The sequence below is a fragment of the Streptomyces sp. 7-21 genome, from assembly GCF_016741785.1.
Taxonomy (GTDB): domain Bacteria; phylum Actinomycetota; class Actinomycetes; order Streptomycetales; family Streptomycetaceae; genus Streptomyces.
The window spans coordinates 1-113648 of record NZ_JAERRL010000014.1 but is presented as its reverse complement, the minus strand read 5'-3'; the positions used below and the strand labels follow the sequence as shown (position 1 = coordinate 113648).

Sequence of the window (113648 nt, the reverse complement as noted above, 5' to 3'; positions counted from 1 at the left end):
GGCGACGAAGTGGTACGCGGACTTCGCCAAGCTGGTCAAGCGCCTCGAGCGCGGTGAGGCGGCCGTGCCCAGCCGCCAGCAGCCCGAGACCGGTGACTACGACGTGGACGAGAAGAAGCGCACGGTCGCCATCCACGACTCCGGCGTCACCAAGGTCGAGGACTGGCTGGGCATCGACAATCTCTACGAGGCGGTCAACACGCCGCTCGTCGGCTACCTGAACAACGCCATCAAGGCCAAGGAGCTGTACAAGAAGGACAAGGACTACGTCGTCATCGACGGCGAGGTCATGATCGTCGACGAGCACACCGGCCGCATCCTCGCCGGGCGCCGCTACAACGAGGGCATGCACCAGGCGATCGAGGCGAAGGAAGGGGTGGAGATCAAGAACGAGAACCAGACGCTCGCCAAGATCACCCTTCAGAACTTCTTCCGCCTCTACGACAAGCTGGCGGGCATGACCGGTACGGCCATGACCGAGGCCGCCGAGTTCCACCAGATCTACAAGCTCGGCGTGGTGCCCATCCCGACCAACCGGCCGATGGCGCGCAAGGACCAGCCGGACCTCATCTACCGCACCGAAGAGGCGAAGTTCGCCGCCGTCGTGGACGACATCGTCGAGCGGCACCGCAAGGGGCAGCCGGTGCTGGTGGGCACCACCTCGGTGGAGAAGTCCGAGTACCTCTCGCGGCAGCTCAACAAGCGCGGCGTGCGGCACGAGGTGCTGAACGCGAAGAACCACGCGCGGGAGGCCGCCATCGTCGCCGAGGCGGGCCGCAAGGGCGCCGTGACGGTGGCGACCAACATGGCCGGCCGCGGCACCGACATCAAGCTGGGCGGCGACCCGGAGGACATCGCCGAGAAGGAGCTGCGCGCCCAGGGTCTTGACCGCGACGAACACCGCGAGCAGTGGGATGCCGCCTGGCCGGACGCGCTGGCCCGCGCGGAGAAGGCCGTGGCCGAGGAGTTCGAGGAGGTCGCAAAGCTCGGCGGGCTGTACGTGCTGGGCACCGAGCGGCACGAGTCCCGCCGCATCGACAACCAGCTCCGCGGCCGCTCCGGGCGCCAGGGCGACCCGGGCGAGTCCCGCTTCTACCTCTCGCTGGGCGACGACCTGATGCGGCTGTTCAAGGCGCAGATGGTGGAGCGCGTGATGACGATGGCCAACGTCCCGGACGACGTGCCCATCGAGAACAAGATGGTGACGCGCGCCATCGCCTCCGCGCAGGCGCAGGTCGAGCAGCAGAACTTCGAGATCCGCAAGAACATCCTGAAGTATGACGAGGTCCTCAACCGGCAGCGTGAGGTCATCTACGCCGAGCGCCGCCGCGTGCTGGAGGGCGAGGACCTGCACGAGCAGATCCGGTACTTCATGGACGACACCATCGAGGCGTACGTGCACGCCGAGACGGTGGAGGGCTTCTCCGACGAGTGGGACCTGGACCGGCTGTGGGGCGCCTTCAAGCAGCTGTACCCGGTCCAGGTGACGGTGGAGCAGCTCGAGGAGGAGGCCGGCGGCCGCGACGGGCTCACGCCGGAGTTCATCGCCGAGAGCATCAAGGAGGACATCCACCGGCAGTACGACAAGCGCGAGCAGGAGCTGGGCTCCGAGGTGATGCGGGAGCTGGAGCGGCGCGTGGTGCTGTCGGTCCTCGACCGGAAGTGGCGTGAGCACCTCTACGAGATGGACTACCTCCAGGAGGGCATCGGGCTGCGGGCCATGGCGCAGCGCGACCCGGCGGTCGAGTTCCAGCGCGAGGGCTTCGACATGTTCACCGCCATGATGGACGGCATCAAGGAGGAGTCCGTCGGCTACCTGTTCAACCTCGAGGTGCAGGTGGAGCGCCAGGTCGAGCAGGTTCCCGTGCAGGGCGGCCAGCAGGAGTCCGCGGCGCAGGAGCCCGTGCCCGCGGGGGCCGCGAGCGGGGCGCAGGCGGCGCCGACGATCCGCGCCAAGGGCCTGGAGGCGCCCAAGCGGGCCGACCGGCTGCACTTCACGGCCCCGACGGTGGACGGTGCGGGCGGCGTCGTCGAGGGCGACTTCACCGCGGACGGCACCCCGGCGGGCACGCGGACCGCGTCCGGCAGCGCGTCGTCGGGCGACGGCATGAGCCGGGCCGAGCGGCGCAAGGCGCAGAAGGGCCGCCGCCGCAAGAAGTAGCGGGAGGCACCGCAGCGGCGAGGGCGGGCCGTGCCCCGGGCGGGGCGCGGCCCGCCCCTGCCGTCTCAGGAGACGGTGTCCACGTCGACCTCGATGGCGCAGCACTTCCAGCGCCCGCTCCCGGCGCGCTCCAGGCGGAAGGCGAGCGCCCGGGTCCTGCCGCCGGCGTCGATGCGGGCGAAGGCCTCGATGACGTCGGTGTCGGGGCGGCAGGCGCCGACGCCGCGCAGCACCGGCGCCCAGCGCTCGCCGGGCGGCGGGCGCAGGGGCGTGCGCGGTGCGAGCCGGGCGAGCGCGTCGTACGCCTCGGGCCCGGCGTGGCCCAGGAGGGCGTGGACCGGGCGCTGCCCGCTGAGCACGAGCAGCAGCTGCCGTGCGAACCACTCGTGCGGTCTGGCCTGCCCGGTGCGGGGCCGGGGGCGGCCGGGGCGCCGCGCGTCCGCGCGGCCGGGCGGACCGGCCGGCCGCGGAACGCGGTTGCTCGTTCTCATGTGACCACCCCCGTCGAAGCTACCAATCAGTAACGGGGTGGAGTGTAATCAGGCGGTCACGCAGAGGCAAGAGAGGTGGGAGTGACGGAAGAAAGCCGTATCCTTGGCCCCCGCAGTGGCGTCTCACGGAAAGCGGCACGATGCGCGTCTACGTTCCTTACACGCTGCCTCGGCTCGCTGAGCTGCACCGCGCCGGGCAGGCGGGCCCGGCGCCGCTGACCGCCTATGCCGTGACGCCCGCGCTGCGCGAGTGGTACGTCTCCGGCAGCATCGAGGAGCTGGAGTACGCCGCGCTCAGCCGGGCGGCACAGGCCAGTCTCAGGCTGCTGGCGGCCGATCCGCGTGCCGAGCGGCGGCGGGTGGTCCTGGCCGCCGACGTCCCCGACCGCCAGGCACGCGTCGATCCCGGCCAGGCCCTGCGGGCCGAGGCGCTGGGCGAGGTCACGCTGTCCGCCGTCATCCCGCTGACCGACCTGGCCTCGGTCCACGTCGACGGGCCGGAGGCGGAAGCGGACGTGAAGGCCGCCGCGGCGGCGGTCACAGCCGCCGACCAGGGCGACACGGACGCGCAGTTCACGGTCGACGGGGCCCTGGACCACGAGCTGCTGTGGTACGGCGTGCAGGAGATCAGCGACCTGCTGTGAACCCCGGCCGCCCCGGCGCGCTCTACGCGGCTGTCAGTGGCACCGCGTACCGTCGGAAGCATGGCGTCTCCCCGGCGGTCTCCGCAGCGTTCTCCTCAGTCTCCTCAGCGGTCTTCTCAGCGAGCTCTCCACCCCTCCAGCCAGCGGACCACCCAGCGCACCACAGGGCGGTCGCCCGGCCCGGCGCACCTCGTCTGGGACTGGAACGGCACGCTGCTCCATGACATCGACGTGGTGATCGAGGCGACCAACGCCGCGTTCGCGGAGCTGGGGATACCGCCTATCACCCTGGAGCGGTACCGCGAGCTGTACTGCGTGCCGGTGCCCCGGTTCTACGCGCGGCTGATCGGCAGGCCGCCCACGGAACAGGAGTGGGAGGTCATGGACAGCACCTTCCACCGGCACTACTTCGCCCGGGCCGATGCGGCCGGGCTGGCCGACGGAGCCGAGCGGCTGCTGCGCGCCTGGGGCGCGACGGGCCAGACGCAGTCGGTGTGTTCGCTGGCGCCGCACGACCGGCTGCGGCCGTGGGTCAGCAGGCTGGGCATCGACGGCCACTTCGTGCGGATCGACGGCGCGGGCGCCGGCGGCCCGGTGCTGGGCAAGGCCGAGCAGATGGCGCGTCACCTCGCGGCTCTGGGCGGCATACCCGCCGACCGCGTCGTCGTCATCGGGGACGCGGCGGACGACGCCAGGGCGGCGGCGCACGCGGGGGCGCGCGCCGTGCTGCACACCGGCGGCTCGCAGAGCCGCCGCAGCCTGGCCGCGACGGGCGCGCCCGTCGTCGACAGCCTCGCCGAGGCCGTTGCCCTCGCGGCGGAACTCGTGGGTGCCCAGGGTTACACCGGCGGACCCTCGACGGACGACGGCCAGGGCGTAGCCTTTTCTCTGTGATCAGTCCGATAGCGGCCGGGGACCCGGCCGGAGGTGGCGCTGCCGCAGCGCCCGGCTGGTCCCTGACCCGCCCCGGGGACTGGACGGGGCGTTCACCACGGGGCCGCTGCCCGGCCCCGGTTACCCGACGCCGCGCAAGGGCGCGCGGCACCAGGAGCCAAAGGAAATGCATACCAAGCAGCTGGACGAAACGAAGGCCACACTCCTGGCAGAGGCAGGCAAAGTAGCGGAGCATGCGCCCGACGGCGGCACGCCCGCGCACGGAATGGACGCCGCCTCGCTGACCGCCTACCTCCAGCGCTACTACCGGTACGTTGCCCCCGAGGACCTCGTGGACCGCCAGGCCGAGGACGTGGCGGGCGCGGCTATCGCCCACCTCTCCCTCGCGGCCAAACGCCCCCAGGGCACGGCCGCGGTCCGCGCCTACACGCCCACGGTCGAGGAGATGGGCTGGACGTGCAGCCACACCGTGGTCGAGGTCGTCACCGATGACATGCCCTTCCTCGTGGACTCGGTGACCAACGAACTCTCCCGGCTCGGGCGCGGCATCCACCTCGTCATCCACCCGCAGGTCGTCGTCCGGCGGGACGTGACGGGACGGCTCCTTGAGGTGCTCGACGCCGGTCGCGACCCCGACGGCGCGGCCGCCCCCGACGACCTGCCGTCCGACGCCGTCATCGAGAGCTGGATCCACGTCGAGACCGACCGCGAGACCGACCACGAGGCCCTGGCCGCCATCGAGACCGGCCTGCGCCGCGTGCTCAGCGATGTCCGCGAGGCGGTCGAGGACTTGCAGAAGATGCGCGGCGCCGCCCTGCGCCTGGCCGACAGCCTCCCCGGCGAGCCGCTGCCCGCCGAGGTGACGCCGCAGGAGACCGAGGAAGCCACCGAGCTGCTCCGCTGGCTCGCCAACGACCACTTCACGTTCCTCGGTTACCGCGAGTACGAGCTGCTCCGGGAGGACGACGGCGGCGCGGGCGACGCGCTGCGGGCCATCCCCGGCACCGGCCTGGGCATCCTGCGCTCCGACCCCAGCCACGGGAAGAACACCGGACACCCCTCGGCCTCCGAGGCGTTCAGCCGGCTGCCCGCCTCCGCGCGCGCCAAGGCCCGCGAGCCGCGGCTGCTGGTGCTGACCAAGGCGAACAGCCGGGCCACCGTGCACCGGCCGTCCTACCTGGACTACATCGGCGTCAAGAAGTTCGACGCCGAGGGCAGGGTCATCGGCGAGCGGCGGTTCCTCGGCCTGTTCTCGGCCACCGCCTACACCGAGTCGGTGCGCCGCGTACCCGTCATCCGCCGCAAGGTCGCCGAGGTGCTCAGCGCGGCCGGGTTCCCGCCCGACAGCCACAGCGGGCGCGACCTGCTGCAGATCCTGGAGACCTACCCGCGCGACGAGCTGTTCCAGACTCCGACGGACACGCTGGGCAGCATCGCCACCGCTGTCCTCCAGCTCCAGGAGCGGCGCAGGCTGCGGCTGTTCCTGCGGCGGGACGAGTACGGACGGTACTACTCCGCGCTGGTGTACCTGCCGCGCGACCGGTACACCACCTCCGTGCGGCTGCGGCTGACCGAAATCCTCACCGAGGAACTGTCCGGCAGCTCGGTCGACTTCACGGCGTGGAACACCGAATCGGTGCTCTCCCGGCTGCACTTCGTCATCCGCGTCGAGCCGGGCACCGAGCTGCCCGAGCTGACCGACGCCGACGCGGAGCGGATCGAGGCGCGTCTCGCCGAAGCATCACGCTCCTGGAGCGACGGCTTCGCCGAGGCCCTGGCCGCCGAGTACGGCGAGGAGCGCGCCGCCGAGCTCAGCCGCCGTTTCTCCGGGGCCTTCCCCGAGGGGTACAAGGCTGACTTCTCGCCGCGCACCGCCGTCGCCGACCTGCGGTTCGTCACCGGGCTCACCCAGGGCGGGGGACCGGAGGGCGAGGGCCGCGACTTCGCGCTGTGCCTGTACGAGCCGGTCGGCGCCAGGCCAGGGGAGCGGCGGTTCAAGATCTACCGCACCGGCGAGCCGGTCTCACTGAGCGCGGTGCTGCCCGTGCTGCACTGCCTGGGCGTCGAGGTCGTGGACGAGCGGCCCTACCTGCTGCGCGCCAGCGACGGCACCACCGCCTGGATCTACGACTTCGGCCTGCGGATCCCCGAGCCGCTGTCGCACAACCTCGGCGGCGACGCCCGCGAGCGGTTCCAGGAAGCCTTCGCCGCCGCCTGGACCGGCGAGGCGGAGAACGACGGCTTCAACGCGCTGGTGCTGTCCGCCGGGCTGACCTGGCGCCAGGCCATGGTGCTGCGTGCCTACGCCCGGTACCTGTGGCAGGCGGGCGCCCGGTTCACGCGCGAGAGCATGGAGGCCACCCTCCGCCGCAACCACCACACCACCCGGCTGCTGGTCAGCCTCTTCGAGGCGCGGCTGTCGCCGCAGCGGCAGGCCGCGGGCCGGGAGCTGACCGATGCGCTGCTCGCCGAGCTCGACGGCGCGCTCGAGGAGGTGGCCAACCTCGACGAGGACCGCATCCTGCGGGCGTTCCTGACGGTCATCAAGGCCACCCTGCGGTGCAACTACTTCCAGACCGACAGCCAGGGCCGGCCCCACTCCTACCTGTCGATCAAGCTAGACCCGCAGGCCATCCCCGACCTTCCCGAGCCGCGTCCGGCGTACGAGATCTGGGTGTACTCGCCGCGCGTGGAGGGCGTGCACCTGCGGTTCGGCAAAGTGGCGCGCGGCGGCCTGCGCTGGTCGGACCGGCGGGAGGACTTCCGCACCGAGATCCTGGGCCTGGTGAAGGCCCAGGAGGTGAAGAACACGGTGATCGTGCCGGTCGGGGCCAAGGGCGGCTTCGTCGGCAAGCGGCTGCCCGACCCGGCCACCGACCGCGACGCGTGGCTGCGCGAGGGCATCGCCTGCTACCGGACGTTCATCTCCGGTCTGCTCGACATCACGGACAACCTGGTCAACGGCGAGGTGGTGCCGCCCGAGGACGTCGTGCGGCACGACGGGGACGACACCTACCTGGTGGTGGCCGCCGACAAGGGCACCGCCACGTTCTCCGACATCGCCAACGAGGTCGCTGCCTCCTACGGCTTCTGGCTGGGCGATGCCTTCGCCTCCGGCGGCTCCGCCGGATACGACCACAAGGGGATGGGCATCACCGCCCGCGGCGCGTGGGAGTCCGTCAAGCGGCACTTCCGGGAGCTCGGGCACGACACCCAGACCCAGGACTTCACGGTCGTCGGCATCGGCGACATGTCCGGTGACGTCTTCGGCAACGGCATGCTGCTGTCGGAGCACATCCGGCTGGTCGCCGCCTTCGACCACCGGCACATCTTCCTGGACCCCGACCCCGACGCGGCGGTCTCCTACGCCGAGCGGCGCCGGCTCTTCGAGCTGCCCCGCTCCTCGTGGGCCGACTACGACCCCAGCCTGATCTCCAAGGGCGGCGGCGTCTACCCGCGCACGGCGAAGTCCATCAGCCTCAGCCCGCAGGTGAAGCAGGCGCTCGGCATCGACCCCGGCGTGACGGTGATGACCCCCGCCGAGCTGATGCGGGCCATCCTCAAGGCCCCCGTCGACCTGCTGTGGAACGGCGGCATCGGCACCTACGTGAAGTCCTCGGCGGAGACCCACGCCGACGTCGGGGACAAGGCCAACGACGCCATCCGCGTCAACGGCCGCGACCTGCGCGCCCGCGTCGTCGGTGAGGGCGGCAACCTGGGGTTCACCCAGCGCGGCCGCATCGAGTACGCCCAGGCCGGCGGCCGGTGCAACACCGACGCCATCGACAACAGCGCCGGCGTCGACACCTCGGACCACGAGGTGAACATCAAGATCCTGCTCAACTCACTGGTCAGCGCGGGTGATCTCACCCTCAAGCAGCGCAACGCGCTGCTGGCCGAGATGACGGACGAGGTCGCCGCCCTCGTCCTGCGGAACAACTACGCCCAGAACACCGCGCTCGCCAACGGGCAGGCCACCGCGCCGGGGCTGATCCTGGCGCACCAGCGCCTGATCCGGCGCCTCACCGAAGAGGGCAGGCTCGACCGGGAGCTGGAGTTCCTCCCCAGCGACGACGAGATCCGCGAGCGGCGCGCCGCCGGCAAGGGGCTGACCCAGCCCGAGCTGTCGGTGCTGCTGGCCTACGTCAAGCTGTCCGTCACCGCGGAGCTGCTGGACACCTCCCTGCCGGACGACCCGTACACCGGGCGGCTGCTGCACGCCTACTTCCCGACCGCGCTGCGGGAGCGCTTCGCCGACCACATCGAGCGGCACGCCCTGCGCCGCGAGATCATCACCACGCTGCTCGTCAACGACACGGTGAACACCGGCGGCTGCTCCTTCCTGCACCGCATGCAGGAGGAGACCGGCGCCTCCACGGAGGAGATCGTCCGCGCGCACACCGCCTCGCGGGAGATCTTCGGGCTCGCCGGCATCTGGGACCGGGCCGAGGGCCTGGACAACAAGGTCGACGCCGCCGTCGTCACCCGGATCAGGCTGCACGCCCGGCGCCTGGTCGAGCGCGGCGCCCGCTGGCTGCTGAACAACCGGCCGCAGCCGCTGGCGCTCGCCGGGACCATCGACCTGTTCGCCGAGCGCGTCGGCCAGGTCTGGCGGGAGCTGCCGAAGCTGCTGCGCGGCAAGGACCTCGAGTGGCACGAGAAGCTGCACGCCGAGCTGGCTGGCAGCGGCGTGCCCGCCGACTTCGCCCTGCGGGTGGCGGGCTTCTCCGCCATCTTCCCCGGCCTGGACATCGTCGCCGTCGCCGACCGCACCGGCCGCGACCTGATGGACGTGGCCGAGGTGTACTACCACCTCAGCGACCAGCTCGGCATCGCGCAGCTCCAGGACCACATCAGCGAGCTGCCGCGGCTGGACCGGTGGCAGTCGATGGCCCGCACGGCGATCCGCGAGGACCTGTACGCGGCGCACCAGCTGCTGACGGCCGACGTGCTGGCGGCGGGCGGGCAGGACACTCCGCCCGAGGAGTGCTTCGCCACGTGGGCCGACCAGCACGCGGCGGTGCTCGGCCGGGCCCGTGCCACGCTCCGGGAGATCCAGTCGTCGGAGTCGTTCGACCTCGCCAACCTCTCGGTGGCCATGCGCACGATGCGCACCCTGCTGCGCAGCAACCGCTGACGGCCGCCACACGCCACGGGGCCGGGGATCCGCGCGGATCCCCGGCCCCTCGCGCTGTCTGGTGCAGGCGCCGTCAGCTCATGCGGCGGCCTGCGCGCGGCTCACTTGACGGCCCCGGACATCACGCCCGCCACGAACTGCCGCTGGAAGGCGAAGAAGATGGCCAGCGGGACCAGCATCGACAGGAACGCGCCCGGACCCAGCACCTCGATGTTGCTGCCGAACTGCCGCATCTGCTGCTGGAGCGCGACCGTCATGGGCGGCGAACTGGCGTCGGCGAAGATCAGGCCGACCAGCATGTCGTTCCACACCCACATGAACTGGAAGATGCCCAGGGCGGCGATCGCGGGCCCGCCCAGCGGCAGCACCACCCGGAAGAACAGCCGGATCTCGCCGGCGCCGTCCAGCCGCGCCGCCTCCAGCAGTTCGCGGGGGATCTCGGCGAAGAAGTTCCGCAGCAGGAAGATGCCGAACGGCAGGCCGAACGCCGTGTGGAACAGCACGACGCCCAGCGTCGTGCCGAAGATCCCCAGCGTCTCGTACAGCCGCGCCACCGGGATCAGCGCCACCTGCACCGGCACCACCAGCAGGCCGACCACCACCACGAACCACCAGTCGCGGCCGGGGAACTCCAGCCAGGCGAAGGCGTACGCGGCGAGTGCGCCGAGCCCGACGACCAGCAGCGTCGCCGGCACCGTGATGGCGACCGTGGACCAGATCGACTCGCGGAAGTCCTCGTTCTGCAGCAGCGCGTCGTAGTTGGCCGTCGTCCACTGACTGGGGTCGGTCAGCGCCTCCCACCAGCCGCTGGACGCGATGTCGCGCGGGTCGCGGAAGGACGACGCCAGCAGCCCGGCCGTGGGCAGCAGCCAGAGCACGCCGACAACGACGAGGAACACCCGCACCAGCCCGCCGGTCGCGATCGAGACGATCCGGGAGGCGAGAGAGGTGCGCGGCGGCGTGCTCGTCGGCGCGGCACCGGACTTGGCCGGCTCCGGCGCCTGGGCGGTCATCGTGGGAGTGGTCACCGCTTGTTCTCCCGTCGCAGCCGTCGGATATTGAGGATCATCACCGGCACCACGAGCAGCAGCAGGAGCACCGCGATCGCGCTGCCCAGGCCCTGGCTGCCGCCGGGCGTGAAGGACTCGACGTACAGCTCGACCGCCAGGACGTTGGCGTCGGCCTGACTGGAGGGCGGTGGAATCACCCACACCAGGTCGAAGATCTTCATCACGTTGATCATCAGCGTCACCAGGACGACGCCCAGCACGGGTGCCAGCAGCGGCACGGTGATGCGGCGGAAGACCTGCCACTCGTTCGCGCCGTCCACGCGGGCCGCCTCCAGCGTCTCCCGCGGCACGCCCGCCAGCCCCGCCGCGATCAGGACCATCGCGAAGCCGGTCCAGATCCACACGTAGGAGCCGATGACCGCAGGGGTGACGAGCGTCGGGCCCAGCCACTCCGCGCCGTTGTACGGGGCCGTGAAGCTGTCGGCCGCCAGCCGCAGCTGCGCCCCGTCGGCCTCCCCGGGAAGCGAGAAGGTGCCGTCCGAGGCCGTGGTGGCGCTCGCCACCACCTCGCCGTCGCGCACCGCCTCCACGGTGATGCCTTCGAGCGCCAGCTCACCGTCGTCCACGGTGTTCTCGGTGCCTTCGCCCCCGGGCAGGAAGTCCCGCCACACCGTGCCCGTCACCTCGCCCGGCTCGGCCGCGGCGGCGCGCGCCGGCTCGGCGTCCTCCAGCTCGGGCTGCGGCACGGCGACCAGCGGCAGCATCACCGGCTCGCCCGCGGTGACCGTCCCGTCCAGCAGGTAGGAGCCGTCCTCCTGCGGGGTGAGCGGCCCGCCGGGGCGGGGCTGCGCGTCCGGCCACGTCGACGAGGGCGAGAAGGTGTCGTGCACGGTGGTCAGCACGGCGTTCGCCAGGCCGCGGTCCGGGTCGTGCTCGTACACGAGGCGGAAGATGATGCCCGCCGCGAGCATCGAGATGGCCATCGGCATGAACACCAGCAGCTTGAACGCGGTCGCCCAGCGTATGCGCTCGGTCAGCACCGCAAATATCAGGCCGAGGCCGGTCGCCACCGCGGGGGCGACGACGATCCATATCAGGGTGTTCCGCAGCGCCGTCCGCGTGTCGTCGAGCCGGAAGATGTCGGCGTAGTTGCCCAGGCCGACGAAGTCACCGCCGTCGGCGCCGAAGAAGCTGCGCCATGCCGTGTAGGCGATCGGGTAGACGACCAGCGCGCCGAGCAGCAGCAGCGCGGGCAGCAGGAAGCACGCGGCCACCCAGGGGCGGGTCCTGATCACCGCCTTGCCGGATGCCATGGGAATTCAGTCTCCGTCCGTCCGTGAAGCGTTACTCGCCGTAGGCCCTGGCCGCCTGGGCCTCCAGGTACCGCTGCGCTCCCTCGACGTCGTCCGGGTTGCGCAGGAAGTTCTGGAGTCCTTGCCACATGCCCTGCCCGGTCGTACCCCCGAAGGCGGCCGGGGTCTGGTCGGACATGTCGAACCGGAAGTCGTTGCCAGCTTCGATCAGCGCGCGGGCGATCTCGCGCTGCACGTCGTTGGGGTAGGCGTCGAACTCCAGGGAGCGGTTCGGGGAGATGTAGCCGCCCGGCTCGGCCCAGATCCGCGCGGCGTCCGGCGTGGCCAGGAAGGCGAGCAGCGCGTTCTGGGCCTCGCTGGCCTCGCCGTTGGGCGCCACGGCCACCGCGGCGTCGCCCGCCGTCACCACCGGGGGCACGTCGCCCACCGACGGGAACGGGAAGACCAGGGCGTCCTCGCCGACCACCGCGTCGGTGGAGCTGGCGATCTCGGCGCCGACGAAGTCGGCCTCGAACACCATCCCCGCCAGCGGGGTTTCCAGGTCGCTGAACGTCTGCGAGACGGAGGTCGGGAAGTCGGTCTGGAGCGCGCCGCCCCGGCCGCCGGCCACCAGCTGCTCCTCGCCGAACAGCTCGCCCAGCGTCCGCAGCGCCTCGGCCACGCTCTCGTGCGTCCACGGGATCTCGTGCGCCGCCAGCCGGTCGTACATCTCGGGGCCGGCCTGGGAAAGGTAGATGTTCTCGAACCAGTCGGTCAGCGGCCAGCCGTCGGCGCCGGCCACGGACACCGGGTCGGTGCCGGACTCCCAGACGGTCCACGCGGTCTGGAGGAAGTCCTCCCAGGTCTCCGGCGCCTCGACCCCCGCGTACTCGAAGGCCGTGACGTTGTACCAGACCAGGGACTTGTTGGCGGCCTTGACGTAGACCCCGTACTGCTCGCCCTCGTAGGAGCCGAGCTCGCGCCAGCCCTCGGCGTAGTTGGCCTCGAGCTGCTCGATCACGATGTCCCCGACGGGGGCGATCCAGCCCTGCTCGGCGAAGTCCCGGACCACGCCCGGCTGGGGCACCATCACGATGTCCGGCGCCGCGCCGCCCTCGATGCGGCTGCCGACGAAGCTGGAGACGTTGTCGCCGGTGGGAACGAAGCTGACCGAGGCGCCTGTCTCCTCCTCGAACGCCTCCATGACGCGCATGAAGTTCTCCTGCTCGGTGCCCGTCCACACGGCGGCCACCTCCAGGCTCTGGCCGCTGAGATCGGGCAGCTCGATGGAGATGTCCCAGTCGGTCTCCTCGCCGCCGCCGTCACCGGAGCACGCCGTCAGCAGCAGCGCGCAGGCGACCCCCGCTATCCCCGCCGCGCGGGCGGCTCGCCGGGATCGCCGGACAGTACCGCGCATGTGCACCCCTCGCCTTAAGGGCCTGTGAACGCGTGGCAGACCCCGCGCGCAGGGCTGCCACGCCGCATGTCCTGAGCTGAACTCCACTGTTCCTATGCCGGCCCCGCCAGGCAGGCAAGGCCGGTTGTCATGTCAACTTCCTTTTGTGATGTTCCTGTTACCCTCGGCGCATAAAGGGGAAATGGTGCGCTCCGACGCGCTTACACCAGACCTTCACATCCGGCGTTCACGCCGGGCGTGCGGGCTCATACCAGGGACGCGGCAGTGGTCCGCCCGGTCTGCGCGGCCCGGCTGGCCGCGCTCGCCAGCAACGCGATGTCCGTCGGCCCGTTCCCCAGCTCGCGCACCGGGCGCCGCGCGGGCGGGTCACCGGCCCGCGCCCAGTCGAGCGGCACCACGGTCGGCCGCAGCGTGGCAGTCCGGGGGATCCGGCCGGTCACCCGGGCCGACTGGAACGGGGTGAGCCTGCCGCCGGCGCGGACGAGCCCGGCCCGCCCCACGGGATCTCCGGCCATGGCGACACGTATGCCCGGACCCTCCAGCGCGCCGCCCGCGGCGATCACGCGGACGCCCAGGCGGTGGCCGTCGCCCGCCGCCGCGTGCAGCGCGCGCACCACGGAGCCCGCGGCCTGCCGCCCCGGGGCTCCCAGCGGCGGCGCCAGCAGGGCGTCGAGGTCGTCGACGAGCACCACGAGCCACGGCAGCGGGCCGCTGCCGGGCGCCAGCACCTCGGGCAGGTCGTCGTCCGGCTGCCGGGGCGCGGCGACCCGCCCCAGGGGCCGGCGCCGCGCGGAGGCGAAGGAGTCCTCACCTATCAGTGCCGCCCGGCGCTTGAGCTCGCCCCGCAGCGCCTGCGCGACAGCGCGCATCCGCACCGGGTCCGTCGCTGGCAGGTGCGTCGCCACGTGCGGCAGTTCCGCGCAGGGCAGCAGCCCGTCGCCTTCCCCCTCTATCAGGAGCACCGACAGGTCCCGCGGACCGCGCGCCGCGGCCAGCGAGGCGGCGAGCGAGCGCAGCAGCTCAGTCCGCCCGGAGGACGGCCCGCCTTCGATCACCACCGGGCCGGGGGCCTGGGCCAGGTCGGCCCCGACCGGGCCCTGCGCCCCGGCGCCGAAGACGACGGGCAGCCCGGTGCCCGCGTTCCAGCGGTCGCGCAGCGTTCCCGGCGTGACGCGCGGCAGCTCCAGCACGTCAAGCAGCCGGCAGCTGGCCGGCAGCGGCCCCGCGCCCGGCGACGCCTGCGCGCCTTCGGTCCCGGCGGCGGGCTCGCGCTGCTCCCTGAGCGGGGCCAGGGCACGCGCCAGCCGCTCCGCCCAGGCGGCGGAGACGGCGTCCACGGTGGCGAGCGGGCCGACGCCGGCGGGACCGGTCAGCCGGACGGCGCTCGCCACGGCGCCGCTGAGCAGGGCCGCCGTGCCGCAGGCGGCGAAGGCGGGAAACGACCGCCGGGCCCGCTCGAGGGTCTCGGCCAGCGGCGAGGCGGGCGTCGCCGGGGGAGTGTCGGCCAGGCACAGCAGGTGGATGCCGTGGGCCGGGCCCTCAGCCGCCAGCCGGGCCAGCGAGTGCCGTGACTCCAGGGCGACCGCGTCGCCGTCGACCAGCACCACCGTGCGCCGCCCGGCAGCCGGGCGCGGCGCGCCGGGCGTGAGCCGTTCGGTCAGCTCCGCGAGGCGGGCGGTGGCCTGGGCGGCGTCGAAGCCGGTCAGCAGGCGGCAGTCCTGCCCGCGGGTCGGCCGCAGGTGCGGCAGCCAGCCGGCCCAGGCCCAGTCCGCGGCCTTGCCGGGGGCGAGCAGCACGAGTTCGAGCGCGCTGGGCGCGTGCAGCGCGGCGAGCTGGGCGAGCGCGCAGCGGGCGAGGCCGAGCAGCTGGCGCCGGGGCCCGGCCAGGCCGAGGGAGCCGGTGTCGGCCAGGCTCACCGTCACCGGGGCGAGCCGCCCGTCAGGCCGGTGCACCGTGCCCAGGCGGAGCGGCAGCGCCTGCGGGCCCGAGGCGCGGCGGGACCACAGACCCGGCGCGCCCTCGGGAGCCGCCGCCGCGTCCAGGGCGGTCAGCAGCAGCGTGGCCGGATCCGGCCAGCGGCCGTCGTCCTCGGCCGTCGGCCGCGAGGGCGCGGGCGGCGCCGCCGGCACGGCCTCGCGGCCGACGGCGGCGCTGAGGAACCCGCCCGTGTGCGTGGTCTCGGCGGCGCGCCGCCTCGCCCAGCCGACCAGGCCCCTGACCGGCCGCTTCGTGCCGTCCGGCCGCGACTCCCCGGGCGGCGGCGCGGTCGCGGCGGGCCCGGGCGGCTCCGGGGCGCTGGTGCTGCCGGTGCGCTCGGGGGTGGTGGTCAGCACCCGCAGCGCCGACTCGCCCACGCGCAGCACCGCGCCTGGCGGGACCGGCACGGGGCCGCCCTGGACCGGAAGCCCGTCCACCAGCGTGCCGTTGGTCGAGCCGAGGTCGGTGACGGTGACGGAGCCGTCGGCGGCCAGCGACAGGGCGCAGTGGACCCGGGAGACGTCCGGGTCGTCGAGCGGCACGTCGGCGTCGGCGGACCGGCCGATCCGTACCTCGGTGCCCCCGCCGCGCAGCAGGTGCACCCCGCCGGCGTCGGGCCCCGCGACCACCAGCAGCGTGCCGCCGACGGGGTCGGGGGCGGGCGCGGCGGCCGGGCGGCTGAAGGCCAGCACCGCGCCGTCCACCAGGGGGGCGTGGCCCAGCCGGGCCCGGCGCGGGTCGAGCCGCTGCTGTTCGCAGTACACCGGGCCGGCCCCGCCGGAGGTGAAGGCCGCGGCGTTCGCCAGCGGCCGGAGGACATCGGCGAGCGGCGTGTCCGGGGGCGCGGTGATCAGCACGTCCGTGCCGCCGCCCGCCGCGCGGCCGGGAGGCGGCGCGAGAACGGTCACCCTGATCTGGATCGGCATCGGCCCTCCCGGTCACCTCTCCCCAGCCCAGGTGCGCGGCCCCGCCCACCGCGGGTCGCGGTGAACGCCCCACGTGACTGGCGCTGTCGCTGTCGCATCGGATGGTGATGCTGAAAGCATCCTCGCACCCGCCACTGACACTCCGCCGCGTGAGTGACGGGCAATGATCTTGATTGGCCACATCTGACCGGAACTGATCGCTCCGGCTGAGGGCGCACGCCTCACGGTGTCCTCACGGCACCCTCACCGCGGCCGCACACGGCCGCACCCGGTCCCCGCCCTGCGGAGTGCACGGGAACCGGCAGGCTCGGTGCCGCCGCGGGCGTCGCCCTATGCTCTCCACGGCGCTCACCGTAGCCCGGTCGGGCGCCATTACAGTAAGGGATTCGGGGCTGGGTCACGGTGCGCGGCGTACCGCGGAAGGCTCCGGGGAACACCGTCGAACCAGGGAGCACACGTGCGGCCGGTAGGCAGCAAGTACCTGCTTGAAGAGCCGCTCGGGCGCGGCGCCACCGGCACGGTCTGGCGCGGGCGCCAGCGGGAGACCGCCGGGGAGGAAGCGGCGGTTCCGGGCGAGCCGGGCGAACTCGTCGCCATCAAGGTCCTCAAGGAAGAGCTGGCGCACGACCCCGATGTCGTCATGCGCTTCCTGCGGGAGCGGTCGGTGCTGCTGCGCCTGACCGCCGACAGCCCCTCCAACATCGTCCGCACCCGCGACCTGGTGGTCGAGGGCGACCTGATCGCCCTGGTCATGGACCTGATCGACGGCCCCGACCTCCACCGCTACCTGCGCGACAACGGCCCGCTCACGCCCGTCGGAGCCGCCCTGATGACCGCGCAGATCGCCGACGCGCTGGCCACCGCCCACGCCAAGGGCATCGTCCACCGCGATCTCAAGCCCGCCAACGTCCTGGTCGCGGGCGGCTCCGACCCGGCCGGCGCGGCCCAGCTCCGCCCCATGCTGACCGACTTCGGCATCGCGCGGCTGGCCGACAGCCCCGGCGTCACCCGCGCCCACGAGTTCGTGGGCACGCCCTCGTACGTTGCGCCCGAGTCCGCCGAGGGCCGCGAGCAGACCTCGGCCGTCGACATCTACGGCGCCGGCATCCTGCTGTACGAACTGCTCACCGGCCACCCGCCCTTCAGCGGCGCGAGCACGATGGAGATCCTGCGCCGGCACATGACGGAGCAGCCGCCGCGCCCGCCGGGCATCGCCGAGCCGCTGTGGACCGTCATCGACGCCTGTCTGCGCAAGAATCCGGGCGACCGGCCCAGCGCCGCCAGCCTGGCGCGCGCCCTGCGCGCGGTGGCCGCCGGCCTCGGCCCCGACGCCACCAGCGAGCAGCGGCTCGCCGCCGCCGACGTCGGTTCCCTGCTCACCCCCGACACCAATCCCGTGATGGTGGCGGGCGGGTCGATGAGCCCGCCCGGCGCCGCCGAGCCCACCCAGGCCCTGCCGGGCGGCTCCGCGCCGGCCGGCGCCGACCCGGCGGCCCCCACCGCGGTCATGCCCAGCTCCGGCGCGCCCGGGCCCGGCGGCCCTGGCCAGCCGGGACGGTCCGATGGCCTCGACGCCACGCGCGCCATGCCGCCGCAGGCACCGGCGCCCGACGAGCCGCACCCGTGGGAGGAGCAGCTCCGCGCCGCCCGTGACCGGAATGAGCCGACCCAGGTCCAGCCCGTCGACCCGGCGCAGGACCCGCTCTACCGGCAGCCGCAGCGCACGCCCCGGCGCCCTCCGCAGCGCAGGCCGCAGCGGCAGGCGCCCCCGCCGCCGCAGCAGCCGGGGCCCGCCGGCTACCCCTACCCCCCGCCGCAGCAGCAGTACCCGCAGCCGCAGCCGTACCAGGCTCCCCAGCCGTATCAGGCTCCCCAGCCGTATCAGGCTCCCCAGCCGCCCCAGGTGCCCCAGCCTCCGCAGGGGTCCCGCCGGCAGCGGGAGCCGCGCGAGCCGCGCCGCCGCTCGTCGAGCCCCATGCGCATTCCGGGCCTCGGCTGCCTCAAGGGCTGCCTGGTGGTGATCCTGCTGCTGGTCCTGATCGTCGTGCTGATCTGGAATTTCACGCCGGTCCCGGAGTGGGTCGCCAATGGCCGGGATTTCTGGGAAACCATGAGCGACTGGTTCGACAACGTCCGCGAGTGGCTCGGCCTCATCGAGGAGGCGCAGCAGACCGGCGAGGAGATCCAGGAGAACATTCCCGGCGGCGAATCCGGCGGCTAATGACGCCGGTTACCTCGGGGATTTATCGACTTCTGCGAAAGGTTTTCCGGCTCAGGACCGCAGCAAACCGGGGCACAGCGGGCGCAGCCCTCCGGCGGCGCCCGCTGCGCCGTCGTAGCCTCACGCCATGGCACGCAACATCGGCAGCCGCTATACCGCACACCGGGTCCTCGGGCGTGGCAGCGCCGGGACGGTGTGGCTGGGCGAGGGCCCCGAGGGGCACGTCGCCATCAAGGTGCTCCGCGAGGACCTCGCCAGCGACCGCGACCTCGCCGAGCGGTTCGCGCACGAGCGCCACGCCCTCCTCGGCCTGGAGCATCCGAACATCGTCGGCGTCCGTGACCTGGTCATCGGCGGCCCCGACGGCCAGGACATCGCCCTGGTGATGGACCTCGTGCGCGGCCCTGACCTGCGCACGCACCTGCGGACCGAGCGCCGGCTGGCCCCCCGCGAGGCGGTCGCGATCACCGCGGGCATCGCCAGCGGCCTGGCCGTGGCGCACGCCGCCGGGATCGTGCACCGGGACGTCAAGCCCGAGAACATCCTGCTCGACACCTCCGGCGAGACCACGGTCCCGCTGCTGACCGACTTCGGCGTCGCCAAGCTCATCGACGAGCCCCGCCACGGTTCCACCGGCGGCATCGTCGGCACCCCCGACTACATGGCGCCGGAGATCGTCGAGGGCCTGCCGCCGCGGGCCGCCGTCGACATCTACGCCCTGGTCACGGTCCTGTACGAACTGCTCGCCGGCTTCACGCCGTTCGGCGGCGGCCACCCCGGCGCCGTGCTGCGCCGCCAGGTCACCGAGACGGCGGCGGAGCTGCCGGGCATCCCCCGCGAGCTGTCCGAGCTGATCCAGCAGTGCCTGGCCAAGGCGCCCGCCTCCCGGCTGCGCGCCGCCGAGCTCGCCTCCCGGCTCCGCGAGCTGCTGCCCGCCCTGGAAGGGCTGCCGCCCCTCGACATCGGCGATCCCGAGCCCGCCGAGGCAGCCGAGCCCGTGGCCGAGCCGGCCCTGGCGGCGCACGTCGCCGAGCCGGGCGCCGCGGACCGTGCCGCCGTGCCCCTCGTGCCCGGTGCCGCACCGGACTCCGAGCGCTCCACCCACACCCGGATGCGGGTCCCGGACGCCGATGAGCTGGCGGGCGGCGCCCACGGCACCGCACGGGCCCCCCGCGCCGCCGGCGTCCCGCGGGCCGGGTCCGCGCGCCACGGCGCCCTCGCGCGCCGCCGCCGGCGCCTGGCCGTGACGGTGGCCGGGATCGTGGGAGCCGGGGCGATCGGCGGCTGGCTCCTCTTCGGCGGCGGCGACGACGGGGACGGTGGCGGCGGCACGACGACCGGTGTCTCGGAGGGCGCCCAGGAGTGACCGGCGGGGACGGACGGGCGAGGGGCACACACGGGACCTCGCCCGCCGTCCCAGCGGTTAGGCTGGAGACGTGGCAGTGGTCGATGTATCCGAAGCTCTGAAGTCCCTCACCTCCACCATGGAGTCGGTCGAGGCCGTCCTCGACATGGAGAAGCTGCGGGGCGAGATCGCCGCGCTCGAGGAGCAGGCGGCGGCTCCGACGCTGTGGGACGACCCGGAGCGGGCACAGCAGGTCACCAGCCGCCTGTCGCTGCTCCAGGGGCAGGCGCGCAAGGTCGAGGAGCTGCACGGCCGCATCGACGACCTCGAGGTGCTGTTCGAGCTCGCCGAGGCGGAGAACGACGCGGACGCGCGCGCCGAGGCCGAGGCGGAGCTGGCGGCGGTCCGCAAAGCCGTCTCCGAGCTCGAGGTGCGGACTCTGCTGTCGGGCGAGTACGACCACCGCGATGCCATGATCAGCATCCGCGCGGAGGCCGGCGGAGTGGACGCGGCGGACTTCGCCGAGCAGCTCCAGCGGATGTACCTGCGCTGGGCCGAGCGCAAGGGCTACCAGACCGAGGTGCTCGACACCTCCTACGCCGAGGAAGCCGGCATCAAGTCGACGACGTTCACGGTCAAGGCGCCCTACGCCTACGGCACTCTCTCCGTCGAGCAGGGCACGCACCGGATGGTGCGGATCTCCCCGTACGACAACCAGGGCCGCCGCCAGACGTCGTTCGCGGGCGTGGAGGTGCTGCCGGTCGTCGAGCAGACGGACCACATCGAGATCCCGGAGAACGAGATCCGCGTCGACGTCTTCCGTTCGTCCGGGCCCGGCGGCCAGTCCGTGAACACCACGGACTCCGCCGTGCGGATCACGCACCTGCCGACCGGCATCGTCGTCTCCTGCCAGAACGAGAAGTCCCAGATCCAGAACCGCGCCGCCGCGATGCGCGTGCTCCAGGCCCGCCTGCTGGCCCGTCAGAAGGAGGAGGAGCAGGCCAAGATGGACGCCCTGAAGGGCGATGGCGGCAACTCCTGGGGCAACCAGATGCGCAGTTACGTGCTCCAGCCGTACCAGATGGTCAAGGACCTCCGCACCGAGCACGAGGTGGGCAACCCGCAGGCCGTACTCGACGGTGAGATCGACGACTTCCTTGAGGCGGGTATCCGCTGGCGCAAACAGCAGGAGAGTAAGCGGGACGCGTAACCGTCCAGCAACTATCGCGACGTCCCTGTTACTTAACGGACATCCTGCTTGACGATGGTGCGGTTAAAAGGGAAAGCTGTTCGTCCGGCATGCCTAAGTTGCGAGGCGCGTGTTGCGCAAGGGGCGACTGAGAGGCAGTAAGAAGCCCCAACATCACCGCGGCCCTTGCGCCAGGCTGACCCGGAACAGGACATTGTCGCGAACAAAGACTGCTACAGGGGGTAGTGGATACATGGCCAGTCCCAAGACACGGGCCAACGTGGCGCGCGTCGCGGCCGCCGCGGTTTTCGCGGCCGGCGCGTCGCTCGCCGTCGTGGGCACCGCGTCCGCCAGCGGCCCGAGCGAGAAGGCCGAAAAGGAGGAGGCCCAGACCCAGAGCGGCTCCATCGCGGGGCTCGTCGGGGGGCAGGACGGCGGTGCCATCCTCGGCCTCGTCGAGGGTGCCTCCGGCGGCGACTCCGACGGTGACGACGGCGGCGACGACGGCGGTGACGACGGCGGCGACGACGGCGGTGACGACGGTGACGCCGAGGGCGGTGACGTCGAAGGCGGCGCCGGCGGTGACGACGGCGGCGACGACGGCGACGCCGGTGGTGACGACGGCGGTGACGACGGTGACGCCGGTGGTGACGACGGTGACGCTGGCGGCGACGACGGCGGTGACGACGGCGACGAGGGCACCTCGAACGGCGGGGGCAGCCCGGAAGGCGTGAGCGAGGGCACCACCGGCAACGCTCCGGACCCTGACAACCAGGGCGGCAGCGGCGTCATCGAGCAGGACGACCCGGACGAGGACCTCACCGACGTGCCCGCGCCGGAGACCTCGCCCAACGGTGACCAGGGCGAGCTGGCCGAGACCGGTTCCTCCATGAACGAGACGCTGCTGATCGTCGGTGCGGCCACCATGATCGCCGGTGGTGTGGCGTTCCGCTACCTGCCGCGTCTCATCACCAAGGGCGGTGCCGCCGCCTAACGGGCCACGGCCTTACCCGTGATGCCATGCGGCACACGACGGGCCCGGAGCAGTCCGCTGCTCCGGGCCCTTTCCCGTCACGCTCTCATGCGGGCCTGGCCACCACCAGGGCGACGGCGGCGAGCGCCAGCACCAGCGCCACCAGCGCCGCCGGGCTGCCCAGAACGGCCCACGGGCCGCGCTCCTCCCGCAGCCGGGCCAGCTCGGCCCGGCAGACGGCGCAGCGCCCCTCGCTTACCCGCCCCGCACAGTTCGCGCATACCAGCCAGTCGGCGGTCATGCGTTGTCTCCTCTCCTCGCCCCCCTGTCTTCTACTGTGCCAGGCCCTGGCGTGCACCGCAGAACACGGCCGCCGGCACCCCGCCGACAGGCCGGACAAACAGGGACGGCCCGGGACGCTGCCTGCGCACCAGGCGCCGCTTCGCGTATGGTCTGCCCCAGCGAGGGGCAGCTCTCGCACCTACCCAGCAGCGACGTGGTGTAACCGTGATCCGATTCGACAGCGTCACCAAGACCTATCCCCGGCAGAGTGCGCCGGCTCTCAGCGACGTCTCGCTGGAGATCGAGCGCGGTGAGTTCGTCTTCCTGGTGGGATCCTCGGGATCGGGCAAGTCGACGTTCCTGCGGCTGATCCTGCGCGAGGAGCGCGCCACGCACGGCACGGTCCACGTGCTGGGCAAAGACCTCGGTCGCCTGTCCAACTGGAAGGTGCCGCAGGTGCGCCGCCAGCTCGGCACCGTCTTCCAGGACTTCCGGCTCCTGCCCAACAAGACGGTGGGTGAGAACGTCGCCTTCGCCCTGGAGGTGATCGGCAAGTCCCGCGGCCAGATCCGGAAGACGGTCCCTGAGGTGCTCGACCTTGTCGGCCTCGGCGGCAAGGAAGACCGCATGCCCGGCGAACTCTCCGGCGGTGAACAGCAACGCGTCGCCATCGCGCGGGCGTTCGTCAACCGGCCGATGCTGCTGATCGCCGACGAGCCGACGGGCAACCTCGACCCGCAGACGTCCGTCGGCATCATGAAGCTGCTCGACCGGATCAACCGCACCGGCACCACGGTGGTGATGGCGACCCACGACGCCCAGATCGTGGACCAGATGCGCAAGCGCGTCATCGAACTGGAGAAGGGCCGGCTCGTCCGCGACCAGCACCGCGGCGTCTACGGCTACCAGAACTGATCCGCGCCGTCCCTCACGCTCACCCGGAGCCAGAACGGAAAGGCCGCCATGCGCGCCCACTTCGTCCTGTCGGAGATCGGCATCGGTCTCCGCCGCAACCTCACCATGACCTTCGCGGTGATCGTTTCGGTCGCCCTGTCGCTCGCCCTGCTCGGCGGGTCGCTGCTCGCCCGCGAGCAGGTCAACAGCATGAAGGACTACTGGTACGACCGGGTCGAGGTGTCGATATTCCTCTGCAACGAGAACGACGCCCAGACGGAGCCCACGTGCTCCGGCGGCGCCGTGACCGAGGAGCAGAAGGAGCAGATCGAGGCCGAGCTGCGTGAGTTCGACGTCGTCGACGAGGTGTACTACGAGTCGGCGGAGGAGGCCTGGGAGCACTATCAGGAGCAGCAGGAGGACAACCCGATCGCGGCGGTCGTCACGCCGGACCAGATGCAGGAGTCATTCCGCGTCAAGCTGCACGATCCGACCAGGTACGAGGTGGTGTCCTCGGCCTTCATGGGGCGGCCGGGCGTGCAGGACGTGGTGGACCAGAGCGATCTGCTGGAGAACCTCTTCAACCTGCTGAACGGTGTGAACTACGCGGCGCTGGGCCTGTTCGCGCTGATGCTCATCGTCGCGCTGCTGCTGATCGTCAACACGGTGCGGGTCTCGGCGTTCAGCAGGCGCCGGGAGACCGGGATCATGCGGCTGGTGGGCGCCTCCGGCTTCTACATCCAGCTGCCGTTCATCCTGGAGGCCGCGATCGCCGGTCTCATGGGTGCGGTGCTGGCGTGCGGACTGCTCGTCGGCGTCAAGTACTTCATGATCAACAACTTCCTGGCGCAGGAGATCCCGCTCATCCAGTTCATCGGCTGGGGCGAGGTGCTCCAGGTACTGCCGTTCATCCTGGCGGTCGGCGCGCTGATGCCCGCGCTTGCAGCTTTCTTCGCTCTGCGCAAGTACCTGAAGGTGTAATTCCGGTGTGACATAGTCGCCGAATTTCCCGCTCGTTGAGTGACGTTCCTCTCGCGTGCAGGGCGTTCATCTGTCCTACACTCCGCAGCATGCCGAGTCCGTCTCGCACCAGCCCGGCCGGCCAGGTCCGGCGAAGCGCGGTGCTGGCGTTCGTCTTCGCGGGCGTGGTCGCGGCCGGAGCGGCCACCGGCTCCTGGCCCCAGGCCGCCGATGGCACCGAACTGTCCGCGCGGGGCGGCGCACCGCCGTGGGATGACGACCCGTCAGCGGCCGACGCCGAGCGCGTCGTCGCTCGCCAGGGCGACGAGTGGTCGGCCGCCTACTCCGAGGAGGAATACGAGCGGCTGCGCCAGGGCCTCGCGGGGGAGTACGTCGGCACCGGCATAGCGGTGACCCGCACCCCCGAAGGCGCGATCGAGGTCAGCGAGGTCCACGAGGGCAGCCCGGCCGCGCGCGCGGGGATCAGGCCCGGTGACCTGATCCTCACCATCGACGGTGACCGGCTCACCGGCGCGCCGGTCACCGACGCCGTGAGCCGCCTGCGCGGCAGCGACGACCCGGGCGACGCCGGGCCCGGCAGCACGGTCGTGCTGGGGCTGGAGCGCGACGGCCACCGCTGGGAGGAGGTTGTCGCGCGCGAACGGCTGGCCATCGAGACCGTCAGCGTCAGCCGCGCCGCGCCCGGGGTGACGAGGATCGAGGTGACGTCGTTCACCCAGGGCGCGGCAGACCAGCTGCGCGCGGCGGTCGAGAGCGTCCCCGAGGGCGACGGCATCGTGCTCGACCTGCGGGGCAACGCGGGCGGCCTGCTGGCCGAGGCCGCCGAGGCCGCCTCCGTCTTCCTCGACGGCGGCGTGGTCGCCACCTACGACGTCTACGGCGAGGAGCGGGTGCTCACCGCCGACCGCGGCGGTGACACCGGCACGCCGCTGGTGGTGCTGGTCGACGGCGGCACGATGAGCTCGGCCGAGATGCTCACCGGCGCACTGCAGGACCGCAACCGCGCGGTGATCGTGGGGTCGCGCACGTTCGGCAAGGGCACCGTGCAGATGCCCAGCGAGCAGCCGGACGGCTCGGTCGCCGAGCTCACGGTCGGGCACTACGAGACGCCCTCGGGCCGCACCATCGACGAGAACGGCATCGTGCCGGACCTGGTCGTGGCGCCGGGTGAGGACGCCGAGGAGAAGGCGGCCAGCGTCGTCGGCGGCGTCGCCTGACGCCCCGGGGCCGGGGAAACCCCGCGCCGGTGGCCCGGCGGGTCCGTAGAATGGCCGGGTCATGGCTAAGCAGACCGGTCGCAAGCTCATCGCGCAGAACAAGCGGGCGCGGCACGACTATCACATTCTGGACACGTACGAGTGCGGTCTGGTACTGACCGGCACGGAGGTGAAGTCGCTGCGCCAGGGCCGCGCGTCGCTCGCGGACGGTTTCGCCCAGGTCGACAACGGTGAGGTGTGGCTGCACAACGTCCACATCCCCGAGTACGCGCAGGGGACGTGGACCAACCACAGCGCGCGGCGGAAGCGGAAGCTGCTGCTGCACCGTTCCGAGATCAACAAGCTGATCGGCAAGACGCAGGAGACGGGCGTCACGCTCGTCCCGCTCCAGCTGTACTTCTCCGACGGCGGCCGGGCCAAGGTCGAGGTCGCGCTGGCGCGAGGCAAGCGCGAGTACGACAAGCGCCAGGCGCTGCGCGAGAAGCAGGACCGCAGGGAGGCGGAGCGTGCCATGGCGGCCGTCCGCCGCCGGCAACGCGCCTGACGGCCGCGGGACCGGTCGCTATACTGGATCACGCGTCCGCCGGGGGCGGGAATGCCCGGGGCGGGGCGCTTGTTAACTGGACATGGGGATGATCGGTTTCGACAGCGGATGTTGAAGTAGGGGAAGCGAGCCGAGGACTGCGGCAATGATCTCGTTAACCATGTGCCGCGAAAAAATAATCGCCAACAACAAGCGCGATTCCTTCGCCCTCGCTGCCTGAGCAGCGACCTGCGAAGTGTCAGCCCGGGAGCGTTCCCGGCCCGGTGACTGGCATCAGCTAGGGAACTGACCGGCCGCTCCGGTCACGGGAGCTGGTCGGGACACCACACAGTGACTGGGCCCGTCGGAGACTTGTCCGCGTGATCTCCGGGGCCGAGAAAAACAGCAGCGGACTGCGCTCGGAGAAGCCCTCCTTCTGCTCCGTTGGACGCGGGTTCGATTCCCGCCATCTCCACGCCACAGGCGGTGTGCCTTCGCGGCACACCGCCTTTTTGCTGTGCCTGCCCCGCGGGCAGGGGCGTCGTCGCTCGTGGCCTGTGCCCGTGGCCTGCCGTGTGGGCTACCGCTTGGTAGTGGGCTGCGGCTGCTGCCCCTGCTGCTGCGGCATCACCGCCGTGGCCGCGACCTGGCGGCCCCTGAGCAGCCAGGCCGCGAGCAGGGCGCCCAGCAACGAAACCCCGGCGGCCGTCAGCAGGGCCAGTTCGTGGCCGTTCATGAACGCGTCCCGCGCCGCCTCGATCAGCCGCGCCGCCTGCTCGCCGCCGAGCTGGCTGGCCACACCGTACGCCCCGCCGATCGAGTCCTCCACGGCCGCGGCGGCGCTCGCCGGCAGGTCGCCGGTGACGTCATCGATCTTCGCGCCGTACCCGGCGGAGAGCACGCTGCCGAGCACGGCCACACCAAGGGCGCCGCCGAGCTGGAGCGCGGTCTCGGCCGCCGCCGACCCCACGCCGCCCTTGCCCTCGGGCACCGTGGCGAGGATGGCTACGGCGCACGGCGCCATGATCAGACCCATCCCCATGCCCAGGATCACCAGGGAGAACACACCGAGCGCCTCGGTGGAGGTGTCGGCGAGGGCACCCGTCGCCAGCCCGGCGGCGACGATCAGCATGCCCGCCGTCACCGGCCAGCGCGGTCCGATGCGCTGGTCGAGCAGGGCGCCCAGCGGCGCGCTGAGGGCGATGGTCGCGATGCCCAGCAGCCGCACGCCCGCCGGCAGCGGCTCGTAGCCCATGGCGAACTGGAAGTACTGGGTGAGGACGAAGACCGCTCCGAAGAGGCCGAAGGCGAAGATCGTCACCATGATGAACGGCGCCGAGAACGCGCGCGTCCGTGCCAGGTCCGGCGGCAGCAGCGGTTCGGCCGCCCGCTTTTCGGCCTGCCAGAACGCGGCCATCAGCACCAGGGACAGCACGAACGCGGTGACCACTGCCGTGTCGGTGTAGCCGCGCTCCGGCGCCTCGATGATCGCCCAGACCAGGGCGACCAGCGCGCCTACCGACAGCGCCAGCCCGGCCGGGTCCAGGCGCGGGGCGGTAACGGCGCGTCCTTCGGGCACCAGCACCCAGCAGCCGATCAGCGCCAGGGCGACGATCGGGACGTTGACCAGGAAGATCGAGCCCCAGTCGTAGTGCTCCAGCAGCACCCCGCCGACCACCGGGCCCAGCGGGATGCCCAGCGCCGCCATGGCCGCCCAGATGCCAATGGCCTGCGGGCGCTCCCGCTCGTCGAAGACGTCACGGATCAGGGCGAGGGTCGCCGGCATGATCAGCGTGCCGCCGGCGCCCATGACGGCCCGGTAGGCGATCAGCTCGGCCGGGCTGTCCGACAGGGAGGCTCCGACCGAGGCCAGGACGAAGATCAGGTAGCCGGCCATCAGTGCCCTGCGGTGGCCGAAGCGGTCGACCAGGCCGCCGGAGAGCCCGAGCAGCCCGGCGAGCGTGAGGATGTAGGCGTTCACGATCCACTGCAGGTCGGTCGCCGAGGCGCCGAGCTCGCTCTGGATCGTGGGGAGGGCCACCTGGACGATCAGGTTGTCGATGCCGAGCACCAGCAGGCTCAGGCATAGCACCGCGAGGATCGCCCAGCGGCGGGGGTGGGGTTGGGTGACCGACGGGTCATCGGACGTCTGCTGAGTCACGGCGCTCCGGCCTCCAGCTCTGTCAAACGCTGTTTGAAACGTGGTTTTAGACGGTAGCATCATGCGGTCATGACGCGCACCACCACTACACGAGAACGGCTACTCTCCGCTGCCGAGCGACTCTTTCTCGAGCGCGGATTCCACGCGACGTCGACGCGGGACATCACTGAGGCGGCAGGAGCCAACCTCGCGGCCGTGAATTACCACTTCCGTTCGAAGCGTGAATTGATGGACGCCGTCGCCGAGCGTGTCATCCGTCCGGCTCTCCTGGGGCAGGCCGAGGAGCTGGACCGGCTGCGGGCGCGGCCGGGTGCGCCGACGGTCCTGGAGATAGCGCGGGCCTACGTCGGCCCGTTCGTCCGGCTGACCGAGGGCGAGCGCGGGGACCAGATCGCCCGCTTCGTCAGCCGCGTGATGTCCGAGGGCACCGAGCCGGTGCGGCGGGCCACCGGTCCGGTGGAGGATCGTTTCCGCGCGGAGCTGGCCCGCGCCCTGCCCGGCCTGTCCGCCGAGGAGCGGGAGCTGCGGTTCCGCGCCATGGTCGGGGTGCTGCTGATGTACGGGCTCGGCCTGCTCACCCAGCACGCGCCGGGCACGTCACCGGAACAGCTCACGGAACAGATCGCCGCGTTCTGCGCCGGAGGACTCGCGTCGCCGCCCGCCTGACCGGCGGCCGCGCTCAGGCCAGCCAGCCGAGGTGCGCGGCCTTGGCCCCCGCCTGGAAGCGGTTGGACGCCCCGAGCCGGTCCATCAGGCGCCCCACGAGGCGGCTGACGGAGCGGCGCGAGACGCCCAGCTGTTCGGCGATGGCCTCGTTCGTCTTGCCCGCCGCCAGCAGCAGCAGGACGTCCCGCTCCATGCCGCGCGGCGGCGCGCCCGGCTCCGGCCGCTCCGCGAACAGGAAGTCCTCCGCCGTGTCCCAGTAGTGCGAGAACAGCAGGCACAGAAAGCCGAGCACGGACGGGTCCCGGACCAGAGCGGCGCCCTTGCTGGCGTCGCCAGGATCCAGCGGCAGCAGCGCGCAGCTCTCGTCGTAGATGAGCATCCGGGAGGCGAGCGCGCTGGCGCACCTGACCTGCGCGCCCTTGGCGACGATGCGCTCGACGTGCTGCACGACGAAACGGTGCCCGCGCGCGCTGTACTGGTACACCATCCGCAGCCGCACGCCGCGCGCCAGCACCTCCATGTCCAGCGGGGCGGCGGCCCGCACCCCCTCCTCGGTGGGCCTGCCGGGGGCGAGCACGTCCACGCTGGTCGTGCAGGTGCGCGCCAGGTCGTCGATGACGGCCCGGATGTTGCCCAGGTCCTCGATGATCTCGATGCTCGTCCGTGCCGACCGCAGGCTGCGCGCCTCCAGGTAGTCCCCGGACAGGGCGTGCAGGCGCTCCCGGGTGGCGGCCATGGCGATGCGGCGCTGGAGGATCTCCTGCTCCAGCGGCGCGAGCAGCGACTCCGCCGCGGCCTCCGGGCTGACCGCGACCCAGCCGCCGCCGGGGGAGGGCTGGAGCAGGCCCAGCCCGGACAGCCGCTTCTCCGCGTGCGAGACCTCTTCCGGGCTCAGCCCGGCACGGGCGGCGAGCTGGCTGACCAGGTCGGTGGGATGGGCGACGCGTAACTGGTAGACGCGGACCGCGACGGCGTCGAGCTCGTCGATGGCGGTTTCGCCGATGTCCCGCACTGAGAGGCCTCCACCAACCTTGTCACGCCAGCGGGCAGTTGGACGATGAGCTGAAGATTACCGAGATCCGGGGCATCCCGTACCCTCCGTACCGTGCCCTCAGATGTCGGAGAGCCACCCGTTCATGGCGGCCCGCGCCCCCGCCTGGAAGCGGCTGGCCGCGTCCAGCCGCTCCATCAGGCGGGCCACGATCCGGCTGACCGAGCGGGGCGACATGCCCAGCTGGTGGGCGATGGCCTCGTCCTTCTTGCCCGCCGCCATCAGCAGCAGCACGTCGTGCTCGATCTCCGTCGGCCCGGGGGCGGACCGCGGCTCCTCGTCGGTGAAGTCCACCGCCCGGTCCCAGTAGTGCTCGAACAGCCGCTGCAGGAAGCTCAGCACCGTGGGATCGCGGATGATCGCCGCGCCCGCGCCCGTGCTGCGGCTGGGGTCCAGCGGCAGCACGGCGCAGCTGCGGTCGTAGATCTGCATGCGTGAGGGCAGCACGGTCGTGGAGCGCACCTGGGCGCCCGCCGCCGTCAGCACACCGACGTGCCGCACCTGGAGGCGGTTCTTCCGCGCCGTGTGCTGGAACAGGCTGCGCATCTTCACGCCCCGCTCCAGCATCTCCAGGTCGTTGGAGGTCGCCGCCTTCACCGCCGACTCGCTCAGCCCGCGTCCCGGCACCAGTGCGTCCAGGGACTCCACGCAGGTGCGGACGAGGTCATCGATGACCGCACGGGTGTTGTCCGTGCCCTCCACCACCTCGATGCTGGTCTTGGCCGAGCGCATGCTGCGCGCCTCGAGGTAGTCACCGGAGAGAGCGTGCAGCCGCGCCCGGGTTGCGGCCATGCTGATCCGGCGTTCGAGGATCTCCTGCTCCAGCGGGGCGAGCAGGGTGTCGGCGGCCGTCTCGGGGCTGACGGCGACCTGGCCGCCGGAGGGCGAGGGACGCAGCAGGCCGAGCGCGGACAGCTGCGACTCCGCATCGGCCGCCTCTTCCGGGGTAAGACCGGCACGGGCGGCGATCTGCTCGACGGAGTCGGTGGGGTGGATGACACGGAGTCGGTAGACGTGTGCGGCTCTCGCGTCTATTTCGCCGAATTCCTGCACGTCCTACTTCCTTGAACGACGTCAGCCAGCCCCTGGCGTCAACCTGACAGGCGAGATGATGCCACAGGTACGCTCTCGACTTGGCCTGCCATGCTTGTGAGCATCAACTGCACCAGCATGTCACTGTTGTTCGGCTGAGTGGACACGGAAGTAGGAAACCCGTGAAGAAGATTGTTCTGAGCGTGGTCTCAGCGGTGCTTGTGGTAGCCGCGGCGGCCGGCGTCGCGTCGGCAGCCCAGCCGGGGAGCAGTTCCGCCTCCGAGGCAGCGGTACAGCCCCTCACGAGCGGCTGGGACTAAAGCTCGCAACCGCACCCCTCACGGCGGTCGGCTTACGCGGAGAAAGGGCACGGAGATGGAGGAGGCGGCAGGGTGAACGCCCCGAAGCCCCTGGCAGTCCTGCTCAGCCCCCGGCTGCCGGTCGTCGAGGCCGCGCGTGCCCTCGGGGCACGCGCGCTGGTCCTGGCGCCTGACCTGTCGGATCCGGGCATCCGGCGGGCCGCCAGGGCCGCCGATGAGGCCGTCGCGGTCGACTGGACGGATCATCCCCGGCTGCTGAGGACGCTCAGCGACCTCGGCGCCCCGCAGGCACGCGCGTCCGTCTTCGGCTTCGCCGAGGCCAGCGCGCTCGCCGCGGCCCGCGCCAACGAGGCGCTGCGTCTCCCCGGCAACCCCCATGCGGCCGTCGCGTACCTCACGGACAAGGCGGCCCTGCGCGGCAAGGTCAACCAGCTCACCCGTTCCCCCGTGCGGTACGAGCACTGCGACCACGCCGCGCATCTGGTGGCCATCGCCGAGCGCGTCGGCTACCCGTGCGTGGCCAAGCCACGCACCGGCTCCGGTGGCCAGGACGTGCACGTCCTGCACAGTGCTGCGGACGCGGCGGTCCTGGCCGCCGGGCTGCCGTCGGAGCCGGCGCTGATCGTCGAGGAGTTCTTCGCCGGACCCGAGTACAGCGTGGAGGCCCACTCGCGGGACGGTGAGCACACCGTCCTGGCCATCACCCGGAAGTACACGGCCGGGCCGCCGACGTACGCGGAGACCGGGTACGACCTGCCGGCGGATCTCGACGAGGAGTCCGCCGCGGCCATCCGGGAGCTGGCGGCCGTCACGCTGACGGCGGCCGGGCACCGCTGGGGCCCCTCGCAGACCGAAGTGATCCTCACCGAGGACGGGCCGCGGCTCATCGAGTCGCACGCCCACCCCGGCGCGGACGACATCAGTGACGTGTTGCTCGCCGCCACCGGGACCGACCTCGCCGCCCTCACCATCGGCACGGTCCTCGGCCTGCCGGTGCCGCGGCCCGCGCCGGGCACGGCGCGGTACGCGGGGGTGCGGTACCCGGTCCTTCCTCCCGGCCGTCTGCTGGCCGTCGAGGGAGTGGACGAGGCGCGGGCGCTGGACGGTGTGACGCGCGTGGAGATCACCGTTCCCGAAGGCGGCCATGTTCCGGAGACCACCAGCCGGGTCGCCGGGCATGGCGCCGTATGCGGCGTCGCCGACACTCCCGCGGAGCTGGACGCCCTGCTGAGCAAGGCGCTGGGCCTGCTGCGGCCGGTGGTGGTGCCGCTCGCCCCCTCCGGCCTGGGACGCACGGACGGGTCCGCCTCCCCGGAAGCGCCCCGGCGGGCCGCCCCGGAGGCCGCCGCGGACACCGCACCGGACGCCTCCTCAAAGGAGGAGCAAACTGCCGCCTGAGCTGTTCCCCGGCATGGTCCCGCCCGGGACCCCGGCCCCACGGACAGATCTGCTTCTCCCCCTGAAGAGTTCCTGGGCGCACGCGCCGGGACAGCCCCGCTACTACGTACTGGAACGCCGCGATCCCCGCGGGGACGTGGCGCAGCGCGGCATGCTCGGAGCGCTGAGCCTGCGCGGGCCGGACACCGGGCACGTGCTGCGCCACCAGCAGGTCGGCGAGGTGGGCGTGCGCACGCAGACCCGGCTGCTGGAGGAACGCGACGGCACACCGCCGCTGCTGCTGGCCGCCCCGGACCTGGGCGCGTTCCAGGAGTGCCTGGAGCGCACCATCAGCCGGCCGCCCGACACCGAGGAGCGCACCCCTGAGGGCGGGGTGCAGCGGCTGTGGGTGTGCGATCCGGCGTGGTCGGAGCACCCGCCGGCGCTGCCGCCCGTGCTGCTCGCCGACGGCCACCACCGGCTGGAGGCGGCGCGCCGGCGGTACCGGGCGCACCCGGGTGCCGCGGCCGACCGGCTGCCGGCGCTCGTCGTGGACCACCGCCACTTCCCGCTGCGCCTGGCCGCCACCCACCGGATCGTGCCGGGGCTCGACATCGGCCGGGCAGTGCGCGCGGCCTCGCGCATCGCCCGCGTCACGCCCCACCCGCCGCACCTGCGGCCGCGCCCGGCGCAGGGCTCGTTCCTGCTGTCCGGCGGCGGCAAGTGCTGGGACATCACGGAGATCTCGCCGGCCGCCATGGCCGGGCGGCTGCGCTTCATGCCGCCCGAATGGGCCGAGCTGCCCGCGGCGATCAGCGACCACGTGCTGATCCCCGTGCTCTGCGAGGACCAGGGGCTCAAGCCCGAGCCGCGCTACTCCAGCCGGCCGCCGGGGCCGGCCGAGGCGGGGCTGGTGCTGCCGCCGCCGACGTGGGAGCAGATCTGGTCGGGCGCTGCGAGCGGCACCGGCATGCCCGCCAAGAGCACGAGCTTCTCGCCGCTGCCGGCCGTCGCCGTGCCCGGCTGGGCGCACCGCTGACGCTCACCCGCGCCCGGCGTGCCGGGTGAGCGCAAGGTTTCGCCCGTGTCACTTCATGCCACAGCCATGAAACGCGGCCTTCCTAGCGTCGGGGCAACGCAGGCTTCGCGCGCGCCGCCGGGGCGCGGAGCCCCCGACCACCGTGGAGGCCCCCCATGCCAGCCCTCCAGACCACAGCCCGCCGCCGGCGCGGCCGCTGGATCGAGGAGTGGGACCCGGAGGACGAGCGCTTCTGGGCCGAGCGGGGCGAGCGGATCGCCCACCGCAACCTGTGGTTCTCGATCCTGGCCGAACACATCGGCTTCTCGGTGTGGACGCTCTGGTCGGTGCTCGTGCTCTTCATGGGCGAGGAGTACGGCGTCGACCCGGCCGGGATGTTCTTCCTCGTCTCGGTAGCCACGCTCGTCGGCGCGGTCGTCCGCGTGCCGTACACGTTCGCCGTCGCCCGCTTCGGCGGGCGGAACTGGACGGTGATCTCGGCGTCGCTGCTGCTGCTGCCGACCGCCGCTGCCTGGCTGGTGATGGAGCCGGGCACCTCGTACACGACGTTCCTGCTGGTGGCGATGCTCACCGGCGTCGGCGGCGGGAACTTCGCCTCGTCGATGACCAACATCAACTCCTTCTTCCCGATGCGGCGCAAGGGCTGGGCGCTGGGGCTCAACGCCGGCGGCGGCAACGTCGGGGTGCCGGTGATCCAGCTCGTCGCCCTGCTGGTGATCGCCGTGGCGGGGGAGGGCCGTCCCCGCGTGCTGCTGGCCGTCTACGCGCCGCTGATCGTCGTGGCCGCCGCCTGCGCCTGGCGGTACATGGACAATCTCGCGCCGGTCACCAACGACACCGGCGCCGCCCGCGAGTCCGTCGCCGACGGCCACACCTGGATCATGTCGTTCCTGTACATCGGCACGTTCGGCTCGTTCATCGGCTACAGCTTCGCCTTCGGCCTGGTGCTCCAGAACCAGTTCGACCGCACGCCGCTCCAGGCGGCGTCGGTGACGTTCCTCGGGCCGCTGCTCGGCTCGCTGATCCGGCCGGTCGGCGGGGCGCTGGCCGACCGCTGGGGCGGCGCCAGGATCACGCTGGCGACGTTCGCGGGCATGGCCGCCGCGGCGGGCATCGTGGTGCTGGCCTCGGTCCGCGAGTCCCTGCCGGTCTTTCTCGTCGGCTTCATCGCGCTGTTCGTGCTCAGCGGGCTCGGCAACGGCTCCACCTACAAGATGATCCCCGGCATCTACGCCGCGAAGGCCGCGGCCAAGGGGCTGGCCGGCGAGGAGGCCGCCGCCTACGCACGACGGCTGTCCGGCGCGGGGGTGGGGCTGATCGGCGCGGTGGGCGCGCTCGGGGGCCTCGGCATCAACCTGGCGTTCCGCCAGTCCTTCGAGTCCGCCGGCACCGGCACCGGCGCCTTCGTGTCCTTCCTGGGCTTCTATGCGGTGTGCTCCCTGGTGACCTGGGCCGTATACCTCCGCGGTGGCCGGCGGCCGGCCCCGCCGGCCCGCCAGCCGCGCGACGGCGGCCGCCAGCCCGCCTACGCGGGGGTGTGACCGCCGGTGGCAGGCTTGAGAAGACCGGCCCCGGCGGGCGGGCGTAACGCCGGGGAAACCCCGCAGAACCGGAGCTGTCACTGACGGTTGACACGCTTGGCCCGGTGGCCCCGCGCCATCAGGGACGAGTCTGGGCGGAGAGCGAACACCACATGCGGCATGACACGCGCACCCCACCCGGCGGCCGGCCGGAGATCCGGCCCCTGGACGGCTTCACCGTCGGCGTCACCGCCGCCCGGCGGGCCGACGAGCTGTCCGCCCTGCTGCGGCGCAGAGGGGCCGAGGTGCACCACGCGCCGACCCTCCGCATCGTGCCGCTCTCCGACGACGACCAGCTGCTGAAGGCCACCCAGGGACTCCTCGCGCACGCCCCCGACCTGGTGGTGGCGACCACCGCCATCGGCTTCCGCGGCTGGGTCTCCGCCGCCGACGGCTGGGGGCTTGGCGAGGAGCTGCTGCGCACGCTGGGCAAGGCCGAGGTGCTCGCCCGCGGCCCGAAGGTGCGCGGCGCCATCCGCGCCGCCGGGCTGACCGAGGAGTGGTCGCCCGCCTCGGAGTCGATGGCCGAGGTGCTCCAGCGCCTCCTCGATGAGGGCGTGGCCGGGCGCCGCGTCGCCCTCCAGCTGCACGGCGAGCCGCTGCCCGGCTTCATTGAGGCGCTCACCGCGGCCGGGGCCGAGGTGGTGGAGGTCCCGGTCTACCGGTGGATGCCGCCCGAGGACCTCGCGCCGGTGGACCGGCTGCTGGACGCGCTGCTGGGCCACGGCCTGGACGCGATCACGTTCACCAGCGCCCCCGCCGCCGCCTCGCTGCTGCGGCGCGCCGAGGAACGCGGGCAGCTCGGCGACGTGGTCGCCGCGCTCCGCGGCCACGTGATGCCCGCCTGCGTCGGCCCGGTCACCGCCCTTCCGCTCCAGGCGCACGACGTGCCCACCCGGCAGCCCGAGCGGTTCCGGCTCGGTCCGCTGGTGCAGCTGCTGTGCCGCGAGCTGCCCGCCCGGTCCCGGCCGCTGCCGGTCGCCGGCCGCCAGCTCCAGATCCGGGGGCACGCGGTCGTCGTGGACGGCGAGCTGCGGCCCGTGCCGCCCGCCGGCATGGCGCTGCTGCGGCTGCTGGCCCGCCGGCCCGGCTGGGTCGTGCCGCGGGCAGAGCTGCTGCGCGCGCTGCCGGGCGCCGGGCGCGACGAGCACGCGGTGGAGACGGCGATGGCGCGGCTGCGCTCCGCGCTCGGCGCGTCCGGGCTGATCCAGACGGTGGTCAAGCGCGGGTACCGGCTGGCCCTCGACCCCTCGCTCCAGGCCCCCAAGTACGGCGACTGACAGCCGCGGTGCTCCGCAAACGGCGCGTCGTCGCGTACGGTGGACGGCTTCCAGCGACAGCCGAACACCAAGGGGGCCGGGACCGTGGAAGGGCACGACGTCCGGGAGCGTGAGATCGACCGCGAACAGCGGCATCTCGACGCCGTGTACCACCGCCTCACCGAGAAGATCCGTGAGGCCGAGTACCTCGTCGCCGACGCGGCCCGGCGCGTCCAGGTCGGCACCCCGGGCGCGCTGGCCGAGCGGGACGCCCAGGTCCACCAGGCGGGCGCCCACCTCAGCCGCCTCAACAGCGAGTTCGAGGATTTCCTGTTCGGCCGCATCGACCTGCTGCGCGGCAAGACCGGCGAGCGGGGCCCGGACGGCGCCCAGACCTCGGTGGAGCCCGCTGACGACGCGGTGCGTGAGGAGGACGGCACCCCCGTCGCCGACATCGACGAGACGCTCCACATCGGCCGCATCGGCGTGCTGGATGCGGACTACGTGCCGCTCGTCATCGACTGGCGGGCTCCCGCCGCCGCGCCGTTCTACCGCGCCACGCCCGTCGCGCCCGGCCGGGTGGTGCGGCGCCGGGTGATCCGCAGCCGGGGGCGGCGCGTGCTGAGCGTGGAGGACGACCTGCTGCGCCCTGGCGTGCGCGCCCTGCTGGACGGCGATGAGCTGCCCGTCGTCGGCGACGGGGCGCTGATGGCCGCGCTCGGCCGCGAGCGGGGGCCGCGGATGCGGGACATCGTGGCCTCCATCCAGGCCGAGCAGGACGAGGTCATCCGGGCGCCCGCGGTGTCCGTCACCGAGGTCGCCGGCGGCCCGGGCACGGGCAAGACGGCCGTGGCGCTGCACCGCGCCGCCTACCTGCTGTACCAGGACCGGCGGCGGTACGCCGGCGGCATCCTCGTCGTCAGCCCGACGCCGCTGCTGGTGTCGTACACCGAGGGCGTGCTGCCGTCGCTCGGTGAGGAGGGGCAGGTCGTCATCCGCGCGCTCGGCTCGCTCGTCGAGGGCGTGACCGCCGACTCCTACGACGACGCGGAGACGGCGCGCGTCAAGGGCGCCGCCGCCATGGCGCGCGTGGTGCACCGGGCGGCGCGCGGCGCGGTGGACACGCCCCAGGCGCCCACGCGGCTGCGGGTGGTGGCCTTCGGTGCCCGGGTCGAACTCGGCGAGGACGAGCTGCGCGGCATCCGCCGCCAGGTGCTCGCCGGCACCGCCCCCGTCAACCTGCTGCGCCCGCGCGCCCGCCGCCTGCTGCTGACCGCGCTGTGGGAGAAGTCGGGCGGGCCGCGCCGCTACCCGGACCCGCGGCTGGCCGAGGAGGCGCGGGAGGCGTTCTTCGAGGACACCGCCGCCGAGGACGCCTTCCAGGAGTTCCTGGCCGCCTGGTGGCCCGAGATCTCGCCGCTCCAGGTGCTGCGCGCCATGGCCGACGAGCGCCGCCTGGGCCGCTGGGCCCGCCGCACCCTGCGGCCGCCGCAGATCCGGCTGCTGGCGCGGTCGCTGCGCCGCGTCACGCCCGAGGGGACCGGCCTGTCGGCGCACGACGTGGCGCTCCTGGACGAGCTGCGCGCCGTCCTGGGCACGCCTCCGCGCCCCGCCCGGCCCCGCGAGATCGACCCGCTGGAGCAGCTCACCGGGCTCGAGGAGGTGACCACGTACGCGGAGCGGGCCGCCGCCCGGGCCGAACGCGATGGGCGCGGCGACGGGGGCGCGGAGCCCGGGGAGCACCGCGACTACGCGCACGTGATCGTGGACGAGGCGCAGGACCTCACGCCCATGCAGTGGCGGATGGTCGGCCGCCGCGGCCGGCGCGCGACCTGGACGGTCGTCGGCGATCCGGCGCAGAGCTCGTGGCCCGACCCGCAGGAGGCGGCGGCGGAACGGGACGCGGCGCTCGGCAGACGCCCCAGACGCCGGTTCGAGCTCACCGTCAACTACCGCAACCCCGCGGAACTCGCCCGTGTCGCCGACGGCGTGCTGGCGCACGCCCTGCCCGGCGCGGTGCCGCCGCGCGCGGTCCGCTCCACCGGCGTCGCGCCCCGCTTCCGGGTGGCCGCCGCGGACGCAGACGCCCTGGCCGCGGCCGTGCGCGAGGAGGCACGGCGGCTGCTCGCGGACGTCCCCGGCACCGTGGGCGTCGTCGTCGCCATGGCGCGCCGCGAGGAGGCCGGCGGGTGGCTGGCGGGCCTGGACGACCGGCTGGCCGTCCTCGGCAGCCTGGAGGCCAAGGGACTGGAGTACGACGGCACGCTCGTCGTCGCGCCCGCCGAGATCGCGGGGGAGTCTCCGGCCGGGACGAGGGTGCTCTACGTAGCGCTCTCCCGCTCCACGCAGCGCCTCACCGTGCTGTCCGTCCCGGAGGACGATCCCGACGAACGGGGCGTTCCCGCGCTGCTGCGGGACTGAGCGGCGCGCCGCGGCCGTCGGTTGACCCGCGTAACCCGTGAGGTAGCCTGGAAAACGGCGCCGGCCCGTTCCATGCCCCCGGGCCCAACCATTGTCGCTTCGAGCGACCACTTGCCGCGAGGCGAGCTGGCGGGTCGGTGCCCTTGACCACAAGCACATATGCGCGATCAGCCCTTCCGCCTGCCCGCGGAAGGGCTGTTTCCGTGCCGGTTCTCCGTGCCGGTTCGTGTCAGCTGCGTCGCAAGCTCCGGCCCTGGCTGGCCGCGCCGCCCCCCGTGGTGCGACGATGCACCTCACGCGGCGCCCCGCATCCGCGCGGGCATCCGCTCATTCGTGCAACGCGACACTCCCGGTGTGCCGGGAGGTCCTGAAGAAAATCACCCTCACGAAGCACCCTGAAGGAAGTCGGCATGGCAACGGCGCCCAGCGTCTCCTACTCGATGACCGTCCGGCTGGAGGTCCCCGCCAGTGGTACGGCGGTCAGCCAGCTCACCACGGTCGTGGAATCCTCCGGCGGCTCGGTCACGGGCCTGGACGTCACGGCGTCCGGCCACGAGAAGCTGCGCATCGACGTCACCATCGCCGCGAGCTCCACCGCGCACGCCGACGAGATCGTGCAGAAGCTGCGCGGTATCGAGGGCGTCACGCTCGGCAAGGTCTCCGACCGGACCTTCCTGATGCATCTCGGCGGCAAGATCGAGATGAACTCCAAGCACCCGATTCGCAATCGTGACGAGCTCTCGATGATCTACACGCCCGGCGTCGCCCGGGTGTGCACGCAGATCGCGGCCCACCCCGAGGACGCCAGGCGGCTGACCGTCAAACGCAACAGCGTCGCGGTCGTCACCGACGGTTCCGCGGTGCTGGGCCTGGGCAACATCGGCCCGCACGCCGCCCTGCCCGTCATGGAGGGCAAAGCGGCACTGTTCAAGCGCTTCGCGGGCATCGACGCCTGGCCGCTGTGCCTGGACACCCAGGACACCGACGCCATCGTCGAGATCGTCAAGGCCATCGCCCCGGGCTTCGCCGGCATCAACCTGGAGGACATCTCCGCCCCCCGGTGCTTCGAGATCGAGGCGCGGCTGCGCGAGGCCCTGGACATCCCCGTCTTCCACGACGACCAGCACGGCACCGCCATCGTCGTCCTGGCCGCCCTCCACAACGCGCTCCGCGTCGTCGGCAAGGACCTCGGCAGCGTGCGCGTGGTGATGTCGGGCGCGGGCGCGGCCGGGACCGCCATCCTCAAGCTGCTGACCGCCGCGGGCGTGCGCCACGCCGTCGTCGCGGACATTCACGGCGTCATCCACGCCGGCCGCCAGGACGTGGCCGGCGCCAGCGCCGGCTCCTCGCTGCGGTGGATCGCCGACAACACCAACCCGGAGGGCCTCACCGGCACGCTCAAGGACGCCGTCGCCGGCGCGGACGTGTTCATCGGCGTCTCCGCTCCCGACGTGCTGACCGCCCAGGACGTGGCGTCGATGGCCGATGACGCCATCATCTTCGCGCTGGCGAACCCGGACCCGGAGATCGACCCGGCCGTGGCCCGCCAGACCGCCGCCGTCGTCGCCACAGGCCGGTCGGATTTCCCGAACCAGATCAACAACGTGCTGGTCTTCCCCGGGGTCTTCCGCGGCCTGCTCGATGCGCAGTCGCACACGGTCACGGAGAGCATGATGCTGGCGGCGGCCCGGGCGCTCGCCGACGTCGTCAGCGAGGAGGAGCTGAACGCCAACTACATCGTGCCCAGCGTGTTCAACGAGCGGGTGCCCGGCGCGGTCGCGGGCGCCGTCAGCAAGGCCGCGCGCGGCGACTGACCTGGCCCGCGCGCCGCCCCGGCACCGCAGGTCGGGCGGCGAGTCGGATTGGCCTTCCCGCCGTGGGTGGGGGCAGGATGCGTACCCGGGCGCGAGGGGCGCGGTTGCACGGCCCCAGTCCGGGGACTGTCAGTGGGCCCTGGCAGCATCGGCTTCGATCTCACGCCTCATTGGCAAGATGAACACGGGAGTACGAAATATGAACCGCAGTGAGCTGGTGGCCGCTCTGTCCGAGCGCGCCGAGGTGACCCGGAAGGACGCCGACGCGGTGCTGACGGCCCTGGCCGAGACCGTCGGGGAGGTCGTTGCCAAGGGGGACGAGAAGGTCACCATTCCGGGCTTCCTCACCTTCGAGCGCACCCACCGCGCCGCCCGCACCGCCCGCAACCCGCAGACCGGTGAGCCCATCCAGATCCCGGCCGGGTACAGCGTGAAGGTGTCGGCCGGCTCCAAGCTGAAGGACGCCGCCAAAGGCAAGTGAACGCCCGGCGCGCCACCGCGCGCGCCGGCCGTCGCCGGGTGGCCCTCTCGCCCAGGAGGGCCACCCTTTCGTGTGGGAACGTTTGTGTGGGAACGTTCGTGTGGGAGCGTTCGTGTGGGAGCGTTCGGGCGGGACGGCCGGCGGCGGCCGGGTGCTGTGTTTCGGCCACCCGGTTCTTGCCGATGTGTTTCCCCGTGCTGACAGACCCCGGGACGCACCTCCCCAGCGGGCGGGCGGATGCGGAATCATGGCCCCATGACCGAGGCGTCCTCGCTCACCGGGCGGCTGCTGGTGGCCACGCCCGCCCTGTCCGATCCGAACTTTGACCGCTCCGTGGTGCTGCTCCTCGACCACGACCGGGAGGGCGCGCTGGGCGTGGTGCTCAACCGGCCCACACCGGTCGGCGTCTCCGAGGTCCTGGAGCCCTGGGCGGCCCTCGCGGGTGAGCCGGGCGTCGTCTTCCAGGGCGGCCCCGTCGCGCTCGACGCGGCCCTGGCGCTCGCCGTCGTGCCCCGTGGCGGGCCGCTCGGCTGGCGCCGGGTGCACGGCTCGATCGGGCTGGTGGACCTGGAGGCACCACCGGAGGTCCTCGCCGCCGAGGTCGGCTCGCTGCGGATCTTCGCCGGGTACGCCGGATGGGGGCCCAAACAGCTCGAACGGGAGCTTGACGAGGGAGCCTGGTACGTCGTGGAGTCCGAGCCGGGTGACGTCTCCGCGCCCCAGCCGGAGCGGCTGTGGCGCTCGGTGCTGCGGCGCCAGCGGGGCACCCTCGCCCTCCTCGCCACGTATCCGGACGACCCGTCGCTCAATTAGGCTTGGTGCTCATGAGTACTCCAGAGCCTGAGCGCGGAACGGGCACCGGCACGCTGGTCGAGCCCGCGCCGCAGACCACGCACGGCGACGGCGACCACGAGCGCTTCGCCCACTATGTCCAGAAGGACAAGATCATGGCGAGCGCGCTCGACGGCACGCCCGTCGTCGCGCTCTGCGGAAAGGTCTGGGTGCCCGGAAGGGACCCGAAGAAGTACCCCGTCTGCCCCACCTGCAAGGAGATCTACGAGTCGATGGGCTCCTTCGGCGGCGGCAAGGACGGCGGCAAGAAGTAGCGTGCCCATGGCCGCGGTGCGCGACCGCGGGCACGCCCCGCCCCGGCGGAACGGGTACCGTACGCCTGGGCAGCCGGGTCGACCGGAAAGGGGCAGGGATTGAGCACGCACGCACCGCAGGCCGCGCCGCCCAACGGGCGGCTGGTCGCACTCCCGGCCACTCTCGACGATGCCGTGGCGGCCCTGGCAGCGGTGCCGGCGGCCGTGCCCGTCGCCGGGGGGACCGACCTGATGGCCGCGGTCAACGCGGGGCTGCTGCGCCCCGCCGCCCTCGTGGGCCTCGGCCGCCTGGCCGAGCTGCGCGGCTGGTCCTACCAGGACGGCCACGCGCTGCTCGGCGCGTGCCTGACACACGCGCGCATGAGCCGCCCCGACTTCGCGGCCCTCATCCCGGCACTTGCCGCGGCCTCCCGCTCCGCGGGCCCGCCGCAGGTCCGCAACGCCGGGACGCTCGGCGGCAACATCATCACCGCCGCCCCCTGGGGAGACACACTCCCCGTGCTGGCCGCGCTGGAGGCCGTGCTGCTGGTGGCCAGCCCTGGCGGCAAGGGCAGGCAGATCCCCATCAGCCACCTGCTCACCGGCCGTGACCGGCTGAAGCCGGGCGAGCTGCTCGCCCACGTCCGGGTGCCGCTGCTCCACGCACCCCAGACGTTCCTGAAGACCACCTCCCGCACCGGCCCGGGCCGGGCACAGGCGTCCGTGGCCGTCGTCCTGGACCCGGTGCGCCGCGAGGTCCGCTGCGCCGTCGGCGGCGTGGCCCCCATGCCGCTGCGGCCGCTGGAGGCCGAGCGCTGGGCCGCCTCGCTCGTCGACTGGGACGGCGAGCGGGGCCTGCCGCCGGAGGCGCTGGCCGCGTTCGGGGAGTACGTCGGCATGGCGTGCATCCCCGATCCCACCCCCCCGGCCGGCGGCGGCGAACCAGCTTCGCTCGCCCCGGCCGTTCTGCACCTGAGGCGCACCGTGGCGGTACTCGCCCGCCGCGGACTGGGAAGGGCACTCGGATGAGCGACGATCGGCAGCCGCAGGACCCGGCCGCACCGGCCCCGACGCGCGGCTGGGGCGGGGAGAACGAGTCGGAGGCGACGGCCTACCTAGAGCTGCCGCAGGGCTCGGGCGCCGTGCCGGGCGCCGCCGGCGACGAGAACGATCCGCTGGCCGCGCCGGGCTCGGGCTACCAGCCGCCTGCCCTGGGAGAGGGGCCCCCTCTCACGGCTGCTTCCGGGACAGCCTCCGGGACGCCCCCGGTGACCGCCCCGGCCACCACGGACCCCGGCGCCACCGGCCAGTGGACGATGCCCTTCGCCCACGGCGGCGCCGCCTCCCAGAGCGCGGACTCCCAGGCCGCCGCCTCCCAGACCGCCGGAGGGGCCGCCGCCATGGGCCAGGCCGCGGCGGCGCTCGCCCGCGGCGGCCAGGACCACCCCGCCCCCTGGCCGGCCCCGCCACCGGAACCGGAGGCACCGGCCGGGGAGCACGAGGACGGCCAGCAGGGCGAGCCGCTCGGCGAGCCCGAGCCGACCGCGGCCAGCAGCAGCGACCACCCCGAGCTGTCATACGTGCTGCGCGTCAACGGCACCGACCGCCCCGTCTCGGGCGCCTGGATCGGCGAGTCACTGCTGTACGTGCTGCGGGAGCGGCTGGGCCTGGCCGGCGCCAAGGACGGCTGTTCCCAGGGCGAGTGCGGCACCTGCTCGGTCCAGGTCGACGGCCGCCTCGTCGCCGCCTGCCTGGTGCCCGCGGCGACGGCGGCGGGCAGCGAGATCCGGACGGTGGAAGGGCTCACCCAGGAGGACGGCACGCTCTCCGACGTCCAGCGCGCGCTGGCCGGCATCCCCGTGCAGTGCGGCTTCTGCCTGCCCGGCATGGCCATGACCGTCCACGATCTGCTGGAAGGCAACCACTCGCCGACCGAACTGGAGATGCGGCAGGCACTCAGCGGCAACCTGTGCCGTTGCTCTGGTTACCAGGGAGTGCTCCAGGCGGTGCGCGCCGTGGTCGAGGAGCGGGCGAAGGCGGCGCGCGCCGCCGAGGAGGCAGCGGCCGGCGACCAGGCGGCAGCAAGCGGCGAGCCCGGCACCGGGCCCGCGCCGGGTGGTGACACCGCCGGCCGCATCCCGCACCAGGCAGGACCGCCCGCAGGAGGCATGTCATGACCGGCCAGGCCGGAACCGGGACCCCGAAGGGCCCAGGCGCCGCCGTCTCCGTCACCCCCGTCGGCGCGAACGGGGCGTTCACCGCACCGGACGGCCGCCCGCCGCGGCACGGCCTCGGCGCCCCCGAGCTGCCGGCCGACGCCGAGGCCAAGGTGCGCGGCACCTATCCGTACACGGCGGACCTGTGGGCCGAGGGCCTGCTGTGGGCCGCCGTGCTCCGCTCACCGCACCCGCACGCACGGATCAAGGGCATTGACACCACCGCCGCCACGGCCATGCCCGGCGTGCGCGCCGTCGTCACGCACGAGGACGTGGCGGGCGAGGCCGGGCTCGGGCGCGGCGTGGCCGACCGGCCCCCGCTCGCCGCTGGCGTGGTCCGCTACCACGGCGAGCCGGTCGCCGCCGTCGCCGCCGACCACCCGGAGACCGCACGCCTGGCCGCCGCCGCGATCGCCGTCGAGTACGAGGTGCTCGAGCCGGTCAGCGACCCGGAGAAGTCGTTCGAGGCCGAGCCGCTGCACCCCGACGGCAACCTCATCCGGCACATCCCGCTGCGCCACGGTGACCCCACCGCCACCGGCGAGGTCATCGTCGAGGGCCTGTACCGCATCGGCCGCCAGGACCCGGCGCCGGTGGGCGCCGAAGCCGGGCTGGCCGTGCCGCGGCCCGACGGCGGCGTCGAGCTGTACACCTCCACAACGGACCCGCACACCGACCGCGACCGCATCGCGGCCGCCCTGGGCCTGACGCCCGAACAGGTCAAGATCTACGTCACGGGCGTGCCCGGGGCGCTCGGCGACCGCGAGGACCTCGGCTTCCAGCTCGCCCTGTCGCTGCTGGCCATCCGCACCGCCAGCCCGGTCAAGCTGACCGCCTCCCGCGAGGAGTCGTTCCTCGGGCACGCGCACCGTCACCCGACGCTGCTGCGCTACTGGCACCACGCCAACCGGGACGGCACGCTCGTCAAGGTCGAGGCGCAGCTGCTGATGGACGCGGGGGCCTACGCCGACGACTCGGCCGACGCCCTGGCCGCCGCCGTCGCGTTCGCCGCCGGCCCCTATGTGGTGCCGAACGCCGTGGTCGACGGCTGGGTGGTGCGCACCAACAACCCGCCCTCCGGCTACCTGCGCGGCGAGGGCGCGATGCAGGTGTGCGCGGCCTACGAGGGACAGATGGACAAGCTCGCCGCCGAACTCGGCATGGACCCCGTGGAGCTGCGCGCCAGGAACGTCATGGCGACGGGCGACCCGCTGCCCACCGGCCAGGCCGTGACCTGTCCCGCACCCGTCAAGGAGCTGCTTGAGGCGGTGCGGGACGCGCCGCTGCCGCCGCTGCCGAAGGACAGCCCGGTCGAGGAGTGGCTGCTGCCGGGCGGCCAGAACGGCGCCGCCGACCCGCGCGCGGTGCGCCGCGGCGTGGGCTACGCCCTGGGCATGGTCCACATGCTCGGCGCCGAGGGCGCGGACGAGGTCTCGACGGCGACGGTCAAGGTGGAGGGCACGGTCGCGACCGTGCTGTGCGCCGCCGTCGACACCGGCCAGGGCTTCGCCACGCTCGCCCGGCAGATCGTGCAGGACGTCCTGGGCGTGGAAGAGGTCCACGTCGCGCCCGTGGACACCGACCAGCCGCCCGCCGGTCCCGGCTGCCGCGGCCGCCACACCTGGGTGTCCGGCGGTGCCGTGGAGCGGGCCGCGAAAATGGTCCGCACGCAGCTGCTCCAGCCGCTGGCCAGTAAGTTCGGGATGTCGCCCGAGCTGCTGACGATCGCCGACGGGAAGATCACCTCCTACGACGGGGTGCTCAGCACCACCGTCGCGGAGGCGCTGGAGGGCAAGGAGCTGTGGGCGACGGCACAGTGCCGCCCGCACCCGACCGAGCGGCTGAACGAGGCGGGCCAGGGCGACGCGTTCGTCGGCCTCGCCTTCGGCGCGGTACGGGCCGTCGTCGACGTGGACGTCGAACTCGGCTCCATCCGCGTCGTCGAGGTCGCGGTCGCCCAGGACGTCGGCCGCGTGCTCAACCCCCGGCAGCTGCGGGCCCAGATCGAAGCCGGCGTCACCCAGGGCGTCGGCGCCGCGCTGACCGAGCACCTGCGGGTGACACGCGGCGTGGTGCGGCGCCCCGACCTGACCGACTACGCGCTGCCGACGGCTCTGGACGCGCCCGAGGTGCGGGTCGTGTCACTGCTGGAGGAGCGGGACGTGGTCGCGCCGTTCGGCGCCAAGTCGGGCGTGAGCGCGGTGCCGGTGGTCGTCACCCCGGCCGCGGTGGCCGCGGCTGTGCGCGCCGCCACCGGCCGCGAGGTCAACCGGCTGCCGGTGCGGCCGCAGCTCGCGGTCAGCACGAGCTGACCGGCTGCGGGCCGGCCCGGGCCGGAAGGCCTCGGTCGCGGGGAGGAGGCCCGGCCGGTCTTCCGCGGGTAGGCACGCCGCGGCCCGGTGCTTACCGTTGCCTCCATGACCGATACCAGCGCCGACGCACCAGCCTGGCAGAACGCCCCCGGCCAGCCCGGAAGCCCGCGCGAGGACGGCGGCGGCGTGCTGTCCCGCCCCTACCGGGCGCTCACCCTCGGCTGCGTCAGCACGGTGCTGCTGATCGCGTTCGAGGCCATGGCTGTCGGCACGGCCATGCCCGCGGCCGCCGAGGCGCTGGACGGGGTGTCGCTGTACGCCTTCGCGTTCTCGGCGTTCTTCACCACCAGCCTGCTGGGCATGGCGGTGTCGGGGCAGTGGTGCGACCGGACCGGCCCGACCGGGCCGGTGGTGACCGGCGTCATCGCGTTCTCCGGCGGGCTGCTGCTGTCCGGGACCGCCCAGTCGATGTGGGTGTTCGTCGCGGGGCGGGCGGTCCAGGGCGCCGCCGGCGGACTGGTCATCGTCGCCCTGTACGTGACGGTGCGCCACGCCTACCCGGAGCGGCTGCGTCCGGCCGCGCTCGCGGCGTTCTCCGCGGCCTGGGTGGTGCCCTCGATGACCGGGCCCGTCATCTCCGGGACCGTGACCGAGCATCTCAGCTGGCGCTACGTGTTCCTCGGCATCACCGTCCTCGTCGTGCTGCCGCTGCTGGTGATGCTGCCCGCGCTGCGCCGCGCCGTGCCCTCGCGCGGGCCGGACGCGGACGGTGAGCCGTTCGACTGGCGGCGGCTGCGGCTGGCCGCCGCCGTGGCGCTGGGCGCCGGTCTGCTCCAGTACGGCGGCCAGGACCTGCGGTGGCTGTCGCTGCTGCCCGCTGCGGCGGGGCTGGTCCTGCTGGTGCCCGCCGCGCTGCGGCTGCTGCCCGCCGGGACGTTCCGGGCGGCGCGCGGCATGCCGTCGGCGATCGCGCTGCGCGGGCTGGTCTCCGCCGGGTACATGGTCAGCCAGACGTTCCTGCCGCTGCTGCTCGTCACCCGGCGGGGCCTGACGCCGACGGAGGCGGGGCTCGCACTCGTCGTCAGCGGCGCCACCTGGGCGCTCGGGTCGCAGCTCCAGTCCCGGCCGCGCTTCGAGGCGCGGCGGCTCGCGCTCGTGCGCCTCGGCACGGTCCTCATCGCCCTGGCCGTGGCGCTGGTGCCCGCGGTGCTGGCCGAGTCGGTGCCGGTGTGGACGCCCGCGCTGGTGATGTCGGTGGGGGCGCTCGGCATGGGGCTGGTCATCTCCTCCTGTGCCGTGCTGGTGCTGCGCCTGTCGCCGCCGACGGAGGCCGGCGAGAACGTCGCCTCGCTCCAGGTCTGTGACAGCCTGGCGAACGTGGTGATGCTCACGGCCGTCGGCACCGCCTTCGCCGCGCTGGGCGGCGACCCGCAGGCGGCGGCCGCCGAGCCGGGCGCCGCCGGGTCCGGTGCCACGGTGGGGGCCGAGGCGTTCGCCGTGGTCTATGCGGCGGCCGCGGCCGTGACCGTGCTGGCCGTCGTCGTGGCCGGACGCCTGCGGACGGCGCGGGCGGCCGAGCCGGTACGCTGACCGGGTCCGAACGCCGCCGAGACCAACGTGCCCACAAGGACAGTGACCTCCACCAGTTCGTCCGCCACGCCCTCCGCCTCCCACCTGTCCCCGGCCTTCCCCGGCCGGGCGCCCTGGGGCACCGCGAGCAAGCTGCGCGCCTGGCAGCAGGCCGCGATGGACGCCTACCTGGAGCGCCACCCGCGTGACTTCCTGGCGGTTGCCACCCCAGGCGCGGGCAAGACGACCTTCGCCCTCACCCTCGCGTCGTGGCTGCTGCACCACCACGTCGTGCAGCAGGTCACGGTCGTCGCGCCCACCGAGCACCTCAAGCACCAGTGGGCCGAGGCGGGCGCGCGGATAGGCATCCGGCTCGACCCCGATTACAGCTCCGGCCCGCTCGGCCGGCAGTACCACGGCGTGGCCGTGACGTACGCGGGCGTGGGCATGCGCCCGATGCTGCACCGCAACCGCTGCGAGCAGCGCAAGACCCTTGTCATCCTCGACGAGATCCACCACGCCGGCGACACCCGCTCCTGGGGCGAGGCCTGCCTGGAGGCGTTCGAGCCGGCCACGCGGCGGCTCGCGCTGACGGGCACGCCGTTCCGCTCGGACACCAACCCCATCCCGTTCGTCACCTACGCCGAGGGCCCCGACGGCGTGCGCCGCTCCGTGGCCGACTACACCTACGGCTACGGCAACGCACTCGCCGACGGCGTCGTGCGCCCCGTCATCTTCCTGTCCTACAGCGGCAACATGCGCTGGCGCACCCGCAGCGGCGACGAGATGGCCGCGCGGCTCGGCGAGCCGATGACGAAGGACGCCATCTCCCAGGCCTGGCGCACCGCGCTCGATCCCCGGGGGGAGTGGATCCCGGCCGTGCTGCGCGCCGCCGACCGGCGGCTGACCGAGGTGCGGCGCGGCATCCCGGACGCGGGAGGGCTGGTCATCGCCAGCGACCAGGACTCCGCGCGCGCCTACGCCCGGCTCATCCGGGAGATCACCGGCGAGCCGGCCACCGTCGTCCTCTCCGACGACGCGGGCGCCTCCCAGCGCATCGAGGACTTCCGGCAGTCCCGCGACCGGTGGCTGGTCGCCGTGCGGATGGTGTCCGAGGGCGTCGACGTGCCGCGCCTGGCCGTGGGCGTGTACGCCACGACGATCTCCACGCCGCTGTTCTTCGCGCAGGCCGTGGGCCGGTTCGTGCGCTCGCGGCGGCGCGGCGAGACGGCGTCGGTGTTCCTGCCGACGATCCCCGCCCTGCTGGGCTTCGCCCACGAGCTGGAGCTGGAGCGCGACCACGTCCTCGACAAGCCGGGGCGCGGCAAGGAAGAGGACCCGTACGGCGAGGAAGCGGACCTGCTGAAGGAAGCCGAGCGGGAGAAGAACGAGCCGGACGGCGAGCAGGACCAGCTCCCGTTCGAGGCGCTGGAGTCGGATGCCGTCTTCGACCGGGTGATGTACGACGGCGCCGAGTTCGGCATGCAGGCCCACCCGGGGAGCCAGGAGGAGCAGGACTACCTCGGCATTCCGGGGCTGCTGGAGCCCGACCAGGTGGCGCTGCTGCTGCGCAAGCGGCAGGCCCGGCAGCTGGCGCACAGCCGCGCCAAGCCGGACCAGGAGGCCGACCTGCCGGAGATCCCGGCGGAGCGGCGCCCCGTGGTCACACACAAGGAGCTGATGGAGCTGCGGCGTGAGCTGCACACTCTGGTCGGCGCCTACGCGCACCAGTCGGGCAAGCCGCACGGCGTCATCCACACCGAGCTGCGCCGCGTGTGCGGCGGCCCGGCGACCGCGCAGGCCACGGCGGGGCAGCTGCGGCAGCGGGTGGCGAAGATCCGCGAGTGGGCGACCCGGATGAAGTGACCGGGCCGTGCCCCGGTGCCGTGCCCTGGTGCCGTGCCCGTCCGCCCGTGCCCCTCGGCGAGGTTCACCCCTTTTCATAACGGATCGAATACCAACGCCCGTAGACCGCCCGGATTCTGGACGAGCTCTTCCGGTGAGCGGAGCGCGCTGGTTAGTTTTCGCTCACGCGTGCCCGTTCGGGCATGCCTGCGGGACACATCAGGAGGTGCCCGTGACCGCGGAAACCTCTCAGACACTCGACCGGGGACTGCGCGTCCTGAAGCTGCTGGCGGGAACCGACCGCGGTCTGACGGTGACCGAGCTGTCCCGCCGGCTCGGCGTCAACCGCACCGTCGTCTACCGGCTCCTCGCCACGCTGGAGCAGCACGCACTGGTGCGCCGGGACGCGGGCGGCCGGGCCCGCGTCGGCGTCGGGGTCCTCGGCCTCGGGCGCCAGGTCCACCCGCTGGTGCGCGAGGCCGCGCTGCCCGCGCTGCGGGAGCTGGCCGACGACGTCGGGGCGACGGCCCACCTGACGGTGGCGGACGGGAACGAGGCCATGGCGATCGCCGTGGCCGAGCCGAGCTGGACGGACTATCACGTCGCCTACCGGCCGGGCATCCGGCACCCGCTGGAGCACGGCGCCGCGGGACAGGCGATACTCGCCGCGCGCTGCCCGGACATGGAACGTGAGGGCGGCTTCGTCGTCGGCGACGGTGAGATAGGGGCGGGCGTCACCGGGACCGCCGCCGCGCTGCCGCCGGACTGCGGTATCGAGGGCAGCGTCGGTGTGGTGATGTTCAACGGCGCGGCGCCCAGCCGCGTCGGGCCGCGCGTCGTGCGGGCGGCCGAGGAGGTCGCCGCGCTGCTGCGCTGAGATACGGGTGCGCGCCCCGCCCGGCTCCCGCGCTGGCGGGAACGCGGCCGGGGCGCGCGGCGCGGGTCAGGCGCCGTGCGGCGCGAGGTGGACGGCCTCGCCGTAGGCGGGAAGCGTCACGGCCTGGTGCTCGACGGCCCGCCGCCCGTCCTGGCAGGCGCCGGCCCTGCCCTGGCGCTCCAGGTAGCGGAAGCCGCCGTGGTTGGCGTGGCCGTGGCCGATGATGCGCGACTCGCCGTGTCTGCTGGCCTCCCGGTCCGGCAGGCGGTGCCGGTCGGCGGACGCGGAGCAGCCGCTGTCGTGGGCGGCGGCCTGGGCGGACGGGACGGCCGTGAGGGCGAGGCCCGCCGCGCAGGCGGCGGCGAGGACGGCACGCGTCAGCACGCGCATGGGGGTGTCCTTTCGTTCGAGGGTTCGCTGGGGCGCGTCCGGTGCGGCGCGCTCTCCACCAGCAGCTTGGACCGGCGGGTGCCCGGCCCCGGGGAACCGGCGCCACAATCACCCGAAGGCGTGGAGCAGGCGGGGCAGCAGGCCCTCGGGGCCGCCAGCGGGCCGCTGTGCGGCGTGCGTTAGATTCGCTGCCATGTCCGACGACCAGCCCAGCCTGATGCGCGGTCGCCGCCGCCGGCTTCTGCTCGCCGTCTGCGCCGCCCTGGTCGCCGCCCTGCTGGCCGTCGCCGCACTGGCGCCGCTGCCGTTCTCCGTCACGTACCCCGGCTCGACCGCTGACGTGCTGGGGGAGAGCGACGGCGAGCCGGTCATCGAGATCTCGGGCGCGCCGGTGCGCGAACCGGACCCCTCCGGTGCGCTGCTGCTGACGACGATCACCGCCACCTCGCCGGACGCCACCGTGCGGCTGTCCGACGTCGTCAGCGGCTACCTCTCCCCGGACCGCGCCGTGATGCCGCGCGACTCGGTCTACCCGGTGGGGGACTCCACCGAGGAGATCCGGGAGCACAACACGGCGCAGATGCTCCAGTCCCAGGAAACCGCCGTGACTGCGGCGCTGGACTACCTCGGCATGACGGCGGAGGAGGTCTCCGTCGAACTGAATCTCGAGGGCGTCGGCGGCCCCAGCGCGGGACTGCTGTTCTCCCTCGGCATCGTGAACCTCCTTCAGGGCGACGGTGAGGGCGGCGATCTCACCGGCGGCCGCGTCATCGCCGGCACGGGCACCATCGCCCCCGACGGCACGGTCGGCTCCGTCGGCGGGGTGCCGCTGAAGGTCCAGGCGGCCCGGCGCGACGGCGCCACGGTCTTCCTGGTGCCCCGCGACGAGTGCGCGGACGCGCAGGCCAACCTGCCCGAGGGGCTGCGGCTCATACCGGTGACCACGCTGGACGGCGCCGTGGACGCGCTGCGTGCCCTGGCCTCGGGCGGCGACGTCCCCTCCTGCTGACGGCGGTACGGCGGTATTCCGGCGTCGTGCCGGCGGCGTTCCGCTGCCCCGCCTGGTCCGGCCGGCGCCGGGAACGGCCACCGCCCCCGCGAGTGCAGGTCGCGGGGGCGGCTCGTGGGGGGTGGTGTTCTAAAGATGCCCCGCCTGAGCCGGTTCACGCTCCCGCCCGGCCGGCAACGGCGTGACGGTGTCTTCGCCGTCCTCACTCACTTCTCCGCGGGGGTGATGCCGTCATGGCGTCCGCGCGGATGACCCGTGCAGGTGATGAAGATCCCTCCGGGCCGCCTCAGCGTCCCCACTCGCCGCGCAGCAGCGCCCCCAGATCCTCCTCGACGTCGAGCTGTTCGGCCTCGAAGCCGGGCGGCACCAGCCGCAGCGTGCGCTCCAGCCACGCCGCCACCGCCGTGGCGGGCGCGCGCAGCAGGGCCTGGCCGTCCGGCGAGCGCAGCGCCAGGCACACCACGTGCCGGCCGTCCGCCTTCCCCGGCCACACCCGCACGTCGCCCTCCCCGGTCGGGCGGAACACACCGTCAACCAGCAGGTCCCGCGCGAACGTCCAGTGGACGGGCGAGCTGGAGCCGACATGGAAGACGACATGCACGGCGAACGGGTCGTCCGCGCGGTAGACAAGCCGCGCCGGTACCGGGATGCTGCGCTCGGGGGACAGGACCAGCTGGAGTTCGAGCTCCCGCTCGATGATGGTGTGCATGGATGTCGCGCCCTCTCCTGTGTCTTCGCCTGCCGGATGCGTGGCCGCACCAGGAGAGAGGGAGAAGAGGACGCTGTCTTACGCGACTTCCGCGTACTTTCCCAAGCCAGCGTCAGCGCCGCCGCACGGCGTTCGTTAAGGTCCTCTTCAGCCCGGGGCGAGGACGCGCCGGCCGCTCGCCGACGTACCATGCTTACCCCGGCGAGACCCCAGGAACGGACGAGGAGATTCGGACTGCCCATGAGCTCCCCACCCGCAGGAAACGGCAGCGGCGTCCCGGGGCCCGACTGGTATCCGGACCCGTCCATCCCTGGGTACATCCGGTACTGGGACGGCGCCGCGTGGGTGCCGGGCAGCAGCCGCCCCGAACCCCGCGACGGCGAGCCGAAGCCTGCGCCGCCTCCCGGCGTGACCCCGCAGGCGCCCGCCTCCGCGGCCCCGGCGCTGCCCTCGCCGCGGCAGGAGGCGGCACCCTCGTCGGAGGGCACCGCCGAGAGCTCCGGCGACAGCACCGACGGCAGCGGCACCGCGGCGCCGGAGGCCGGGGACGCCGCGCGCACGGACACCACTGAGAGCGCCGCGACGTCCCAGGACGCCGAGGACACCCGTGACGCGGGAAACCAGACGGGAAACGACACGGGGAACGACGCGGGAAACCACGCGGAGAACGACGCCGCCGACGGCGGCCCCACGGTGCCGGCGCTGCGCCAGCGCGGCGACGTCACGCCCGCCCGCGGCGAGCCTGCCGGGCCGGCCTGGCCCGCCGGCGCGCGGGGCACCGGGCACTCCGGCCGGGACAAGCGCGTGACCTGGGGCTCGGACGAGGACGTCAGCACCTCGCCCGTGGCGGCGGCGGGGCGGGTGGACCCCAGGGGACAGTTCCGCCGTCCGCCCACCGAGAGCTCCGCGCCGCCCGCCAGGCCCGCGCCGAAGCCGGAGCCGGCCCCGGCCGCACCGCCGGCCGAACCGGAGAGCCCGGCGCCGGACACACGCGACCAGACCGTCGGGCTGCGCCGCGCCGACATCCCGGCGGCGCCGCCGTCGTGGACCCAGCAGGTCCGCGAGCTGGCCCAGCAGCAGCCGGGAGCCCCGGAGCGCGAGGCCGCGCCGCCCGCGGCACCGGCGTCTCCCGCCCTGCCGCCCGCCCAGCCTGCTCAGCCCGCCCAGTCGGCCCAGCCGGTGGTGCCGCCGCAGGCCCCGGCGCCGCAGCCGGTGCCGCCGCAGGTGCAGCAGCAGCCCGCTGCGCTGCCGCCGAGCAGCCCGGCCCAGGGCGCCCCCGTCCAGCCCGCCCCCGCGCCGCAGGGCGGCTACGGCTACCCCGCGCCGCTGCACCAGCGGCCGACCGCGCCTGTGCCGGAGCCCGCGCCCACGCCGGCCGTCGCGCAGCCGGCCCCCGCCGACTCGCCGTTCGTCCAGCCGGACATGCTGACGGCGCAGATCGCGCCGCGCCGGCCGTTCTCCGAGATCGAGCGGCAGGCCTACCCGGCCGGGCTGGGCCGCCGGCTGGTCGCCCGGCTGCTGGACTCGCTGCTGCCGGTCGGCGGCGCCGTGGCCGTGGCGGTGCCGCTGGTGAGCAAGGCCCGCGACCACATCCAGGAACAGATCGACGCGGCCGAGATCGCGGGCGTGACCCGTGACGTGTGGCTGATCGACGGCACCACCGGCGGCTACCTCGCCATGGTCCTCGGCGTCTTCTTCGGCGCCGGGCTGCTGCTGGAGGCGCTGCCCACCGCGATCTGGGGGCGGAGCCTGGGCAAGGCGGTGTGCGGGCTGCGGGTGCTGCACGTCGAGCGGCAGGACAAGCCGGGCTTCGGCGCCGCTCTCGTCCGCTGGCTGCTGTACAGCGTGCTGGCGGTGCTGGTGGTCGGCGTCGTGAACGTGCTGTGGTGCCTGCGCGACCGCCCCTGGCGGCAGTGCTGGCATGACAAGGCCGTGAACACCTTCGTCGCCAAGCGGCGGTAGCCCGCGCGGCGCAGCGGCGTCCTCCGAACGCCCCGCGCCGGATGCGGACTGCCCGGGGCCGGGGTGGACTGCCCGCATGAGCGATGAGCAGCCGCAGTCAGGACCCGAGCGGGAGTGGGGACCCCGCCCCGGCGCCTCCGACGCCCCGGGCGAGGGTTCCGGGCTTCCCAGCGCGCCGCCGCCGGACGACCACCCGTACGGCTCCAACCCGTACGGCGGCTCCCAGGGGGCGGTCGACCCGCTCGCGGGCATGCCGCCGCTGGCCGACCTGTGGCGGCGGCTGCTGGCCCGGATCATCGACCTGCTGATCGTCGGGATCCCCGTGTCGGTGCTGCTGTGGCTCGCGGCCGGGGACTACGACGTGAACGGCATGGGCAACGCCGGCTCCGGCGACGGCGGCTCGTACCTCCGGCAGGCCGTGCTGCTGCTGGTGTACTTCGTCTACGAGGGCGCGATGCTGAGCGCGCGCGGCCAGACGGTCGGCAAGATGCTGATGCGGATCAGGGTCGCCATGCTCGACAACGGAGCGGTGCCCGCCGGGTCTCCCGCGTGGCTCCGCGCGGGCACCTACTCGCTGGTGCAGCTCCTGCCGTGTTTCGGTTTCCTGTTCTGGCTGGTCAACGTGCTGTTCTGCACCTGGGACCGGCCCTACCGGCAGTGCCTGCACGACAAGGCGGCCAGGACCGTGGTGGTCTCGGCCGCCTGAACGCCGTTCCGCGCCGGGCGCCGCGGGTCAGACCCTGGCCTTCTCGCGGGTCACCGGCGGCGCTGCGGTCACCAGCGGCGCCGGTGCGGCGGGCGCGCGCGGGCCGCGCCGCGCCTGGATGCCGACCGCCACGACGACGCCGAGCATCAGCGCCAGCGCCGCGATGAGCGCGACGGCGAGGCCCGAGCCGGTCGGGGCGATCACCAGCAGAAGGAGGGTGGTGAGGATGACGGTGGCCGAACCGTAGGCGATCTGCGCGGGGGTCGGTTGCATGTCGCTTTCCGTCCTCGGAAGGTCCTCGGGGGAGGAGGGGGGCTGGCACCGTCCGGAGGCGCTCGCAGGGGTATTGCAGGGGTATTGCAGGGGTAGGAGGAGTGCCTCGAACGGTTCTACGGGCCTCGATGCCCGCGCCGGAAAGATGGTAAGCCCCCGGGGGTGGCGGCCGCCGGTGCACGGGGGGCGCACGGATTCACGCCGGCCGCCGGCCATCGGCCGCCCCGGCCGGAGCGGACGGTGCCCGCCCCTTTCCCCTGCGTGCTGCGACGGGCCGGTCACGCAGAGAAACCGCAGGCCAGGCGGGTGTGGCCGAGGAGACTCTCGACGGACGGCGCCGGGCGAGTCACGATAGCGGGGTCCACGTTGGCGGGGCGCTCCGTGCCCCCTCACTGCCCCAGCGGAAAGGTGTGCCATGGCCGAAGGAGGCTTCGTCCGGCTCCTCGACGGCAGCGTCGTCGTCGCGCTGTCGCTGCCGCGCCCCGGCGCCCCCGGCCGCGCGGTGCGGGTGCTGGTCCACGCCGCCTCGCGGCCGCGCGCCCTGACCAGGCTGCGCAACCTGGGGCTGCGCTCGGTCTACCTGCGGGGGAACACCGCGCCGCCCACGCCCGACGAGGTCTCGGCCGTGCTGCACCACCCCGACGGGATCGTCTGGCGCCCGGCGCCGTGCGACAGCACCGAGGGCTGGCACCCGGTGACCGGCCTGTTCCGGGCATCCCGGCCGCGCGCGGCGTAGTCGTACCGGCCCGCAGCGGCGGCACCGTCCCGCCGGGTGGTCAGGCGGCGACGACCGGCTTGCCGGTCAGCTCGACCCCGGCGGCGGCCATCTCCCGCAGCGCGCTGTCCACCGTTTTCGCGTTCACGCCGGCCGTCAGGTCCAGCAGCACGCGGGTGCGGAACCCCTCGCGCACCGCGTCCAGGGCGGTCGCGCGCACGCAGTGGTCGGTGGCGATGCCCACGATGTCCACCTCGCTGACGTCCCGCGCGCGCAGCCAGGCCGCCAGCGCGGTGCCCTGCTCGTCGCGGCCCTCGAAGCCGCTGTAGGCGGCGGCATAGGCGCCCTTGTCGAAGCACGCCTCGACGGCGCCCGAGGCCACCGCGGGCGCGAAGTTCGGGTGGAAACCGACGCCCTCGGTGCCGCTCACGCAGTGCGGCGGCCACGAGTGCACGAAGTCGGGCGTGTCGGAGAAGTGCTCGCCCGGCGCTATGTGGTGGTCCCGGGTCGCGACCACGTGACGGTAGCCGGGAGTGGCGGAGCCGATGAGGTCGGTGATGGCGGCGGCGACATCCGCGCCCCCCGCCACCGCCAGGCTTCCCCCCTCACAGAAGTCGTTCTGGACGTCCACGGCGATCAGGGCGCGGTGCATGGCGTACCCCTTCACTTCACAGTTGGTTCGTTATTGAGCCTATGCACCAGAAGACAGGCCCGTCACACGTACTCGGTCGGCAGGACCGGTTCTCCGCGCGACAGCTGGGTCGCCGACAGCGGCAGGCCCGCCCGGGCGCGCACGTGCCGTTCGCGCGCCGCGTCGAGCGGTTCGCGCGCCACGGCCTTGCCCCCGCGCATCAGGTCCACCAGCAGCTGGTGGCCGGCCAGCTCCTCGGGCACCGGTCCGCTGCCGATGACCTCGGCCTCGGCCACGCCGTCGGCGTCCGGCCGCCGCGCGGCCCACTTCACGCCGCCGATGGACAGCTTGCCGCCCAGCGACCGCTTCGCCACCGGCACCATGGGGCCGTCGGCGCCGTCCGCGCGGGCGACCAGCTTGTAGACCATGGAGCACGTCGGGTGCCCGCTGCCGGTGACCAGCTGCGTGCCGACGCCGTACGCGTCGACGGGCGCCGCCGCCAGCGAGGCGATGGCGTGCTCGTCGAGGTCGCTGGTCACCACGATCTTGGTGTCCCGGGCGCCCAGCTCGTCGAGCTGCTGCCGCACCCGGTGCGCCATGACCAGCAGGTCGCCGGAGTCGATGCGGACGGCTCCGAGGCCGGGCCCGGCGACCTCGACCGCGGTGCGCACGGCCTCGGCGATGTCGTAGGTGTCCACCAGCAGCGTGGTGCCGGTGCCCAGCGAATCGACCTGGGCGGTGAACGCGTCGCGCTCGGTGTCGTGCAGCAGCGTGAACGCGTGGGCGCTGGTGCCCACCGTCGGGATGCCGTAGCGGAACCCGGCCGCCAGGTCGGAGGTGGAGTCGAAACCGCCGACGTACGCCGCGCGCGAGGCGGCGACGGCCGCCAGCTCGTGGGTGCGGCGCGCGCCCATCTCGATGAGGGGCCGTCCCGCCGCGGCGACGGCCATCCGGGAGGCCGCCGCGGCGACCGCTGAGTCGTGGTTGAGGATCGACAGGATGACGGTCTCCAGCAGCACGCACTCGGCGAAGGTGCCCTCGACGCGCATGATGGGGGAGCCGGGGAAGTAGACCTCGCCCTCGGGGTAGCCGACGATGTCTCCGCTGAAGCGGTAGCCGGCCAGCCAGCGCAGGGTGGGTTCGTCGACCACGCGCCGCTCGCGCAGGAAGTCGAGGATCGCGGGCTCGAAGCGGAAGTTCTCGACCGCGTCGAGCACGCGCCCGGTGCCCGCGACGACGCCGTAGCGCCGGCCTTCCGGCAGGCGCCGGGTGAAGACCTCGAAGACCGACCGGCGGTGGGCGGTGCCGTCGCGGAGCGCGGCCTGGAGCATGGTGAGCTCGTAGTGGTCGGTGAAGAGCGCGGTGGACGGCACGGCGACGGGGAGGCCGTACACCGCGTCGTGGCTCGCCTGGTGCGTCATGCCGTCCAGGGTACCTCTGATTTCGTCAGACTGACGATATTTGAGCGGGGGCGGCGAACGGGTGCATTGGGCCTCGGGCGCATGTGGTGGCAGCATGGACCATGTGAGTGCCATCCCTCTGGAGATCGAGCGCACCGAGTCGGAGCCGACCTCGGAACAGGTGCCGGTGCCCGAGGTCCCGTGGGTGACGGTCGTGCACAACGACCCGGTGAATCTCATGAGTTACGTGACGTACGTCTTCCAGGCGTACTTCGGGTACCCCAAGGACAAGGCCAAGAAGCTCATGCTGGACGTGCACCACAAGGGCCGTGCCGTCGTCTCGCAGGGCAGCCGCGAGGAGATGGAGCGCGACGTGCAGGCGATGCACAGCTACGGTCTGTGGGCGACACTCCAGCAGGACCGCTGATGGCGGGATACTTCGAGGCCACGGGCGGGCCGGAGGGCGGCGCGGCGGTCGCGCTGGACGAGGTGGAGATCTCCATCCTGCGCAGCCTCGCGGTGCAGCTGCTGGAGCTGATCGGGCCCGGCCAGAACGGCGACGGCGGCGCGCCGGCCGACCCGCTGGACGCGCTGTTCGCCGAGGGGCCCAGCGAGCCGCCCAGGGACCCGGCGCTCGCCCGGCTGTTCCCCGACGCCTACGGCGAACCGGGCGCGCCGCAGGACGAGGAGACGCGGCGGCTGTCGGCCGAGTTCCGCCGCTACACGGAGGGAGAGCTGCGGGCCCGCAAGCGCGAGGACCTGCTGTTCGTCGTCCGCTCGCTGGACGAGCTCGGCGCCGGGCGCGGCGCGGGCGCGGCGGTGCTGACTCTCAAGCCGGACGAGTCGCGGCGCTGGCTGACCGTGCTCAACGACCTCAGGCTCGCCATCGCCACCCGGCTCGGTGTGCGGGACGAGGCCGACACCGAGCGGCTGCTCCGGCTGCCGGAGGGCGATCCCGTCAAGCCGATGGTCATGGCCTACTTCTGGCTGGGCGGGCTCCAGGAATCGCTCGTCGAAACCCTCATGCCGGACTGATACAGCTGGTAATCTGCTCGTCACACAGAGTGTGACGCGGGTGGGTGCCCGCCGCCACCCCGGCCGAGGGGCGTGCCATGGCAGCAGCTGAGCGGTCCTGGACCGACGAGATCGACGGGGCCGTCAACGGCCTGGCCGACCCCATCACGCGCCTGCTGAGCGGCATCGTCTTCTACGAGGTCCCCGTCTTCGGCGGGGACTTCCCCGTGATCGTGGCCTGGCTGGTGGCTGCCGGGCTGTTCTTCACCGTCTGGCTGGGGCTGGTGCAGTTCCGGCGGCTGGCCACCGCCTGCCGGGTGCTGGGCGGGCGGTACGAACAGCCCGGCGCGCCGGGCGAGATCACGCACTTCCAGGCGCTCACCTCCGCCGTCTCGGGCACGGTGGGGCTGGGCAACATCGCGGGCGTGGCCATCGCCGTGTCCCTGGGCGGCCCGGGCGCGACGTTCTGGATGGTCCTGTGCGGCCTGCTGGGGATGGCCACGAAGTTCGCCGAGTGCACGCTCGGCGTGAAGTACCGCGTCATCGACGCCAGCGGCCGCGTCAGCGGCGGGCCCATGCTGTACCTGCGGCGGGGCCTGGCCGAGCGCGGCCTGCCCCGGCTGGGCGCCGCGCTGTCGCTGCTGTCGGCGGTGACCCTGCTGTTCTTCTGCTTCTTCGGCGGCAATCTCTTCCAGGTCAACCAGTCCCTGGAGCAGCTGGCCACGGTCACGCGGGACCACACGGGCCTGTTCACCTCCTCCGGCGGCTCGCTGCTCTTCGGCGCGGCCGCCGCCGTGATGACGGGCCTGGTCCTCATCGGCGGTATCCGGTCCATCGGCCGGGTGACCAGCCGCCTCGTGCCCGCGATGGCGCTGCTGTACGTCGCCGCCTGCCTGTCGGTGATCCTGCTGCACGCCGCCGAGGTGCCGGGGGCGCTCGCGACGATCGGCCGGGAGGCGTTCAGCCCCGAGGGGGTCGCCGGCGGGGTGGTGGGGGCGCTCGTCCAGGGCTTCCGGCGGGCGGCGTTCTCGAACGAGGCGGGGGTGGGCTCGGCCCCGATCGCCCACGCCGCGGTGAAGACCAGGCGGCCGGCCACCGAGGGACTGGTGGCGCTGCTGGAGCCGTTCGCCGACACGGTGGTCATCTGCACGATGACGGCGCTGACCATCGTGATCGCGGGCGGCCCGCTCTACGGCGCCGCGCGGGCGGCGGCGGCCGGGGGCGGGGATCCGGCGGCGGACCGGGCGATCGCCGAGGCGGGCGGCGACCCGGGCATCGCCATCACCTCCGACGCCTTCGCCACCGCGCTGCCGTGGTTCCCGGCGGTGCTGACCGTGGCCGTGCTGCTGTTCGCCTTCTCCACGCTGATCACCTGGGGTTACTACGGGCTGAAGGCCTGGTGCCACCTCTTCGGCGGCTCGAACGTCAGCGAGCAGGTGTTCAAGTGCCTGTACTGCCTGGTCACGGTCGCCGGGGCGCTGCTGTCGCTGGGCACGCTCGTGGACCTGGCCGACGCCTTCCTCTTCCTGGCGGCCGTGGTCAACATCGCCGGCCTGTATCTGCTGGCGCCCGTCGTCCGGCGGGAGCTGCGGCTGGTGCTGGCGGACGTCCGGCGCCGTGACGCCGAGCGCGCCCGTGCCCGGGGCGGGCCCGCCGCGGGCGGCGCGGCCTCCGGCCGCACGCCGCCGGAGCCCCCGGCGCCACATCCGGTCTGACCCCGCACCGGACACCGGCGGCGAAGACTCTTATGGTGGGCGGCATGCTGACCATCACCGAAGAGCTGCGTGACAAGATCATCGCGCATGCCCGCGCCGACCATCCGGACGAGGCATGCGGCGTGATCGCCGGCCCGGCGGGCAGCGACCGCCCCGAGCGCTTCATTCCGATGCTGAACGCGGCCCGCTCGCCGACGTTCTACGAGTTCGACTCCGGTGACCTGCTCAAGCTGTACCGCGAGATGGACGCCCGCGACGAGGAACCGGTGGTGATCTACCACTCGCACACCGCCACCGAGGCGTACCCCTCGCGCACCGACGTCAGCTATGCCAACGAGCCGAACGCCCACTACGTGCTGGTCTCCACCGCCGAATGCGGCAACGGCGAGGGGCCCGTCTCCTTCCGGTCGTTCCGCATCCGGGAGGGCGAGATCACCGAAGAAGAGGTGCGGTTCGTCACCTCCTACGACGACACACCCGGATCCTGAGACAGCCCGGTCCGCATGACGGTACGAGCCTCGGGGACGGCGGCGGGGAATCGATACGATGCCGCCGTGGTTTCCCAGGACGTGAACGCCATGTGTCCGTCGTCCTGACGGCCGCGGCCGTCACGCAGCCCAGCATGTCCGCACCCGACCGCCATCACATGGAGAACCCATGGCCATCGAGGTCCGCATCCCGACCATCCTCCGCACCTACACCGACGGCCAGAAGGCCGTGCAGGGCTCCGGGGAGACCATCGCCGAGCTGTTCGCGGACCTGGAGTCCCGCCACCCCGGGATCCAGGAGCGGCTGGTCGAGGGCGGCGAGCTGCGCCGCTTTGTGAACGTGTACCTGAACGACGAGGACGTCCGCTTCCTGGACGGCATCGCCACCAAGGTCACCGACGGCGACAGCGTCACGATCCTGCCGGCCGTGGCGGGCGGCGCCGGAGGCATGCGCTGATGCGCTTCGACTCCCCCCTGGCCTCCGTCGGGAACACCCCGCTGGTGCGCCTGCCCCGGCTCTCGCCCGCCGAGAACGTGCGGATCTGGGCCAAGCTGGAGGACCGCAACCCGACGGGATCGGTCAAGGACCGCCCGGCCCTGTTCATGATCGAGCAGGCGGAGAAGGACGGCCGGCTGAAGCCCGGCTGTACCATCCTGGAGCCGACGTCCGGCAACACCGGCATCTCCCTGGCCATGGCGGCCCGGCTCAAGGGCTACCGCATCGTCTGCGTCATGCCGGAGAACACCTCGTCAGAGCGCCGCCAGCTGCTGGCGATGTGGGGAGCGGAGATCATCTCCTCCCCGGCCGCGGGCGGCTCCAACACCGCGGTGCGCGTGGCCAAGGAACTGGCCGCCGAGCACCCGGACTGGGTGATGCTCTACCAGTACGGCAACCCCGACAACCCCGGCGCGCACTACGCCACCACCGGTCCGGAGATCCTCGCCGACCTGCCCTCGGTGACGCACTTCGTCGCGGGCCTGGGCACGACCGGCACGCTGATGGGCGTCGGCCGGTACCTGCGCGAGCACCGGCCCGGGGTGCGGATCGTCGCCGCCGAACCGCGCTACGACGACCTCGTCTACGGGCTGCGCAACCTCGACGAGGGCTTCGTGCCCGAGCTGTACGACGAGTCCGTCCTCACCTCGCGCTTCTCCGTCGGCTCCGCCGACGCCGTCGCCCGCACCCGCGAACTCCTCGCCGAGGAGGGCATCTTCGCCGGGATCTCGACCGGCGCGGCGCTGCACGCGGCGATCGGCGTGGGGCGCAGGGCCATGCGCGAGGGCGAGGAAGCGGACATCGTGTTCATCGTCGCCGACGGCGGCTGGAAGTACCTGTCCACCGGCATCTACACGGCGGCCACCACCGAGGAGGCGGTCGAGCTCCTCCAGGGCCAGCTCTGGGCCTAGGCCTGGTTCCCGGCGCGGCTGGGGGTGCCGTCCGTCGGCAGCTCGAACCAGACCCCCTTGGTGTACCAGCCCAGGGGGTCTTCTCCGGCCGTGTCCCACCGTGCGGACATGGCGTCCACGAGCAGGAGCCCCCGCCCGTGCGGCGCCACCGACCCGTCGTCGCTCGGCCGCCACTCCGGGATGCCCGTGGCGCTGTCGTAGATCCCGATCCGCGTCCGCCCGGGCCGCACCACCAGCCGCAGCAGCATCGACTCGCCGGCCGCGTGCAGCACGATGTTGGTCGCCAGCTCGGAGGTGCACACCCGGGCGGCCTCCGCCGTGCCGCCGTGCCCCAGCGAGCGGAGCACCCCGGCCACGAAGTCACGGCACACCCGCGGCGCCACCTCACTGCGGGCGCTCATCAGCGTGAACACCTGGGTGTCCGTCACGGGCCTGGTCGGCGTCCCGGGCGCGCGGGTCTCGTTCTCGGGCGTGTCCACGGCCTGACGAGTCCCCCGGATCGCGCGGGACACGCGCGGCGGGCCGATTATCACCAGGCGTGCCCGGATGCGCGCGTACCGTCGTCATGTGACCGTGCGAGCCTACTCCAGCGACCAGCCGCCCGCCGCCGGGCGGCCGCTGCGCGAGCTGTTCGCCGACCGCTACTCCCCGGTGCGGACGGTGGACCTGCCGCTGCTCGGCGCGGCCGTCGCGCTGACCATCCTCGGCACCCTCCTCGTCTACTCCGCCACCCGCAACCGCACCGACCTCACCGGCGGCGACCCCGAGTTCTTCTTCCTGCGCCACACGCTCAACGGCGCCATCGGCCTCGGCCTGGCCCTGCTGCTGGTCTGGCTCGGCCACCGCCGCCTGCGCGACGCGGTGCCGGTGCTCTACCTCAGCTCGATCGTGCTGTCCCTGGCGGTCCTCAGCCCGCTGGGCTCGAGCATCAACGGCTCCCGCAGCTGGATCCAGCTCGGCGGCGGCTTCGCCTTCCAGCCGTCCGAGCTGGTCAAGATCGGCGTCATCCTCGCCATGGCCACCGTGCTCTCCGCCCACCTGGAGAGCGACCGCCTGGAACGCCCCGGCGTCAGGACCGTGCTCCAGGCGCTCACGCTCGCCGCCGTGCCGTCCGTGCTCGTCCTGCTGGCGCCGGACGTGGGCCAGACCATGGTCATCGCGGCCATCGCCCTGGGCATCCTGCTGGCCGCCGGCACCGGCAGGGCCTGGCTGCTGGGCCTGGCCGGCGTGGGCGTGGCCACCGGCGTCGCGGTCTGGCAGCTCGGCGTTCTCGACGAGTACCAGGTCAACCGCTTCGCGGCGTTCGCCAACCCCAGTCTCGACCCGGCCGGCGTCGGCTACAACACCAACCAGGCCAGAATCACCATCGGGGCCGGCGGCCTGACCGGCGAAGGACTGTTCAACGGGGGCCAGACCACAGGGCAGTTCGTGCCCGAGCAGCACACCGACTTCATCTTCACCGTGGCGGGCGAGGAACTCGGCTTCGTCGGCAGCGGCGGCATCATCGCGCTCCTCGGCCTGGTGCTGTGGCGGGCCTGCCGCATCGCCGCCCGCGCCAGCGACCTCTACGGGACGCTCACCGCCGCCGGTATCGTCGTGTGGCTGGCGTTCCAGACCTTCCAGAACATCGGGATGGCCCTGGGGATCATGCCGGTCACCGGCGTCCCGCTGCCGTTCCTCTCCTACGGCGGGTCCTCGATGTTCGCCGTCTGGGCCGCGGTCGGCCTGCTGCTGGCCATCGGCGTCCGCTCCCGCGAGCGGCTGTAGCCGGCGGGTCCTTCACTCGCCGCGGCGCCGCCGCCGGGCACGGCCCACGCCGTCAGCCACGGTGGCGACCAGTGCCAGCGCGGCGACGGCGATCACGGCGGTCCACCACGGGATGTCCACACGCCGACGGTACCCCGCGCTGGTGATTCCGCCCACACCAGGGCTCGGGGGAGGCGCGCCGCGCCGCCACGCGACTTACAGTCGTTCGAACCCCACCACGGAGGTCCCCGCGTCTATGAAGCTCACTGTCGTCGGCTGCTCGGGATCCTTCCCGTCCGCGGACTCGGCCTGCTCAAGCTACCTCATCGAGGCCGAGGGCTACCGGCTGCTCCTGGACCTGGGTAACGGCGCCCTCGGCGAACTCCAGAAATACTGCGGGCTGTACGACATCGACGCCATCGCGCTCAGCCACCTCCACCCCGACCACTGCATCGACATGTGCGGCTATTTCGTGGCCCGTTACTACCGGTACGAGGGCGGCCCCTGCGCCCCGCTGCCGGTTTACGGCCCCGAGGCCACTGAGCGCCGGCTGACTGCCGCCTACGCCGACACCCCGTCCGAGAAGTCGATGAGCGAGGTCTTCGACTTCCGCACCCTCACGCCCGGCGCCGCCTTCCAGCTGGGGCCGCTGACCGTACGGACGGAGCGGGTGACCCACCCCGTCGAGGCGTACGGCTTCCGCGTCGAGCACGAGGGCAGGTCCCTGTGCTACTCCGGCGACAGCGGCCCCTGCGACGGCCTGGCCAGCCTGGCGCGCGGCGCCGACCTGTTCCTGTGCGAGGCGTCGTTCACCCACGGCAAGGAGGACCTGCCCGAGGTACACCTCAACGGCCGGCAGGCCGGTGAGCTGGCGGGCCGGGCCGGGGCGGAGCGGCTGGTGCTCACGCACATCCCGCCCTGGACCGACGCCCAGGTCAACCTCTGTGACGCCAAGGCGGCCTTCGACGGCCCGGTCGAGCTGGCGCGCCCCGGCGCCGTCTACCACATCTGACGCGCCGCCGCCCTGCCCGGGGGGGCGGAAAACCGCTGGTGACCGGCCACCCCCGGGCGGGTTAGGCTCCCCAGCATGGCTCGAATCGACGGCCGCCAGGCCGACCAACTCCGTCCCGTCACCATCGAACGCGGCTGGAGCAAGCACGCCGAGGGGTCCGTGCTGATCGCCTTCGGCGACACGCGCGTGCTGTGCACCGCCAGCGTCACCGAAGGCGTACCCCGGTGGCGGCGCGGCAGCGGCGAAGGCTGGGTGACGAGCGAGTACGCCATGCTGCCGCGCGCGACGACGACGCGGGGCGACCGCGAGTCCGTCCGCGGCAAGATCGGCGGCCGCACGCACGAGATCTCACGGCTCATCGGCCGGTCCCTGCGGGCCGTGATCGACTTCTCGGCCCTCGGTGAGAACACCGTTGTCCTCGACTGCGACGTCCTGCAGGCCGACGGCGGCACCCGCACCGCCGCCATCACCGGCGCCTACGTCGCGCTGGCCGACGCGGTCGCCTGGGCGCAGCGGAACAAGCTCGTCAAGCCCGGCTCCCGGCCGCTCACCGGCAGCGTCTCGGCCGTCAGCGTCGGCATCGTCGACGGCGTGCCGCTGCTCGACCTCGCCTACGAGGAGGATGTCCGCGCGGAAACGGACATGAATGTGGTATGCACCGGCGACGGCGCCTTCGTCGAGGTGCAGGGCACCGCGGAGGGGAAGCCGTTCTCGCGCGCCGAACTCGACGCCCTGCTCGACCTGGCCGTCGCGGGCTGCGCCCAGCTGGAAGCGGCACAGCGCCAGGCTCTCGCGGAGGGATGACGGGATGACCACCCCGGTAAGCAGGACCAGCAGGACCAGCACCAGCACCCGGGCTGCCGCGGCCCGCCGGGCGGGACGGCCAGGCCGCCTCGGTGCCGCGGCGGCCGCGCTGGCGGTGGCCGCGGCCGCGGCCGGCACCCTGGCGTGCGACGTGCAGCGCGCCGTCGACTGCGCCCGCCTGGCGCTCTCGGTGGCCGATGCGGCGGCTGACCTGGAGCGGGCCGCCAGCACCGAGGGCCTGTCCGACGACAGCAGCGCGCTGGATGAACTGGCCGAAGAAATCCGGGAGCTGGAGGACCGCGTCGGCGACACCGACATCCAGCAGGCCGCCGAGGCGGTGCTGGAGGCGGGACGTAACATCCAGCGCGCCGCCGAGCAGGGCGAGGCGCCTGACCTCTCGCCGCTCGCGGACGCCACGGACGAACTCACCTCGGTCTGCACCCCCGACGGGGAGTGAAGCTGTCCGAGCTGCCGAACGAGGGGCACGATATCGAACAAATTCCGACGTAAACCCTTGACTCCGCTCGCGGCGCCTTCTTAGCGTGTGCGGCCTAGCGACGGCAGGCGAAGGAGCAGGCGGTGGGTGCGGTGCGTCGGACGACCAGGGGCGCCCCGGAACACGCGGCGGCCGTGACCCGGCGGCGCCTGCTCCGCGCTGCCGGAGGACTCGGCGCCGCCGCGGCCCTGGGACCCGCTCTCGCCGCCTGCGGCGGCGCGCAGAGCGCCGAACCGGTCACCTCCGGCACCGTCGACCTGGCGTTCTGGACCCACGACCCGGCCTACACCGAGTTCTTCCGCACCGCCGCCCGCAACGCCCGCGGCACCACACCCTTCGAATGGCACCTGGACGAGACGATCTCCAGCGCCGCCGACGTCGTCACCAAGCTGATCGCCCAGGCCATCGCCGGGCGCGGCACCCCCGACGTCGCCGGACTGGAGATCGGCGTCTTCCCCCGCCTGCTCCGCGGCGACCTCGCCGCCGAACTGCTCGAACCGCTCGACGACGCCGTCGCCGACGTCCGCGACGACCTGCTGACGATGCGCACCGCCCCGTTCAGCAAGGACGGGCACCTCTACGCGCTCGACTCCGACGCCCCGCTGGTCGTCTACTACTACCGGGAGCCGGAGTTCGCGCGCGTCGGCATGCCCACCGACGCCGGCGACTGGGAGGAGTTCCTCGCCGCCGCGCAGCGCGCCCACGACCGGCACGGCGTCTCGTTCGCCGCCGTCGCCACCGGCAGCGACCAGGGCCAGATCGTGCAGAGCTACGAGATGCTGCTGCTCCAGTGCGGCGGGCGCCTCTTCGACGCCGACGGCAACCTCACCATCGACACCGACGAAGCCGTGCGCACCCTCGACTTCCTCGCACGCGGCGTGCGCTCCGGCGCCATCACTACTGTCTCCGACTTCTACGGCCCCGCCATGCAGGCCGCCCTGAAAAGCGGTCAGCTCATCGGCCAGTGGATGGGCACCTGGTACAAGGTCTACGGCCTGATGGCCAACGTCCCCGAGCACTCCGGCCAGTGGCGCATCCGCCCGCTGCCCGTCTTCCGCCCCGGCGGCTCCCGCACCTCCTTCGTCGGCGGCACCGGCTTCGCCGCGCTGCGCGGCAAGGAGAACACCCTGGCCGGCGTCGAACTCGTCACAGCCGCCTACCTCACCCCCGAAGAGCAGGTCCGCCGCTACCGCGAACTCGGCTACCTGCCCACCCGCCGCTCCGTCTTCGACGACCCCGCGCTGCTGCGCATCGAGGACGAGTACTGCGGCGGGCAGCGGATGTTCGAGGTCTACCGCGACGTGATCGACGAGGCGCCCGTCTTCTACCTCAGCCCCGACCGGCCCGTCATCGAAACGGTCCTCAGCGGCTACCTGCTCCAGGCCTACCGGGGAGACCTCACCCCGCGCGAGGCACTGCTCCGCGCCACCGACGACTTCGAAGGCCAGACCCGTGACTGAACGGACCGCGACCAGGCGCCGGCAGTGGGCGCCCTACGCGTTCATCGCACCCTTCTACGTGCTGTACGCCCTGTTCATGGTCGTGCCCATCCTGATCGCCTGCTACCTGTCCACCACCGAGTGGGTGGGCCTGGGCACACCGCGGTTCGTCGGCCTGGAGAACTTCGCCGACCTCGCCCGCGACACCAGCTTCCGCAAGGCGCTCGGCAACTCCCTGTTCTTCGTGCTCGTCAGCCTCCTGCTGATCGTGCCGTGCGCCCTGCTCATCGCTCAGGCGCTCAACGCCCGCGGGCTGCGCGCCCGCGACCTGTTCCGCGTGGCGTTCTTCCTGCCGATGGTCCTGTCGCCCATCGTCATCGCCCTCGTCTACAGCCTGCTCCTCGACCCCGGCTACGGCGCCGTCAACTCCCTGCTCCGCGCGCTGTTCGGCGCCGGCAACGTCGACTGGACCGGCGACCCCACCATGGCGAACGTCTCGCTCAGCTTCGTGCTGCTGTGGCGCTGGGTCGGCTACCTCACCATCTTCTTCCTCGCCGCGCTCCAGGCCGTCCCCCGCGAGCTGTACGAGTCCGCGGAGCTCGACGGGGCCGGGCCGATACGGAAGTTCACGACCGTCACGCTGCCCGCCATCCACCCCGTCACCGCGTTCGTCGTCGTCACCTCGTTCATCGGCGCCGCGCAGCTGTTCGACGAGCCCTACCTGCTGACCGGCGGCGGACCGGGCGAAGAGACCCTGACCGTCGCCATGTTCGTCTACCGCGCCGCCTTCGAACGGCAGCAGTTCGGCTACGCCGCGGCCGCCGGGCTCGTGCTCTTCGTCATCGTCTTCGGGGTCAGCCAGATCCTGAACCGGCTGCTGTCCATCGGGAGGACCTCGTGAGCGCCACCACGGCACCGCGCCAGCCACCGGCGCGCCGCAGCCGGCCCACCGCCGGACGGATCCTGCTCTACGCCACCCTCATGACGCTGCTGCTCGTCTTCGCCGCCCCCATGCTGTGGGCCCTCAGCGGCTCCTTCAAACCGCGCGAGGACATCTTCGCCTACCCGCCGCGCCTCATCCCCGACCCGGCGACCCTGGAGAACTACCGCAACCTGCTCGGCGGCCACCCGTTCTGGAAGTGGTTCGCCATCAGCGTCACCACCGCGCTGACCGCCACCGCCATCGCCGTCTTCGTCTGCGCACTCGCCGGATTCGCGTTCGCCAAGTACCGCTTCGCGGGCAAACGGCTGCTGTTCGGCGTCATGTTCAGCTCACTGTCCGTGCCGTTCGCCGTCATCCTCATCCCGCTGTTCATCCTCGTGGTGAAGACCGGCTTCTCGAACCCCTGGTTCGCCCTGATCGTGCCCTGGGTCGCCCCGGCGTTCGGCATCTTCATGATGCAGCAGTACATCATCCAGTCCGTGCCCGACGAGATCCTCGAAGCCGCCCGGCTCGACGGGAGCAGCGAGTTCGGCATCTTCCTGCGCGTCGTGCTGCCGCTGCTGCGGCCCTCGCTCGGCGCCCTCGCCGTCTGGCAGTTCCTCCAGAGCTACAACAGCTTCCTGTGGCCGCTCGTCCTCATATCCGAGACCGACCAGTACACCCTGCCGCTCGGCCTCAACATCCTCTTCCGCTCGGAGAACCGCTCGTTCGACCTCGTGCTGCCCGGCGCCGTCCTCGCCTCCGTGCCGACCATCCTCGTCTTCCTTCTCCTGCGCAAACAGCTGCTGGAGGGGCTGTCGGCCGGCGCGGTCAAGGGCTGAGCGACAATCGGCACATGCAGCGCCTGATCCTCGCCACCCGCAACGCCCACAAGGTCACCGAACTCCGCGCCATCCTGGCCGGCGCTGGGATCACCGCCGAACTCGTCGGCGCCGACACCCTGCCCGACGCGCCGGACGTCCCCGAGACCGGCGTGACCTTCGCCGAGAACGCCCTGCTCAAGGCGCACGCCCTCGCCCGCGCCAGCGGCCTGCCCGCCCTCGCCGACGACTCCGGCCTCTGCGTCGACGTCCTCGGCGGCGCCCCCGGCGTCTTCTCCGCCCGCTGGGCCGGGAAGCACGGCGACGACGCCGCCAACCTCCGGCTGCTCCTCGCCCAGCTCGCCGACGTCCCCGACGAGCACCGCGGCGCCCACTTCGCCTGCGCCGCCGCCCTCGCCCTGCCCGACGGCACCGAACGCGTCGCCGAAGGCCGCCTGCCCGGCACCCTCCGCCGCGCCCCCGCCGGCGAGGGCGGCTTCGGCTACGACCCGATCCTCCAGCCGGAGGGCGAGACGCGCACCTGCGCCGAACTCACCCCCGAGGAGAAGAACGCCCTCAGCCACCGCGGCCGCGCCTTCCGCGCCCTCGCCCCTGAGATCGCCCGGCTCACCGGCGCCTGAGCATCAGATGCGGTCGACCAGGTCCGCGATCGAGTCCACCACCGTCATCGGGCGGAACGGGTAGCGGTCGATCTCCTCCCGTTGGGTCACGCCGGTGAGCACCAGGAACGTCTCCATGCCCGCCTCCAGGCCGGCCAGCACGTCGGTGTCCATCCGGTCACCGATCATCGCGCTGGTCTCCGAGTGCGCCCCCAGCAGGTTCAGGCCCGTCCGCATCATCAGCGGATTCGGCTTGCCGACGAAGTACGGCTCACGGCCCGTCGCCCGCGTGATCAGCGCCGCCACCGAGCCCGTCGCCGGCAGCGCCCCCTCCGTCGACGGGCCGGTGTTGTCCGGGTTCGTCGCGATGAACCGCGCCCCGTCGTTGATCAGCCGGATCGCCTTCGTCAGCGCCTCGAAGCTGTACGTCCGCGTCTCGCCCAGCACCACGTAGTCCGGAGCCTGGTCGCTCAGCACGTACCCCACGTCGTGCAGCGCCGTCGTCAGCCCCGCCTCGCCGATGACGTACGCCGTGCCGCCGGGCCGCTGGTCGTCCAGGAACCGCGCCGTCGCCAGCGCCGACGTCCAGATCGACTCCACCGGCACCTCAAGCCCCATCCGGGCCAGCCGCGCCGCCAGGTCGCGCCGGGTGTAGATCGAGTTGTTCGTCAGCACCAGGAACGGCTTGCCCGACTCCTTCAGCCGCGCGATGAACCGGTCCGCCCCGGGCACCGGCACGCCCTCGTGGATGAGGACACCGTCCATGTCCGTCAGCCATGACTCGATCGGCTTGCGTTCCGGCATGACTACAGCCCCAGGTCCTTGATCAGCTTCGCCACGTGCCCCGTCGCCTTCACGTTGTACAGGGCGCGCTCCACCTTGCCCTGTTCGTCGACGATGACCGTCGAGCGGATCACCCCGGTGACCTTCTTGCCGTACATCGTCTTCTCGCCGAAAGCGCCGTACGCCCGGAGCACCTCCTTCTCCGGGTCGGCCAGCAGCGTGACCCGCAGGTCCTCCTTCTCGCGGAACTTCGCCAGCTTCTCCGGCTTGTCCGGCGAGATCCCGATCACGTCATACCCAGCGTCCGCGAGCAGCGACAGGTTGTCCGTGAAGTCGCACGCCTGCTTGGTGCAGCCGGGCGTCATCGCGGCCGGGTAGAAGTAGACGATCACCTTCCGGCCCGCGTGGTCCGCCAGGGACACGGGCGTGCCGTCGGCGTCGGGCAAGGTGAAGGCGGGGGCCTCGTCGCCGGGCTCCAGGCGGGTGCTCATCGTCGATCAGCTCTCCTCGTGCATGCGTGGCTGCGGCACCGACAGCCTAAACGGGTACCTCCGGCAGGCATACCGTCCCGGGAGCTGACACACTGTGCGGGAAACCCCACAGGCAACGGAGGCGCGAGCGGTGGCGGAAACAGCCGGCACGGGAGGCACCCCTGCGGAGATCGAGGCGAGGATCGCCCAGCGGCGGGCAGCGCTCGCCGAGACCCTGGACGAGATCGCGGTCCGGGTGCACCCGAAAACCCTCATGTACGACGTCAAGGCCAGGGCCGTCGAGACCGTGGACGGGGCCGCCAGCAGGGCCTCCGCCGCGGCCGGCCGGGCGGTCAGCTCGGTGCGCGCCCAGTTCGTCTCCGAGACCGGGGCGCCGCGCCTGGAGCGGATCGTGCCGCTCGCCCTCGTCGCGGCCGCCGGCGCCGGCCTGCTCGCCCTCGGCTCCCGGCGCCGGCACAGCTGACCCGGCGCGTGAGATACGGTCGTTCCCGTGAGTTCGCAACCCACCCACGACAAGTTGCCCATCCGGATGCTCCACGACCGGGTGCTGGTCAGGGCGGACGCCGCCGAGGGCGAGCGCCGCTCCACCGGCGGCATCGTCATTCCGGCGACCGCCCAGGTGGGCCGCCGCCTCGACTGGGCCGAGGTCGTGGCCGTCGGGCAGAACGTCCGGACGGTCGAGCCGGGCGACCGCGTGCTGTACGACCCTGAGGACCGCGCCGAGGTCGAGGTGCGCGGCGTCTCCTACGTCCTGATGCGCGAGCGCGACCTGCACGCCGTCGCCGCCGAACGGCTCCACGACAGTGACGACTCCACCGGCCTCTATCTCTGACCGTGTGCCTGTGATCGTGTACCTGTGACCGTGTATCTGTGACCGTGTGCCTCTGACCCGGGCACCCGGGACCCGCGCACCGGTTCCGGGTGCCGCCGGCCCGGCTCCCGCCCCGCGCTACAGCGCTGGTGAAGGTACCGGTGACAGCGCTGGTGAAGGTGCCGGGGGCGTGGCCGGCGCGGGCGCCGGATAGCCGCCCGGCGGCTCCGGCTCCCGGCTCGGCCCCACCGGCGTGGCCGACGCCTCACCCGGCTCCGCCGGAGCGGACGGCTCCCCGGACTCCTCCGGCCGCTCGTCCGGCTCCGGCTTCACGTCCGGCACGGGCACCCCGCGCAGCTCGAAGTCCCGCTTCGGCTCCCCCGCCAGCGCCTCGCCGGTGTACTGTCCCCAGATCCGCGCCGGGAAGCCGCCGCCGTTCACCCGCGACAGCCCCGCCACCCCGTACAGCTCCCGCTGCGCACCCGTGTGGGGATCCTGGCCGAACACCGCCACCACCGTCGCCAGCTCCGGCGTGTACCCCGCGAACCACGCCGCCCGGTCGTGCTCGGCCGTGCCGGTCTTCCCCGCCGCGGGCCGCCCCGCCGTCCCCGCCGCCGTGCCCGTGCCGTCCCGCACCACGCCCTCCAGCAGCGCCGTCGTGCCGTCGGCCGCCTGCCGCGACAGCACGCGCTCCTCCTCAGGCTCAGGCAGCGGCAGCACCTCCCCGCCCGCGCGGACCTCCGTCACCAGCACCGGCGGCAGATACGTGCCGTGCCGCGCCAGCGTGGCGTACGCCACCGCCAGGTCCAGCGTCGACGGCGTCGCCGTGCCCAGCGCGATCGAACCGTCCGCGTCCGCCAGGCCCGGGGTGTCCTCCGGCAGCCCCAGCGCCGTCGCCGTCTCCTTCACCCGCTCCGGGCCGACGTCCACCCCCATCTGCGCGAACACCGCGTTCACCGACTTGTCCATCGCCTCGGCCACGGTGATCGTGCCGAATGACTTCTCCCCCTCGTTCTCCGGCGACCAGCCCGTCGGCTGTCCCTCCTGGCTGACCACCTCCCGGCCGCTGCGGCCGTCGTACTTCGTGTCCGGGCCGATCTTCGTCCCCTGGTGCGACGTCGCCTCGTACTCCAGCGCCGCCGCATACACGAACGGCTTGAATGTCGAAGCCGCCTGGTAGTCCCGGCGCGTCGCCGAGTTCACGAACTGCTCCGTGTAGTCCGTGCCGCCGTACATCGCCACCACCCGCCCCGTGGCCGTGTCGATCGACGTCGCACCCGCCCGCGCGTACGCGTCGGCCTCGCGCTGCCCGGGGTCGAGCTCGGCCAGCAGCTGGTCCGCGACGGCCTCCTCCAGCGCCCGCTGCTTGTCCGGCTCGATCGTCGTCGTGATCCGCAGCCCGCCCTCCCGCAGCCGGTCCCGGTCCACCACGCCCGTCTCCACCAGGTGCCGCTCCACCGCCTCTACGAGGTAGCCGCGCTGCCCCGCCAGGCCGTTGTCCGGCCGCACCTCCTGGGGCCACGGGAACGACATCTGCGCCCGCTGCTGCTCGCTCAGCCAGCCCTCGGACACCATGCCGTCCAGCACGTACTCCCAGCGCGCCCTGGCCGCGCCGGCGTTGTCCGGGTTGGCGCGCACGTCGTAGGCGCTCGGGGCGTTCAGCAGCGCCGCCAGGTAGGCGCCCTCGGCCGTCGTCAGCTGCGAGGCGTCCTTGCCGTAGTACGCCTGCGCGGCGGCCTGCACGCCGTAGGCGCCGCGGCCGAAGTAGCTGGTGTTCAGGTAGCCCTCGAGGATCTCGTCCTTGCTGATCTCCCGGTCCAGCTTCACCGAGATGAACAGCTCCTTGATCTTCCGGGTGACCGTCTGCTCCTGGTCCAGGTAGTAGTTCTTCACGTACTGCTGCGTGATCGTCGAACCGGACTGGGTGCCCTCGCCGCGCAGCATGTTCCACGCCGCGCGCCCCATGGCCAGCAGGTCCACGGCCGGGTCGTGGTAGAAGTCGCGGTCCTCGGCCGCGAGCACCGCGTGGCGCACGCCCGAGGGGACCTGGTCCAGCGGCACGTTTACGCGGTTGACCTCGCCGTCGGTCGCGAGCGGCGAGCCGTCCGCGTACAGGTACACGTTGCTCTGCGCCGCCGCCGCCGACTTCGGCTCGGGGATGTCCACCAGCAGATAGCCGGCCACGACGGCCACCAGCGTGCCGGTCAGGCCGACCAGCACGGCGGCCAGCACCATGCGCCACGTGGGAAGCAAACGGCGCAGCCCGGTGCGGCGCGGGGCCGGGCGCCCCGCGCTCCTCGACGGCCAGCCGGGCCAGCGCTGCTGTCGGGACCCGCCCGGCGTGCCGGGCTGACCGGAGGGCTGATCGGAAGAAGGTGTGTCGCTCATGGGGCTCCGTGGTGGGGGCCAACTGGTGCGCTTGTCCGTTCAGTACGACATGACATTCCAGGACTTACCGCCTATCACGGGCAGCGGCCACACCGGCGGCCTACCGGCAAGCCCCCCGAACGGCCCTGGCTGTCTCACCCGCCCAGCGACAATGGGCGGGGCGCGCGGCCCGCGGCCGCCACGGAGGCGACGGACAGGAAACGGGCGGAACGGATGGACCAGACGACCACGCTCACCGCGGCGGACGCCGCCAAGCAGCGCGCCCTGCGCCGCATGAAGGCCCTGGCCACCTCACTGCTCGCGGTCGTCGCCGCGGGATACGCCCTGACCACCTGGGCCGAGCACCGCGGCGCCGGGGCCTGGGCCGGCTACCTGTCCGCCGCCTTCGAGGCCGGGATGGTCGGCGCGCTCGCCGACTGGTTCGCCGTCACGGCGCTCTTCCGCCGTCCGCTCGGCCTGCCCATCCCGCACACCGCGATCATCCCCACCAGGAAGGACCAGCTCGGGCAGTCACTCGGCGACTTCGTCGGCGAGAACTTCCTCGCCCCCGAGGTCGTCCGCGACAAGCTCCGCTCCGCCGCCCTCGCCCGCCGCCTCGGCGCGTGGCTCTCCCGCCCGGAGAACGCCGACCGCGTCACCGCCGAACTCGCCGCCGCCGTGCGCGCCGGCCTGGCCGTGCTCCGCGACTCCGACGTCCGCGCCGTGATGGGCGAGGCGATCACCCGGCGCGCCCAGGAGCGGGAGATCGCCCCGGTGCTGGGCCGGCTGCTGGCGAAGACGGTCGCCGACAACGGGCACCGCCGCCTCGTCGACCTGCTGTGCGCCCACGCCCACGACTGGCTGCTTCAGCACCGCGAGACCGTGCTCGCCGCCATCGAGGGCGGCGCCCCGGGCTGGACCCCCCGTTTCGTAGACCGCCGGATCGGCGAGCGCGTCTACCGCGAGCTGCTGCGTTTCGCCGCCGAGACGCGTGACTCGCCCGGCCACCCCGCCAGGACCGCGTTCGACCGGCTGCTCGCCGACTTCGCCGAGCGCCTCCAGCACGACGCGGCCACGCGCGAGCGCGTCGAGAAGGCCAAGTCCGAGCTGGTCGCCCGGCCGGAGGTGCAGGACCTGATCTCCTCGGCCTGGTCCGCCGTGCGCGGCATGCTCCTGGCCGCCGCCGAGGACGAGCGCAGCGCCCTGCGGCTGCGGGCCCGCGCCTCGGTCCTCACCCTCGGCGCCCGGCTCTCCTCCGACAGCCGCCTGGCCGCCAAGCTCGACGGCTGGGTCTCGGACGCCGCGATCCACGTCGTCTCCGGCTACCGCGCCGAGATCACCTCCCTGATCACCGACACCGTCGCCGCCTGGGACGCCCGCACCACCTCCCGCAAGATCGAGCTGCACATCGGCCGCGACCTCCAGTTCATCCGTCTCAACGGCACGGTCATCGGCGCCCTGGCCGGCCTGCTGATCCACACCCTCACCACCGCCTTCGGCGCCTGACCGACCCGTCCGGCGTAACGTCCGCGGCCCCGTCTCGTTAGTCCGTGCGACAGGGGAACGGGTGGTGGAAAAGGGGAGGCGGTGTCGTACCCACGCGAGCTTCCCGCGGATGCCGTGTCGCGCTCGTCCTCGTGGGCGGGCGTCATGCGCGTCCTCGGGTACGCGCCCAGCGGCGGCCGGCGCCGGGCGCTTCAGCGGGCGGCCGAGCGCTGGGGAATCGACACCGGGCACGTCGTCCGCCGCCACCATGTCTATGCGGACGAGGCCATCGCTGCGGCCGTGCGCTCCGGCCGCTCGCTGCGCGAGGTGGCGCTCCGGCTGGGTGCGGCGCCGGCCACCGGAACCCTGTCCCGTCTGCGGCGGCGCATCGCCGCTGCGGGCATCGACGCCAGCCACCTCGCCGGGCTCAGCCGGCCGTCGCACGACCTGCCGTTCTCCCGTGACGGGCTGGCCGAGGCAGCTGCTGCGGTGCGCGGGTTTGCGAGGGCTGGCCCGCTGGCTCGGCCTCGACGAGGAGGACAGCCGCGCCCGTGCCGCGCTGCGGCGGCTGCTGGCGCGGGAGGCCATCGACACCTCGCACTTCACGCACGGCCGCGTGGTCATCCCCGCAGCGGCGCTCCGGGAGGCGGTGGCCCCGCCACCGCAGCTACGCGGCGGTGATGCGGGAGCTCGGCCTCGCGGTGCACGACGCAAACCACCGGCGAGTCCGTCGGCGCGTTGCCGAACTCGGCCTGGATGTCACGCATTTCACACGTCAGCCGCGCCGTGCGGCCGAGCCGGCGCCCCGTCGTCCCGCCGCCCAGGTGCTGCGGGTGCTGCCGCGGGAGGGCTCCCCGGCCAGCCCCGGCGCGACCGGCTGCACCGGGCCCTCGCGGCGTCCGGCGTGCCGTACGCCTGCGCGGGCTGCGGGAATCGGGCAGGTGGCGAGGGCGTCCCCTGACCCTCCACATCGACCACATCAGCGGGGACTGGCTGGACAACCGGAAGGAGAATCTGCGCGGTCTCTGCCCGAACTGCCACGCGCTCACCGCCACCTGGTGCCGGAAGCGGCGGCCGGCTGCCGGGCCGGACGGCCAGGCGGGGGAGAGGGGAGACTGACTCATCCCTCCTGCGCGGTACCCCGCCCTCCTCGCCCCCGCTACGATGGTGACCGCCTCGCGGCCGTTGCTGAATTGGTATAAGCGCAACACTTAGGATGTTGTGGGCTAACGCCCATGTGGGTTCGAGTCCCACCGGCCGCACTCGTTATTGATCATGGGATCCACGGCCTGGCCGCTCCCGCTGCCTTGCCTTCGTTCCGGTGAGCTCCTCGATGGTGTCCAGGGCGGAGACCAGGGCCGGGCCGGCGTGGGTGCGGGTCCAGGCGTGCTGCTCCGGGGAGCTGGCCCGGGGATGATTTTCGGTCAGCATGATCAGGTACAGGTACGCCCGGTACAGCGCGAGGCGGACGCGGGCGGCGTCGTCGAAGGACGCGGCGGGCAGGCCGGCGGCCTCCCGGTAGCCGGCCAGCAGGTCCGGGTCGTCCTCCGGGCCGCGCAGGAGGTTGAGCGAGGCGAAGTCGGCCAGCGGGTCCCCCCAGAACATCCGCTCACCGTCGATGACGCCGGTGATGGTGTCGCCGGTCAGCAGGATGTTGCCCTGCCAGAGGTCGTAGTGGACGAGCGCGGGCGCCGTGACCGCGGCCAGCGCCGGGGCCGCGGCCTGGGCGAGGGCGGCGATATCGTCCGGCGGCACGGGGAGCGCGGCGCCGTAACGGCGGGCGTCGTCGAGGGCGGCGCCCAGCGCGGTGGTGAACGCGGCCGGCCAGTCGTCGGCGCCCGGGAACGGCTCGGCCGGGTAGCCGAACCGGGGCCCGGGAACGGCGTGCAGTTCGGCGGCGAGGCGGCCAAGGGCGCGGCGGGCGGAGGGGGCGTTGGCGGGCGGTGCCTCGTGCCAGGGGGCGCCCGGGAGCTCGGTCATCAGCAGGAAGCCGCCGGGCAGCACCTCGCCGTCCAGATCGGCGTACACGACCTCAGGGACCGGCACCGTCGTGTGGCGCGCGGCCTGGCGGTAGAACTCCGTCTCGCCGCGCAGCAGGCCGCGTTCGTAGGTCATGGCGGGGGTGCCGGGCGGCGGCGGGATCTTCAGCAGCAGCGCCGGGCCGTCGGTGAGCACGGCGCGGTAGAGGGTGTTGCAGGTGCCCCCCGGGAAGCGGCAGGCAGGCGCCGACGCGGGTGGGTGCGATGCCGCCGCACGCAAGCAGGCGCAGCAGCGTGGACCGGTCGAGTGCCCGTTTACGGCTGTCCTGTGTTGCAGTTGGCGTGTTGTGAGTGGTATCCGGGGGCACTGGGTCATTGTGCGTCAGCTGCGGCGATAGCGTGGGGTGGTACGTGCCATCTGCGTGCGCTGCGGCGTTCGCGAGTTTCGGAGGATCGATCGATCATGGCAACGACCCGTTCCGCGACCACCAACTGGGAAGGCTCCCTGATGAAGGGGTCCGGCTCGGTCACCCTGGACTCCTCGGGTGCCGGGAAGTTCACCGTGACGTGGCCGTCCCGCTCGGAGCAGGCCAACGGGAAGACCAGCCCTGAGGAGCTGATCGCCGCGGCGCACTCCTCGTGCTACTCCATGGCACTCTCGCACAGCCTGGCCGGGGCGGGTACGCCGCCGGAGACGGTCGAGACGCAGGCGAGCGTGACGTTCCAGCCGGGTGAGGGCATCACGGGCATCGCGCTGTCGGTGAAGGCCCGGGTGCCGGGCCTGACGGCTGAGGACTTCCAGGCCGCGGCCGCCTCGGCGAAGGAGAACTGCCCGGTCAGCAAGGCGCTCGCGGGGGCGCCGATCACGCTGGAGGCCGAGCTGCTGTCCTGACGCGGCGGCAGCCCGGCGCGCCGCTGGCGTGGCCGCAGCACCGCACGGCCCCGTGATCCGTCTCCCGGACCGCGGGGCCGCGCCCTGCCTGGCGCCTACAGCGTGAGCGACAGCAGCGCCGGGGCAGCCTGCTGGTTGAGCGCCTCCGCGGCCTGGCGCAGGCGGTGCGCCTGGCCCAGGGGGAGTGACAGCGCCAGGCAGCCCACCGTCGAACCGGCCGTCAGCGGCACGGCGGCGCACAGCGTGCCGATCGCGTACTCCTGGATGTCGAGCACCGGGACGCTGGCGGGCTGCCGGTCCAGGGCGTTGAGCAGCACGCGCGGGTCGGTGATGGTGCGTGAGGTCAGGCGGGCGGCCTTGTGACGGCTGAGGTGGTCCCGGCGGCCGTCGTGGTCGAGCTGGCTGAGCAGGCATTTGCCGAGGGCGGTCGCGTGGGCGGCGGCGCGGAAGTCCACCCACTCGTGGACCATCGGGGCGTCGGCCGTGGCCGAGACGCCGGTGACGCATGCCTCGCCATCGACGTACCGGCCGAAGTAGACAGCCGCGCCGAGTGAGTCGCGCAGGGCGTCGAGCGCCTGCTGGAGCTTTTCCTCGCGGACGCGCCGCCGTCCTTCCTCGCCGCCCGCGCCGAGTTCGGTCAGTGCCTGGCCCGCGGCCCAGGCGCCGTCGTCAAGGCGGGTCAGGTAGCCGTCGCGGCGCAGCATGGCCAGGAGCGGGGCGAGACGTATCGCGGGGACGCCGGACCGGCGTGCGAGGTCTTCCTCGGATATGCCGTCGGGGTGGGAGGCGACGGTCTCCAGGAGCCTGAGCGCGTGCCTGACGGAGCGGAAGGGGGAGCCGAACGGTGTGGTCCTTCCGGGCGATCCGGATGAGAGCGCCACAGCGTCCTCCTGGGACTGAGGGGTACTCGCGTGGGTGTTCCCAGCGTAGCCACGAACGCCCCGGCGGTGGGCGTTTTCCGCCGCCGGGGCGTTCGTGCGCGGCCGTCAGTCCGGGCCGGGGCTCAGAGCACCGTGCTGAGGAACTCGCGGGTGCGGTCGTGCTCCGGCTCGCTGAAGATCTTGTCCGGCGGGCCGGACTCGACGATCTTCCCCTGGTCGAACATCAGCACCGCGTCGGAGATGTCGCGTGCGAAGCTCATCTCGTGGGTGACGACGAGCATGGTGATGTCGGCCGTGTGGGCGATGTCGCGCAGCACGTCGAGGACGCCGGCGACCAGCTCGGGGTCGAGGGCGGCGGTGACCTCGTCGAGCAGCAGCACCTGCGGGCGCATGGCCAGGGCGCGGGCGATGGCCACGCGCTGCTGCTGGCCGCCGGAGAGCTGGCTGGGGTACTTGTCGAGGTGCTGGGACAGCCCGACCATCTCGATCAGTTCCCGGCCGCGCTGCTCGGCCTCGTCCTTGGACATGCCGAGGACGTGGATGGGTGCCTCGGTGACGTTCCGCAGCACCTTCATGTTGGGGAAGAGGTTGAAGTGCTGGAAGACCATGCCGATCTTCTTGCGCACCTCGCGGACGTGCCGCTCGCTGGCCTTGACCAGCTTTCCGTTCTTCCGCTCGTGCGTCAGCAGGTCACCGTCGACGGTGATGGTGCCCTCTTCCGGCTTCAGCAGCGTCATCAGCAGCCGCAGGATGGTGGTCTTGCCCGAGCCCGAGGGCCCGATCAGCGTGACGTGCTTGCCGGTTTTGACGCTGAAGTCGAGCTGGTCGAGGACGACGTGGTCGCCGAAGCGCTTGGTGACCTTGTCGAAGCGGACGATCTCGTCGCCGCTGGCGCGTGTGCCGTTGCGCGGGCCGCTGGCCGGCCCCTTGGTTGTGTCCATCGCGGACTCCGTTGACTCTCTCTCCTGGGGGAAGCTTCGGTATGGGTGCGCGTGCCGTCAGGCCGTGCGGGCGAGGCGGCGCTCCAGGGCCCGGATCAGCAGGGACGCTGGGTAGGCGATGACCAGGAACGCGATGCCGACGATCGTGTACGCCTCGGAGGTGAAGGTCTCGTTGCTGAAGCCCTCGGCCTCGCCGAGCATGTCCATGGCGCCGATGACGGCGATCATGGGCGAGTCCTTCAGCATGGCGATCACGTAGTTGCCCAGCGCGGGCACGACGCGGCGGATGGCCTGCGGCAGGATCACGCCGGTCCAGGTGCGGCGGCGCGGCAGGCTGAGCGCGGTGGCCGCCTCCCACTGGCCGACCGGCACGCCGTCGATTCCCGCCCGGTAGACCTCGGCGGTGTAGGTGGAGTAGTGCAGGCCGAGGCCGATGATCCCGGTCGTCAGGGGAGACCAGGACAGGCCCCACTCAGGCACCACGTAGAACAGGAAGAACAGCTGTACCAGCAGCGGGGTGTTGCGGATGAACTCGGTGATGAAGTTCACCGGCCAGCGCACCCAGACGAACGGGGAGCGCTGGGCGAGCGCCCAGACCAGGCCCAGGGCAAAGGCGATCAGGCTGCCGATCACCAGTGCCTGGAGCGTGACCTGCACCCCGTCCCAGAAGCGGGGCATGAAGTCGCTGACGACGTCCCAGTCCCAGTTCACTTGGCACCTCCCGCGACCGGCGCGCCCGTGGAGCCCTCGCCGCCGGCTTCACGCAGCGACAGCTTGCTGAGGAGCCCCTGCTTCTTCGGCGGTGCCTGGCCGACGTTGGCCTTGGCGTAGCGCTCGACCACCCGCATGCCGCGGGTGAGGAGGAACGCCATGATGAAGTACAGGACGAGCAGCAAGGTGTAGATGGGGGCGCTCTCGCCCTGCCCGATGCGCACCAGGTTCCCGGCGTAGGCCATGTCGGCGACCGTGATCGTCGAGACCAGGGCCGTGCCCTTGAGCAGCTCGATCAGCAGGTTGTTGAACGGCGGCATCATCTCGGGCCACGCCTGGGGGATCTCGATGCGCCGCAGCCGCTGGAACCGGGTGAAGCCGAGCGCGATCCCGGCCTCCCGCTGCGCGACGGGGACGGCCGCCAGCGCGCCGCGCACGATCTCCGAGCCGTACGCGCCGTAGGTCAGGCCGAGCGCGAGCACGCCCGCGAACATGGGCACGAACTGCCACTGGAGCAGCAGCGGCACGGAGAAGACGAGCCAGAACATCAGGACCAGCGACGACATGCCGCGGAAGATTTCGAAGTAGGCCCCGGAGAGGAACCGCACGATCCAGAACCGGGAGGTGCGCAGCGTGCCGATGAGGAAGGCCACGGCCGCGGCCAGTATCGCGCTGTACACCGTGACCTGGATGGTGATCCAGATGCCCGGCAGGAAGAAATTGTTGAACATCCCTTCGGTCATCATGAGCAAAGCTCCCTGGCGGTGAGGTCCGTCATCTCCGCCTCGGTGAACCCGAAGGGCTCGACGATGGGCAGCAGCTCGCCCTCGTCCTTCAGCTTGAGCAGTTCACGGTTGAAGGCGTCGCGCAGGTTGCGTTCGCTGCGCAGGAACGCGAAGCCGCCCGCGCCGTAGGCGGGCTCACCGTCCACGATGGGCTGGAACGGCTCGGTCGCCTCGACCCGGTCGCGTCCCTCGACGGCGTTCTGGACGGTGACGTTGGTGCCCGCGAACGCGGCGACCCGGCCCTGAGCGACGGCCTCCATGCCGGCGACCTGGTCGGGAAGGATGAGGATATTGCTGCTCGGCACGCCGGCGGCCAGGGCATAGTCGATCTCGGCGTATGCCTGGCCGGTGGCCATCCGCAGGCCCTTCTCGGCGATGTCCTCGTACGTGCTGATGTTCTCGGGATTTCCGCGCCGCACGATGAACGAGTCGAGCATCAGGTAATCCGGGTCGGAGAAGAGTACCTGTGCGCATCGTTCCGGCGTGATGTACATCCCCGCCGAGACGACGTCGAACAGCCGTGACTTCAGACCCGGGATCAGTGCGCTGAACTCGACGGGGACGGGAATGACCTCGTCGACGCCGAGCCGCGGGAAAATCACCTTCGCGATCGCGGGCGCCTCGCCGGTGGCCTCGCCCTCCTCGTTGATGTAACCGAAGGGTCGCTCGTTCGCGATCCCGACCTTGACCGAGCCGCGGTCCCGCAGCCGCTCCAGCAGATCGCCGCCTTCGACCGTGTTCGCGTCCGCGATCCTGCTGCATCCGGCGGCGCCGAGCGCGCCGGCGGCCGCCAGTCCCGCGAGCAAGGCCCGGCGGCTGGGGCCCGCCCCCCTACTTCGTGTGGATGTCGAACCATTTCTGTCTGTCGGAGCCATGGCCGCGCGGCTACCCAGACTCCGCGAATGTATGCGGGTCATTTCGAGTTAACCTCGTCGACCCAGCGCGGGCGTACTGTGGCCCAGGACACATTCCGTCAGGGGTGTGGAACGCCCAGGGAAGCCGACGGGAAGGGGTGCGGGCCCATGACGAGTGCGCGGCCGGAGCGGTTCATCACCGTGTCGCTGGAGAAGAGAGGGGTCAGCTGCACGGCGCGGCTGCTGGATGACCGTGCCCCCGTGACCTGTGAGGCGATCTGGAACGCGCTGCCGCTGGGCGGTGACGTTTATCACGCCAAGTACGCGCGGAACGAGATCTACACGCTGGTTCCGCCCTTCGCCGCGGCCGAGCCGCCACTGGAAAATCCCACTATCACGCCGATTCCCGGTGATCTGTGCTATTTCACGTTCACCGAGACGCAGCTGTCGACGGCCTCCTATGGTTACGAGCGTGACGCCAAGCACCAGGGCAGGCCGACGGTGGTGGACCTGGCCCTCTTCTACGAGCGGAACAATCTGCTGATCAACGGCGACGCGGGCTGGGTGCCCGGCATCGTGTGGGGAGCCGTCACCGAGGGCCTCGACCGGATGGCGGACGCCTGCCAGGACCTCTGGCGCGCCGGCGCCCTCGGCGAGACCCTCAGCTTCCGGCGGGCCTGACCGGGCCCTCGGTCACGCCTTTGGCCCGTCACCCGCGGGCAGCGGGGGCGCGGGCACGCCGGCCACGCCCGCCGCGTACAGCGCGTGCGCGGCACGCAGCACCAGCGCGTCCGCGTGGCGCGCCCCCACCAGCTGGAGCCCCACCGGCAGCCCGTCGCCGTCCGTGCCGCAGGGCAGGGACGCGGCGGGCTGCTGCGTCATGTTGAACGGGTAGGTGAACGGGGTCCACTCCGTCCAGCGGCGCATGGCGGAGCCCTGCGGCACCTCCCGCCCGGCGGCGAACGCCGTCAGCGGCAGCGCGGGCGTCACCAGCAGGTCGTACCCCTCGTGGAACAGCCCCATCAGGCGCCCGGCCGCCATCCGCACGTCCACGGCGGCCAGATAGTCCAGCGCCGTGCGGGCCGCGCCCGCCTCGCAGATCTCCCGCAGCCCCGGGTCGAGCAGCGCGCGCCGCTGCGGCGGCAGGTCCTGCGTGACGCGGGCGGCGCCGGCGAACCACAGCGTCTCGAACGCCTCCCGCAGCTGTGCGAGCGGGGGCAGCGGCGGGTCCGTCTCGGTGACGCGGGCGCCGAGCCGTTCCAGCGCCGCCACGGCGTTCCCGGCCGCCGCCGCCACCGCGGGCGCTACCGTGACCGGGCCGGAGCGGCCGAGCGCGGGCGAGTACGCCACCCGCAGCCCGCGCACCCCCTCGGCCCCCGCCGCCAGCGGCGCCAGGTAGCCGTCCGGCGGCGGTGCCCCCAGGTGTGACCAGTCGCGTGCGTCCGGCCGCCCGATGACGTCCAGCAGCAGCGCCGCGTCCGCCGCGTCCCGCGTCATCGGCCCGGCGTGGGCCAGCGTGCCGAACGCGCTGGCCGGGTACAGCGGCACCCGGCCGTACGTCGGCTTGAGCGCGAAGACGCCGCAGAACGCCGCGGGGATGCGGACCGAGCCGCCGCCGTCGGTGCCGAGGCTCAGCGGGCCGGCGCCCAGCGCCACGGCCGCGGCGCTGCCGCCACTGGATCCGCCGGCGGTGCGCGCCGGATCGTACGGGTTGACCGTCGTGCCGTGCAGGGGCGAGTCGGTGACGCCCTTCCAGCCGATCTCGGGCGTGGTCGTCTTGCCGAGGAACACCGCGCCGGCCTCGCGCAGCCGGGCCACGGCCGGCGCGTCCTCGTCGTGGGGCGCGGGCGGGTCGAGCGCGGCCGAGCCCTTGCGGGTGGGATGCCCGCGCAGCAGGAAGACGTCCTTGACCGTGACCGGCACCCCGTCCACGGGGCCGGCGGGACGGCCCGCGCGCCACCGCGCGGCCGAGGCCCTGGCCTGCTTCAGCGCCCCCTCGTGGTCGAGGAGGACGAAGGCGTTGAGCGCCTCCGCGACCGCCTCGGCCCGCCGCAGCTGGGCCGCCGTGACCTCCACGGGGGAGAAGTCGCCCGCCGCGTAACCGGCCGTCAGCTCGCGCGCCGTGAGCGCGCACAGATCCGTCATGCCCCTCGCCCTCCTGCCCTTCGCCGTCCTGGTGCTTGGTGGTGATGGTGGTGCCGCGGGCTGCCGCCGGGGTGCTCAGCCGCCGCCGGGCACGTAGCCCAGGCGCTTGTCGACCACGTTGTGCAGCGGCCGGCCGTCCACCCAGCGGTCGAAGTTGTCGCAGAACTGCTCGGCCAGGTCATCGCGCCAGCCGGTGGTGTCGCCGCTCATGTGCGGCGAGACGATGAGCCCGGGGGCGTCCCACAGCGGGCTGCCCGGGGGCAGCGGTTCCTCGCCGAACACGTCGAGGGCCGCGCCGGCCAGCCGTCCCGAACGCAGCGCCGCCGCCAGGTCGCTGGCGACGACGTGCGGGCCGCGGCCGACGTTGACCAGCCGGGCGCCGGGTTTCATGAGGGCGAACGTGCCGGCGTGGAACATGCCGCGGGTCGCGTCGGTGAGCGGCGCGGCGCACACGACCCAGTCGGCGTGGGGCAGCAGCCCGGGCAGCGATTCGCTCCCGTGCACCCGTGGGAAGTCCGCGTCGTCCTCGCGCGGGCGGCGGCCGACGAGATCGACGCGCACCCCGACGCCGCGCAGCAGCAGGCCGATCTCGCGTCCGATCGGCCCGGATCCCACGACGACGGCTCTGGTGCCGCTTACCCGGGTGGTCTCCCGGTGCAGCCACTGGCGTTGCTGCTGCAATTCCCAGCTACGGTGGAAATCCTTTGCGAAGGCCAGGATGAGGCCGAGCACGTATTCGGCGATCGGCCGGTCGAACACGCCACGGGCATTCGTAATGACGGTGGGGGACTCGATAAGTTCCGGAAACATCAGCCGGTCGACGCCGGCGCTGGCGGTGTGCACCCACCCCGGGCGCGGTCCGGGGCCGGGCCAGGCGTCGCGGACGGCGTCGGACCCGAAGTCCCACACCAGCAGCACGTCGGCCTCGGGAAGCCTTCTGGCCAGGGTTTTCTCGTCGCTGTGCAGCACATGGGCGCGGCCGGCGAGCCGGTCGAGGCGGGGCGGTGGGTCGGCGTCGAGGACGAGCACGCGGGGCACACGAGAGTAAGTCATCACACGGAAACCGTTTCGAAACGAATGGCTGCTTGCCTTGAAGACGTTAAGCAGACGCCAAGGATTGACCACGGTAGGAAGGGGAAACTACCGTCGTCAATGAGTGCCACCAAAGGCGTCTTTTGTGGCCCGGCCGGGTGCCTTGTCCTGCCGCCCTGCGATTGTGAATCGGGGTACGACATGGATGTCTCGTTCCTGGGTGGCCCGCAGCCGCAGCGCGGCGTGGGAGTGGTCGCCCCTTTTGACTTCGCGCTCGACCGGGAGCTGTGGCGCTGGGTCCCGGATGACATCTCGCTCCATCTGACGCGCACTCCGTTCGTCCCGGTCGAGGTCAGCCTCGACCTCGCCCGGCTCGTCAGCGAGCACGAGACGCTGCGGGAGGCGGTGCACGCGCTCAGCGCCGTGCGGCCCGAGATCGTCGCCTACGCCTGCACGTCGGGCAGCTTCGTCGGCGGCGTGCCGGGGGAGCGCGCCATGGCGGCGGCCATGGCGCAGGCCGGGCAGATGCCGGCCCTGACGACCTCGGGCGCCCTGCTGGTCGCGCTGCGGGAGCTGAATGTCACGCGGGTCGCGCTGGTCACGCCGTACACGAGGTCGGTGACCGATGCGCTGGAGGAGTACCTGCTGCAGGCCGGCTGCCAGGTCACCGGGCGCAGCTACCTGGGCCTGACGCGCGAGATCTGGCGGGTGCCGTACCGGGACGTCGTGGAGATGGCGCACCAGGCGGCCTCGCGCGGGGCGCCGCAGGCGCTCTTCATCAGCTGCACCAACCTGCCGACCTACGACGTCATCCCGCAGCTCGAAGCCGAGCTGCGGATGCCGGTGCTGTCGGCCAACCAGGTGACGATGTGGGCGGCGCTGCGCATGATCGGCAAGGCCGCGGTCGGCCCCTACCAGGCGCTTCTCGACCCGGCCGCCCGCAGCGGGCCGGTCGCGCTGACGGGCATCCCGCCGGCGCCCGAGCCGGAGCGGGAGCCGGAGGAGCTCGGTGAACTCGGCGGGGAGGGAGCGTAGGTGAACACGGCGAGGACGGCCCCCGGGGCGGCGCCGGTGCCGGCGGCGTCCGGTCTGCTGACGGCGGGCTTTCTGTATCCGGGGCACTCGGCGGAGGACGAGTACCCGCGGATGGAGGCGATACTGGGCGGGAATGTGCGGCTGCCGCTGGTCCACACCGACATCGGCACGGACGCGCACCGGGTCGACGCGCTGCGGGAGATGGGCTCCGTCGAGCGGCTGCTGCCCGGGCTGGGGCAGCTGGCGGCGCACGGCGCGCGGTGCGTGATGTGGGCGTGCACCTCGGCCAGCTTCGTCTTCGGCTGGGACGGCGCGGCCGACCAGGTGCGGCGCCTGGCCGAGGCCGCGGGCGTGCCCGCCTCCAGCACCTCGTTCGCCTTCGCCGACGCGGTGCGCGCCCTGGGCGCCCGCCGCGTCGCGGTGGCGGCCACCTATCCGGAGGACGTCGCGGAGCTGTTCGCCGCCTTCCTGGGGACGGCGGGCACGGAGGTCGTCGCGACGCGCGGCAGCGGCATCATCACGGCCGCGGAGGTCGGCACGTGGGGCCGCGCGGAGGTGCTCCGGCTGGCGCGGGCCGGCGATCACCCGGCCGCCGAGGCCGTGCTGCTGCCCGACACCGCGCTGCATACCGCGGCGTGGATCCGCGACCTGGAGGCGGCGCTGGGCAAGCCGGTGCTCACGGCCAATCAGGTGACCGCCTGGCAGGCGTTGCAGCTGCTGGGACACGTCCCCCGCTGCCCCTCCCTGGGCACGCTGTTCACCGTGGCCTGATGGGGCGTGACGCCGCCGGGCATGCGCTCAGGCGTGCTGCGCGGCGGCGCAGTGCCGTGAGGTGAGGACCGAGGCGATGCGGTCGGGCGGCATGGGCCGGGCGTAGTGCCAGCCCTGGCCGGTGTCGCAGCCGATCCGCCGCAGCCGCTCGGCCTGGGCCGGGCCCTCCACGCATTCGGCGGTGACGGTCAGGCCGAGCTTGTGGGCGAGCTGGACCAGCGACGTCACGATCGTCTCGTCGGCCGGGTTGAGGTTCCTGGCGGTGCGGAAGCCGCGCACGAAGGCCCCGTCCAGCTTCAGCACGCGTACCGGCAGGCGGCTGAGGTAGGCGAGGTTCGAGTAGCCGGTGCCGAAGTCGTCGATCGCGATCCGCACGCCCATGTCGGCCAGCGACCGCAGCGCCTGGAGGGGGCGGCCGGCCGAGCCCATGACGTCGGACTCGGTCAGTTCGAGCTGGAGCAGCCCGGCCGGGAGCCCCGTCTCCTGGAGCACGGAGGCCACGTCCGACACCAGGTCGGAGTCCCACACCTGCCGCACGGCCACGTTCACGCTCACGAACGGCGGCTGCCCGCCGTGCTCCCGCTGCCAGCGCCGCGCCTGGCGGCACGCCTCGGCCAGGACCCAGCGGCCGAGCGGCACGATGGCGCCATTCTCCTCGGCCAGCTCGACGAAGCGGTCGGGGCCCAGCACGCCGTAGCGCGGATGGTGCCAGCGCACCAGCGCCTCGGCGCCGCGCGGCATCTCGTCCGCGAGGCCGACGATGGGCTGGTACTCCAGCGTGAACTCGCCCCGCTCGACGGCGGGCCGCAGCCGGGCCGACAGCGACTGGCGGGTCAGGTGGCTGGCGCTGCGCTCCGGGTCGAACAGCGTCCACCGCGCCTTGCCGTCCGCTTTGGCCCAGTACAGCGTGGTGTCGGCGGCCTGCATCAGCGACGTCGTCGTCGTGCCCTCGGTCGCGCGCTCGACGACGCCGATGCTGGCGGAGATGCCCAGCCACTGCCCGTCCAGGTGGAACGGCGCCTGGAGCGCGTCGAGCAGCGACTGCGCCAGGTCGGTCAGCTGTGTGGTGCCCGTCGAGCTTTCGACCAGCACGCCGAACTCGTCGCTGCCGAGGCGCGCCACGGTATGGCCGCGGGCCGCCGCGCAGCCCGCCAGCCGCTGGGCGGCAGCGGACAGCAGCTGGTCGCCGATGGAGTGGCCCAGGGTGTCGTTGACGGCCTTGAAGTCGTCCAGGTCCAGGTAGCACAGCCCGATCCGGCCCGTGGCAGACTCGCCGAGCGCGGCGGCCATCCGGGCCAGGAACGTGGCGCGGTTGGGCAGGCGGGTGACGCGGTCGTGGCGCTCGACGTGGCGCAGCCGCTCCGTCAGCGCGAGCCGCTCGCTGATGTCCATGACGGTCAGCAGGCCCGGCGCGTCGCCGCGCCCGGTGTGCTGCACGCTCACCTCGGCCCACAGCGTGTGCCCGTCGGCGTGTGTCAGGCGCTGTTTGGCGCGCATGCGGTCGCTGTTGCCGCGCAGCACCGCGTGGTAGGCGCCGCGCGTCCGGCCGTCCCGGGCGAGGCCGGTCAGCAGGTCGGCCCGCTGGCCGGTGAGGCTGGCGGGGTCCACGCCGAGCAGCAGCCCGAGCGCCGGGTTGGCGGTGACGATCGTGCCGGAGCGGCTGACCATCGCCATGGGGAGGTGGGCGATGGTGAACGCCGCACGGTAGTCGGGATGGTCCTGGCTGTCGTTGCTGGTGTGGCTGTCCTTGCCGTCCTGGCGGCTGGTGCCGTCTGGGCATCCGGTGCCGTCGAAGTGAACGCCCCGGGCCTCGCAACCGCCCAGAGTATTACGGTCCGTGATTGACGGAGGGGAGGTGGCCACGCCGCCTCCGGGGTCATGGTCCGGTCCGTTAGGGGGTCCGCTCACCGATCGCTCCCGGTAGGGATTACTCGCCCGCGGAGAGGTAAGTCCGCGCTGGAAATGTGGCGATCATAGAGGCTGGAACGCGGGCTGAGCCAGCGTTGGCCTGGCCCCGGCCGTCCTCCGATATGTGTCCTACGAATCTTCATTCGACTGGCTGATCGTTTCTGCTCGCGAGTGCTTGCTGACAGATCGTCTACGACCGACATCTACGCAGAGTGACGATCCTGGCCGACTCGCCCGGGCTAACGGAACAGGGCAAAACGCCATACAGCGGAACACAGTAGAAATGGCGACTTCCTGGACCCGGACGGGAACCCGATCGGAGGACCGACGTGCGCCGCGCCCCCCGCAGAACCGCCGCGGTGCTCACCGCCCTGGCCGCCCTCATCGGCACCACCATGACCGGCAGCCCTGGCACCGGAGCACTGGCCGACGTGCCCTGTGGCCTGCCGCGTCTCGACCTGCACCACGCCGAGGGGGTGGGGTCCTGGGACGAGACCTATCCCCGCCCGGTGGGCACGGTCGACGCCGTCATGCTCTTCCTGTCGTTCCCCGACTCCCGGCCGTACGCCACCCCCGCCGCCATCGCGGAGGACTACTTTCCAGCCACTTCTGACTTCTTCCGCGACGCCTCCTACGGCCGCATGGAACTGTCGGTCCGCGTGATCGAGCAGTGGATCACCATGCCGCAGGACTCCACGGCCTACGGCATACAGCGCGACTGGGACCCCGCGCTGCGCGCGGCCTACGTCAGCGACGCCCTGGCCGTGCTGGCGCCGCTGGCCGACCTCGGCGCGTACGACGTCGTCTACCTCGTCGCCGACCCCGGTGCCCCGGGCGTCGACTCGGACGCCACCAAGGTCGTCAACTTCGACCAGCCGGTGACCGTCGGGGACGACCAGCTCCACCGGATCGTGACCGTCTTCGAGCGGCGCCCGCCCGACCGGAACGTCCTCGCCCACGAGACCGGCCACGTCTTCGACCTGCCCGACCTCTACCACCGGCCCGAGGACGCCCTGGGCGACTGGGACACGTACGTGGGCGACTGGGACCTGATGGGCAGCCAGTTCGGACTGGCCCCCGAACCCTTCGCCTGGCATAAGTGGCGCCTCGGCTGGCTCGACGCGGGGCACGTGGACTGCGTGGTCGGCCCCGGCACCACCCAGCACACCCTCCAGCCGCTCACCGCCCCGCTCGACCGCGTCCCGCCCGAGGCCGACACCCGCCTGGCCGTCGTCCGCACCGGCCCGGACGAGGTGCTCGTCGCCGAGGCCCGCACCGCCGCCGGCAACGACGCCGACACCTGCACCGCGGGCGTTCTGCTGTACCTGGTGCGCGGCGACGTTCCCTCCGCCGAGGGCCCCATTACCGTCCTCGACGGCCATCCGGACACCGCCGCCTGCGAGGTCACCTCGGTCCATCCCCGCCTCGCCGACGCCCCGCTGACGACCGGCGAGAGCTACTACGACGCGGAGCGGGGCGTCCGCGTCGAGGTGGGCGAGCGCACGGTCACCGGCGGCTGGCACGTCACCATCACCCGCGAGTAGCCGGCGGGCGGCCTACTCTCCACGGCGTACGTGTCCTCTCCCGCCTGACGAGGAGCGATCCGCCATGACGGAACACCTCACCGTGCTCACGACCATCGACAGCGAGGAGGGCGCCCAGCGCCTGGCCCGGTCCGCCGTCGAAGCCCGCGTGGCCGCCTGTGCCCAGATCGACGGGCCGGTCACCAGCGTCTACCGGTGGCAGGGCGCCGTGGAGACCGCGCGTGAGTGGCGCGTGCTGTTCAAGACGTCCGCCGCGCGCTACGAGGCGCTCGAGGCGCACCTGCTCGCGGCCCACCCCTACGACACCCCCGAGATCATCGCCACCGCCGTGGCCCGGGGCAGCCGCGCCTACCTCGACTGGCTCGACGCGGAGACCGCTCCCGCCGGCAGGTCCTGACCGCACCCTGACCGCACAGCGAGGCGCCCCACCCGCGGTAACCCGCGTGTGGGGCGCCTGGTCGTGTGCGCCACCAGGGACTCGAACCCCGGACCCGCTGATTAAGAGTCAGCTGCTCTAACCAACTGAGCTAGTGGCGCCTGCCGACGTCGTAGACATTAGCACCCCGTGGGCCAGTCACAAAAATCGGGAGCCGGCTGGCCCTGAGCAGGCGCTTCTCAGTCCCCCGCGTCCGGCGCGGACCGCTGCCGCAGCAGCTGCCGTCCGTAGTCGATCATCTTCTCCGCGTATTCCTCGGTCCACCCCGCGCGGTCGGCGACCGCCGCGGCGGGCAGCCGGTCGAACCGCGCGGGATCGGCGAGCTGGGCGGCTGCCATGGCCTGGTAGTCCACGGCACGGTCGGCCGCCGCCTGGAACGCCTGCGCGAGCTCCGTGGCCCGCCCCAGCAGTTCCCGGGGGTCGGTCAGCGACTCCAGGTCGAAGAAGTGCTCCTCCTCGGCCTCGGGTGCGGGCGGCTCGAAGAACAAAGCGGCGGGCCGCCGGAAGCGGGGCTGCTCGGGCTGGGACATCGGACGGTCAGCCTCCCAACGTCAGGGTGGCGGAGCGAGCTCCTCGCGCTCCTCGCGTCTCCCCGGCTGCTTCTCCTTGCTCGGTGTTCCATTCTGCCCGGCCACGCCTACCCGCTCGGTGGGCGTGCCCCGGCGCGGGCCGGCGATGACCACCGGCAGGCTGTCGTGCTCCGTGCCCGGCACGGGCTTGGCCAGGCCCAGGCGCGACTGCACCCGGTGGGACAGCCGCAGGGCCGGGCGGGCCAGCAGCAGCCCGATGGCCATCACCGTGACGCCCGCGAGCGCGTCCAGGAAGTAATGGTTCGCGGTGCCCATCACCACCAGCGCCGTGCTCAGCGGGTACCCCAGCGCCAGGCAGCGCATGAGCGGCGTGCGTGAGCCGTAGTGCCACAGCGCCACGCCGCACCACAGCGACCAGCCCACGTGCAGGCTCGGCATGGCCGCGTGCTGGTTGGTGAAGTCGCCCATGCCGCTCGGGGCGCTGGCGTCGTCCGACCACCAGCCCCAGTTGCTGTACTGGGCGAGGGTGTCGACGAAGCCGTACTGCGGGTCGAGCAGCCGCGGCGGCGTGGTCGGCAGCAGCGTGAAGCCGACCAGGCCGAGCATTGTCGACACCAGCAGCCAGGTGCGCATCAGCCGGTAGTGCAGCGGGCGCCGCCGGAACAGCCAGAACAGGATCGCGGGCGTGACCAGGTAGTGCAGCGACGCGTAGGCGAACGAGGAGGGCACGCCGAGCCACGCCTGCTGGGTGAACAGCTCGTTGAGCGGATGCTCGGCGTTCAGCCACAGCGAGCGTTCCAGCCGCAGGATGGCCAGACCGTTCTCCGCCGCCGTGCTCACGTCGCCCCGGGCCAGTATGCGAGCGAAGGAGTACGCTCCGTATACGACCACGATCAGCAACAGTTCGCTCCACCAGCGTGGCCGGTCTCGGGGCATGCGGTCCTACTCCATGACGTTCGGTCGCGGCTTCCATCCACCGTACGGCGGTCTCCCAGGAAGCAGACGCCGGGGGAGCGCGTTCGGTTGCGCGCTCCCCCGGGCGATGATGGGGCCACATCGACACGCGCGAGAGGAGCCCCATGTCCGGGCGGATTCTGCTGGTCAGGCACGGCATGACGGAGTGGTCGGTCAGCGGGCGGCACACCGGCCGCACCGATGTGCCGCTGCTGGAGGACGGCCGCGCACAGGCCAGAGCGCTGGGCGAGCGGCTCCGCCGCGCCCCCTTCAGCGGCCTGCCCGGCGCCGAGGTGCGCACCAGCCCGCTCTCCCGTGCCCGCGAGACCTGCGAACTGGCCGGGTTCGGCGCCCGGGCACAGGTGTGGGACGCGCTGGCCGAGTGGGACTACGGAGAGGAGGAGGGCCAGACCTCGGCCGAGATCGAACGCCGCCGGGGCCAGGGCTGGTTCATCTGGCGGGACGGCGTCACGGGCGGGGAGAGCCTGGCGGAGCTGTCCGGCCGGGCCGACGAGGTCGTGGCCTGGGCGCGCGGGTGCGCCGGCGACGCGGTGCTGTTCGCGCACGGGCACATACTGCGGGCCGTCGCCGCCCGCTGGCTCGGTGAGGACGTCTCGTTCGCCGCCCGGCTCCGCCTGGACGCCGCCTCCCTGTCGGTGCTCTCCTACGCCTACGGGGAGACGGCGGTGGAGCGCTGGAACGACACGGCCCATCTGGAAGCCGCCTGAGGCATGCCCGCGCCGCGGCCCGGCGTCCGGCCCGGCTGCGGCGCGGGCGGGCTAGACCACGCGCGGCAGGAAGGCGGCGACGGCCGGCTCCTCGCGGTACGGCCGCAGCCGCTCGGCCGTGCCCGCCAGCATCCCGGTGATCCGTGCCGACCGGACCTGTCCGAGCAGGTCGGCCGCCCGGTTCGCCGCCTCGGCGGCCCCCTCCGGCTCGCCCAGGCTGATCAGGTGCCCCGCCAGCTCGGTCGAGTACAGCGCCACGTTGCGGGCGAAGTGCGGGGTCTGGAGGCTGACGGCCCGCCGTGAGCACTCGGCCGCCCTGCCGGGCTCGCCGAGGAGCTCCCAGCCCTTGGCCTCCAGGCTCGCCAGCTCGGCCTCGCCGAAGAACGACAGCCACTCCGGGTCGGCCGGCCGCGCCCCCCGCGCGAACAGCAGGTGCGCCCGGCCGAGCGCCTCCTCGAAGCCGCTGCGGTCCCTCAGCGCTGCCCAGCCCCCGGCTTCGCGCATCGTCAGCAGCGACATCAGCCGGTGCGAGCCCAGCGGCCGGGCGGCCTGCTGCCCGGCCTGGGCCGCCCGCACCGCCTCGCGCGGCGTGCCGCCGTCCCGGGCGAGGAACGCGAGGTTGCAGAAGGCGTGCGCCTCCAGGCCGCTGTCCCCGCACATGCGGGCCGTCGCCAGTGCCTCCAGGTAGTGCGACCGGGCCTCCAGGGGCCGCCGCGAATCGTGCGCCAGCCAGCCGACGGAGATGGCGAGTTCGCCCGTGCCGGTGTGCAGGCTGTCGCTGACAGCGGCGCGCCGGGCGCCGGTGTCGAGCATGGCGTACGCCGACCGCAGCGCCCGCCCGGCCGGGCCGTAGAGGATTTCGGCCCCGTGCCGGTCGTCGAGGACGCGGATCTCGCGCACGGCCTGTCTGACGGCCGCCGCTTCGCGCTCGCCCGGTCTGCCGGCGGACAGTGCCGGCGAGCGCGAGGCGAACGCGGTGGTGGGGGTCCCCAGGGAGATGAGGGATGCCAGGGCGGCGGAACCGCTGGTCATGAAGGCACGGCGCAGCACGTCGCTCTCCTCGGTGTCGTGGGGGTCGGAAGGCAACGGAACGGACCGGGGCCCGGGCCCGGATCCCCGTCTGCGGCCGCGCACCGCCTGCCGGGGCTCGAAACCCATGTCGGTGAGCGTTCGCCCGGGGAACATATGAAGGAATACCCGTTCGTAGGCGTAGTTAGGGCAGCGGATCTCCCCGGCCTCGACCCGTCCGATGTACCGGGCGTCGCACGAGACGTTCTCGCCGATCTCGCGCGCCGCCCTGCGGACCGCCGCCGCGAACTCTCCTGGAGACAGCCGCCCCCTCAGCTCCCGGAAGCGCAGATTCGGGCCGCGTGTGGGCCGCGAAGCAGAGGCGGGTCGTGAGGTCGCCATGCCACGGACGGTACCCAGCCGGAATCAGCCCGTACACCGAGATTTGCGACAAACCCGGACAGAATCTCCGCGATCTGCCATGAACTGCCATCCTTTGCGGCGGTCTTCGGCCGTAGCCGTTGACAGACCACGGCCGTTAACCCACCGGACCCCCCAACGGACAACCCCCAGCGACTACCACAGCGGCGTCCCGGCGGGATCCCCGGGATCCCCGCACGACTTGCGAGGAGGCAACCTGATGGCCCAGACCGCGGACAGCAGCGACCCCAGGTCGTGTGACCTGGTCACCGTACCCGCCCGCGAAGGGCTGGAGGCCGTGGACATCCTGCGGCTGCGCGCCTGCGTCGGCCCCGTGTTCCACGACCGGGACGGCGGCACCCTCGGCTTCATCGTCCCTCCCGGCACGGCCGAGCGGTGGGACCTGCCCGGCAGCGCCTGTGTCCGCACGCTCTTCGGCGACCTCCCGGCCGCCGCGCCGCCAGTCACCGGCAGCGGCTGGCTGGTGCCGCCGGACGGCACCCGCGCGCCGGCCACGGAGCCCGAGCGGCTGCGCGCCGCGCTGCGCGAGGCCAGCCGGACGCTGGCCGTCGTCGACAGCTGCCAGTAAGCCGCACCTGGCCGAGCCTGTACCCGCGCTGCGCGGTCTCGCGGCGGCCGGTCACACTGGAGCGCGTGGCGAAAAGACGAAACGGCCCGGGACGCCGTTCCCGCCGCGGCACGGCGCCCGACTGGCCGCGCGAGCGGGTCGGCGGCGGGCTGGCGGAGCTGATACCGGATCCGGACCACCCGGAGTCGTTCGAGCTGTACCTGGGCGGTGCGCCGCAGTCCCACGTCGACCTGGCCGACCCGACGCGCCTGGCGTACGAGTACCAGCGCCGGCTGGGGCACGTCGCGGACCTCGCCGCGCCGCCCGGCAGCCCGCTGCGCGTGCTGCACCTCGGCGGCGGTGCCCTCACCCTGGCGCGCTACATCGCCGTCACCCGGCCGCGCTCCACGCAGCAGGTGGCCGAGCCCGACGCGGCGCTGACCGCCTTCGTGCGGCGCGAACTGCCGCTGCCGCGCGGCGCGCGCGTGCGCGTCCGCGAGGCCGACGCCCGGGCGCTGCTGGCGAAGCTGCCCGGCGGCTGGGCCGACCTGGTCATCACCGACGTCTTCGCCGACGCCCGCACGCCCGCGCACTGCACCAGCGCCGAGTTCCTCGACGAGGCGCGCCGGGTGCTGGCGCCCGGCGGCTGGTACGCCGCGAACATCACCGACGGCCCGCCGCTGGCGCACCTGCGCCGCCAGGCCGCCACGGCCCTCAGCCGCTTCGCCGAGGTGTGCCTGGCTGCCGAACCGGCGCTGCTGCGGGGCAGGCGCTTCAGCAACGGCGTCCTCGTGGCCGCCGACGGGCCGCTGCCGGTCACGGCGCTGACGCAGCGCTGCGCCCGGGACGAGCGCCCGGCGCGGCTGCTGGCCGGGCCGGACCTGCGGGCCTTCGCGGCGGGCGCCGAGGTCGTCACGGACGCCACGGCGACCGCCTCGCCGCCTCCGCCGGCCGAGCTGTTCACCTAGCGGGCCGCCCGGCGGGAGCGGGGCGGGGCACGAAGACCGGGCACGAAACAGGGCCCCGGACCGGTGCCGAGGGCAGCACCGGTCCGGGGCCTTACGGCGCCCGGCGGCGGTGGTACGTGACGGAACCGCCGGGCGCCGCCACCCCCCTCCGGGGAAGCACGGGGGGTTGGCTGCGGTGGCTCAGGCGGGGACCCGCCCCGAGCCGACGACCTCCGCGTACCACAGCGCGGACGACTTCGGCGTGCGCTGCAGCGTGTCGTAGTCGACATGGACCATGCCGAAGCGCTTGCTGTAGCCGTAGGCCCACTCGAAGTTGTCCATGAGCGACCACAGGAAGTAGCCGCGGACGTCGGCGCCCTGCTCCATCGCCTCGTGGACCGCCTTCAGGTGCCCCTGGACGTAGGCGATCCGCTCCGGGTCGTGCACCGCGCCGGTGTCGTCGGCCTTGTCGTCGAAGGCCGCGCCGTTCTCCGTGATGTACAGCGGGAGGCCCGGCTTCTCGCGGGTGAAGCGGAGCAGCAGGTCGCGCAGGCCGGTGGGGTCGATCGGCCAGCCCATGTCGGTCCGCTCGCCGGGGGCCAGGTGGAACTGGACCCGGTCGTGCGAGCCGACCCACGGCGAGTGCTCGGAGACGCCGTGCCCGTCGTTGCCTGAGACCGGGGCGCCCTCGGTGGCGGCCGAGACGACGGTGGGGTTGTAGTAGTTCAGGCCGAGGTAGTCCAGCGGCTGGTGGATCGTGGCCTCGTCGCCGTCGCGGACGAACGACCAGTCGGAGACCCGCGCCGTGTCCTGCTTGAGGTCCTCGGGGTAGGCGCCGTGCAGCATCGGGTCGGAGAAGATGCGCGTGTGCAGCGCGTCGATCCGGCGCGCGGCGTCGGCGTCCTCGGGCGAGTCCGTCTTCGGACGGATCACACCGGGGTTCAGCGTCACGCCGATCTTGGCGTCCGAGGGCAGGAGGTCGCGCCACGCCCGCACGGCCAGGCCGTGGGCCAGGTTGAGGTGGTGCGCGGCCTTGAGCACCGACTCCGGCTCGGTGCGGCCGGGGGCGTGGACCCCGGAGCCGTAGCCGAGGAAGGCGGAGCAGAAGGGCTCGTTCACCGTCGCCCACATCTTCACGCGGTCACCGAGCGCCTCGGCGACGATGCCCGCGTACTCGGCGAACCGCTCGCTGGTCTCGCGGGCTGGCCAGCCGCCCGCGTCCTCCAGCTCCTGCGGCAGGTCCCAGTGGTAGAGGGTCAGGGCGGGGGTGATGCCCTTCTCCAGCAGGCCGTCCACGAGCTCCCGGTAGAAGTCCAGGCCGCGCTGGACGGCGGGGCCCCGGCCGGTGGGCTGGACGCGGGACCACGAGACCGAGAACCGGTAGGCCCGCAGCTTCAGGCGCGCCATCAGCTCGATGTCCTCGCGGAACCGGTGGTAGTGGTCGCAGGCCACGTCTCCGGTGTGGCCGGCGTGCACCTTGCCGGGGGTGTGGCTGAAGGTGTCCCAGATGGAGGGGGTCCGGCCCCCTTCCCGTGCCGCGCCCTCGATCTGGTAGGCGGCGGTCGCGGCGCCCCACAGGAAGTCCGGCGGAAACACCCGGGGTTCGTTTTCAGTCATGGAAGCGCTCCCATTTAGGCTCCTAGAAAGGTAACGGACTGTGCGCGGGGGCGGTTAGCCCTTGACCGCTCCGTGCATGATGCCGCCCACGATCTGCCGGCCGAACAGCACGAACGCGAGCAGCAGCGGAAGCGTCGCGATCACGGCACCGGCCATGATCGCGCCCTGCTCGGGCACGTAGCCCTGGCCGATAGCCGTCAGTGCCACCTGCATCGTGGGGTTGTTCTGGGACAGCACGATGATCGGCCAGAAGAACTCGTTCCAGGCCATCACGAACGTCAGCATCCCCAGCACGGCCATGGCGGGCCGGGCGGCGGGGAAGACGACGTGCCACACCAGACGCAGGCTGTGCGCCCCGTCGACGCGCGCCGCCTCGATCAGCTCGGTCGGCAGCGCCTGGAGCAGGTACTGCCGCATGAAGAACACGCCGAAGGCGCTGACCATCATCGGGAGGATGACCGCCTGGAGGTGGTCGGTCCAGCCCAGGTCCGCGATGTACATGAACAGCGGGACCACGGTCAGCTGCGGCGGGACCATCATGGTGCCGATCACCAGCAGCATCAGGACATTCTTGGCGCGGAACCTGAGCTTGGCGAACGCGAACCCGGCCAGGGTCGCGAACAGCACGGTTGTGAACGTGATCATGGAGGCCACGAACACGGTGTTGACCAGCGCCTTGCCCATGTTGGCGTTGTTCCACGCCAGTTCCCAGTTGTGGCCGAGCCGGTCGCCGAACCAGAACGGCGGCGGGTTGCTGGCCAGGCGGGCGTTGTCGTGGGAGGACGCGATGAACGCCCATACCAGCGGGAAGAGCGATCCCACGGTGAAGATCCCGAGGATCAGGTAGGTCAGCCAGCCGCCGTGCATGTGGCGCCCGGGCGTGCCCGCCTTGCGGTCGCGGCGCCGCGGGGGGCGGGTCTGCGGGGGCGTCGTGTCCGCCGTGACGGCCTCGGACCGCGCGGTCGTCGTGGTCGCCATCATGACTCCTCGCCGTTGCTCCGGCTCACCCAGCGAGTGAGCGCCCAGTAGATCAGGCCGATGACGATGAGCAGCATGAACATCGTCCAGGCGATGGCGGCGGCCCGGCCGAGGTGGAGGTTGGTCCAGCCGATCTCGTACATGTACAGACCCAGGGTCTGGTACTGGCCGGAGGCGCCGCCGTCCGGCTTGCCCTCGCCGAAGAGCAGCGGCTCACCGAACAGCTGGGTCGCGCCGATGGTCGACACCACGATCGTGAAGAGGATCGTGGGCCGCAGCGCCGGAATGGTGACGTGCCAGAACTGCTGCCAGCGGTTGGCGCCGTCGAGGGACGCCGACTCGTACAGGTCGTCGGGCACGGCCTGCATGGCGGCGAGGTAGATGAGCGTGTTGTACCCGGTCCAGCGCCAGATGACGATGGACGACACCGCGAACTGCGAGGTCCAGGTGCCGGACTCCCAGTCGATGTTGTCGATGCCGACGAAGCCCAGCGCCCAGTTGATCATGCCGTAGTCGCGGCCGAACAGCATGACGAAGACGATCGCCGCGGCGGCCACGGACGTGGCGTACGGCGCCAGGATGGCCACCCGGAAGAACATGCTGCCGCGCAGCTTGTAGTTGAGCAGATGGGCCAGGCCGATGGCCATCGCCAGCTGCGGCACCGTCGACATGATGCCGATGGTGAAGGTGTTGCGGAAGGCGTTCCAGAAGAACTGGTCGTCCCACAGCCGGCTGAAGTTGTCGAAGCCCACCCACGTCATCTCGTCCGTGTTGATGGCCGAGACCTCGTGGAGCGCGGCCCATCCGGTGTACAGAAGCGGGAAGAGCCCGAAAAGGCCGAAGAAGATGAAGAACGGCGCGATGAAGCCGTACGGGCTGTACTTCATGTCCCAGCGGTAGCGGCGGGAGCGCCACGTGGACGGGCTCTTCGCCGCCTTGCCGCGGCCAGGGGACTGCCCGGATTCCTGGCCGCTGGGACTCTTGTTCAGGCGCGGGGCCGCGCCCCCCGGAGAGCCGGGAGGCGCGGCCGCCTGGTGCTCGGTCGTCATGTCTGTTCCGCTCACTCCGCCAGTGCGTTCTCGAGTTCGCTGAGGACGTTGTCCCAGGCCTGGTCGGGGGACACGCCCTGGCGCTCGATCTGGACGAGCCCGTTGGTGAACTGCTCCTGGATCGTCTGGTCACGCGGGCCGATAGCGGCGTCCGGGATCTGGCCGGCCGCCTCGGAGAAGATCTCGCCGGTCGGCGCGTCCTGGAAGTACGGGTTGGTGGCGTCGCGCACCTCGGGCATCTCCGCGGCCTCAGCCGAGCTGGGGAACATGCTCCGCTCGGTGAACAGGCGGGCCTGCTGCTCGGGGGCGGTCAGCCACGCGGCCAGCTCGGCGGCCTCCTCCTTGTGCTCGGAGGCCTCGGGGACGCCGATGAACGAGCCACCCCAGTTGGAGGTCTGCGGCGCGGTGGTCACGTTCCAGCGGCCCTCACCCCGCTCGCCGGACGTCTCCTGGATGAAGTTGAGCATCCAGGCGGGGCACACGATGCTGGCGAAGTCACCGTTGGCGACCGCGCGGTTCCACTCGTCCGAGAACTGCTGCAGCTGGGCGCTCATGCCCTCGGTGGTGGCGACGCGGCTGCTGAGCTCCCAGGCGTCCTGGACGGCCGGGCTGGTCTCGTAGATGTACTCGCCGTCGGCGTTGTAGAACCGCTCCTCGTAGCCGTAGACGACGGCGTTGAAGACACCGCCGGCCGAGTCGGTGAAGGTGGTGCCCTCGGGCGCGTTCTCGGCGTACTGCTCACCGAGGTCGACGTAGGCACCCCAGTCGCCTTCCCACGCGGCCGCCAGCTCCTCGGGGTCGGAGGGCAGACCCGCCTGCTCGAAGAGCTCGGGCTGGTAGCAGACCGCCATCGGGCCGATGTCCGTGCCCAGACCGATCAGCCGGCCGTCCTCGGTCGTCGCCTGCGTGACCTTCCAGTCCTGGAAATGGTCGACATCGACGCCATACTCGTTGAAGTCGATCCAGCGGGGGTTCAGGTCCCCGGTCATCTCGGCGATGTTGCCGACCTCGATGGCCTGGATGTCCGCAAGCCCGCTGTTCTGGGTCAGCCGGTTCCGCAGCTGCCTGATGTAATCCGCGTTCTCGGCGACGGAGGACTGCTCGATGGTGATGTTGGGGTGCAGCCGCTCGTACTCTTCGTACAGTCCGGCCTCCTCAAAGCCGAACTGCCCGAAGACAGCGACGTTGAGCGTGATCTGGCCGTCGCCGCCGTTGTCATCGCTGCCGCAGGCCGCGAGCAGCCCGGTGGCCAGCGTCGCGGTCATGGCGAGGGCAGCTGATCTGCGGAGCTTTCGGCGTGCTGAGGGGGAAATGCGGAAGCTGTCGCGCATAACGTGGTCGTCCTCCTGGCGCACTGAACGTTGCCTTCCCAGCCGGGTGGTGCGACACGTGGGGGGATGGGCCTGGGCTCGGAACGTACGGGTTCTGTAGGGTTTGTGCTGTGTGGGAGCGCTCCCAGATGTGATGAGTTGAAGGGTTCCTGAGCCTACGACGGGTGTCAAGACGTCAAACATCACGGGTCGGCATCCGTGATGTAGTTGAGCCGTACGGCAGATACGGGAGGAAAGATGGCAGGAGTGGCAGGGCGCGGGGCCGGCCGCGATGGGAGACCAACTCTTGAACAAGTCGCGGCCCGGGCGGGGGTGGGCCGGGGCACGGTGTCCCGGGTAATCAACGGTTCGCCCCGCGTGAGCGACCGTACCCGTGCCGCGGTCCAGCAGGCCATCGCCGATCTCGGCTACGTGCCGCACCGGGCCGCCCGTGCCCTGGCAGCGAACCGGTCCGACGCCATCGCCCTCGTCGTGCCCGAGCCGGAGCACCGGCTGTTCGCCGAGCCGTTCTTCTCGGGCATCATCCGGGGGGTCAGTGCCGAACTCGCGGACACCGACATCCAGCTGCTGCTGACCCTGATCCGCACCCCCAAGGAACGGGCGCGCTTCGCCCAGTACGCGGCCTCGCACCGTGTGGACGGTGTCCTGCTGATCTCCGTCCACGGCGACGACCCGCTGCCCGATCAGCTGTCCGAAGCGGGCATCCCGGTGGTGATGACCGGGCGCCGTTCCGCCGACGAGCGCGTGCCGTACGTGGACTGTGACAACACCGGGGGCGCCCAGCTCGCCGTCGAGCACCTGCTGGGCCGTGGCCGCACCACGGTTGCCACGATCACCGGGCCCGCCGACATGTACGTCGCCCAGTGCCGCCTGGCCGGCTACCGGGAGGCGATGCGCGCGGCCGGGCGCGAGGACAGCGACGAGCTGATCGCGCGCGGCGACTTCACGGAGGAGAGCGGCTACAGCGCCATGAAGGAGCTGCTGCGGCGGCGGCCCAGCCTGGACGCGGTCTTCTGCGCCTCCGACCTGATGGCGGTCGGGGCCCGGCGCGCCCTGCGCGAGCAGGGCCGGACGGTGCCGGAGGACGTGGCGCTCGTCGGCTTCGAGGACTCGCCGCTGGCGCGCCACCTCGACCCGCCGCTGACCTCGGTCAGCCAGCCGACGGAGGGCATGGGCCGCGCCATGACGCGGTCGCTGCTGTCCGAGATCAGCAACGGGGGAGAGGAACGCCCGCAGCTAGTGCTGCCGACCGAACTGGTCCGCCGGCCCTCGTCCTGATCCCGCCGGGCTTCGTCAACTGCCCCTTATGGCGGGGTACTTCGGGGGCGCGAGGCCCTGGCCGGCGACGGGGCCCGCGCCCGGAGGGCGGGGTGCTCTCCGGTGTGCGCGCTGTGCCACACTGCGGCTTCCGAGACGAGTCACATGCCCCGAGGGGCAAGGGACGAAGGGAGCTGGGTGATGCCCGGATTAACAGGCGGCGACGCGGCGGAGCAGCCCGAGGACTGGGCCTGGTCGCGCCCCGGCCTGGAGGAAGAGGAGACCGCCCCGCCCGGCGTCGACACCTCCAAGCCGAGCATCGCGCGCGTGTACGACGCGGCGATCGGCGGCCGGGACAACTACGCGGTGGACCGCGCCGTTGTCGAGGAGCTGCGGAAGATCTCTCCGGAGGCGATGGAGGCCGGGAAGATCAACCGTGCCTTCCTGATCCGCAGCGTGCGGTACCTGGCGGAGCAGGGTATCGACCAGTTCCTGGACCTCGGTTCCGGCCTGCCTACGGCGCAGAACACGCACCAGGTCGCGCAGTCCGTCAACCCGCAGGCCCGCGTGGTCTACGTCGACAACGACCCGATCGTCTACGCACATGGCCAGGCGATTCTGGCCAAGAACGCTCACACCCGTGTCATCACGGCCGACTTCCTCGACTACGACGGAGTGCTGACACACCCGGAGGTCGAGGGGTTCCTCGACCTCTCCCGGCCAATCGGGCTGGTCATGCTGGCGGTCATCCACCACGTCCTCGATGAGGAGGACCCCCGCGGCCTCGTCGCCGCCTACCGTGACCGCGTCGCGCCCGGCAGCTACCTGACGCTCTCGCACGTCACCAACGCCTTCCCCGAGACCCGGGAGCTGGAGAGCGTCATGGTGAAGGCGCTGGGGCGCGGCCAGATGCGGGACCGCGAGGAGATCACCGCGTTCTTCGACGGCTTCAGCCTCGTCGAGCCGGGCATCGTTGCCCTGCCGTACTGGCGGCCCGACGAACCAGTGGCGGAGCCGCTGGGGCACGCCGGTCTCCTGGCGCTCGGCGGCGTTGGCCGCAAACCGCTCGACGCCTGAGGGCGGGGCGGCCGTCCGTTCAAGACGTGAAGGCGCGGGGGCGCTGTTGCCCCGCGCCCAGTGCCGCGAGCCGCGCACGTTCCCACGGCCGCCCACGCGCTGTCGCGGGACGGGTTCCGGTGGCTGCCTGCCCGGTGCCGCAACGTCGGGCACGCGGGGAGGAGCACGCCGGCCGGGCCCGCCCCGCGACCGCATGCGGCAGCACCGTCCGCCCGGCCGCAGGGGCACGGACCATCCCCACGTCCGTGGGGAGCACGGCGTGGCGCAGGCATATAGATGAGCAGCGGCGGGACCATCCCCACGTGCGTGGGGAGCACGCAGCCCCGTAGGCTCGATGACCTTCTTCACCGGGACCATCCCCACGTGCGTGGGGAGCACCCGCATCCTCCCCTGTACTCGCCACGTGAGGACGGACCATCCCCACGTGCGTGGGGAGCACGCCGCCGTGGACGCCGACCACTCCGAAGCGCGGGGACCATCCCCACGTGCGTGGGGAGCACCAGCAGACACCCAACACCCTGACCCGAGAGGAAGGACCATCCCCACGTGCGTGGGGAGCACACTTGATGACCTGCGGTTTCGCGGGCGGGGTGCCGGGTTTTCGAGGAGTGCCACGTGTTCTGGGCGAGGGGTCATGAGGGTATCGTGTCGGCCCTTCACGCGTGCCGCTCACCACAGGTCCTCGGGCGGTCTGTGTGCGCGGATACAAGGGACGGCATGTGTGTTCGCCCGCTGCGCAGTTGGCGGTCCTGTCGCCTGAAAACGCCACCCGCCCCCGGCGCCGGTGGCGCCGGGGGCGGGGGCGGGAGATGCTCTCATGTACTGAGGCGCTCAGCTGCGGAGGCGCTCAGTCGTTCCTGGTGGCTGGAGGGAACGCTGTCCGTCACAGGGGCGGGTAGGCGTTGGCCAGCAGCTCCTGGAACTGCTCCGAGAACCAGTGACCGGAGATCGGCGCGTCCGGGAGGGCACCGGACGGGTTGTTGCCGTTCCGCACGTTGCCCTGGTACTCCGGGTCGCACATCTCGTCGAAGCCCTTGCCCTCGTCGTTCGGGATCTCCTCGCTGGAGCCGTCCGACTCCCCCGGCGGCTTGATCCAGACGTAGGCGTCCACCCCGGCGACGGGAGAGGCCTGCGGACGCTCACCGAGGCCGGCACCGGCCTGGTTGCACCAGTTACCGACGTGGATGCGGCGGTCGACGCGGCTGCCGTCCACGTACTCGTCCACGCTGGTCTGCGGACCCGGGCCGTCAGGCCGGTCGGGGCCGCCCCAGCCGTTACGCGAGGTGTCGATGATCAGGCCCAGGTCGGACGGGAAGCCCACGCTCACCATCTCGTCGCGCAGCGCGAGGCCGAACGACTGGTTGTCCACGTACTGGTTCCAGTCCACCCAGCTCGACTCGCGGACGGAGGTGCCGTTCACGGTGTCGTCGATGCTGTAGTTGGGCTCGACCGTCGGGCCGTAGTTGGCGACGTTCACGGCGATGCCGGCGACGTCCTCCGGCGTGGCGTCACCGTGGTTGGCCGTCTCGTAGAACAGCTCCGCGGTGGGGCGGAAGTTGTTGTCCCAGCCGAGCCAGCCGTAGTGGCCCGCGTCCAGGTAGTTGTAGACGTTGTCGAACTGGCCGAGCTGCGACAGCGCGTAGGCGACGCCCTCGACGTAGTTGCCGTTCTGCAGCATCTCGTCGCACTCGGGCGTGGCGGTCTCGCGGCTGCCGACGTTCGTGATGAGGTTCGGCAGCGAGTCGATCTCGATGATCGGGACGATCCGGAGGTTCTCGACCGTCGAGTACTGCGACACGATCTCGGTGATCGGGTCGATGAACTCGCTCTTGTAGCGGTCGATCTCGTCCGGCCCCAGCTCACCGTTGGAGGCCAGCGCGGCGCAGTCGCGGCCGGGCAGGTTGTAGACGACGAACTGGAAGACGACCGTCTCCGACTCGGCCTGGGCGGCCGCGGCCTCGAGGTGCTCCTGGAGGCCCATGGTCTCGTCGTCGCCCTCGATGGCGGCGATCCGGTCCAGCCACACGGCGGTGGACTCGTTGGCGACGGCGTCACCGCCCGGCTCGCTCGCGGCGTTCTCGGACCAGTCGGGGTTCACGTACATCGTGGCGCCCTCGAACGGGTTGTCCACCCGCTGGAGGGTGCTCGCCTCGTCCGCGCTGGCCATGCTCAGCGTGCCCGTGGCGATCGCACACGCGCCGATGGCAGCGGCCGCGATCTTCGCGGACCGCCTCAGCCGGCGGTGTTGTGGGGGGTTCGTGCGGCTCATTGCAGTCCTTCCTCCAGAAGGGTGCGCATGTCTGCTCGTTGCAAGCGGTCGCGGGCCGGAAGGGCGTGCCGGGAAGACCGGGCGGCTCTCGGGTCTGCCCCGGCATCCGGCGCACGGCCGGCCGCAGGCTCCAGCGGTCTCATCGGGCCCAGCGCTGGCGTGCGCATGTCACGCCGAACGCGGCGGTGGGGCCGCGTTCGGGAACCGCACAGCGCGGGGGCCCGGCGAGTGCGCGGGCTGTGGCGGTCGTATGGGCGGATGTGGGGATGCATACGCGGAGCGACTCCGGTCGTCGGGGCGCGCCGTCCTGGACGCCTGACGCTTTGGGACCGCTCCCACTGGTTGAAGGGACCGTAGGCCACAACTCCCCCTCCCGCCAAGGGGGCGTTCAAGAAATCATCGCTGACCTGCCTCGAAGTGTTCCGTTGTGTCAAGGGGGTTGACGTATCGATGACGTTGCTTCGATTCTTGGGAGCGCTCCCACTGGTTTCCGTGTGCACGTCATGTGCGCAGCACTGCCTCTTGACCCCCCATGAAGCCGCCTGGAGGCGTTATGCGGATCCACCGTGGATCGTCCGACGTGAACTCACACAGAGCCAAGTCCAGCGTTTCCCGGCGTGCCGTGCTCGCCGGCTCCGCGGCTCTGACTCTGCCGGTCTCCCTCAAGCTCGCCTCCACGGCTCAGGGAGACACCCCGAACGCCAGTGGGCCGAGCCTGCGCCAGGCCGAGGACCAGTTCCTTGAGCTGTACAACAAGATCAAGGACCCGGCCAGCGGTTACTTCTCGCCCGAGGGCATCCCGTACCACTCCGTCGAGACCCTCATGGTCGAGGCTCCCGACCACGGGCACGAGACGACGTCCGAGGCGTACTCGTACCTGATCTGGCTGGAGGCGCTGTACGGCCGGATCACCGGCGACTGGGGCCCCTTCAACGAGGCCTGGGGAATCATGGAGCAGTACATGATCCCCTCGTCGGAGCAGCAGCCCACCAACAGCTTCTACGACCCGAACTCTCCCGCCACCTACGCGCCGGAGTACAACGAGCCGTCGTCGTACCCGTCGGCGCTCAACCCCGACGTCCCGGTGGGTGAGGACCCGCTCGCGGACGAGCTGGCCGCCACCTACGGCACCGACGACATCTACGGCATGCACTGGCTGCAGGACGTGGACAACGTCTACGGCTACGGTGACGGGCCCACGTTCATCAACACCTACCAGCGCGGCCCGCAGGAGTCCGTCTTCGAGACCGTGCCGCACCCGTCGATCGAGGACTTCTCCTACGGCGGGCCCAACGGGTTCCTCGACCTGTTCACGCAGGACGCCTCCTACGCGCAGCAGTGGCGCTACACCAACGCCCCCGACGCCGACGCCCGCGCCGTGCAGGCGGCCTACTGGGCCCAGCAGTGGGCGACCGAGCAGGGCAACGCGGACGCCGTCGCCGAGACCGTGGCCAAGGCGTCGCGGATGGGCGACTACCTGCGCTACGCGATGTACGACAAGTACTTCAAGCAGGTCGGTGAGTGCGTCGGCGCCGACAGCTGCTCGCCCGGCAGCGGCAAGAGCAGCGCGCACTACCTGCTGTCCTGGTACTACGCCTGGGGCGGCGCGCTTGACACCAGCGCGGGCTGGGCCTGGCGCATCGGCTCCAGCCACTGCCACTTCGGCTACCAGAACCCGATGGCCGCCTACGCCCTCTCCAGCCAGGGCCCCCTGACGCCGCAGTCGCCCAGTGCGGGCCAGGACTGGGACACCAGCCTCCAGCGGCAGCTCGAGTTCTACCGCTGGCTCCAGTCCGCCGAGGGCGCCATCGCCGGCGGCGCCACGAACAGCTGGGAGGGCGCGTACGGCGAGCCGCCGTCCGGTACCCCGACGTTCTACGGGATGTACTACGACTGGCAGCCCGTCTACCACGACCCGCCGTCCAACAACTGGTTCGGCTTCCAGGCCTGGTCGATGCAGCGCGTGGCCGAGCTGTACTACGTGACCGGCAACGAGCTCGCCGGGGAGATCCTGGACAAGTGGGTGCCGTGGGTGCTCAGCGAGATCACCACCGGCTCCGACTACCAGATCCCCTCGACGCTGGAGTGGTCGGGCGCCCCCGACACCTGGGACCCGGACAACCCCGGCTCCAACGACGGCCTGCACGTCTCGGTCGTCAACTACTCGCAGGACGTGGGCATCACCGGGTCGCTCGCCAACACCCTGGCCTTCTACGCGGCTGCCACCGGCAACACGGAGGCGCAGGAGGCGGCGGCCGGGCTGATCGAGAGCCTGCTGGCGCACACCGACGACATCGGCATCGCGGTGCCGGAGCCGAGGGATGCGTACAACCGCCTGGCCGACGAGGTCTACATCCCGGACGGCTGGAGCGGCACGATGCCCAATGGCGACGTCATCGAGCCGGGCGCCACGTTCGACTCGATCCGCTCCTTCCTGCACGACGACCCGGACTGGCCGCGGGTGCAGGAGTACATCGACGGCGGCGAGGTGCCGGAGTTCGTCTACCACCGTTTCTGGGCGCAGGCGGACGTCGCCATCGCCATCGGCGTCTACGCCATGCTCTTCGGCAACGGCAACGGCAACGGCAACGGCGGCGGCGAGGAGTAAACAAGGAAAGAAGCGCACGGACCAACGCGCCCCTGCGCTGACAGCGCGTCACGTCTCCGAGGGCCCCGGTCGACTAGCCCCAGCCGGGGCCCTCGGCTGTGCCCGGGTGCCGCCGCGTCAGAACGCCCGCGGCGCCGGCACCAGCGGATCACTCACCAGCAGATAAAGAGGAAGCAGCCGCCGTCGTCGTCTTCGTCGTCGTCCCCGTCGCCCTCCTCGTCGGTGGGGTCGGGGGACGGCGATTCGCTGCTGTCGTCCGACGGATCGGGCTCGGGCTCGTCTCCGTCGTCGCCCGGCTCGCTCGGCGATCCGGAGCCGGTATCGCGCCCCTGGCCGGGCTCGCCGGAGTCCTCGGGGCTCGACGGGGCCTCTTCCACCCTGCCGCTGCCCTCGGCGGTCGGCTGGTCGCTGCCGGCATCCGGCTCGTTCCGGCCGGTCTCGGTGCCGCCCGCGGGCGCGTCGCCGCCGTCGCCGGCGGGGTCCTGGCCCTCGCCGTCCGGAGCGGAGGGAGCGTCGGTCATCCCGGGGCCGTCCGTCTCCTCGGCCTCGCTGGGTGATCCGGCGTCCGTCTCGGGCGTCGCCGGCGGGGCAGCGGCCTCGGTCTCCTGCTCCGAGCCGGCCGGTTCGCTCGACGGCATGACCACCTCGCCGACCTCCGCTACCGCGAGCCCCAGCAGGGCCAGGCCAAGGACCCCGGCGATCGCGTAACGGGGGCCGCGGCGGCGCCGGGCCGCGTGGCGGCGGGGGGCACGGGAGCCCGGAGGCGGGGCGGGGGATTCGTCGTCCGGCTCATCCGTGAGCGCGGCGAGCACGGGCAGCTGGCTGGTGGCAGCGGGATGGGCGCCGTCCTCGTCGTCCTCCCGGGGGCGGCGGGGGCGCGGCACGCGGTCGGCCTCGCCGGGCATGGGGGAGGCGCCCGGCGCCTGCGCTGGCGTGGGGAGGGAGTCTTCGGCCGGGGCACCGGAGTCCGCGCGCCGGGCCTCACTCGTTCTGGGAAACGCTGCCAGCTCACCGCAATCCGGGCATATCAGCCTGCCGTTGAGAGAGCGTCGGCAGGTGGTGCAGTAGTCCACGGCTCGGTCCCCGTCTCTCTTGCGATGGACATGCAGTGGCGAACACCATAGCGGCGCCCGGGTGTTCGAAAACGGTGTGCCCGTCGCTCCCCGTATCGGGCCGGGTCGCGCGCGTGGTTGAGCGTGCCGCGGCCCCGGAACGACGGGCCGTTCCGGGGCCGCGGGGTGAGCGGCGGGGCTAGGCGCCGCTCACCGGTCCAGGGACCCGCTCTATTCGAACAGGTCGCGTGTGCGGCCGGGGTGCCGGTGGGGCCGCCCCGGGGCTTCGGGATGCGGCAACGACCCCCGGGACCTGCTCTTTCCCCGCGTGGGCAGGCGCGGTGAGGTGCTGGGGAACGGGGCGGAGCCGGAGCGGGTGCGGACCGGCCCGGGTGCGGTGTTCCCGCGCCGCCCGACGGGGGCGGCGGCGCGACACCAGGCCGCCGGTGAAAAAGCGGTAAGAAATCAGTGGGAGCGCTCCCGAGAATGTGGCCAAGCCGGGTGCGCGTCAAGGGGGGCGGCGCGTGCACGTGCGGATGCCGTGAACGGTGTGTATGCCCCGTGTGCGGTCTCCGTGATTCCGTCGCGCCGTCCGCACGCGCGGCGGCCGCCCGCCCGGGAGCGGGCCGGGGACGGTCGTCAGTGGCGGCCGGTACGCTCCGTAGGCATGTGCGGAAGGTATGCGGCCAGCCGCTCACCCGAGGACCTGGCCACGCTCTTCGGTGTGGAGCGCTGGGACACCGCCCAGCGCCTCCCCGCCGACTGGAACGTCGCGCCCACCAAAGAGGTCTACGTGGTGCTCGACCGTCCGCTGAAGGAGCCCGGGGCGGGTCCCGAGCCCGTCCGGCAGCTGCGGGCGCTGCGCTGGGGCCTGGTGCCCTCGTGGGCTCAGTCTCCCGCCTCCGCCGCCCGGATGATCAACGCGCGCGCCGAGACCGTGCACGAGAAGCCCGCCTACCGCAGGCCGTTCGCCGCGCGCCGCTGCCTGGTCCCGGCCGACGGCTACTACGAGTGGATGACCGGCAGGCAGGAGCGGGCCGAGGAGGAGAAGGGGAAGCGCAAGCGGCCCCGCAAGCAGCCGTACTTCGTCACGCCCGCCGACGGCTCGGTCATGGCCATGGCCGGGCTGTACGAGTTCTGGCGCGACCCGGGCCTGCCGTCCGACCACCCGCGCGCCTGGTGGGCGACGTGCACCATCGTGACCACCGAGGCGGAGACGACGCCGCTGGCGGGCGGGAGCGCGGGTGAGGACGGGCCCGGCTGCCTCGCCGACATCCACCCCCGGATGCCGCTGGCGCTGCCGCCGGAGCGCTGGGACGCCTGGCTGGACCCGGCCCGGACGGACCCGGAGGCGATACGCCCGCTGCTCGCCCCGCCCCCGCCGGGCACGTTCCGTGCCTATCCGGTCACCACGGACGTCAGCGACGTGCGGAACAACGGCCCCGAGCTGGTCCGCGAGCTGCCCGGGCCGGAGCGGGCGGCCCTGTTCTGACGCCGCCGTGTCCCAGATCACCTCCGGCCGGGAATGCCCTGTGGCGTACCGGTGTTGACACAGTCGAGCGCCGCCGACGCGGTGATCGATTCGTGTGAGAGAGGGAGACCGCCCCCATGGGTTCGACCGCTTGCCCCACGCGCCCCGCCTCCGCCTCCCCAGCCGTGCTCCTGCCCGCCCCGCGGGCCGCGGAGATCGACTGGGCGACGCTGCGGCTGGCCGCCGAGCGCGGCTCCCAGACAGCGGCAGGGGCTGCCCGTCGTCTATCCTCCGAAGCGAGTGGGCCCCTCGACGGGTTCACCGCCACGAGGGAGGAGGTGGGTCCCGTCACCGGCACAGACGAGGGCACGCAGGACGAGACCACGCGGGCGGACGGCGCCGAGACCGAAGCCGAGCGGAACGCCCGTTTCGAGCGTGATGCCCTCGGTTACCTGGACCAGATGTACTCCGCCGCCCTGCGGATGACGAGGAACCCCGCGGACGCCGAGGATCTCGTGCAGGAGACCTACGCCAAGGCGTACGGCTCCTTCCACCAGTTCCGCCAGGGCACGAACCTCAAGGCGTGGATGTACCGCATCCTCACCAACACCTTCATCAACTCCTACCGCAAGAAGCAGCGGGAGCCGCAGCGCAGCGCGGCGGAGGAGATCGAGGACTGGCAGCTCGCGCGGGCCGAGTCGCACATGTCGACTGGCCTGCGGTCCGCCGAGTCCCAGGCGCTCGACCACCTCCCGGACTCGGACGTGAAGGAGGCCCTGCAGGCGATCCCCGAGGAGTTCCGCATCGCGGTGTATCTCGCGGACGTCGAGGGCTTTGCCTACAAGGAGATCGCCGACATCATGGGTACCCCCATCGGCACGGTGATGTCCCGGCTGCACCGCGGCCGCCGCCAGCTGCGCGACATGCTGGCCGACTACGCGCGCGAGCGCGGGCTCGTCCCCGCCGGGGCACAGA

At 72.7% G+C, this 113648-nt stretch carries 99 protein-coding genes, 2 tRNA genes, 1 other RNA gene, 1 pseudogene and 1 CRISPR repeat array (1 of these 104 running past the window's edge); of the genes and pseudogenes, 66 read left to right on the top strand and 37 right to left on the bottom strand.

Translation table 11 applies throughout. The annotated features are described in order from the left end of the window. Positions 1 to 2161, top strand: partial view of a preprotein translocase subunit SecA gene (secA, locus tag JK356_RS17910; RefSeq protein ID WP_201869393.1) — the 3' portion only. It extends 686 nt beyond the left edge of the window; only the last 2161 of its 2847 coding nucleotides appear in the window; its start codon lies off the left edge, out of view; its stop codon occupies positions 2159 to 2161. A 65-nt stretch (positions 2162 to 2226) separates the two neighbouring features. Here secA and JK356_RS17905 read toward each other — a convergent pair whose 3' ends face one another. Beyond that, entirely contained in the window at positions 2227 to 2652 is a 426-nt protein-coding gene (locus JK356_RS17905) for an Rv3235 family protein (protein ID WP_201869385.1), read from the bottom strand. 140 nt (positions 2653 to 2792) lie between these two features. On the opposite strand from JK356_RS17905, the gene JK356_RS17900 reads away from it, so the two are divergent. From JK356_RS17900 to JK356_RS17890, 3 genes are all read left to right on the top strand, one after another. Beyond that, a complete protein-coding gene (locus JK356_RS17900) occupies positions 2793 to 3296 on the top strand; it encodes a hypothetical protein (RefSeq protein WP_201869383.1) in 504 nt (167 codons plus the stop codon). Between the two features lie 60 nt (positions 3297 to 3356). Continuing rightward, positions 3357 to 4190 carry an HAD family hydrolase gene (locus tag JK356_RS17895; protein ID WP_201869381.1) on the top strand — a complete coding sequence of 278 codons (834 nt, stop codon included), beginning with the start codon at positions 3357 to 3359 and terminating at the stop codon, positions 4188 to 4190. Between the two features lie 166 nt (positions 4191 to 4356). After that, complete coding sequence (locus JK356_RS17890; protein ID WP_201869379.1) at positions 4357 to 9327, top strand: NAD-glutamate dehydrogenase; 4971 nt, start codon at positions 4357 to 4359, stop codon at positions 9325 to 9327. A gap of 101 nt (positions 9328 to 9428) precedes the next feature. Here the strand turns inward: JK356_RS17890 and JK356_RS17885 are convergent, their stop codons facing one another. The 4 genes from JK356_RS17885 to JK356_RS17870 all read right to left on the bottom strand — a co-directional run bounded on the left by JK356_RS17885 (position 9429) and on the right by JK356_RS17870 (position 15943). Next, positions 9429 to 10340: a carbohydrate ABC transporter permease gene (locus JK356_RS17885; RefSeq protein ID WP_201869457.1), complete on the bottom strand. Its 912-nt coding sequence runs from the start codon at positions 10338 to 10340 to the stop codon at positions 9429 to 9431. 11 nt (positions 10341 to 10351) lie between these two features. Beyond that, positions 10352 to 11650 (bottom strand): carbohydrate ABC transporter permease, encoded by a 1299-nt coding sequence (locus tag JK356_RS17880; RefSeq protein ID WP_201869377.1) that lies wholly within the window; start codon positions 11648 to 11650, stop codon positions 10352 to 10354. Positions 11651 to 11681: 31 nt separating this feature from the next. After that, positions 11682 to 13046 (bottom strand): ABC transporter substrate-binding protein, encoded by a 1365-nt coding sequence (locus tag JK356_RS17875; RefSeq protein ID WP_201869376.1) that lies wholly within the window; start codon positions 13044 to 13046, stop codon positions 11682 to 11684. 245 nt (positions 13047 to 13291) lie between these two features. Beyond that, positions 13292 to 15943, bottom strand: a complete 2652-nt coding sequence (locus tag JK356_RS17870) for an FHA domain-containing protein (protein ID WP_201869455.1) — start codon at positions 15941 to 15943, stop codon at positions 13292 to 13294. A 463-nt stretch (positions 15944 to 16406) separates the two neighbouring features. Here JK356_RS17870 and JK356_RS17865 point away from each other — a divergent pair, with 463 nt between their 5' ends. From JK356_RS17865 to JK356_RS17850, 4 genes are all read left to right on the top strand, one after another. Then, a complete protein-coding gene (locus tag JK356_RS17865; RefSeq protein ID WP_201869375.1) occupies positions 16407 to 18170 on the top strand; it encodes a serine/threonine-protein kinase in 1764 nt (587 codons plus the stop codon). 127 nt (positions 18171 to 18297) lie between these two features. Then, positions 18298 to 19536, top strand: a complete 1239-nt coding sequence (locus JK356_RS17860) for a serine/threonine-protein kinase (RefSeq protein ID WP_201869374.1) — start codon at positions 18298 to 18300, stop codon at positions 19534 to 19536. Positions 19537 to 19606: 70 nt separating this feature from the next. Continuing rightward, positions 19607 to 20725, top strand: a complete 1119-nt coding sequence (gene prfB / locus JK356_RS17855; protein WP_201869373.1) for a peptide chain release factor 2 — start codon at positions 19607 to 19609, stop codon at positions 20723 to 20725. 232 nt (positions 20726 to 20957) lie between these two features. Then, entirely contained in the window at positions 20958 to 21698 is a 741-nt protein-coding gene (locus JK356_RS17850) for an LPXTG cell wall anchor domain-containing protein (protein WP_236671505.1), read from the top strand. Between the two features lie 85 nt (positions 21699 to 21783). Here the strand turns inward: JK356_RS17850 and JK356_RS17845 are convergent, their stop codons facing one another. After that, positions 21784 to 21978, bottom strand: a complete 195-nt coding sequence (locus JK356_RS17845; protein ID WP_201869368.1) for a hypothetical protein — start codon at positions 21976 to 21978, stop codon at positions 21784 to 21786. 206 nt (positions 21979 to 22184) lie between these two features. On the opposite strand from JK356_RS17845, the gene ftsE reads away from it, so the two are divergent. The 5 genes from ftsE (at position 22185) to ssrA (ending at position 26052) form a co-directional block, all read left to right on the top strand. Next, the gene (gene ftsE / locus JK356_RS17840) at positions 22185 to 22874 is read left to right on the top strand and encodes a cell division ATP-binding protein FtsE (RefSeq protein WP_201869366.1); all 690 of its coding nucleotides are present in this window, start codon (positions 22185 to 22187) and stop codon (positions 22872 to 22874) included. Positions 22875 to 22922: 48 nt separating this feature from the next. Beyond that, the gene (ftsX, locus tag JK356_RS17835) at positions 22923 to 23834 is read left to right on the top strand and encodes a permease-like cell division protein FtsX (protein WP_201869364.1); all 912 of its coding nucleotides are present in this window, start codon (positions 22923 to 22925) and stop codon (positions 23832 to 23834) included. An 89-nt stretch (positions 23835 to 23923) separates the two neighbouring features. After that, positions 23924 to 25051, top strand: coding sequence for a S41 family peptidase (locus JK356_RS17830; RefSeq protein WP_201869362.1), 1128 nt, complete (start codon positions 23924 to 23926; stop codon positions 25049 to 25051). A 61-nt stretch (positions 25052 to 25112) separates the two neighbouring features. Further along, entirely contained in the window at positions 25113 to 25595 is a 483-nt protein-coding gene (smpB, locus tag JK356_RS17825; RefSeq protein ID WP_201869358.1) for an SsrA-binding protein SmpB, read from the top strand. Between the two features lie 84 nt (positions 25596 to 25679). After that, positions 25680 to 26052: a transfer-messenger RNA gene (ssrA, locus tag JK356_RS17820) on the top strand. A 102-nt stretch (positions 26053 to 26154) separates the two neighbouring features. Here ssrA and JK356_RS17815 read toward each other — a convergent pair. After that, positions 26155 to 27735, bottom strand: coding sequence for a DHA2 family efflux MFS transporter permease subunit (locus tag JK356_RS17815; RefSeq protein WP_201869350.1), 1581 nt, complete (start codon positions 27733 to 27735; stop codon positions 26155 to 26157). Positions 27736 to 27804: 69 nt separating this feature from the next. Between JK356_RS17815 and JK356_RS22570 the strand changes: the two are divergent. Both JK356_RS22570 and JK356_RS17810 read left to right on the top strand, forming a co-directional pair. After that, positions 27805 to 27963, top strand: a pseudogene (locus tag JK356_RS22570) (helix-turn-helix domain-containing protein); the annotation flags it as partial. Further along, a complete protein-coding gene (locus JK356_RS17810; RefSeq protein ID WP_236671504.1) occupies positions 27964 to 28401 on the top strand; it encodes a hypothetical protein in 438 nt (145 codons plus the stop codon). Between the two features lie 13 nt (positions 28402 to 28414). On the opposite strand, the gene JK356_RS17805 is transcribed toward JK356_RS17810, so the two are convergent. Both JK356_RS17805 and JK356_RS22420 read right to left on the bottom strand, forming a co-directional pair. After that, positions 28415 to 29413: a helix-turn-helix transcriptional regulator gene (locus JK356_RS17805; protein ID WP_307815696.1), complete on the bottom strand. Its 999-nt coding sequence runs from the start codon at positions 29411 to 29413 to the stop codon at positions 28415 to 28417. Between the two features lie 99 nt (positions 29414 to 29512). Further along, complete coding sequence (locus JK356_RS22420; RefSeq protein WP_201869343.1) at positions 29513 to 30505, bottom strand: helix-turn-helix transcriptional regulator; 993 nt, start codon at positions 30503 to 30505, stop codon at positions 29513 to 29515. A 371-nt stretch (positions 30506 to 30876) separates the two neighbouring features. Here JK356_RS22420 and JK356_RS17795 point away from each other — a divergent pair, with 371 nt between their 5' ends. The 15 genes from JK356_RS17795 (at position 30877) to JK356_RS17725 (ending at position 50679) form a co-directional block, all read left to right on the top strand. Further along, complete coding sequence (locus JK356_RS17795) at positions 30877 to 32202, top strand: ATP-grasp domain-containing protein (RefSeq protein WP_201869342.1); 1326 nt, start codon at positions 30877 to 30879, stop codon at positions 32200 to 32202. 13 nt (positions 32203 to 32215) lie between these two features. Then, positions 32216 to 33220, top strand: coding sequence for a DUF1015 family protein (locus JK356_RS17790; protein WP_201869341.1), 1005 nt, complete (start codon positions 32216 to 32218; stop codon positions 33218 to 33220). 155 nt (positions 33221 to 33375) lie between these two features. Then, on the top strand, positions 33376 to 34761 hold the full coding sequence (locus JK356_RS17785) for a NarK/NasA family nitrate transporter (RefSeq protein WP_201869340.1): 1386 nt from the start codon (positions 33376 to 33378) through the stop codon (positions 34759 to 34761). A 152-nt stretch (positions 34762 to 34913) separates the two neighbouring features. Continuing rightward, positions 34914 to 36080, top strand: a complete 1167-nt coding sequence (locus JK356_RS17780) for a uroporphyrinogen-III synthase (RefSeq protein ID WP_201869338.1) — start codon at positions 34914 to 34916, stop codon at positions 36078 to 36080. Positions 36081 to 36164: 84 nt separating this feature from the next. Next, complete coding sequence (locus JK356_RS17775) at positions 36165 to 38480, top strand: AAA family ATPase (protein ID WP_307815694.1); 2316 nt, start codon at positions 36165 to 36167, stop codon at positions 38478 to 38480. Between the two features lie 410 nt (positions 38481 to 38890). Next, positions 38891 to 40294, top strand: coding sequence for an NAD-dependent malic enzyme (locus JK356_RS17770; RefSeq protein ID WP_201869336.1), 1404 nt, complete (start codon positions 38891 to 38893; stop codon positions 40292 to 40294). 199 nt (positions 40295 to 40493) lie between these two features. Beyond that, positions 40494 to 40775, top strand: a complete 282-nt coding sequence (locus JK356_RS17765) for an HU family DNA-binding protein (protein ID WP_201869335.1) — start codon at positions 40494 to 40496, stop codon at positions 40773 to 40775. Between the two features lie 255 nt (positions 40776 to 41030). Further along, complete coding sequence (locus JK356_RS17760) at positions 41031 to 41588, top strand: YqgE/AlgH family protein (protein ID WP_201869334.1); 558 nt, start codon at positions 41031 to 41033, stop codon at positions 41586 to 41588. 11 nt (positions 41589 to 41599) lie between these two features. Further along, on the top strand, positions 41600 to 41881 hold the full coding sequence (locus JK356_RS17755; RefSeq protein WP_201869332.1) for a DUF3039 domain-containing protein: 282 nt from the start codon (positions 41600 to 41602) through the stop codon (positions 41879 to 41881). Positions 41882 to 41980: 99 nt separating this feature from the next. Then, positions 41981 to 42889 (top strand): xanthine dehydrogenase family protein subunit M, encoded by a 909-nt coding sequence (locus JK356_RS17750; protein ID WP_201869331.1) that lies wholly within the window; start codon positions 41981 to 41983, stop codon positions 42887 to 42889. Beyond that, entirely contained in the window at positions 42886 to 44037 is a 1152-nt protein-coding gene (locus JK356_RS22415; protein ID WP_307815693.1) for a 2Fe-2S iron-sulfur cluster-binding protein, read from the top strand. Before JK356_RS17750 ends, JK356_RS22415 begins: the two co-directional genes overlap by 4 nt. Beyond that, positions 44034 to 46388, top strand: coding sequence for a xanthine dehydrogenase family protein molybdopterin-binding subunit (locus JK356_RS17740; RefSeq protein WP_201869328.1), 2355 nt, complete (start codon positions 44034 to 44036; stop codon positions 46386 to 46388). The genes JK356_RS22415 and JK356_RS17740 overlap by 4 nt, the downstream gene beginning before the upstream one ends. A gap of 105 nt (positions 46389 to 46493) precedes the next feature. Next, positions 46494 to 47978 (top strand): MFS transporter, encoded by a 1485-nt coding sequence (locus JK356_RS17735; protein WP_201869327.1) that lies wholly within the window; start codon positions 46494 to 46496, stop codon positions 47976 to 47978. Between the two features lie 42 nt (positions 47979 to 48020). After that, positions 48021 to 49823, top strand: coding sequence for a DEAD/DEAH box helicase (locus tag JK356_RS17730; protein ID WP_201869326.1), 1803 nt, complete (start codon positions 48021 to 48023; stop codon positions 49821 to 49823). A 211-nt stretch (positions 49824 to 50034) separates the two neighbouring features. Further along, positions 50035 to 50679, top strand: a complete 645-nt coding sequence (locus tag JK356_RS17725; protein ID WP_201869324.1) for an IclR family transcriptional regulator — start codon at positions 50035 to 50037, stop codon at positions 50677 to 50679. Positions 50680 to 50745: 66 nt separating this feature from the next. Here the strand turns inward: JK356_RS17725 and JK356_RS17720 are convergent, their stop codons facing one another. Then, positions 50746 to 51069 carry a hypothetical protein gene (locus tag JK356_RS17720; RefSeq protein WP_201869323.1) on the bottom strand — a complete coding sequence of 108 codons (324 nt, stop codon included), beginning with the start codon at positions 51067 to 51069 and terminating at the stop codon, positions 50746 to 50748. Positions 51070 to 51262: 193 nt separating this feature from the next. Between JK356_RS17720 and JK356_RS17715 the strand changes: the two genes are divergently transcribed. Continuing rightward, a complete protein-coding gene (locus tag JK356_RS17715) occupies positions 51263 to 52078 on the top strand; it encodes a S16 family serine protease (protein WP_236671503.1) in 816 nt (271 codons plus the stop codon). Positions 52079 to 52364: 286 nt separating this feature from the next. Here JK356_RS17715 and JK356_RS17710 read toward each other — a convergent pair whose 3' ends face one another. Further along, on the bottom strand, positions 52365 to 52787 hold the full coding sequence (locus JK356_RS17710) for an SsgA family sporulation/cell division regulator (protein WP_201869322.1): 423 nt from the start codon (positions 52785 to 52787) through the stop codon (positions 52365 to 52367). A 240-nt stretch (positions 52788 to 53027) separates the two neighbouring features. Here JK356_RS17710 and JK356_RS17705 point away from each other — a divergent pair, with 240 nt between their 5' ends. Further along, on the top strand, positions 53028 to 54749 hold the full coding sequence (locus JK356_RS17705) for an RDD family protein (RefSeq protein ID WP_201869321.1): 1722 nt from the start codon (positions 53028 to 53030) through the stop codon (positions 54747 to 54749). Between the two features lie 76 nt (positions 54750 to 54825). Next, entirely contained in the window at positions 54826 to 55455 is a 630-nt protein-coding gene (locus JK356_RS17700) for an RDD family protein (RefSeq protein ID WP_201869318.1), read from the top strand. A 27-nt stretch (positions 55456 to 55482) separates the two neighbouring features. On the opposite strand, the gene JK356_RS17695 is transcribed toward JK356_RS17700, so the two are convergent. Then, complete coding sequence (locus tag JK356_RS17695) at positions 55483 to 55728, bottom strand: hypothetical protein (RefSeq protein WP_201869317.1); 246 nt, start codon at positions 55726 to 55728, stop codon at positions 55483 to 55485. Positions 55729 to 56143: 415 nt separating this feature from the next. On the opposite strand from JK356_RS17695, the gene JK356_RS17690 reads away from it, so the two are divergent. Then, a complete protein-coding gene (locus JK356_RS17690; protein WP_201869316.1) occupies positions 56144 to 56464 on the top strand; it encodes a hypothetical protein in 321 nt (106 codons plus the stop codon). Between the two features lie 40 nt (positions 56465 to 56504). Here the strand turns inward: JK356_RS17690 and JK356_RS17685 are convergent, their stop codons facing one another. Both JK356_RS17685 and JK356_RS17680 read right to left on the bottom strand, forming a co-directional pair. Beyond that, a complete protein-coding gene (locus JK356_RS17685; protein WP_201869315.1) occupies positions 56505 to 57095 on the bottom strand; it encodes an isochorismatase family protein in 591 nt (196 codons plus the stop codon). A 62-nt stretch (positions 57096 to 57157) separates the two neighbouring features. Beyond that, positions 57158 to 58495 (bottom strand): nicotinate phosphoribosyltransferase, encoded by a 1338-nt coding sequence (locus JK356_RS17680; protein ID WP_201869312.1) that lies wholly within the window; start codon positions 58493 to 58495, stop codon positions 57158 to 57160. A 94-nt stretch (positions 58496 to 58589) separates the two neighbouring features. Here JK356_RS17680 and clpS point away from each other — a divergent pair, with 94 nt between their 5' ends. From clpS to JK356_RS17650, 6 genes are all read left to right on the top strand, one after another. Then, positions 58590 to 58901, top strand: coding sequence for an ATP-dependent Clp protease adapter ClpS (gene clpS / locus JK356_RS17675; RefSeq protein WP_201869306.1), 312 nt, complete (start codon positions 58590 to 58592; stop codon positions 58899 to 58901). After that, a complete protein-coding gene (locus tag JK356_RS17670) occupies positions 58901 to 59509 on the top strand; it encodes a DUF2017 domain-containing protein (protein ID WP_201869304.1) in 609 nt (202 codons plus the stop codon). The genes clpS and JK356_RS17670 overlap by 1 nt, the downstream gene beginning before the upstream one ends. A gap of 77 nt (positions 59510 to 59586) precedes the next feature. Continuing rightward, positions 59587 to 61203, top strand: a complete 1617-nt coding sequence (locus JK356_RS17665; RefSeq protein WP_201869302.1) for a sodium:alanine symporter family protein — start codon at positions 59587 to 59589, stop codon at positions 61201 to 61203. A gap of 44 nt (positions 61204 to 61247) precedes the next feature. After that, positions 61248 to 61691, top strand: a complete 444-nt coding sequence (locus JK356_RS17660) for a Mov34/MPN/PAD-1 family protein (protein WP_201869300.1) — start codon at positions 61248 to 61250, stop codon at positions 61689 to 61691. A gap of 169 nt (positions 61692 to 61860) precedes the next feature. Next, positions 61861 to 62148: a MoaD/ThiS family protein gene (locus JK356_RS17655; RefSeq protein WP_201869299.1), complete on the top strand. Its 288-nt coding sequence runs from the start codon at positions 61861 to 61863 to the stop codon at positions 62146 to 62148. Continuing rightward, complete coding sequence (locus tag JK356_RS17650) at positions 62148 to 63098, top strand: PLP-dependent cysteine synthase family protein (protein ID WP_201869297.1); 951 nt, start codon at positions 62148 to 62150, stop codon at positions 63096 to 63098. Before JK356_RS17655 ends, JK356_RS17650 begins: the two co-directional genes overlap by 1 nt. Here the strand turns inward: JK356_RS17650 and JK356_RS17645 are convergent. Beyond that, a complete protein-coding gene (locus tag JK356_RS17645) occupies positions 63095 to 63577 on the bottom strand; it encodes an ATP-binding protein (RefSeq protein ID WP_236671502.1) in 483 nt (160 codons plus the stop codon). The genes JK356_RS17650 and JK356_RS17645 overlap by 4 nt on opposite strands. A 67-nt stretch (positions 63578 to 63644) precedes the next feature. On the opposite strand from JK356_RS17645, the gene rodA reads away from it, so the two are divergent. From rodA to rdgB, 8 genes are all read left to right on the top strand, one after another. Further along, on the top strand, positions 63645 to 64865 hold the full coding sequence (gene rodA / locus JK356_RS17640; RefSeq protein WP_201869295.1) for a rod shape-determining protein RodA: 1221 nt from the start codon (positions 63645 to 63647) through the stop codon (positions 64863 to 64865). Positions 64866 to 65100: 235 nt separating this feature from the next. After that, positions 65101 to 65856: an MBL fold metallo-hydrolase gene (locus JK356_RS17635; RefSeq protein WP_201869293.1), complete on the top strand. Its 756-nt coding sequence runs from the start codon at positions 65101 to 65103 to the stop codon at positions 65854 to 65856. A gap of 75 nt (positions 65857 to 65931) precedes the next feature. After that, positions 65932 to 66660, top strand: coding sequence for a ribonuclease PH (gene rph / locus JK356_RS17630; protein ID WP_201869291.1), 729 nt, complete (start codon positions 65932 to 65934; stop codon positions 66658 to 66660). A 4-nt stretch (positions 66661 to 66664) separates the two neighbouring features. Further along, entirely contained in the window at positions 66665 to 67117 is a 453-nt protein-coding gene (locus tag JK356_RS17625; protein WP_201869289.1) for a hypothetical protein, read from the top strand. A 122-nt stretch (positions 67118 to 67239) separates the two neighbouring features. Next, complete coding sequence (locus JK356_RS17620) at positions 67240 to 68616, top strand: extracellular solute-binding protein (protein WP_307815690.1); 1377 nt, start codon at positions 67240 to 67242, stop codon at positions 68614 to 68616. Next, positions 68609 to 69496, top strand: a complete 888-nt coding sequence (locus JK356_RS17615; protein ID WP_201869288.1) for a carbohydrate ABC transporter permease — start codon at positions 68609 to 68611, stop codon at positions 69494 to 69496. Before JK356_RS17620 ends, JK356_RS17615 begins: the two co-directional genes overlap by 8 nt. Further along, on the top strand, positions 69493 to 70359 hold the full coding sequence (locus tag JK356_RS17610) for a carbohydrate ABC transporter permease (protein WP_307815688.1): 867 nt from the start codon (positions 69493 to 69495) through the stop codon (positions 70357 to 70359). The genes JK356_RS17615 and JK356_RS17610 overlap by 4 nt, the downstream gene beginning before the upstream one ends. A 14-nt stretch (positions 70360 to 70373) precedes the next feature. Then, complete coding sequence (gene rdgB / locus JK356_RS17605) at positions 70374 to 70979, top strand: RdgB/HAM1 family non-canonical purine NTP pyrophosphatase (RefSeq protein ID WP_201869286.1); 606 nt, start codon at positions 70374 to 70376, stop codon at positions 70977 to 70979. Positions 70980 to 70982: 3 nt separating this feature from the next. Here the strand turns inward: rdgB and JK356_RS17600 are convergent, their stop codons facing one another. Both JK356_RS17600 and bcp read right to left on the bottom strand, forming a co-directional pair. Then, a complete protein-coding gene (locus JK356_RS17600; protein ID WP_201869277.1) occupies positions 70983 to 71762 on the bottom strand; it encodes an HAD-IIA family hydrolase in 780 nt (259 codons plus the stop codon). 2 nt (positions 71763 to 71764) lie between these two features. Continuing rightward, complete coding sequence (gene bcp / locus JK356_RS17595) at positions 71765 to 72232, bottom strand: thioredoxin-dependent thiol peroxidase (RefSeq protein ID WP_201869275.1); 468 nt, start codon at positions 72230 to 72232, stop codon at positions 71765 to 71767. A 130-nt stretch (positions 72233 to 72362) separates the two neighbouring features. Between bcp and JK356_RS17590 the strand changes: the two genes are divergently transcribed. Further along, complete coding sequence (locus JK356_RS17590) at positions 72363 to 72695, top strand: DUF3618 domain-containing protein (protein ID WP_201869273.1); 333 nt, start codon at positions 72363 to 72365, stop codon at positions 72693 to 72695. Between the two features lie 66 nt (positions 72696 to 72761). Then, positions 72762 to 73064 carry a co-chaperone GroES gene (locus tag JK356_RS17585; protein ID WP_201869431.1) on the top strand — a complete coding sequence of 101 codons (303 nt, stop codon included), beginning with the start codon at positions 72762 to 72764 and terminating at the stop codon, positions 73062 to 73064. A 117-nt stretch (positions 73065 to 73181) separates the two neighbouring features. Here JK356_RS17585 and JK356_RS17580 read toward each other — a convergent pair whose 3' ends face one another. Beyond that, entirely contained in the window at positions 73182 to 75431 is a 2250-nt protein-coding gene (locus JK356_RS17580; RefSeq protein WP_201869271.1) for a transglycosylase domain-containing protein, read from the bottom strand. 213 nt (positions 75432 to 75644) lie between these two features. Here JK356_RS17580 and JK356_RS17575 point away from each other — a divergent pair, with 213 nt between their 5' ends. Next, positions 75645 to 76916 carry a DUF445 domain-containing protein gene (locus tag JK356_RS17575; protein WP_201869265.1) on the top strand — a complete coding sequence of 424 codons (1272 nt, stop codon included), beginning with the start codon at positions 75645 to 75647 and terminating at the stop codon, positions 76914 to 76916. A 1157-nt stretch (positions 76917 to 78073) separates the two neighbouring features. Beyond that, positions 78074 to 78157 (top strand) — tRNA-Leu (locus tag JK356_RS17570). A gap of 4 nt (positions 78158 to 78161) precedes the next feature. Here the strand turns inward: JK356_RS17570 and JK356_RS17565 are convergent. Next, entirely contained in the window at positions 78162 to 79070 is a 909-nt protein-coding gene (locus tag JK356_RS17565; protein ID WP_307815686.1) for an aminoglycoside phosphotransferase family protein, read from the bottom strand. A 267-nt stretch (positions 79071 to 79337) separates the two neighbouring features. On the opposite strand from JK356_RS17565, the gene JK356_RS17560 reads away from it, so the two are divergent. Continuing rightward, positions 79338 to 79766: an OsmC family peroxiredoxin gene (locus JK356_RS17560; RefSeq protein WP_201869264.1), complete on the top strand. Its 429-nt coding sequence runs from the start codon at positions 79338 to 79340 to the stop codon at positions 79764 to 79766. Positions 79767 to 79861: 95 nt separating this feature from the next. Here the strand turns inward: JK356_RS17560 and JK356_RS17555 are convergent, their stop codons facing one another. The 5 genes from JK356_RS17555 to ehuB form a co-directional block, all read right to left on the bottom strand. Then, positions 79862 to 80647, bottom strand: coding sequence for an IclR family transcriptional regulator (locus JK356_RS17555; protein ID WP_201869263.1), 786 nt, complete (start codon positions 80645 to 80647; stop codon positions 79862 to 79864). Between the two features lie 122 nt (positions 80648 to 80769). Further along, entirely contained in the window at positions 80770 to 81588 is an 819-nt protein-coding gene (gene ehuA / locus JK356_RS17550; protein ID WP_201869262.1) for an ectoine/hydroxyectoine ABC transporter ATP-binding protein EhuA, read from the bottom strand. A gap of 57 nt (positions 81589 to 81645) precedes the next feature. Next, positions 81646 to 82299 carry an ectoine/hydroxyectoine ABC transporter permease subunit EhuD gene (gene ehuD / locus JK356_RS17545; protein WP_201869261.1) on the bottom strand — a complete coding sequence of 218 codons (654 nt, stop codon included), beginning with the start codon at positions 82297 to 82299 and terminating at the stop codon, positions 81646 to 81648. After that, the gene (gene ehuC, locus JK356_RS17540; RefSeq protein ID WP_236671500.1) at positions 82296 to 83045 is read right to left on the bottom strand and encodes an ectoine/hydroxyectoine ABC transporter permease subunit EhuC; all 750 of its coding nucleotides are present in this window, start codon (positions 83043 to 83045) and stop codon (positions 82296 to 82298) included. The genes ehuD and ehuC overlap by 4 nt, the downstream gene beginning before the upstream one ends. After that, positions 83042 to 83959 (bottom strand): ectoine/hydroxyectoine ABC transporter substrate-binding protein EhuB, encoded by a 918-nt coding sequence (gene ehuB, locus JK356_RS17535; protein WP_201869255.1) that lies wholly within the window; start codon positions 83957 to 83959, stop codon positions 83042 to 83044. The genes ehuC and ehuB overlap by 4 nt, the downstream gene beginning before the upstream one ends. 147 nt (positions 83960 to 84106) lie before the next feature. Here ehuB and JK356_RS17530 point away from each other — a divergent pair, with 147 nt between their 5' ends. Next, entirely contained in the window at positions 84107 to 84619 is a 513-nt protein-coding gene (locus tag JK356_RS17530; protein ID WP_201869254.1) for a DUF3830 family protein, read from the top strand. Between the two features lie 12 nt (positions 84620 to 84631). Here the strand turns inward: JK356_RS17530 and JK356_RS17525 are convergent, their stop codons facing one another. Next, positions 84632 to 86083, bottom strand: coding sequence for an amidase (locus tag JK356_RS17525; protein ID WP_201869253.1), 1452 nt, complete (start codon positions 86081 to 86083; stop codon positions 84632 to 84634). Positions 86084 to 86158: 75 nt separating this feature from the next. After that, complete coding sequence (locus tag JK356_RS17520) at positions 86159 to 87136, bottom strand: D-2-hydroxyacid dehydrogenase (RefSeq protein ID WP_201869252.1); 978 nt, start codon at positions 87134 to 87136, stop codon at positions 86159 to 86161. Between the two features lie 180 nt (positions 87137 to 87316). Here JK356_RS17520 and JK356_RS17515 point away from each other — a divergent pair, with 180 nt between their 5' ends. Together JK356_RS17515 and JK356_RS17510 are read left to right on the top strand one after the other, a co-directional pair. Continuing rightward, positions 87317 to 88150: a decarboxylase gene (locus tag JK356_RS17515; RefSeq protein WP_201869246.1), complete on the top strand. Its 834-nt coding sequence runs from the start codon at positions 87317 to 87319 to the stop codon at positions 88148 to 88150. Positions 88151 to 88261: 111 nt separating this feature from the next. Continuing rightward, a complete protein-coding gene (locus JK356_RS17510) occupies positions 88262 to 88921 on the top strand; it encodes an aspartate/glutamate racemase family protein (protein ID WP_201869426.1) in 660 nt (219 codons plus the stop codon). Positions 88922 to 88948: 27 nt separating this feature from the next. Here the strand turns inward: JK356_RS17510 and JK356_RS17505 are convergent, their stop codons facing one another. Continuing rightward, the gene (locus JK356_RS17505; RefSeq protein ID WP_236671512.1) at positions 88949 to 90595 is read right to left on the bottom strand and encodes a bifunctional diguanylate cyclase/phosphodiesterase; all 1647 of its coding nucleotides are present in this window, start codon (positions 90593 to 90595) and stop codon (positions 88949 to 88951) included. Positions 90596 to 91158: 563 nt separating this feature from the next. Here JK356_RS17505 and JK356_RS17500 point away from each other — a divergent pair. Then, positions 91159 to 92373: a M6 family metalloprotease domain-containing protein gene (locus JK356_RS17500; protein ID WP_307815685.1), complete on the top strand. Its 1215-nt coding sequence runs from the start codon at positions 91159 to 91161 to the stop codon at positions 92371 to 92373. Positions 92374 to 92437: 64 nt separating this feature from the next. After that, the gene (gene cutA / locus JK356_RS17495; protein WP_201869241.1) at positions 92438 to 92770 is read left to right on the top strand and encodes a divalent-cation tolerance protein CutA; all 333 of its coding nucleotides are present in this window, start codon (positions 92438 to 92440) and stop codon (positions 92768 to 92770) included. Between the two features lie 66 nt (positions 92771 to 92836). Here cutA and JK356_RS17490 read toward each other — a convergent pair. The 3 genes from JK356_RS17490 to JK356_RS17480 form a co-directional block, all read right to left on the bottom strand. Continuing rightward, positions 92837 to 92910, bottom strand: a tRNA-Lys gene (locus JK356_RS17490). 78 nt (positions 92911 to 92988) lie between these two features. Continuing rightward, a complete protein-coding gene (locus JK356_RS17485; protein WP_201869239.1) occupies positions 92989 to 93339 on the bottom strand; it encodes a hypothetical protein in 351 nt (116 codons plus the stop codon). 21 nt (positions 93340 to 93360) lie between these two features. Then, positions 93361 to 94275, bottom strand: coding sequence for a phosphatase PAP2 family protein (locus tag JK356_RS17480; RefSeq protein ID WP_201869237.1), 915 nt, complete (start codon positions 94273 to 94275; stop codon positions 93361 to 93363). A 143-nt stretch (positions 94276 to 94418) separates the two neighbouring features. Between JK356_RS17480 and JK356_RS17475 the strand changes: the two genes are divergently transcribed. Then, positions 94419 to 95021 (top strand): histidine phosphatase family protein, encoded by a 603-nt coding sequence (locus tag JK356_RS17475; RefSeq protein ID WP_201869235.1) that lies wholly within the window; start codon positions 94419 to 94421, stop codon positions 95019 to 95021. A 51-nt stretch (positions 95022 to 95072) separates the two neighbouring features. On the opposite strand, the gene JK356_RS17470 is transcribed toward JK356_RS17475, so the two are convergent. Next, positions 95073 to 96431: a hypothetical protein gene (locus JK356_RS17470; RefSeq protein ID WP_201869233.1), complete on the bottom strand. Its 1359-nt coding sequence runs from the start codon at positions 96429 to 96431 to the stop codon at positions 95073 to 95075. Positions 96432 to 96669: 238 nt separating this feature from the next. Here JK356_RS17470 and JK356_RS17465 point away from each other — a divergent pair, with 238 nt between their 5' ends. After that, positions 96670 to 97038, top strand: a complete 369-nt coding sequence (locus JK356_RS17465; RefSeq protein WP_201869231.1) for a hypothetical protein — start codon at positions 96670 to 96672, stop codon at positions 97036 to 97038. 56 nt (positions 97039 to 97094) lie between these two features. After that, a complete protein-coding gene (locus JK356_RS17460) occupies positions 97095 to 97985 on the top strand; it encodes a spermidine synthase (protein ID WP_374100671.1) in 891 nt (296 codons plus the stop codon). A gap of 180 nt (positions 97986 to 98165) precedes the next feature. On the opposite strand, the gene JK356_RS17455 is transcribed toward JK356_RS17460, so the two are convergent. From JK356_RS17455 to JK356_RS17440, 4 genes are read right to left on the bottom strand one after another with little or no spacing between them, the layout of a single operon-like run. Next, the gene (locus JK356_RS17455; RefSeq protein WP_201869229.1) at positions 98166 to 99581 is read right to left on the bottom strand and encodes a GH1 family beta-glucosidase; all 1416 of its coding nucleotides are present in this window, start codon (positions 99579 to 99581) and stop codon (positions 98166 to 98168) included. Between the two features lie 54 nt (positions 99582 to 99635). Beyond that, a complete protein-coding gene (locus JK356_RS17450) occupies positions 99636 to 100562 on the bottom strand; it encodes a carbohydrate ABC transporter permease (protein ID WP_374100668.1) in 927 nt (308 codons plus the stop codon). Next, on the bottom strand, positions 100559 to 101608 hold the full coding sequence (locus tag JK356_RS17445; protein ID WP_201869226.1) for a carbohydrate ABC transporter permease: 1050 nt from the start codon (positions 101606 to 101608) through the stop codon (positions 100559 to 100561). Before JK356_RS17445 ends, JK356_RS17450 begins: the two co-directional genes overlap by 4 nt. An 11-nt stretch (positions 101609 to 101619) precedes the next feature. Then, positions 101620 to 102873, bottom strand: a complete 1254-nt coding sequence (locus JK356_RS17440; protein WP_236671499.1) for an ABC transporter substrate-binding protein — start codon at positions 102871 to 102873, stop codon at positions 101620 to 101622. Between the two features lie 303 nt (positions 102874 to 103176). Between JK356_RS17440 and JK356_RS17435 the strand changes: the two genes are divergently transcribed. After that, positions 103177 to 104217, top strand: coding sequence for a LacI family DNA-binding transcriptional regulator (locus tag JK356_RS17435; protein ID WP_201869223.1), 1041 nt, complete (start codon positions 103177 to 103179; stop codon positions 104215 to 104217). 180 nt (positions 104218 to 104397) lie between these two features. After that, positions 104398 to 105273, top strand: coding sequence for an SAM-dependent methyltransferase (locus JK356_RS17430; RefSeq protein WP_201869222.1), 876 nt, complete (start codon positions 104398 to 104400; stop codon positions 105271 to 105273). Positions 105274 to 105499: 226 nt separating this feature from the next. After that, a CRISPR array of direct repeats spans positions 105500 to 105834; the repeat unit is 28 nt; unit sequence GGACCATCCCCACGTGCGTGGGGAGCAC. 322 nt (positions 105835 to 106156) lie between these two features. Here the strand turns inward: JK356_RS17430 and JK356_RS17425 are convergent. After that, the gene (locus JK356_RS17425; RefSeq protein ID WP_201869215.1) at positions 106157 to 107542 is read right to left on the bottom strand and encodes a glycoside hydrolase family 6 protein; all 1386 of its coding nucleotides are present in this window, start codon (positions 107540 to 107542) and stop codon (positions 106157 to 106159) included. A gap of 553 nt (positions 107543 to 108095) precedes the next feature. On the opposite strand from JK356_RS17425, the gene JK356_RS17420 reads away from it, so the two are divergent. Continuing rightward, positions 108096 to 110150 (top strand): glycoside hydrolase family 48 protein, encoded by a 2055-nt coding sequence (locus JK356_RS17420; protein ID WP_307815684.1) that lies wholly within the window; start codon positions 108096 to 108098, stop codon positions 110148 to 110150. A 152-nt stretch (positions 110151 to 110302) separates the two neighbouring features. Here JK356_RS17420 and JK356_RS17415 read toward each other — a convergent pair whose 3' ends face one another. After that, positions 110303 to 111055 carry a hypothetical protein gene (locus tag JK356_RS17415; protein ID WP_201869210.1) on the bottom strand — a complete coding sequence of 251 codons (753 nt, stop codon included), beginning with the start codon at positions 111053 to 111055 and terminating at the stop codon, positions 110303 to 110305. An 814-nt stretch (positions 111056 to 111869) separates the two neighbouring features. Between JK356_RS17415 and JK356_RS17410 the strand changes: the two genes are divergently transcribed. Next, complete coding sequence (locus JK356_RS17410; RefSeq protein ID WP_201869204.1) at positions 111870 to 112694, top strand: SOS response-associated peptidase; 825 nt, start codon at positions 111870 to 111872, stop codon at positions 112692 to 112694. A gap of 317 nt (positions 112695 to 113011) precedes the next feature. Beyond that, on the top strand, positions 113012 to 113648 hold a 637-nt coding region (locus tag JK356_RS17405), incomplete at its 3' end, for a sigma-70 family RNA polymerase sigma factor (protein ID WP_201869420.1).

What these genes read in the sequence shown, in the direction of transcription:
- JK356_RS17905 (WP_201869385.1), bottom strand. Translation starts at nt 2,652, where the DNA reads ATGAGAACGAGCAACCGCGTTCCGCGGCCGGCCGGTCCGCCCGGCCGC.
- JK356_RS17900 (WP_201869383.1), top strand. Translation starts at nt 2,793, where the DNA reads ATGCGCGTCTACGTTCCTTACACGCTGCCTCGGCTCGCTGAGCTGCAC.
- JK356_RS17895 (WP_201869381.1), top strand. Translation starts at nt 3,357, where the DNA reads ATGGCGTCTCCCCGGCGGTCTCCGCAGCGTTCTCCTCAGTCTCCTCAG.
- JK356_RS17890 (WP_201869379.1), top strand. Translation starts at nt 4,357, where the DNA reads ATGCATACCAAGCAGCTGGACGAAACGAAGGCCACACTCCTGGCAGAG.
- JK356_RS17885 (WP_201869457.1), bottom strand. Translation starts at nt 10,340, where the DNA reads ATGACCGCCCAGGCGCCGGAGCCGGCCAAGTCCGGTGCCGCGCCGACG.
- JK356_RS17880 (WP_201869377.1), bottom strand. Translation starts at nt 11,650, where the DNA reads ATGGCATCCGGCAAGGCGGTGATCAGGACCCGCCCCTGGGTGGCCGCG.
- JK356_RS17875 (WP_201869376.1), bottom strand. Translation starts at nt 13,046, where the DNA reads ATGCGCGGTACTGTCCGGCGATCCCGGCGAGCCGCCCGCGCGGCGGGG.
- JK356_RS17860 (WP_201869374.1), top strand. Translation starts at nt 18,298, where the DNA reads ATGGCACGCAACATCGGCAGCCGCTATACCGCACACCGGGTCCTCGGG.
- JK356_RS17850 (WP_236671505.1), top strand. Translation starts at nt 20,958, where the DNA reads ATGGCCAGTCCCAAGACACGGGCCAACGTGGCGCGCGTCGCGGCCGCC.
- JK356_RS17845 (WP_201869368.1), bottom strand. Translation starts at nt 21,978, where the DNA reads ATGACCGCCGACTGGCTGGTATGCGCGAACTGTGCGGGGCGGGTAAGC.
- ftsX (WP_201869364.1), top strand. Translation starts at nt 22,923, where the DNA reads ATGCGCGCCCACTTCGTCCTGTCGGAGATCGGCATCGGTCTCCGCCGC.
- JK356_RS17830 (WP_201869362.1), top strand. Translation starts at nt 23,924, where the DNA reads ATGCCGAGTCCGTCTCGCACCAGCCCGGCCGGCCAGGTCCGGCGAAGC.
- smpB (WP_201869358.1), top strand. Translation starts at nt 25,113, where the DNA reads ATGGCTAAGCAGACCGGTCGCAAGCTCATCGCGCAGAACAAGCGGGCG.
- JK356_RS17810 (WP_236671504.1), top strand. Translation starts at nt 27,964, where the DNA reads ATGGACGCCGTCGCCGAGCGTGTCATCCGTCCGGCTCTCCTGGGGCAG.
- JK356_RS17790 (WP_201869341.1), top strand. Translation starts at nt 32,216, where the DNA reads ATGGTCCCGCCCGGGACCCCGGCCCCACGGACAGATCTGCTTCTCCCC.
- JK356_RS17785 (WP_201869340.1), top strand. Translation starts at nt 33,376, where the DNA reads ATGCCAGCCCTCCAGACCACAGCCCGCCGCCGGCGCGGCCGCTGGATC.
- JK356_RS17780 (WP_201869338.1), top strand. Translation starts at nt 34,914, where the DNA reads ATGCGGCATGACACGCGCACCCCACCCGGCGGCCGGCCGGAGATCCGG.
- JK356_RS17770 (WP_201869336.1), top strand. Translation starts at nt 38,891, where the DNA reads ATGGCAACGGCGCCCAGCGTCTCCTACTCGATGACCGTCCGGCTGGAG.
- JK356_RS17765 (WP_201869335.1), top strand. Translation starts at nt 40,494, where the DNA reads ATGAACCGCAGTGAGCTGGTGGCCGCTCTGTCCGAGCGCGCCGAGGTG.
- JK356_RS17760 (WP_201869334.1), top strand. Translation starts at nt 41,031, where the DNA reads ATGACCGAGGCGTCCTCGCTCACCGGGCGGCTGCTGGTGGCCACGCCC.
- JK356_RS17755 (WP_201869332.1), top strand. Translation starts at nt 41,600, where the DNA reads ATGAGTACTCCAGAGCCTGAGCGCGGAACGGGCACCGGCACGCTGGTC.
- JK356_RS22415 (WP_307815693.1), top strand. Translation starts at nt 42,886, where the DNA reads ATGAGCGACGATCGGCAGCCGCAGGACCCGGCCGCACCGGCCCCGACG.
- JK356_RS17740 (WP_201869328.1), top strand. Translation starts at nt 44,034, where the DNA reads ATGACCGGCCAGGCCGGAACCGGGACCCCGAAGGGCCCAGGCGCCGCC.
- JK356_RS17735 (WP_201869327.1), top strand. Translation starts at nt 46,494, where the DNA reads ATGACCGATACCAGCGCCGACGCACCAGCCTGGCAGAACGCCCCCGGC.
- JK356_RS17720 (WP_201869323.1), bottom strand. Translation starts at nt 51,069, where the DNA reads ATGCGCGTGCTGACGCGTGCCGTCCTCGCCGCCGCCTGCGCGGCGGGC.
- JK356_RS17715 (WP_236671503.1), top strand. Translation starts at nt 51,263, where the DNA reads ATGTCCGACGACCAGCCCAGCCTGATGCGCGGTCGCCGCCGCCGGCTT.
- JK356_RS17710 (WP_201869322.1), bottom strand. Translation starts at nt 52,787, where the DNA reads ATGCACACCATCATCGAGCGGGAGCTCGAACTCCAGCTGGTCCTGTCC.
- JK356_RS17705 (WP_201869321.1), top strand. Translation starts at nt 53,028, where the DNA reads ATGAGCTCCCCACCCGCAGGAAACGGCAGCGGCGTCCCGGGGCCCGAC.
- JK356_RS17700 (WP_201869318.1), top strand. Translation starts at nt 54,826, where the DNA reads ATGAGCGATGAGCAGCCGCAGTCAGGACCCGAGCGGGAGTGGGGACCC.
- JK356_RS17695 (WP_201869317.1), bottom strand. Translation starts at nt 55,728, where the DNA reads ATGCAACCGACCCCCGCGCAGATCGCCTACGGTTCGGCCACCGTCATC.
- JK356_RS17690 (WP_201869316.1), top strand. Translation starts at nt 56,144, where the DNA reads ATGGCCGAAGGAGGCTTCGTCCGGCTCCTCGACGGCAGCGTCGTCGTC.
- JK356_RS17685 (WP_201869315.1), bottom strand. Translation starts at nt 57,095, where the DNA reads ATGCACCGCGCCCTGATCGCCGTGGACGTCCAGAACGACTTCTGTGAG.
- JK356_RS17680 (WP_201869312.1), bottom strand. Translation starts at nt 58,495, where the DNA reads ATGACGCACCAGGCGAGCCACGACGCGGTGTACGGCCTCCCCGTCGCC.
- clpS (WP_201869306.1), top strand. Translation starts at nt 58,590, where the DNA reads ATGGACCATGTGAGTGCCATCCCTCTGGAGATCGAGCGCACCGAGTCG.
- JK356_RS17670 (WP_201869304.1), top strand. Translation starts at nt 58,901, where the DNA reads ATGGCGGGATACTTCGAGGCCACGGGCGGGCCGGAGGGCGGCGCGGCG.
- JK356_RS17665 (WP_201869302.1), top strand. Translation starts at nt 59,587, where the DNA reads ATGGCAGCAGCTGAGCGGTCCTGGACCGACGAGATCGACGGGGCCGTC.
- JK356_RS17660 (WP_201869300.1), top strand. Translation starts at nt 61,248, where the DNA reads ATGCTGACCATCACCGAAGAGCTGCGTGACAAGATCATCGCGCATGCC.
- JK356_RS17655 (WP_201869299.1), top strand. Translation starts at nt 61,861, where the DNA reads ATGGCCATCGAGGTCCGCATCCCGACCATCCTCCGCACCTACACCGAC.
- JK356_RS17650 (WP_201869297.1), top strand. Translation starts at nt 62,148, where the DNA reads ATGCGCTTCGACTCCCCCCTGGCCTCCGTCGGGAACACCCCGCTGGTG.
- rodA (WP_201869295.1), top strand. Translation starts at nt 63,645, where the DNA reads ATGCGCGCGTACCGTCGTCATGTGACCGTGCGAGCCTACTCCAGCGAC.
- JK356_RS17635 (WP_201869293.1), top strand. Translation starts at nt 65,101, where the DNA reads ATGAAGCTCACTGTCGTCGGCTGCTCGGGATCCTTCCCGTCCGCGGAC.
- rph (WP_201869291.1), top strand. Translation starts at nt 65,932, where the DNA reads ATGGCTCGAATCGACGGCCGCCAGGCCGACCAACTCCGTCCCGTCACC.
- JK356_RS17625 (WP_201869289.1), top strand. Translation starts at nt 66,665, where the DNA reads ATGACCACCCCGGTAAGCAGGACCAGCAGGACCAGCACCAGCACCCGG.
- rdgB (WP_201869286.1), top strand. Translation starts at nt 70,374, where the DNA reads ATGCAGCGCCTGATCCTCGCCACCCGCAACGCCCACAAGGTCACCGAA.
- JK356_RS17600 (WP_201869277.1), bottom strand. Translation starts at nt 71,762, where the DNA reads ATGCCGGAACGCAAGCCGATCGAGTCATGGCTGACGGACATGGACGGT.
- bcp (WP_201869275.1), bottom strand. Translation starts at nt 72,232, where the DNA reads ATGAGCACCCGCCTGGAGCCCGGCGACGAGGCCCCCGCCTTCACCTTG.
- JK356_RS17585 (WP_201869431.1), top strand. Translation starts at nt 72,762, where the DNA reads ATGCTCCACGACCGGGTGCTGGTCAGGGCGGACGCCGCCGAGGGCGAG.
- JK356_RS17580 (WP_201869271.1), bottom strand. Translation starts at nt 75,431, where the DNA reads ATGAGCGACACACCTTCTTCCGATCAGCCCTCCGGTCAGCCCGGCACG.
- JK356_RS17575 (WP_201869265.1), top strand. Translation starts at nt 75,645, where the DNA reads ATGGACCAGACGACCACGCTCACCGCGGCGGACGCCGCCAAGCAGCGC.
- JK356_RS17560 (WP_201869264.1), top strand. Translation starts at nt 79,338, where the DNA reads ATGGCAACGACCCGTTCCGCGACCACCAACTGGGAAGGCTCCCTGATG.
- ehuA (WP_201869262.1), bottom strand. Translation starts at nt 81,588, where the DNA reads ATGGACACAACCAAGGGGCCGGCCAGCGGCCCGCGCAACGGCACACGC.
- ehuC (WP_236671500.1), bottom strand. Translation starts at nt 83,045, where the DNA reads ATGATGACCGAAGGGATGTTCAACAATTTCTTCCTGCCGGGCATCTGG.
- ehuB (WP_201869255.1), bottom strand. Translation starts at nt 83,959, where the DNA reads ATGGCTCCGACAGACAGAAATGGTTCGACATCCACACGAAGTAGGGGG.
- JK356_RS17530 (WP_201869254.1), top strand. Translation starts at nt 84,107, where the DNA reads ATGACGAGTGCGCGGCCGGAGCGGTTCATCACCGTGTCGCTGGAGAAG.
- JK356_RS17525 (WP_201869253.1), bottom strand. Translation starts at nt 86,083, where the DNA reads ATGACGGATCTGTGCGCGCTCACGGCGCGCGAGCTGACGGCCGGTTAC.
- JK356_RS17520 (WP_201869252.1), bottom strand. Translation starts at nt 87,136, where the DNA reads ATGACTTACTCTCGTGTGCCCCGCGTGCTCGTCCTCGACGCCGACCCA.
- JK356_RS17515 (WP_201869246.1), top strand. Translation starts at nt 87,317, where the DNA reads ATGGATGTCTCGTTCCTGGGTGGCCCGCAGCCGCAGCGCGGCGTGGGA.
- JK356_RS17510 (WP_201869426.1), top strand. Translation starts at nt 88,262, where the DNA reads ATGGAGGCGATACTGGGCGGGAATGTGCGGCTGCCGCTGGTCCACACC.
- JK356_RS17505 (WP_236671512.1), bottom strand. Translation starts at nt 90,595, where the DNA reads ATGGCGATGGTCAGCCGCTCCGGCACGATCGTCACCGCCAACCCGGCG.
- cutA (WP_201869241.1), top strand. Translation starts at nt 92,438, where the DNA reads ATGACGGAACACCTCACCGTGCTCACGACCATCGACAGCGAGGAGGGC.
- JK356_RS17485 (WP_201869239.1), bottom strand. Translation starts at nt 93,339, where the DNA reads ATGTCCCAGCCCGAGCAGCCCCGCTTCCGGCGGCCCGCCGCTTTGTTC.
- JK356_RS17480 (WP_201869237.1), bottom strand. Translation starts at nt 94,275, where the DNA reads ATGCCCCGAGACCGGCCACGCTGGTGGAGCGAACTGTTGCTGATCGTG.
- JK356_RS17475 (WP_201869235.1), top strand. Translation starts at nt 94,419, where the DNA reads ATGTCCGGGCGGATTCTGCTGGTCAGGCACGGCATGACGGAGTGGTCG.
- JK356_RS17470 (WP_201869233.1), bottom strand. Translation starts at nt 96,431, where the DNA reads ATGGCGACCTCACGACCCGCCTCTGCTTCGCGGCCCACACGCGGCCCG.
- JK356_RS17465 (WP_201869231.1), top strand. Translation starts at nt 96,670, where the DNA reads ATGGCCCAGACCGCGGACAGCAGCGACCCCAGGTCGTGTGACCTGGTC.
- JK356_RS17455 (WP_201869229.1), bottom strand. Translation starts at nt 99,581, where the DNA reads ATGACTGAAAACGAACCCCGGGTGTTTCCGCCGGACTTCCTGTGGGGC.
- JK356_RS17450 (WP_374100668.1), bottom strand. Translation starts at nt 100,562, where the DNA reads ATGATGGCGACCACGACGACCGCGCGGTCCGAGGCCGTCACGGCGGAC.
- JK356_RS17445 (WP_201869226.1), bottom strand. Translation starts at nt 101,608, where the DNA reads ATGACGACCGAGCACCAGGCGGCCGCGCCTCCCGGCTCTCCGGGGGGC.
- JK356_RS17440 (WP_236671499.1), bottom strand. Translation starts at nt 102,873, where the DNA reads ATGACCGCGACGCTGGCCACCGGGCTGCTCGCGGCCTGCGGCAGCGAT.
- JK356_RS17435 (WP_201869223.1), top strand. Translation starts at nt 103,177, where the DNA reads ATGGCAGGAGTGGCAGGGCGCGGGGCCGGCCGCGATGGGAGACCAACT.
- JK356_RS17430 (WP_201869222.1), top strand. Translation starts at nt 104,398, where the DNA reads ATGCCCGGATTAACAGGCGGCGACGCGGCGGAGCAGCCCGAGGACTGG.
- JK356_RS17425 (WP_201869215.1), bottom strand. Translation starts at nt 107,542, where the DNA reads ATGAGCCGCACGAACCCCCCACAACACCGCCGGCTGAGGCGGTCCGCG.
- JK356_RS17420 (WP_307815684.1), top strand. Translation starts at nt 108,096, where the DNA reads ATGCGGATCCACCGTGGATCGTCCGACGTGAACTCACACAGAGCCAAG.
- JK356_RS17415 (WP_201869210.1), bottom strand. Translation starts at nt 111,055, where the DNA reads ATGCCCGGCGAGGCCGACCGCGTGCCGCGCCCCCGCCGCCCCCGGGAG.
- JK356_RS17410 (WP_201869204.1), top strand. Translation starts at nt 111,870, where the DNA reads ATGTGCGGAAGGTATGCGGCCAGCCGCTCACCCGAGGACCTGGCCACG.